This window comes from Leucobacter luti, assembly GCF_050310065.1.
Classification (GTDB): domain Bacteria; phylum Actinomycetota; class Actinomycetes; order Actinomycetales; family Microbacteriaceae; genus Leucobacter; species Leucobacter luti_B.
The window spans coordinates 1,531,275-1,642,748 of the sequence record NZ_CP190007.1 but is presented as its reverse complement, the minus strand read 5'-3'; the positions used below and the strand labels follow the sequence as shown (position 1 = coordinate 1,642,748).

The window sequence follows — 111,474 nt, the reverse complement described above, 5'->3', positions numbered from 1 at the left end:
GGGAGTGCTGGAGCGGGGAGACGTCCTGAAACTCGTCGACTGTGAAGAAGCGGTACTGCTCGCGCACCTGCAGCGCGACGCGCGGCTCGGCCTCGAGCATGCCCGTGAGCAGCACGAGCACGTCCTCGAAGTCGATCTGCCTCCGCTCCTCGAGAATCCCGGCGTAGCGCGCGTGCAGTTCGACGAGTTGCTCGGGGGTGAGACCGCTCGGGATGGGGCGATCGTCGAGCCGCTCCGCGTAGGCGTCAATCCCGAGCATCGAGGTCTTGCGCCACTCGATCTCGGAGGCGACATCTCGCAGCGCCTCGCCGCCGAGCCTGAGCCCCATTCCCTCGACGGCCTGCGACACCACGGAGACCTTGCCGGGCAGCATCTGCGGAGCTGCTCCCCCGACGACCTGCGGCCAGAAGTGCGAGAGCTGGGCGAGGGCGGCGCCGTGAAAGGTGCGGGCGCGCACGCCCTCGGCGCCCAGCGCGCGGAGACGACCCTGGAGCTCTCCGGCTGCCTTCCGCGTGAAGGTCACCGCGAGCACCCGCTCGGGCGCATAGACCCCGCTCCGCACCCCGTAGGCGATCCGGTGCGTGATCGCGCGCGTCTTACCGGTGCCCGCGCCAGCGAGCACGGAGACCGGCCCGCGCAGGCTCTCCGCGATCTCTCGCTGCTCCGGGTCGAGCCCGGCGAGCACCCCCTCGGCGTCACTCGCCACGGGCCGCACCTCCCAGCTCACCGGCGACCCAGCGATCGATGAGCCACCTGGCGATCGAGAGCGACATCGGCAGACGGAGGCCGGGATCCGGATCCCGAAGCTCCTCGCGGGTGAACCAGCGCAGCTCGGAAATCTCCTCAGGATCGGGGTGCAGGGCCTCCGGATCGACGCCGTCGGCGAGCTCGGCGCGGAAGCCCAGCATGAGTGAGCGCGGAAACGGCCACGGTTGCGAGGTGACGTACTCGATCCTGCCGAGGCGCACCCCCGACTCCTCGAACACCTCGCGCGCGACCGCCTGCTCGAGCGACTCGCCGGCCTCGACGAAGCCCGCGAGCAGGGAAAAGCGCCCGGCTTCCCAGAGTGCGTTCGAGCCGAGCAGGATCCGGTCGCCGTGCTCGATGAGCACGATGACCGCGGGGTCGGTGCGCGGGAAGAGCTCGGCGCCGTGCGCGTCCCTGCGCGCCCACCCCGCCTGCATCGGCTCGGTCGCGCCGCCGTCGCGCGGCGAGAACCCGGCGGCCTCGTGCCAGCGCGCGAGCGCCGCGGCGACCGAGACGAGCTCTCGTTCGGTGTCGTCGAGGAGTTCCCCTGCCTCGAAGGGATGAATCCAGGCGGTCGAGTGAGGAAGCTGCGAGCCCTGCGCGACGCTGGCTCCCGCCTCCGCGTCGGCGCCATCCGCGTCGTCGAGCACGGCGAACACCGGCCCCCGCGGCGTTCGCCCGAGATACAGGGTCCGCGCCCGGCCCCGGTCGTCGGCGAGCACGAGCTCCCCCGAGCTCGGCACGAGCGCGAGGGTCCCGTCTTCCGCGCTCGAGCCCGCGAGAACCGGAATCTCCGCACCGCGCACGAGAAGCACCCGCGCGGCAGGATCCTGCCACGCTGCCCGCAGCAGCCCCTCGTCGCCTCGCGTCGCGGCATCCCGGTCGAGTGCGCCTCGCGAGAGTGGTGGCCGCTCCGAATTCACGACTTCTCCTAACTGATTGGGCCTGACTCATCGGTGTGGGAGCCCGCGGATCAGGCAGATCCCCGCGGGACTTCGCCGCCGAGTGCACTCTGGTGCGCGTGGCGCGGCTCCGACGGCCCCGCGGGTGCCTACGCTGAGTGCATGGCCAGCATCCCATTCACTCTAGCCGCGCTCGCGACCTCGGCCGTGCCCGAGCTCATCGTCTTCGGAGTTCGCGCACACGAAGAGGACGACAGCTACGTGTCTGCCGTCGTCATCGGCGAAGAGGAGGAGCTGCTCGTCAGGATCCCGCGCACCCAAGCTGCCGAGGTGCAGCAGTCGGGCGAGCTGCTCGGACTCGCCGCGCTCACCGCAGGACCGAGGAGCGAACTCCCGTTCGCGGTGCCGCTCGCGCTCGGCATGACCCGAGCAGGCGACACCCGCGCCGTCGTCACGACGCATCTCCCCGGAGAGGTCTTCGACGCCGAGGATCTGGAGGAGGACGCGATCCTTATCGAGCCGATCGCGCAGGCGATCGCCGCGATCCACGCGCTCCCGCATTCCGTCGCGCAACAGGGCGGCTTGCCCGTGCGCAGTTCGCAGGATCTGCGCCTCCTCGCGACGCGACTCATCGACCGCGCCGAGTCGACGAGGCTCGTGCCCGAGACCGTGCTGCGGCGCTGGGAACGCATCGTCGAGAGCGCTGAGATCTGGGATTTTGCTCCCACAATGGTGCACGGGTCGCTCGACTCCGAGCAGCTGCGCATCGAGAACGACGAGATCACCGGCGTCGTCGGCTGGTCCGAGCTATCGATCGGCGACCCCGCTTCAGATCTCGCCTGGCTCCTCTCGGCGGGGCAGGACGTGCTCGACTCCGTGCTCGCCCGCTATGCGAAGCATCGCAGCGCCGGATCGATCTCGACGCTCCGCACGAGGGCCGCCCTGTACCACGAGCTGGAGGTGGCCAGGTGGCTGCTGCACGGAACCGAGTCGCACGATCAGACCGTCATCGATGACGCCGTCGGCATGCTTGACCGAATGGTGGGCGGTTCGGGGCCGCTCGGCGCGGCCTTCGCCTCGTCCACGAATCGCGAGCCGCTCTCGGAGAGCGAGGTGAGCGCGCTGCTCGACGAGACCCCCGAGGTCACGGATCTCCTCTCGGACACCGCCGCCTACGAGGCGCTCGACGAGGACCGCATGTTCGGCGTCGACACCGATTTCATCGAACCGCTGCCGAAGAAGGATGCGGGAGACGAGGATGCGGGAGACGAGGATGCCGCGGGCGATGCTGAATCGCCGCATGCCGCGGACACCCCCACGGAGACCGCGGCCGACGAGCAGCTCACCGAGCCGATCGATCCCGACGAGTTGCCCGAGCCGAAGCGCCGCTGACCCTGATCGCCGCGTCGCTCACGCGCTCGGCGGCCTGCTCCCAGATCCGCTCGAGCTCGGCGAGGCTCCGCGGCGTGCCGCCGCGAAGCTCCTCCCCCTCGGCGACGTAGAACAGCGACACGTCGATCCGCTCGGGATCGATCCCGGCCCACTGCGCGTACGCGTGCCGGTAGAGGTCGAGCTGGAAGAAGCGGCTCTCGCGCTCGGCTTCGGTGCGCGGCGGGCGACCGGCCTTCCAATCGATGACCTCGTAGCGGTCCTCCGCGCCGGCTGCGCCCCCGTCGGCACCGGCGCGGCTCTCGGCCGGGATCCGGTAGACGGCGTCGAGCTTGCAGACGAGGGTGCGCCCCGCAAACGGCAGGGTCACCTCCTGCTCGACCGCGATCGGCTGCAGCTCCGCCCAGCGCGAGGCCTCGAAGTTCTCGATGAGCGGTTGCAGCTCGGCCTCGGCGTCGAACGCCGCCCCGTCGGAGTCCCACTCGCCCGCGTCGAGACCGACGAGCGGGAGGGCGCGCCCGGCCGCGGTCGACGACCTGCGCTCCACCCACTCGTGGAAGCGGTTGCCGACGCGGGTCCGCCGGAACGGCCGCGTCGGCACGGGTCGCAGCCGACGCCGCTCCGCCGCGACCGGGTCCTCCACGAACTCGTGGAACGCCGAGGCCGTGATGCGCTCGGCGAGCGCAGGATTCCGCCGCGCGTCGGCCGATCCGGCGGCCGCGGGCCCCCGCGGCTCACCGAGTTGCGCCCGGCGCTCGGCAATGAGGAGTCGCACGACCTCGTCCGGCTCGGCACCCGCGAGGAGACCGGGATCCGCGATGGCCGCCCGCAGCCGGTCAGCTGCCGCGAGCACTCGCTCGGCGCGCGCGCCGAGCGGGTCGAGCGGCCAGCGCAGCGTCAACTCCTCGACCTCGCTCGGGTCCTCGGTGAACTCCGAGTCCTCGGGCACCCCCGCGACGACGCCGGCTGCGGCCAGCTCCCCGAGGAAGGGAGAGGGCGTGCGTGCCTTCACCTGTCCGCCCCAGAACGAGCCGGTGAGCAGCAGCCGTTCCGCGGACCGCGTGATCGCGACGTAGGCGAGGCGCCGTTCCTCCTCCGCGTGACGGTCTTTGAGTTCCCGCGTGTACTCGGTGATTCGGTCGCGCAGCTCCTTCTGGGTGTCGGCGAGCCGCCAGTCGAGCCGCGGCCGCGCCGACGCGTCGCCGCGCAGCTCGTCGGGCAGCGCGCCAGCGCGCAGCCAGCCCGTACCGGACTTCGAGGAGCCGGGGAACTCGCCCGTCACGAGCCGCGGGATCGCGACGAGGTCCCACTCGAGGCCCTTCGACCCGTGCGTCGTGATGAGCTGCACCGTGCCGGGCACGGGTTCGGGGACGTGCTCGGCAGCGGCATCGTCCTCGGTGGCGCGCTCGATCCATTCGAGCAGCGAGGCGAGCGTGCCCCGGGTGTCGATCGCGAGGAATCCCTCGACGAGTTCTCCGAAGCGGTCGAGATTCGCGTGCGCCGCAGCGCCGCCCGCGGGCGAGCGCGCCTCGTTGGCGTCGAGCTCGATGTCGAGCCGGAGTGCCTGCACCGTGGCCGAAATCAGGTCGCTGATGCCGCCTCCCACGTGCTGCCGGAGCTCGGCGAGCATGCGCCCGGCCTCCCGCAGGCGCTCCCTCCCGGTCTCGCTCACGCCGGCGAGGGCGCGGTGGTCGAGGTCGCGCAGCTCGGCGATCCGGTCGAGCGCGTCGATGAGGGTCACCCGGCGATCCGGATCCGGCAGCACGCTGTCAGCCTCGCGGTCCTCCTCGCTGAGGGGACGCATGGTCACGTCACGCTCCGAGAACCAGCGGGCCGCGGAGCGCAGCCCCGCAAGGTCGGCGACTCCGAGCGCGAAGCGCGGGCCGCTCAGGATCCGGATCAGCTCGCCGCCCGCATCCGCGTACCAGACGCACCTCAGCGTCGAGACGAGGTCGGTGACCTCGGGGGTCGAGAGCAGCCCGCCGAGCCCCACAATGCGGTTCGGCACGCCGGCGTCGCTGAGCGCGGCCGAGAACGCCGCCATCGCGGACCTCGTGCGGAAGATCACGGCGGCGGTCGGGAGCTCGCCGTGCTCGGCCAGGTGCTGGGCCCTCGCGTCGCGCATCCACTCGGCCACGGTGAGCCGCTCCTCGTGCACCGTCTCGGGATACGCCCACTCCACCGTGCCCGTTCCCGCGCCCGGTCGCGGGGCGAGCTCTGGCACGGGGACGGCCGAGTCCGCTACGAGCGGCGCCGCGACGGCGTTAGCGGCGCGGAGCACCTCCGAGGGGTTGCGCCAGCTCGTCGACAGCGTCAGCGTCACCTCTGGGGCCCTCTGCCGCCCTCGCCCCCGAAAGTCCTGGTGGAACGACTGCAGGCCCTCTGCGGAGGCCCCGCGCCACCCGTAGATGGACTGGTGCGGGTCGCCGACGGCCATGACCGCGGACCCCGCAAAGATCATCGAGAGGAAACGGGTCTGGCCGACCGAGGTGTCCTGCACCTCGTCGAGCAGGATCGCGCGATGCCTACGCCTGAGCGCGGCGACCGCCTCGGGCGAGGCCTCGAGCGCGCGGGTCGCGAAAGCGAGCTGGTCCGAGAACTCGATCACACCTCGCCGCTGCTTCTCCTCGGCGTAGGCGCGGGCGAGCCGGGTCACGAGCGGGGTCTCCGCGAGCGCCGCGACGGCGTCCCTGACCGCGGCGTAGACCTTGCCGCTCGGCTGCTTGACGCCGTCGCGCTCCTTCGCGTCGTACGGCAGCCGGTCGACCCGCGAGAACTCCCGCACGATCTGGTCGACGCGGTCGAATGAGGTCAGGTTGTCCGCGACCGCGTGGTCGAGGTCGATCACACGCCGGATCAGGGTCGTCAGTGGGGTGTCGTTCGCCGCGAGCTCCGGATCGCGGCTCGCGAGCAGCACCTCGCGAGCAATCCGCCAGGCCGTAGCCTCGTCGATCACGGCGGCGCCGGGCGCGACACCCGCCGCGATCCCGAACTCCTGGAGCACCCCCGAGGCGAACGCGTTGTACGTGCTCACCTCGGGGGTCTCGAGCCCGTCGCCGAGCAGGTCACGCAGCTCGGACGCGCGCGCCAGCTCCGCCTCGGAGAGCTCGCCGCGTTCGGCCGCGAGGCCGAGACGCTCGACGAACACCTCGAGGCGACCGGTGATGCGCTCTCGGAGCTCCCCGGCTGCCTTCCGGGTGAAGGTGAGCCCGAGCACCGCATCGGGTGCGACGAGCCCGTTCGCGACGAGCCACACGACGCGGTTCGCCATGGTCTCAGTCTTTCCGCTGCCCGCCCCGGCGACGACGAGCGTGCTGCCCGCGAGCTCGTGCTCGATCACGGCGCGCTGCTCCCCCGTCGGGACGAGCGCCGGCTTCGGCGGCACCGCCAGGATCTCGGCGATCCGCTCGGCGCTGAACACCGGACTCTGCTGGGCCTGCTCGCTCACGCGTGACTCACCGCCTCGATGATGTGGAGCCTGCATGACCCCGGCTGGTGCGAGTCGGAGCAGTGGTGCTCGACGCGCGCCGTGAATTCACCCGCGGCCATGACCCGTGCAATCTCGGCCACCCGCGCGATCAGCCCGTCGCGCGCCTCGTCCGAGATGGGGGCCTGCCCGAGCTCGAAAAACTCGGCCTTCTTCGTGGCCCCCGGGTGCACGTAGAGGAGGCGGGCGCCTCCGCTCACCGCGGGCTCGGCGCGCTGTGCGTCCTCGGCTCCCCCGGGTTCTTCTTGCCCATCAGGCCCCTCAGGTGGCGAAAACGCCCCCATGAGCACGCCGAGCTGGTAGGCCTGCAGCTGCGCGTGGGCCTCCACCTTCGGCATGCTCGGCGGCGTCTTCCCCGTCTTCAGATCCAGCACCGTCACCTCTTCCCTGCCGTCGGCCATGCGCCGGCTCTCCAGCCGGTCCGCGACGCCGCGCAGCACGGCCCGCTCGATCGGGATCCGGAACGCCGCCTCCCGCCCGACGAGCGTTCGATCCGACGCCTCGAACTCGCGCAGGTAGGCGGCGAGCCCCCGGGTCATGGACTCGGCGAGCCGCCTCGCGCGCTCGGACTCCCACTCCGCCTCGAACGGCAGCTTCTCCCACTCGGCCATGACGGCGGCGAGCAGCCGCTCCGGATCCGCGTCCTCTGCCGTCTCGAGCGCGTGGTGCACGAGCGTGCCGAGGCTGGCCTGCACGCTTCCCGTGCCGCCACCGAGGCTCGAGATTGCCCAGTTGAGCGGGCAGTCCTCAGCGGTTTCGAGCTGCGAGGGGCTCACCGATACCGTCGCCTCCGGATCGCCGTCGAGATCGACGAGCGGCGCGACGGTGCTCGGCGGGCGCACGCCGTACCAGTCGTCGGGGGCAGCGCCGGGCACGCCCTCCGCGGCGAGCGCGACGAGCGCGGCGAGCGCCTGCGCAGTCGCGGCGGTCTCGGCGGTCTCGGCGCCGCCGTGCTCACCTGTGCTGCCCTGCCCACCGGCACCGACGAGCTCGCGGCGGGCCGCCGCGGTCGCCCCGCGCAGCGTTAGCCGGGCGCTCGGCAGCCCCTCGCGCCGAAACTCCCTGCCGAGGCCGAAGAAGGAGCTCGGGTGCTCGTCGTCGTCCGCGACGGCGACGGCGAGCAGCTCGCTGCGCGCACGCGACGCGCTCTGCACGAGCAGGCGCAGCTCGTCGTGGAGCGTGTCCCGGCGCGACGGCGGGAGCGCCTCTCCGCCCTGCAGCCAGCGTTCCAGGGCCGCCGTGCCGAGCAGGGATCCGCGCGCGCGGAGGTTCGGCCAGCCGCCGTCCTGCAGGCCGGTGATGGCCACGATCCCGAACTCGCGGCCGATCGTGCCCTGCGGCGTCGTCACCGTCACGGCCGAGCCGCCGCCGCGCTGCGCGAGCGTGTCCTCGGGGACCGTGCTCGTGAGCAGCTCGTCGAGGAGCTCCGCGATGGGTTGCTCGCTGTCCTGTTCCTCGTGCCTCTGCAGCGCGAAGAAGAGCCCGAGCACGGCGTCGAGCGAGCGGTTCGCCTCGTCGGCCCGGGATCCCCTGCCGGCCAGTGCCTCGTCCTGCCAGCGGGAGGCGAGCCCCGTGCGGTCCCAGATCGCCCAGAGCGTCTCGCGCGCGGTGCCGCCCGCGCCGTGCACCTTCAGGCCCTCGCTCGCGACGATCCCGACCCTGCGCAGCGCCCGCCCGCCAGGGCTGTCGATGACGGCCTCCGCCCCCGGGAACGCGAAGGCCTCCGCGATCACCGCGTCGATCGGCGCGGTCTCGCGCGCCTCCGCCCGCGCCTCCCGGCGCTCCTGCAGCAGCAGCGCGCCCCGCAGCCGGCGCACGGCCACCGGGTCAAGCCCGCCGACCACGCCCCCGAGCAGCCTGAGCACTCCGTCGGCGTCGAGCGGCGCGATCCCGAGCGCGTGCCGGAGCAGCGCGATGAGCTCCGAGACGATCTGGTGCTCCCGCAGCACAATGCCGCCCGCTGCGACGCCGCTCGGCACCTGATGCCCGGCGAGGAGGCGCGCGATCCGAGCCGCCTCGCCGCGGCTGCGACAGATCACCGCCATCTCAGACCACTCCACGGGCGTCTCGCCCCCGAGTCCGAGCCTGCGCGCCCGCAGGCGGTGGGCGATCATGCCGATCTGCTCGGCAGAGGAGGAGGCGACCGCGAACTGCACCGGATCCGGCGCCGCGTCCGCGGCGGCCCGTGCGGCGGGCTCGGCGCCGACACCAACTTTCGCGGCACGCTGGGCGCCGACGCCGGCCGAGCCGATGCGCGCCGACAGGGCGGACACGAAACCTCGAATCTCCTCGCCGTGGCGGTGCACCGTCGCGAGCACGAGCGCCTGCTCGTCACCCGCGCTCCCCGCCGCGCGTGCCGACCCTGGGGCCTTGCGGTCGAGCTCGGTCGTAACCCCCGCGAGCACGCGCGTCCGCTCGCCGTGGAAGGCGGCCGTCGCCGTGTCCGGATCGCCAAACACCCAGATCGCGCTGCCCACGCGCGCGCACGCCGCGAGCAGCGCGAGCTCGCCCTCACCCAGCTCCTGCGCGTCGTCGACGAGGACCGTGCGCGGCAAGCGGAGCGCGGCTGCCTCGCCGACGGCGCCCTCGGCGAGCACCGTCTCCGACGCCCTCCGGAGCAGCGCGCTCGAGCTGAGCTCCACGGGTCGCTCTCGCGCAATGCGCGCGGCCACGACCTCGATGAGGCGCAGGCCTGCGAGCCAGCGCTCCGCAAGCTCGGGCGCGGGGCCGCCGCCGTGCCGGTCTCGCTCCGCGGATCCGGGGCCGAGCGAGGCGAGCTCCGCAGCGAGCTCCGCCGGCTCCCTCCCAAAGTCGTCGCAGACCCGCCAAAGCTCGCGTAGCTCGGCTCGGAACGCCTGGCTCATCAGGATCTCCGGGCTGAGTCCCGCGGGTGAGCCAGCTCCCGAGGCGAGGAATTCCTCGACGACGGCGGCGATCGCCTCATCCTGCACCGTTCCCGTGAGCAGCCTCGGAGCTTCTCGACCCGCGAGCGCGCTCGACCGGGCGAGCACCGAGAACGCGAGCGAGGCGGCCGTACGCACCGGCGTGCCGCCGATCGCGCGCCCGGCCGCCCGCTCAACGCGCGCCCGCAGGCTCGCGGACACGAGCCGGCTCGGCGCGAGCACGAGCACATCCTCCTCGCCCCAGCCATCACGCCCAAGAAGCTCCCCGAACAGGGCGGCGATCAGCGTCGTCTTCCCCGTTCCCGGGGCGCCCAGGATCCGCGCGTGGCGGGTCGGATCCAGCCCGAAGGCGAGCTGCTGCGAGGGGTCGAAGGTGAGCATGTGCTCAGCCTAGTGAGGACCACTGACACTGATGCGCTGACGGCGAACGAGGCGCCAAACGCCGCCGCCAGCGCGCGCCGCGGGCCTAGACTCGGAATCAGTTGTTCCCGCGGCGACCGGCCGCGACATTCGAGGAGGCACCCGTGGAAGTTCGCATCGGCATCAAGCATTCGCCCCGAGAGCTCGCGTTCGAGTCGGACGCGTCGGCGGAGGAGCTCCGCACGCTCGTCGAGGACGCGATCGTGAAGGCCACCCCCCTCCTCTCGCTGAGCGACGCGAAGGGCCGGCGCTACCTCGTGAGCACCGAGTCCATCACCTACGTCGAGCTGGGCGGCGAGGGCGAGCGCAAGGTCGGCTTCATCAGCTAGTTCGGCATCGGGGCGGCGGGCGCAGGGCGCTGCGCCCGCCGGGAGATCTGCACTCAGCTCGACCAGCGGCCCAAATTCTTGCAATTACACGCAGAAGTCTCAGGGAGCGCGACCACCCCTAGTGGCTGAGCGAACGGAGCTCGTCGCGCACGGCGTCGAGGAGCCCTGAGGCGGCCTCCTGCTTCGTGCCGGTGATCTGGGCAACCACGCTTCCGTCGGCGTCGAGCACGAGCACCGAGTTCGCGTCTGACTCGAAGCCCTCGCTCCACCCGACCGCGTTCACGGCGAGCAGGTCGACGCCCTTCCGCGCGAGCTTGCGGCGGCCGCGCTCGAGCAGTTCCTCCTGGCTCTCGACCGTCTCGGCGGCGAAGCCCACGATCACCTGGCCGGGCCGGCGCTCGTGCACGAGCCCGACGAGGATGTCGGGGTTCTCGACGAGCGTGAGCGTCGGCGCCGCGCCGTCCTCCTTGCGGATCTTCGCGTCAGACACTTCCGCCACGCGGTAGTCCGCGACGGCGGCCGCCATCACGATCGCCTCGGCGCCGGGCGCGGCCGCGGTCGCGGCCTGCTCGAGCTCCGCGGTCGAGCCGATCGGGATGATTCGGATCCCGGGCAGCCTGCGCGCGAGCGCGAGCACGGACTCGTCGATGTTCGCGGCGAGCAGCACCACCTTCGCCCCGCGCTGCGCGGCGGCGACGGCCACGGCGACCCCCTGCTTGCCACTCGAGCGGTTGCCGATGAAGCGCACGGGGTCGATCGGCTCGCGCGTTCCGCCCGCGGTCACGAGCATCCGGATCCCCGAAAGATCGCTCGCGACCGGGATCTCCTCCGAGTCGGGCGCCCCGGCGTGCCAGTGCTCGGACGCCACCGTGCCGGTCTCGGAGACGGCGGGGTCGTCGGCCCCGATGCCCGAACCCACCACGCCGGAATCCCCGATGCCGGAATCAGCGAGCGGATCCGGATCCGGAGCCGCCCCAGCAAGCTCACCCGCCGGCGCCTCGATCCCGAGCATCTCCCTGATGCGGGCGTGGATCTCGGCGGGCTCGCTCATGCGGCCCGGGCCGCTGTCGTCGCCCGTGAGCCTGCCGCGCTCCGGGCCCTGGAACGCGACGCCGCGGGCGCGCAGGATCGCGACGTTGTCCTGGGTCGCGGGGTGCTCCCACATCTCAGTGTGCATGGCCGGCGCCACGAGCACGGGCGCCTTCGTCGCGAGGAGCGTCGTTCCGAGCAGGTCGTCGGCGAGCCCGGCCGTCATGCGCGCGAGGGTATTCGCGGTCGCCGGGGCGACGACCACGAGGTCGGCGCGCTGCCCGAGCGCGACGTGGCGCACCTCGGGCACGTCCTCGTGCACGGACGTCGTCACCGGGTTCCTGCTGATCGCCTCCCACGTCGGCTTGCCGACGAAGCGCAGCGCGTCCTCGGTGGGCACGACGTGCACCTCGTGCCCCTCCTCGACGAGGGAACGCGCGAGCAGGACGGCCTTGTACGCGGCGATTCCGCCGGTCACTCCCAGAACGATGTTCACGCCCCCATCTTCGCACGGCGCGCATTCCGAACGGGCCCCGGATCACCGCACGAGCAGGACCATGACCTCCAAGTGCTTCGTGTGCGGGAACATGTCGAAGACGCGCGCCGCGAGCACCCGATAGGACGGCATCGCCGCGAGGTCGCGGGCGAGGCTCTCGGGGTTGCAGCTCGAGTAGACGACCGTGTCGATTCCGGATCCCTCGACCCACGCGGAGAGCTCGGCCCCGATCCCGCGCCTCGGCGGGTTCACGATGAGCGCCTCGGGGCGGTCTTCTGCGCGGGATCCGAGGGCGAACGCGGTCGCGTCCGCGGCGAAGAATCGGGCGTCGATCCCGGCCTCGGCCGCGCTCCGCTCGGCCGAGCGCACGGCCTCCTCCGAAACCTCGACGCCGAGCACGCTCACGCCGCCAGCAGCATCGGCACGAGATCCAGCACCGGAAGCACCATCGCCAGCACCGGAAGCGCAGTGCAGCGCGAAGCCGCCGACCCCGCAGTACAGGTCCCACAGCGTGCGGGGCCGCCGCTCGGCGACCCACTCCGCGGCCTGCGCGTAGAGCGCGCGGGCGACCGGGGTGTTCGTCTGGAAGAAGCTCTGCGGGCGCAGGTGCAGCGAGACGGGCCCGAGATCCATGTCGAGGGAGGCCCCGAGCAGGATCTCCTCCCGCTCCCCCTCGAGCACGGCCTTGTGCTCGGGCAGGATGTTGACGGTCACGACGGCGAGCCGCGGGAGCGCCGCGAGCAGCCGGGGCAGCGCCCCGCGCAGCGTCTCGAGCGCGCGCTCGCTCCGCACGACGAAGCGCACCATGAGCTCGCCGTCGGGCGACTCGGTGACGTGCGCGAACTTCAGCTCGCCCCGGCGCCGCGGAACGTCGTACGGCCACAGCCCCGTGCCGTCGAGAAATTCTGCGAGGCGCGGGATCGCGGCCCGGATCCCGGGCTGCTGGATCAGGCAATCGCGTAGGTCGACGCCCGCGCCGTCGGGTCCCAGGATCCCGAGCATCACGGCTCCCCTGCGCCCGCCGACGACGAGCTTCGCCTTGTTCCTGAAGTCGCGCACGCCGCCCTCGACGGCCGGGAGCCAGGCGCCGCCAGGCACGGTCTCGAGGAGTTCGCGGCAGCGCGCCTCCTTGGCGCTCAGCTGCTCGGCGTACGGCGTCTCGATCAGGGCGCAGGATCGGCAGCGCCCCGCCTCGAAGTAGTCGCAGCGCGGGTTGGGCATCTCGGGTTCCAGGATCCGGGTTCCAGGTTCCCTGGTCAGGCCGTGAGCCCGAGGCCGTCCATGCGGCGGATGTGGTCCGCGATCAGCTCGGTGAACACCGGCTCGACCTCGTCGGCGTCGAACTCGCGGCCCTCGCTGAGCGCGAGCACGGCCCGCGACACGAGGAGCGTGTCGCCCACGAGCCTGCGGCCCCACAGCGCGAGCCAGCTCGACAGCTGCTCGTTCGAGGCGAGCTCGCCCTCGAGCAGGGTCTTGAGCTCGGCGTTGCCCGTGTGCTTCTGCAGGATCGAGATCGCCTCGCCGCGGAAGCTGTCGCGCAGGCCGCCCGCGAGGCTCGCGAAGAAGTCGTCAAAGAGGCCGCCGACGAGGTAGAGGGAGAGGACGTGCTGGTGCCAGTCGTCGGTGTCGATCCGCTCGACGTAGTCGTCGATGACCTTCGAGTACGGGCGCATCACGACGTGCGGCTCGGCGCCTCGGCTGTGGATCTCCGCCGTCAGGCGCTGGTGCTTCGAGAGCGTCTGGCCCGCGACCTGCGCGAGCACCTCCTTGGCCTCGAGCGTCGGCGCACCGGAAACCGCGCGTGTCGCGGCCTCGTACAGCTCGAGCTGGAGGTAGGCGGTGAGCCCGAGGAACGGCAGCATTGCGGGCGCGAACTCGGAGAGCTCGACGCGCTCAGTATCCGTCGACTCGCCACGGGAGCGCAGCTTGCGCGCCGGCGCACTTTTTTTCCGAAGCCCACGGATCCACTCGAACACCCTGTCAGCTTACCGCCGAGTTGTCCGTGGCCTGGAATAGACTGGCCCGCGTACGTATTCACCGCCCTGGCCGTTGGAGCCGGGCCGCTGCGCTCTCGGGACTGCGCGCGCAGCACCGCAATCGAAGAGAGACGCACTGTGACGACATTCCACGAACTCGGCGTCGACCCAGACATGGTCGACGAGCTCGCGAAGCGCGGGATCATCGACGCCTTCCCCATCCAGGAGCAGACGATCCCCCTCGCGATCTCCGGCCAGGACATCATCGGCCAGGCCAAGACGGGAACGGGCAAGACCTTCGGCTTCGGCCTGCCGCTGCTGCAGCGCATCGGCACCGATCCGGAGCCCGGCGTGCAGGCGCTCATTGTCGTGCCGACGCGCGAGCTCGCGGTGCAGGTCTACGAGGACCTCGAGCTCGCGTCTGCCGGCCGCGCGGCGACCGTTGTGCCGATCTACGGCGGCAAGGCCTACGAGGGCCAGATCGACCAGCTGAAGGCCGGCGCCCAGGTGGTCGTCGGCACGCCGGGCCGCCTCCTCGACCTCGCGAACCAGCGCCTGCTGAACCTCGGCAACGTGCGCGAGATGGTGCTGGACGAGGCCGACAAGATGCTCGACCTCGGCTTCCTCGCCGACATCGAGAAGCTGTTCTCCCTCACCCCGGCGACCCGCCACACGATGCTCTTCTCGGCGACCATGCCCGGCACGATCGTGACGCTCGCCCGCCGCTTCATGACCCGCCCGATCCACATCCGCGCGACCGATCCCGACGAGGGCGTCGCGCAGGCGAACATCGAGCACATCATCTACCGCGCGCACTCGCTCGACAAGGACGAGGTCATCGGCCGCATCCTGCAGGCCGAGGGGCGCGGGAAGACCGTCATCTTCATGCGCACGAAGCGCGCCGCGGCAAAGCTCCAGGAGGAGCTGACGGATCGCGGCTTCAACGTCGCGGCCGTCCACGGCGACCTGAACCAGGACCAGCGCGAGCGCGCCATGTCCGGGTTCAAGGCGGGCAAGAAGGACATCCTGATCGCGACCGACGTCGCCGCGCGCGGCATCGACGTCGACGACGTGACGCACGTCATCAATCACACGGTCCCCGACGACGACAAGACCTACCTGCACCGCGCCGGCCGCACGGGCCGCGCCGGTCGCACGGGCATCGCCGTGACCTTCGTCGACTGGGACGACCTGCACAAGTGGGCGCTCATCAACAAGGCGCTCGAGTTCGGCGTGCCGGAGCCCGTCGAGACTTACTCCTCCTCGCCGCACCTCTTCAGCGACCTGAACATCCCCGAGGGCTCGAAGGGCCGCCTCAAGGCGACCCCGATCAAGGAGCGCGCACCGCGCGACGGCGGCCGCGGCCGCTCGGACCGCGGCGCTGGCCGCGGCGCCGGTTCGGGATCCGATTCCGGATCCGACTCGGGCTCGGGCTCCGGCTCAGGCGAGGGCCGCACCCGCACCCGCCGCCGCACCCGCAGCGCGAACCCGCAGGGTCGCGGCCGCCACGAAGCGCACGGGCACGAGCAGCACGGCCACGACTCCGAGGGCGGCGGCGAGCCGGGCGCACCGCTCGCCGGCTCGGCAGAGGCCGGCTCGGGCGAGGGCGCACCGCGCCGCCGTCGCCGGCGCCGTGGGGGTCGCGGCGGCGCGAACCGCGACGGCCAGGGCGGCGGCGTTCAGAGCGGCGGTACGCAGGACGGCGGCGAGCAGGGCGGCCAGTCCTCCGAGGGCGCGCCCGCCGCTGCGGCGACCGCCGCGGAGTAAGGCAGCAGAACGCCGCGGAGCAACGCTTCGAGCAGACGCTTTCGAGCGGCTCAGCTGCGGGTGAACAGCCCGGAGCGGAGCCGCTCGACCGTTTCCGGGGCCGTGCGGCGCTCGCCGAGCAGGTTCGGCTTGCCCGCGCCGTGGTAGTCGCTCGATCCGGTCGCAATCAGCCCGTGCTCGGCCGCGGCGGCGATGATCGGCGGCAGCCACTCCTCGCGGTGCTCGGGGTGGTCGAGCTCGACCCCCAGGAGCCCCGCGCGGGCGAGCTCGGAGAGCTCGCGATCCTGCACCGGGGCCTTTTGCCGCGAGGCCGCCGGGTGCGCGAGCACCGCGGCACCACCGGCCGCGCGCACGAGCCGGATCGCCTCGGGCGTGTCAATGGCGTAGGTGCCGAGGTAGTAGGGCGAACCGGGGTGCAGGATCTCCTGGAACGCGGCGCTCCGGTCCGGAAAGTAGCCGGCGGCGACGAGGGCGTCGGCGATGTGCGGGCGCCCGACCGTGCGGGCGTCGCCCTCGCGCACGACGTCGTCCCAGGTGATTGCGTAGTCGCGGGCGACGCGGCGCACCATCTCGCGGGCCCGCTCGAGGCGCGAGACGCGCACCTCACCGAGCGCCGCGAGGAGCTCCTCGGAGCGCGGGTCGATCCCGTAGCCAAGGAGGTGCCGGGAGAACCCCCGGTGCTTCGTCGTGATCTCGATGCCCGGGAGGAAGTCGATCCCGGCAGCGGCGGCGGCCTCGCGCGCCTCGTTCCAGCCGGCGACCGTGTCGTGGTCCGTGAGCGCGAAGCCCTCGAGCCCGATTGCCGCGGCCTCGGCGGCGATCTCCGCAGGCGACGTCGTGCCGTCGGAGTGGAGGGAGTGCGTGTGGAGGTCGTATCCGCCGCGCAGCTCGTTGGTCATCCCCTCATTCTAGGCTCACCGAATGTTCACCGGGCGGCCCCTGGGAGCGACGGCGCGCGCTCGGTGCGAGAATGGAAGCATGACCGAGACCGCGCAGCAGACCACCCACGAGGTGGAGATCGACAACAGTAACCGCAGCACGACGCCGAAGACGGACAACTTCCTCCAGTACATCTCCTCGCACTGGGCGGAGCGCCCCGAGGAGACGCCTGAGGCGTGGCCGGTCGCGCCCTATGCGGCCGAGCGCCGTCGCGTGTTCGCGGCCCAGTTCCCCGGATCCCGCCTCGTGATCCACGCCGGCGCGATGAAGCAGCGCTCGAACGACACCTTCTACCAGTACCGCGCCCACAGCGCGTTCGCGCACCTCACGGGTTGGGGCTCGGAGAGCGAGCCCGGCGCGATCCTCGTGCTCGACCCGGTCGCCGCGGATGACGGAGCCGGATCCGGATCCGGGGCGACCCACGAGGCGACGCTGTTCTTCCGCGAGCGGGCGGGCCGCGATAGCGACGAGTTCTACGCGAACTCCGAGATCGGCGAGTTCTGGATCGGGCCGCGGCCCTCGCTCGGCCAGGTCGCCGCGGCGCTCGGGATCAGGACCGCGCACCTCGACGACTTCGAGGCGGGCGAGGGTGACCTCACGCTCGACGACGAGCGCGTGGCGCAGTCCGCCTCCGAGCTGCGCCTCGTGAAGGACGCGTTCGAGCTCGCCGAGATGCAGGATGCCGTCGACGCGACGGCGCAGGGCTTCACCGAGGTGCTCGCGGCGCTCCCGAGCGCGAGCGCGCACCCGCGCGGCGAGCGGATCGTCGAGGGCGTCTTCAACCAGCGCGCCCGCCTCGACGGCAACACGGTCGGCTACGAGACGATCGCCGCATCCGGCCCGCACGCGTGCACGCTGCACTGGATCCGCAACGACGGCCCCGTGCTCGAGGGCGACCTCCTGCTCCTCGACGTCGGCGTCGAGATGGACAGCCTCTATACGGCCGACATCACGCGCACGATCCCGGTCTCCGGCACGTTCTCCGAGGTGCAGCGCCGGGTGTACGACGCCGTGCTCGAGGCGGCGGACGCCGCCCGCGCGATCGTGCGGCCGGGGATCCGCTTCGGCGACGTCCACGACGCGGCCATGCGCGTGATCGAGCGCCGCACCCGCGAGTGGGGCTTCCTGCCGGAGAACGACGGCACGGCCTACTACCGCCGCTACATGGTGCACGGCACGAGCCACCACCTCGGCATGGACGTGCACGACTGCGCGCAGGCGCGCCGCGACATGTACATGGACGGCGAGCTCGAGGCGGGGATGGTCTTCACGATCGAGCCAGGGCTCTACTTCCAGCCCGACGACCTGACCGTGCCCGAGGAGTACCGCGGCATCGGCGTGCGCATCGAGGACGACATCGTGGTCACGGCCGACGGCTGCCGCAACCTCTCGGCGGGGATCCCGCGCACGGCCGACGAGGTCGAGGCCTGGGTGCGCGCCGCCCGCGCCTAGCCTTCCTCGCTGTTGTTAGCGATTTCGGGGCTTCAGCGGGCCGCGAGCCCCCGAAATCGCTAACAACGACCCGCGGGAGGTTGTTAGCGATTTCGGTTCGTATCACGCCGCTTACGCACCGAAATCGCTAACAACCGCCTCTAGGCGAGGAGTTCGAGAGCGGCATGGGCCGCGTTGTGGCCGCCGATGCCGCTCACCGCGCCGCCGCGGCGGGCCCCGGACCCGCAGACCAGCAGGTTCGGGATCGCCGTCGCGACGCCCCACCTGGCGGCGGGCGTGTCGAGCGCCTCGTCGTCCTCGGCGAACGGCCACGAGAGCGCGCCGTGGAAGATGTCGCCGCCCACCATCCCGAGCGACTCCTCGAGGTCGCGCGTCGTGCGCGCCTCGATGCACGGGGTGCCGTCCGGCGTCCGGTACACGCAGTCCGCGATGGGCTCCGCGAGCACCGAGTCGAGCGACGCCTGGGCCGCCGCGAGCAGCTGCTCGCGCAGCTCGTCGTTGTTCTCCGCGGTGACCAGGCGATCCGGCACGTGCAGGCCGAACAGCGTGAGCGTCTGTGCGCCCTCGGCCCGCAGCTCGGGCCCCAGGATCGACGGGTCGGTCAGCGAGTGGCAGTAGATCTCGGCGGGCAGGGGCGACGGCAGGGCGCCGGCCGCGGCCGCGTCGCGCGCCGCGTCGAGCTGGGTGAGCGTCTCGTTGATGTGGAAGGTGCCAGCGAACGCCGCCCGCGGATCCACGTCGGCGTCCCGCAGCCTCGGCAGGCGCGTAAGCAGCATGTTCACCTTCACCTGCGCGCCCTCGGGCCGCTCGGGCGCCTCGAACACCTCGGCCGCAGGCGCGCCGCCTGCCGTCAGCAGCCGCTCGAGCACCGCGGGCCCGACGCCCGCGAGCACGAGTCGCCCGCGCAGCGATCCCGCGCCGTTCGCCGACGCGTAGCGCACCGTGCCGTCCGCCGCGATCGCCGTGACCTCGGCGCCCGTCACGAGCTCGGCGCCGGCCTCCCGGGCCGCGCGCTCGAGCTCCCCGCTCACGCGCCCCATGCCGCCGACCGGCACGTCCCAGTCGCCCGTGCCGCCGCCGATCACGTGGTACAGGAAGCACTTGTTCTGGCGCAGCGAGGGATCGTCGGCAGCGGAGAACGTGCCGATCAGGCCGTCAGTGAGTGCGATGCCCCGCGCGATGTCCGTCGACAGCGCGTCCCGGATCATGCCGCCGAGCGGCCGCTCGAAGAGGTCGGCCCAGAGCTCGTCGTCGCCGATCTCCTCGCGCACCTCCGAGCGGCGGCGCAGCGGCTCCGTCACGGTCGGGAAGAGCCGCTCCGCCACGGGCGCGATCCGCGCGTAGAACGCGTCGAAGCGTTCCGCCTCGGCGCGGTCACCCGTCACCCGCTCGAACGAGGACGCGGTCGCCTCGGCGTCGCCGTTGTCGACGAGGATGCCGCGCGCCGGATCGGCCGGGTCGGGCGTGTACGACGAGTACCGCCTGCGCGCGAGCTCGATCCTGAGCCCGAGGTCCTCGACGATCCGCTGCGGGAGCAGGCTCACGAGGTAGGAGTAGCGCGAGAGCCGCGCGGCGACGCCGGGCCACGGCTCCTCCGAGACGGCCGCGCCGCCCAGGTGGTCGAGGCGCTCGAGCACCGCGACGCGCTTGCCCGCCTTCGCGAGGTAGGCCGCGGCGACGAGGGCGTTGTGCCCGCCGCCCGCGATGACGACGTCGTGGGTGTGCGCTGCTGCGTCTTCGTTGAGCATGAGCACCACCCTAGCGCCAGCGCGGGCGCCGCGGCCCACGCCCGGCGCACGCCGAATGCGTTACTCGACGACCCCGTCGACGTAGCGCCAGCGGCGCTCCTCCCCCGAGCGGGCGAAGCGGCTGCGCTCGCGCAGCTCGACGCGCCCCTCCGGCCCGCGCGCGATCGCCGTAAAGGTCACGAAGCCCGCCTCGTCGCTCGGCCCGCCCGCCGTCGTGTCGTGCACGACCAGCCGCTGCCAGCGCAGCTCCGGATCGGGATCGAGCTCGGCGCGCTCCGGCCGCGTCGCCCCGTCCCACGTCTCGAACAGGTAGTCGCCGAGCCCCAGCGCGAAGGCCGAAAAGCGCGAGCGCATGAGGCGCTCGGCGGTCGGCGCGGGATCCCCTGCGTGGAGCGGCCCGCAGCACTCGCCGTACGCCGCGCCGCCGCCGCACGGGCAGGGCGCGGACGCCTCGAGCGCGGGTGCCTCGAGGCTCGCCGCGCCGCTCACGCCGCGCCGGATCCGGATCCCGCACCCGCGAACTCGCCCCGCAGCGCCCGCTGCAGCGTGTCGAGCCGCACCCCGCCGATCGCGAGCGCGTCGCGGTGGAAGCCGCGGATGTCGAAGGCGCGCCCCGCGGCCTCGTCGCGGGCGGCCGCCTCGTCGCGGAGCTCCTCCCAGATGCGCTGCCCCACCTTGTAGGAGGGCGCCTGGCCCGCCCAGCCGAGGTAGCGCAGCACTTCGAAGCGCACGAAGCTGTCGTTCATGTTGACGTTGTCGGCCATGAACTCGAAGGCGTAGTCGCCGTCCCACACGCCGCCGCCGTCGGGCCGCTGCTTGCCGAGGTGTACCCCGATGTCGAGCACGACGCGGGCCGCGCGCATACGCTGCCCGTCGAGCATGCCGAGCCGGTCGGCCGGGTCGTCGAGGTAGCCGAGCTGCTCCATGAGGCGCTCGGCGTAGAGCGCCCAGCCCTCCGCGTGCCCGGAGGTGCCCGCGAGCTGCCTGCGCCACTCGTTGAGCTGCCCGCGGTTCACGACCGCCTGCCCGATCTGCAGGTGGTGCCCCGGGACGCCCTCGTGGTAGACCGTCGTGAGCTCGCGCCAGGTGTCGAACTCGGTGACGCCCTCCGGCACGGACCACCACATGCGGCCCGGCCGCGAGAAGTCATCGCTCGGGCCCGTGTAGTAGATCCCGCCCTCCTGCGTCGGCGCGATCAGGCACTCCAGTGCACGGATCTCGGCGGGGATGTCGAACTGGGTCGCGCCGAGCTCGGCGACGGCGCGATCGCTCGTCTCCTGCATCCAGCGCTGCAGCTCGGCCGTGCCGTTGAGCTTCCTGGCGGGGTCGGCCTCGAGCTTCGCGATCGCCTCCGCGACGATCCCGGGCCGGCGCTCGCCGCCCACGATCTCGGCGGCGATCCGCTCCTGCTCGTCGACCATGCGCTCGAGCTCCTCGATTCCCCACTCGTAGGTCTCGTCGAGGTCGACCTTCGCCCCGAGGAAGCCCTCGGAGGCGCGCTCGTAGCGCTCCCGCCCGAACGCGTCCTCGCTCGCGGCGACGGGTGCGATGTCGGTTTCAAGGAAGTCCGCGAGGTCCTGGTAGGCGCTCGACGCCGCGGCTGCGGCGGCCGCGAGCTCGAGCGCGAGCGCGGACGGCGCGCCGGCCGTCGCGGCGAGCTTGCCGAAGAAGCCCGGCTCATCGGGCGTTCCGGCGGTGCGCCTCGACTGCGCGGCGACCTCGGTGACCTGCCGGATCGCGGGCGCCTCGCCGCGGCGGGCGCCCTCTGCGAGCGACGCGCGGTAGCCGGCGAGCGCGCCGGGGATCGCGCGCAGCCGCTCGGCGACGAGCTCCCAGTCGCCGTCGCCCGTCGTGGGCATGAGGTCGAAGACGTCCCTGATCCCCTGCGGCGGCGACTCGATCACGTTGAGGTTGCGGCGCGACTCGCCGGCCTCGTGGTCCGCGAGCACGAGGCGCAGCTCGGCCTCGAGGTCCGCGCGCGTTACGGCGTCGACCTCGTCGGCCGCCGGGGTGCCGAGGAGCTCGGCGAGCGCGTGGCGCGCGGCGTCCGCAAGCGCCGCGGCCCCCTCAGGCGAGTAGTCCGGGAGCCCGGAGGTGCGGCGCCCGATGTAGGTCCCCGTGGTGGGGTCGTGGCTGACGAGCGTTTCGACCCAGGCCTCGGCAACGGCGTCGACTCTGGTGCGTGAGCGTTCTGCGGTCATCCCTCCACAATACGGGGAGTCATCGGGATCCGGATCCAGCTACCGCAGCACGCCGGCCTCGCGCGCCGCGGCGACGGCGGCCGTGCGCGAGGACACGCCGAGCTTCTCGTAGATGTGCACGAGGTGCGACTTCACGGTCGCGTCGCTGATGAAGAGCGCCCGCGCGATCCCCGAGTTCGTCTCCCCCTCGGCGACGAGCGCGAGCACCTCGATCTCGCGCGCACTCAGGCTGAGCTGCGGGGTGCGCAGCCGCGCGAGCAGGCGGCCGGCGATCGCTGGCGCGAGGGCGCTCTCCCCCGCGGCGGCGGCCCGGATCGCCGCGATGAGCTCGGACGGCGGCGTGTCCTTCAGCAGGTAGCCGCTCGCGCCGGACTCGATCGCGCCGAGGATGTCGCCGTCGGTGTCGTAGTTCGTGAGCACGAGCACGGCGGGCGCCGGCTTCTCGGCCCGGATCCGCCGCGTCGCGTCGGCCCCCGTCGTCTCCGCCCCGAACTGCAGGTCCATGAGCACGACGTCGGGCGCGAGCGTCGCGGCGAGCGCGACCGCCTCGTCCGGGGTCGACGCCTCCCCGAGGATCTCGAGCTCCGGGTCGCCCTCGAGGAGGGCGCGGATGCCGGCGCGCACGACGGGGTGGTCGTCGGCGAGGAGTATGCGGATCACTGGTTCCCCCGATCGATCGTGACGACGAGCGAGGTCCCCTCGCCCGGCGCCGAGGTGACGGCGAGGGCGCCGTCGAGCTGTCTGACCCGCTCCTCGATGGCGCGCAGGCCGAAGGAGTCCGGGTGGCTGCCGTGTGCCGCTGCGCGCTCGGGGTCGAAGCCGATCCCGTCGTCGCCGACGGCGAGCGTGACGCGATCCCCGTCCTCCGTCAGCGAGAGCGCGACGTGCTCGGCCTCGGAGTGCCTGACCGCGTTGGAGACGGCGCCCTGGGCGATCCGGAGCAGGGAGGACTGCGCGTCCATGGAGAGGTCGAGCCGCTCGGGCACGGCCGCGGTGAACGCGATGCCGGTGCGCCGCTCCTGTTCGGCGGCGAGGCGGCGGAGCGCCGCGGGCAGGCCGTCGTCGAGCGTCGGCGGGGTGAGCTCCCTGATGAGCCCGCGCGTCTCAGCGAGGCTCTCCGCGGCGGTCTCGCGCGCGAGGCGGATGTACCTGACCTCGGGGCCGTCCGCGGCGTCGCGCTCGGCGGCGTGGAGGAGCATCTGGATACTCGAGAGCCCCTGGGCGACGGTGTCGTGGATCTCGCGGGCGAGGCGGCTGCGCTCGTCGAGGGCGCCCTGCTCGCGCTCCTTGCTCGCGAGAGCCTCGCGGGTGCGGAGGAGCTCGGCGAGGATCGCCTCGCGCTCCGCGTTCTCGCGTTCGAGGGCGCGGTAGCCGAGGCCGATCAGGATCGCAACACCCGCGCCGAGGAGGGGGCCGACGACGACGCCGATCCCGAACCCGAGGTGCATGCCGAGCGCGGTGATCGCGATCGCGGTGGCGATGACGATCGCGAGGTAGCCCGTGCGGCCCGGCATCATGTGGAGGAACAGGAAGAAGAGCGGGAAGACGAGGTAGGAGCCCTCGGGGGCGATCCAGACGAGCGCGGCCCAGAGCACGGTGATGGCGCCGACCCAGGCGAGGCCCCAGATTCCGCCGGCGGCGATCGAAGAGTCGCGGGGCTCGGTGCTGTCTGCGGGCGCCGGATCCTGATCCGGATCCTGCGCCGACTCCCGCTCCCGCTGCCTGAGCGCGGCCATGCGACGCCCCTCAACGGCCCCGCCGAAGTAGAGCACGATGAGCGTCGCGGAGAGGGCGACGGCCCAGGACGCGTGGGGGCGCTGGGCGACCACGGCGACGGCCGCCGTGAAGGCGGCGAGGCCGATGAAGAGCGCGTGGAGCGCGAATCTGAGCACGGCGAACATCGGGGCGAGACTCGCGTGTGGTGCCATGACACCCCCAGCGTACGGCGAAACCCCCCGGTGGCGCATCAATCGAAAGTTCGAGTGGCGCGCGCCGTCCGGTTGAGCGCGAAACCGCGCGAAGCGGCGATGCCCCTCACCCCCTCCCCGCGGGAGCCTGGATATCGACCGCGAAAACGCCGCGGCCGGAAAGGTGCAACGTGTTCGTCGCTTGGAGAGATCTGCGGTTCGCCCGCGGACGATTCCTGCTCATTGGGGCGGTCGTCGCCCTCATCACCCTGCTCGTCGGGTTCCTCTCGGGTCTCACCGGGGGCCTCGCCTCGCAGAACATCTCGGCCGTGCTCGCGCTTCCGGGCGATCGCCTCGTGCTCGCTGAGCCCGAGTCCGGCGAGCCCTCGTTCTCCAGCTCGACCCTCTCGGACGAGGCCGTCGACGCGTGGCAGGGCGCCGCGGGGGTCGACTCGGCGATTCCCGTCGGGATCTCGCAGTCCCGCGCGGAATCCGCCGACTCGGACGGCACGGTCGGCGTCGCGCTGTTCGGGCTGCCCGAGGCGATCGGATTCGGATCCGGATCCGGTCCCGGCACCGGCACCGGCGGCGAGCTCGCGCAGCTGGTGCCCGGCGCGAACGACGAGGTCGGGCTCTCGGCCGGCGCCGCGAAGGACCTGAACGTCGCCGTCGGCGACACCGTGACCATCACGGGAACCGAGTTCACGGTCGCGACCGTCGGGGGCGACTCCTGGTACAGCCACACGCCGGTCGTCGCGCTCACGCCCGACGCCTGGGCCGAGGCCGACACGCGCGTCGGCGGATCCGGCGAGGCCACCGTCATCGCGGCGAGCGGCGACGCCGACTGGGACGCGATCGCGGAGAGCACCGGCACGAGCGCGAAGTCGACCATCGCGAGCCTCACGGCGCTCGAGACGTTCCGCTCGGAGATCGGCTCGCTCGGCCTCATGATCGCCCTCCTGTTCGGGATCTCGGCGCTCGTCGTCGGCGCGTTCTTCACCGTCTGGACGATGCAGCGATCTGCGGACGTCGCCGTGCTGAAGGCGCTGGGCGCCACGACCGGCTCGCTCGTGCGCGACTCCCTCGGTCAGGCGCTCATCGTGCTCGTGCTCGGGATCGGTGTCGGCCTCGGCGCGGTCGTCGGCCTCGGAACGCTCGCCGGCCAGGCCCTCCCCTTCATGCTGAGCCCGCTCACGACGCTCGCCCCCGCGGCGATCATGACCGTGCTCGGCCTCGCGGGCGCCGCCGTCGCGCTCCGCACCGTCACCAAAGCAGACCCCCTCACCGCACTCGGGAGCCACCGTTGATCTCACTCGAAAACGTCACCCTCACCTTCCCCGACGGCGCCGACCGCGTCACCGCGGTCGACAACGTCACTCTCACGGCCCCGGCCGGCGAGGTCACGGGCATCACGGGACCGTCCGGCTCGGGCAAGTCGAGCCTGCTCGCGGTCGCCGCGACGCTGATCCGCCCCGACTCCGGCCGGGTCATGATCGACGGCGTCGACGCGGCGAAGCTCTCCCGCACCGCCGCCGCCACGCTCCGCAGGGAGCGGATCGGGATCGTGTTCCAGCAGTCGAACCTGCTCCCGGCGCTCACCGCGCGCGAGCAGCTGATCGTCATGGGTGAGCTCGGCGGCGCGCGCAAGAGCCGCTCCGAGAAGGAGGCGCTCCGCGCCCGCGCCGATGAGCTGCTCGACGCCGTCGGCCTCTCCGCGCACGCCCGCAAGCGCCCCGCGCAGCTCTCGGGAGGACAGCGGCAGCGGATCGCGATCGCCCGCGCGCTCGTGCACCAGCCGGGCGCCCTGCTCGTCGACGAGCCGACGAGCGCGCTCGACCAGGAGCGCGGCGGCGAGATCATGGCGCTCATCGCGAGGCTCACGCGCGAGCGGAACACGGCGACGCTCCTCGTCACGCACGATCTCGTGCACGAGGGCGCCATCGACGAGCTCGTCACCGTGGTCGACGGCGCCATCGCCGGCACGCGCTCGCGCGCGCACCGGGCGGCCGAGGCGACCGTCGGAGCCGCCTAGGCGCGATCCGGCCCAGTTCCGGGCTAGGATGGACACATCGGCGCTCAGCGCCGCAGCGAGTCAGGCGCGCCGCGCCGCAATGAACACTTCCGAGGAGTCACCGTGAAGATCCGTACCCGCATCGCAGCAGCCGTCGTCGCAGCGCTCACCTCGGTGTTCGTCGCGACTCCCGCGTTCGCCTCGGGCGGCTCTGACGACACGCACTCGATGTTCTCCTCCGCGGGCCAGCCCGTCGACGTCGTCGCGATCTCGATCGTCGGCGTCGTGCTGCTCGCCGTGGTCCTCATCGGCTCGACGCTCGTCGGCAACCTCTTCGAGAAGAAGAAGTAGCCCGAGCGGAAACGACGCGAAAGGGGGCGGTGCCGATTGGCACCGCCCCCTTTCGCGTGTCCCGCGGGCTACTCGACGACGCTGTTACTCGACGACCCTGCTACTCGACGACCACGCGGATCCCGGAGACGCGCTCGTCGACGGCGCCGCGCACGTAGCCGGTCGGCGAGGCGGCGACCGCCGTGAGGAACGCGACCGTCTCGGCCGTCACGAGCTCGCCCGGGAGCAGGTTCGGGATCCCGGGCGGGTAGGCCGCGAGCGTGTCGGCCGAGATCCGACCGATGGCCTCTGCCGCCGGCACAACCTCGCTCGCACCGAAGTAGGCGTCGCGGGGCAGCTTGCGGAGCTCGCCCGCGGCGGGGAGCTCGGGGAACGCCGAGTGCTCCGTGGCCTCCTCGGCTGCGGCCGCGTCGGCCACCGCGGTGAGCGCGGCCATGAAGCGGTCGACGTCGATCTCGCGGAGCGCGCCGATCACGGCGACGACGCTCGTCGCGGTCGACATCTCGAGGTAGATCCCGTGCTGCCACCGCATCTGGCCGCGCACCCAGTGGCCCGACTGGCCTGTCTTCGAGACGTCGATCGGCACGCGCAGGAGGTCGGTCTCGACGATGTCGGGGACGTTGCCGAAGTCGTCGCTGATCACGGAGTAGCGGGGCTCGAGGCGCACGCGCTCGCGGATCTCGCGGCCGGCGGCCACGGCCGCGCCGATCCGGTCCTCGCCGGCGACGAGGGCGCGGCGCGCGGCGTCGAGCGAGCCCATGAGCACGCCGCTCGCCGAGGTCGACGAGGTCATCGAGAACGCGCGGGCGACGAGCGGCTCGAAGCGCTCGGCGAAGGGCCCGTGCCCGAGGTGCAGCATCGCGGACTGCGTGAGCGACGCCGCGAGCTTGTGCGTGCTCGACACGACGAGGTCGGCGCCGAGGCGCACGGGCGACTCGGGCAGATCGGGGTGGAAGCCGAAGTGGGCGCCCCACGCGCCGTCGACGATGAGCGCGGCGCCGTTCGCGTGCGCGACGCGGGCCAGCCCCGCGACGTCGGCCGTCGAGCCGAAGTAGCTGGGCGAGACGACGTACACGCTCGACACCGAGCGGCCCGCCTCGGCCTCGCGCACGAGCGCCTCCTCGAGCGCCTCGGGGGTGAGGCCGTGGGCGATCCCGTGCTCGGTGTCGACGTTCGGGGAGACAAACGCGGGGATCAGGCCGGAAAGCAAGACGCCGTCGGTGAAGCTCGAGTGCATGCTGCGCTGGATGAGCACGCGCTCCCCCAGGCCGCGGGCCGCGATCGCCGCCGTGCGGTTCGCCTGCGAGGCGCCGTTCGTGAGGAACCAGGTGCGCTTCGCGCCCCATGCCTCGGCCGCGAGCTCGAGCGCCTCGGCGAGCGGCGAGTCGTCGCCCAGGTCGATGCCCTCGAGCATGAGCGGAACGTCAAGCTCGACGAGGCGCGGCCCGAAGAGCTCGGCGAGGTGCTGCGCGCCGTTCTCCGGATCGTTCCCGTGGCCCGGCACCATGAGCGAGTGCGGGTTCGAGTCGCCGAAGCCGGCAATCGCCTCTGCGTAGGGCGCCCGGGCCTGCGCCGCCGAAAGGGGGGCGCGGCGCGACTCGCGCTCCAGCGGCTCTGCGCCGGGGAGCGTCTCGCGCTCCTGAATGGGGGCGCCCGCCTGCTCGGCCAGGTGGGCAGGGAAGTTCGAGTCCTCATGCAGCATGAGCCCAGAATGCCCGCTGTGAGAGCCCCCGCGGAACCCCCGACAAGCCTCCCGGGGACCATATACTGTCTGTAACGAAAAGGCCTGTTTGGGGCGTTTCGTTCCAGAAGAACAGGGGTGCTCCATGATAGACCTGCGACAGCTCCAGGCACTCAGCGCGGTCGCCGCGGAGGGCTCGGTCGCGCGAGCGGCATCCCGCCTCGGCTGGAGCCAGCCCACCGTCGACTACCACCTCCGCAACCTCGACCGGCTCGTCGGCACCGACCTCACGACCCGCAGCACCCGCGGCTCCAAGCTCACGGCCGCCGGCACCCTCATGCTCGAGCGCGGCGAGGAGATCCTGGGCCTTGCCGACCGCGCGCTCACCGACGTCCGTGACCTCGCCCAGCTCGGCCGGATCCGGCTCCGCTTCGGCACCTTCCCGACCGCGGCCGCCCGCCTCCTCCCGGGCATCTCGAGCCGCGTCTCAGAGCTCGGGATCGAGCTCGATGCGACGCTCGAGGAACTCGCTCCCCTGGTCACGCGCGTGAACCAGCACACGCTCGACGCGGCGCTCGTGTACGCGGCGAACGGCTACCAGCTGCCGTTCCGGGCCGAGGTGCACACGACGCACCTCTACACCGACCCCATGCTGCTCGCGCTGCCCGAGTCTCACCCGGCGGCGAAGCGCCACAGGACCTTCGACCGCCAGGCGCTCCTCACGCTCTCCGGCGACAGCTGGGTCATGGGCTCGACGCCAGGCGACACGCTCGACGACCTGCTCCGGGAGGTGTTCCAGGCCGAGGGGCACAAGATCGACGTCGCGATCCGCACCGACGACTACTCGGTCGTGCTCGGCCTCATCGCCGCGGGCATGGCCGTCGCGCTCGTGCCGAGCATCGTGGGCAACAACCCGCCGGAGGGCGTCGCGCTCCGCCCCATCGAGGACCCCCGCTTCGCCCGAGAACTCCTGCTCGCGGCGCCCGCCGGGCCCGGCGGCCCCTCGGCCGCCGTGCGCCAGCTCGCCGAGGCGGTGCGCCGCTCGATCAGCGCCCTCGGGTAGGGCGCGGCGCGGCGCGGCGCGGGCGCGGCGCGGATCCCGAACCACCCTTGCACTCCCTCCGAGTTCTGCGCTCGCTCCTACGTATTCCGGGGATTCCGACTGAGCGAGCGCAGAATTGCGAGCGAGCGCAGGGGTGTGAGGCGACACGGTGCTCAGTCGCGGCTCAGGCACGGCGCGGATCCCGAACCGCACCGGCGCTCCCTCCGAAATCTGCACTCGTTCCCACGAAACCCGGGCGTCCAAACTGAGCGAGCGCAGAATTGCGAACGAGCGCAGGGCGCCAGACGCGCAGGCAGGCAGCCAGGCGGCCCGGCGCGCGCCTAGTGCCCGGCGCCGACCGGGGCGCCCTCGGGGCGCACCGGATCCCGCACGAAGAAGGCGAGCAGCACCCCGACGGTCGCGGCGGCGCCGCCGAGGAGGAACGCGGCGCGCGTGCCCGCGGCCAGCGCGTGCGCGTCGATCGCCTCGGGAGCGCCGGCGACGCCGACCGACACGAGCGTCATGACGGTCACGAAGAGCGCCGTGCCCGCGGCACCGGCGACCTGCTGCACCGTCGAGATCATCGCGCTGCCGTGCGACGCGAGCATGGGCGGCAGCGATCCGAGCGACACCGAGAACAGCGGGGTGAACACGCCCGCGAGCCCGAGGCTCAGCAGCAGGTGCGTCGCGAGCACCTGCCAGACCGGGGTGCCGTACTGGAAGAGCCCCATGGCCCACAGCGCCAGCGCGGTCACGATCGTGCCCGGGATCAGGACAAACCTGGCACCTCGCGTGTCGACGAGGCGCCCGACGAACGGCCCGAGGAGCCCCATGAGTAGGCCGCCGGGGAGGAGCAGGAGGCCCGTCTGCAGCGTGTTGTAGCCGAGCACGTTCTGCGCGTAGATGGGCAGCAGGATGAGCGAGCCGAAGAGCGCCATCGAGCTGAACGCGAAGAGGATGACCGAGAGCGCGTAGGGCCGCGACTGGAAGGTGCGCAGGTCGAGCAGCGCGCCGTCGCTGCGCTGCAGCACGAGCTGCCGCCAGACGAACAGGCCGAGCGCGATGACGCCGAGCGCGATCGGGCCCGCCGGCGGCAGGAGCGCCTCGCCATTCGCGAGATCCCCGATGAGGCTCAGCCCGTAGACGAGCCCACCGAACGCGAGGATCGACAGGATCACCGACACCGGATCGACACGCGCGGTGCGCTGTGTGCCGACGTTCGGCATGCGGAGCATCCCCAGCAGGAGCGCGATCGCGGCGATCGGCAGCACGATGATGAACAGCCAGCGCCAGTGCAGCACCTGCAGGATCAGGCCCGAGATCGTCGGCCCGAGCGCGGGCGCGACCGAGATGACGATCGCGATCCGGCCCATGAGCCTGCCGCGCTGACGCTCGGGCACGAGCGTCACGACGGTCGTCATGAGGAGCGGCATCATGATCGCGGTGCCGCCAGCCTGCACTACGCGGCCGACGAGCAGCATCTCGAAGCCGGGCGCCCCCGCGGCGATCGCGGTTCCCGCCGTGAACAGGCTCATCGCCGTGATGAACAGCGGGCGCGTCTTCACGCGCTGGATCAGCATGCCCGTGATCGGGATCACGATGCTCATCGTGAGCAGGAACGCGGTCGTGAGCCACTGCCCCACCGCCGCCGTGATCTTGAGATCGTGCATGAGCTTCGGCAGCGCGACGCCCATGACGGTCTCGTTCAGGATCACGACGAACGCCGAGATGAGGAGCAGCCAGATGGCGAGCTGCTCGCGCGGACCGAACTCGGGTTCGCCTGCCGGGTTCACCTGATCGGCCGGGTGTGCGGGGGAATTCGACATAAGGGATCAATCCTAACCTGACGGGCGGCCCCGCACGGAGCCGTTACTCGAACGGATCCCGCAGTCGGCTCAGGAACTCGCGCGTCTCCTCGCGCTCGGGGTGTTCGAAGATCTGCTCGGGCGGGCCAGACTCGATGATCACGCCGTCCTTCAGGTAGACGACGCGATCGGCGACTCGGCGCGCGAAGGACATTTCGTGCGTGGCCATGACAATGGTGGAGCCCGCGAGCTTCAGCTCGCGCACGAGGTCGAGCACCTCGCCCACGAGCTGCGGGTCGAGCGCGCTCGTGATCTCGTCGAGGAGCAGGAGTTCCGGATCGGTCGCGATCGCGCGGGCGATCGCGACGCGCTGCTGCTGCCCGCCCGAGAGCCGGTCGGGGTACTCCCCCGCTTTGTCGGCGAGGCCGATCCGCTCGAGCAGCTGCCTGCCGCGCGCCTCGGCCTCGGCGCGCGGGGTCTTGAAGACCTTGCGCGCGGCGAGCGTCACGTTGTCGAGCACGTTGAGGTGCGGGAAGAGGTTGTAGTGCTGGAACACGACGCCGATCCGCGCGCGCACGCGGTCGGCGTCTGCGCGCGGGTCGGTGATGTCATCGTCGCCGAGCAGGATCCTGCCGTCGTCGACCTGCTCGAGCAGGTTGATGGTCTTGAGCAGGGTCGACTTGCCCGAGCCGGACGCCCCGATGAGCACGACGACCTCGTGGCGGTCGACCGTGAGGTCGATCCCGCGCAGCACCGGCTGCTCGCCGAAGCGCTTGTGCAGCGCCTCGACGCGGAGCACCGTCTCGGCGATCCCGGTCGCGGTCCCGGATCCGGATCCGTGCGCCGCGGTCATACCGATCCCCCGATCTGCTCGCGCTTCTGGGCGCGGGCCGTCATCCAGTCGGTCAGCCTGATGAAGGGCCACGACAGCAGCACGAAGAGCACGCCGGCGAGCACGTACGGCGTGAAGTTGTAGCTCGACGCGACCTCGATCTGCGCGGCGCGCACGGCGTCGACGGCGCCGAGCACCGAGATGAGGCCGACGTCCTTCTGCATCGAGACGAAGTCGTTCATGAGCGCCGGCGTCACCTTGCGCACGGCCTGCGGCAGCACGACGAGCCGGAGCGTCTTGCCGTGGCTCAGGCCGAGCGAGCGCGCGGCGAGCCGCTGCGACGGGTGCACGGCCTCGATCCCGGCCCGCAGCACCTCGGCGACATAGGCCGAGTAGCAGAGGATGAGCGCGATCGTGCCCCAGAACTGGGCCGGCATGCGCTGCGTGAGCTCGAGGCCCGGGATCCCGAAGCCGACGAGGTACAGCACGAGCAGCACGGGGATCCCGCGGAAGAGGTCGGTGTAGCCGGCAGCGAACAGCCGCAACGGCGTGAACACGGCGCCCTTCAGCGTGCGCGCGATTGCGAGCAGCGTGCCCAGGATCGCGACCCCGATCACGGCGAAGAAGAGCACCTGGATGTTGAGCCAGAGGCCCTTGATGACGCGCGGGAACGCGTCGCCTGCGACGGCGAAGTCGAAGAACGTCTCCCTCACCCGCTCCCAGCCGGGGCTGTTCACGAGCACGAGCACGAGCACGGCAGCGAAGATGAGCGTGCTCGCGACGCTCACGAGCATGGAGCGCCGCTTCCTGGCGCGACGGAACGCGCGCCGCCCGAGCTCGATCTCGCTCGGCTCGAACGGCGCGGTTCCGGTGTTCACTGGTGCAGACACTCTCGCGACGGCTACTTGAGGACGGGCGCGCCCTGGTCGGCGATCCACTCGGTGGCGAGCTCATCGAGCTTGCCGCTCTCGCGGAGCGCGTCGACGGCCTTGCTCGCCTTCGCGGTGAGCGCCGAGTCCTTCGGGAGCACGAACGCGAACTCGTCGCCGCCCTGCTCTGACTCGAGCTGACCCACGATCACGCCGTTGTCGAGCTGCGCGTCACGCACATAGAACGCGCCGGGCAGGTCGGTGACGAGCGCGTCGATCTGGCCGCTCTGGAGTGCCGCCACCGCGTCGTCGAGGCTGTTGAAGACCTGCAGGTCCTTGCTCGGGGCGATGACCTCCTCGGCGACCTTCAGCGAGGTCGTGCCCGATGCGACGCCGATCGCCGCGTCCTTGAGGTCCGCGATGCTCTTCGCCTCGGCGGCCGGGGTGCCGCCCGCCGCGACGACGGCCTGCGTGGTCTCGTAGTAGGGCGAGGAGAAGTCGACGGCCTTCTTGCGGTCCTCGCTCACCGAGAACTGCTGGATGTTCAGGTCGAAGTCCTTCGGGCCCGGCGCGATGGCCGAGTCGAAGCTCGTGCGCACCCAGACCACGTCGCCCTTGGCGTAGCCCATCTCCTCGGCGACGGCGTAGGCGACGGCCGCCTCGAAGCCCTCGCCGCTCTCCGGCTTGTTGTCGATCACCCACGGCGCGTAGGCGGGCTCGCCCGTCGCGATCGTGAGCTTGCCCTCGGTCACGTTGCCGGGCTCGGAGGCGGCGTCTCCGCCGCCGGTGCAGGCGGAGAGGGCGAGAAGTGCTGCGGCTCCTGCTGCGACGGCAGCGAGAAGACGGGGCGTGCGGGACATGATGCTCCTATGGTCGAAATTGGCGCGCCGCTCTTCCCGGGCGCCGGGGTTCATTCTACGAGGTGCCACGGACATTTCGGACGGCGTCCGAAACACTTCGCCTCACCCGCGGTCGGGGTCAGGCGCGGAAGCGCTCCACCCCGCCGACGATCGTGCGCCTGGCGAGGCCGGCGCCGTTCTCCACGAGCTCGGCGAGCGCGACATCCGGATCGCTCGTGCGCACGTCGAAGAAGGCGAGATCCGCCTGCGCGCCGACGCCAAGCTGGCCGATCCGGTCCTTGCCGACGTGCAGGCCCATGGCGCTCGCGCCGCCGAGGGTCGCCGCGACGAAGAGCCGCTGGTGCAGGTCGTCGCCCCGGTAGCCCTGCTCGCGGGCGACCCGGTGCAGCACGGCGACGTCGGCGAGCAGGTCGAGCGAGGGCGACGACGAGAGCGAGTCCGTGCCGACGGCGACGAGGTTGCCCTCGCGCAGGTAGGCGGCGACGGGCGGCATGTCGAGGCCGATGACCGCGTTCGAGCGCGGGCAGAGCGCGACGCTCGTGCCGCGGGCGCGCAGCAGCGCGCGATCCTGCGCGCTCACGTAGACGCCGTGGGCGATGTGGCAGTCGGGCCCGAGCACGCCGAGGTGATCGACGAACTGGGTCGAGGAGACGCCGATGCCGTGCGAGCGGAGCGCGCGGAAGCTGTCGGCGGCGAGCTCCGGCCACTCGCCGTGGCCGCCGGGGCCCGCGTAGCCGTCGATCCCGTCGAACTCGCGCTCCATGTGTGCCTCGGCGAGGTGGATGTGGAGTCGGAGCCCCTCCTCGCGCACGATGTCGGGAATGTCGAGGAGCGGCTGCACCTCGAGCGAGTACGGCGCGTGCGGCGAGACGCCGGCCCCTGGCGGCGTCGGGATCTGCCGGATCTGCTCCCGCACCTCCTCGCGGGCCGCGTGATCCCAGTCGGCGTTGCTCTTGCCGTAGACCTCCCAGTAAGCGATCCCGTGCATGCCCGCGTTGTGGAGCGCGCTGAGCGCCTCCCTGTCCGTGACGACGTCGGCCGCGGCGGTGACGCCGGCCGCGAGGCTCATCGCCGCGCCGTCGGCCGCGGCGGCCGCCCAGTCGCGCGCGCCGCCCTCGTAGACGATGTCGAAGGCGTCGCCCCAGTCGTCGAAGCCGCGGTAGCTGCGCTCGGCGACCTCGGACATGTGCGTGTATTGCAGGTGCGTGTGCGCGTTCACGAGGCCGGGCGCGAGCACGCCGTCCCAGCGCTCCTCGCGGTAGTCGGCGCCGCGCTCGGCGAGCGCCTCGACCACCCAGCGGCGGTCGCCCACGTGCAGGATCCTGCCGTCGCGCACCGCCACGGCGCCGTCCTTGATGCGGGGGCTCGTGACCGGAAAAACGAGGGAGGCGCTGTAGACGACGATCTCGGACTCGGTGGTGCTCATCAGCAAGATTCTAGGCCCGGCGCCCGGTACCGGTGCACTCGCCAGGGCTGTGCCGCGCCGCCCGGGCGAGTCTCCTCGGGCTCCGGATCGAGCCCGCCCCCGAGCGCCCCGAGCGCTGCGGCAGCGACGCGCCGCTCCTCCGCCGCGGAGAGCACGTGCACGCCCGGCGGGAGGCCGCCGGCACGAAGCCTAATGAGCGCCGAGAGCTGCGTCGCGAAGGACAGGTCCATCACCTCGACGGGGTTGCCCTCGCCCGCGGTGTAGTTGATCCCGCCGCCGCCAGCGAGCACGAGCGGCCCGCGCGCACGGCCGGGCGCGACCCACTCATCGGCGGCTGCGCCGCGCGGTGCCGAGAGCCAGCCCGCACGCGCGAGCTCGTCGAGCGCGAGCTCGTCGTCGATGCCGCCGGCGACCGCGACGGCCGCCCCGTCGCGCATGAGCCCGAAGTGGCTAGAAGTGATCGTGTGCCAGACGCCCGTCGCGCTCACCACGACGTCCGCGCCGGGAAGCGCCTCCTCGGCCGACGCCGCCTCGAAGCCGTCGTGGAGGGCCGCGAGCGCCCGCACGGTGTCCCGCTCCACGACCGTGACCCTGGCGCCGAGCGCCGCGGCGAAGCGCGCGACGCCGACACCGACCGGGCCGTAGCCGAACACGGTCCAGCGCTCCCCCGCGACGCCCGCGTAGGCGGCACCCGCGGCCGCCTCGCGCACGTCGCAGATCGCGAACACGCAGGACTGCCCCGTGCCGATGAGGTTGTCGAAGCCCGTCTTCGTGCGGGCGTCGTTCACGGCGATGACCGGGATCTTCAGCTCGCCGGACGCCGCCATCTCGCGCAGCGGCCTGACCCCGCTCGTCGTCTCCTCCGCCGCGGCGCGAAGCGCGGGCGGGAAGCCCTCGCGGCGCGTGTGCGCGAGCCGGATCAGGTGGGCGCCGTCGTCGATGAGCAGCTCGGGATTCCAGTCGAGCACCGCGGCGGCGTGAGCCGCGTCGAGCTTCGCCCCCGCACCGTCCGACGCCAGCTCAGCCCGCGGCGCACACACCTCGATACCGCGCGCGGCGAGCGCTGCCGCCACCTCAGGGTCGGTCTCCGACACCGCCCCGAACACCGCGACCTCGCAGCCCGCGTCGCGGAGCGCGAGCGCGAACGCCGCCGTCTTGGGCTCGAGCACGAGGCTCACCGCGATCCGGGGCGCGCCGCCACCCTCCGCAGCATCGCGCAGCTGCGCCGCGAGCGCGGCGGTCGCGGGCATGCCTGCGGCGGCCCACGCGATGCGCGATTCCGGATCGGCCCCGCGCGACGAGCGCGCGCGGCCGGCCAGGTCGACGACGACCGTGGGAAGGCCGGCCCGCCGCGGTTCGGCCAACTCGGCCGGCTCGCCAGGCTCGTCCTCCGCGCCGCCAGTGAGCTCTGGCCCCTCCGCGCGGTCGACAAACACGAAGTCCGCATGTGCGCCGGGTCGCGCGCGGCGCACCCCCGCCCGCTCAAGCGCGGCCCAGAGCGCGCCCGCCGCCGCGCCGTCGCTCAGCTCCACGCGCGCCGTGCCGGCCGCGAGCAGCCGATTTCCAGCCCGCGCCGCGGCGCGAAGCGCCCGCTCAACGCCGAGCACAATCTCGCGCCCCGGCTCAGCCACCGTTACTCCCGGACTCCGACTTCCCCGACTTCTTCTCCGTCTGTTGCTTGGCCTGTTGCTCCGCCCACTGCGCGCACGCCGACTCCGCGTCGGCCGGCAGCCCGAGCGCCGCGCGCGCCTCCGCCGCCGCCCCGGCAGCCTCATCGGCGCCAGGCCACGCGTAGCCCACGAGATCCTCCGCGTCGAGCTTCGCCGCCTTCGCCGTCTGCTTCTCGTCTGCGATCAGCGACTTCCGCACGCGTTCGACCGGCGCCTCCGCCCCCTTCGGCCACGTGTTCGCCTCGGGATCCAGCTCCTTCGCAGCCTTGCCGCTCGCGGCGCCCAGCCTCTCGAACTCGTCGGCCAGGGCCGCCGTGTCGCCCTCACCGCGACCGACGGCGAGGCGCAGCCGGTCGACCTCCAGGTCGACTCGATCCCACGCCGCATTCACGGGGCACACCGCATCGAGGTAGACGCCCCCGGCCTCGCTCGCCGTGAGCTGCTCCGGCTCCGCGGGAGGCTCGGGGGCGCAGCCAGCGAGCGAGCCCATCGCGGCGAGCGCCGCGAGCGCCGCCGCGCACCGTCGATACCGGGTCCTGATCTGCACCCTCCGAGGATAGCCAACACCTCGGACATTGAAGATGAGCGCGGGCTAAGCTGGCGCCATGGCGAGATACACCGATGTGCAGCAGGCGGCGGCCGACGGCTTCCGATTCGCGTACGAGCCCGATGCGAGCAGGTATGCGGTCTACCGATCCGGAGCGGAGGGCCGCGAGGACCTCGTCGGGGAGGCGCACTTCTCACTGCGCGGCAGCGAGCTCATCGACTTCGACCACACGGTCGTGATCCCGGAGCTGCGCGGCACAGGGATCTCCGGGCTGCTCGCGCGATTCGCGCTGCTCGGCCCGGCGGCGAGCGGGCGCCGGATCGCGGCCTCCTGCTGGTTCATCGACGGCTATCTCGCGAAGCACCCCGAGATCCTCGAGGAGATCGCGGCGCAGAGCGGCCGCGAGGAGTAGCCCGGGCGGACCGGGCGATCAGGCCCGCGCCTCCCGCTACTCGCCCTTCTCGGCGTCGCGATCCTTCCGCAGGAAGCGACGCGTCTTCGCGGGCTTCCCGCCGTGCTGCTGCATGAGCGAGGTGAGATCCTTCTCGATGAGCTGCTGGATCCGCCCCTCGCGGGCGTTCTGGTACTCCTCGCTCGCGCCCCCGCTGTAGTAGGGGTGCGTGGCGCGCTCGGCGAGCGAGTCGCCGATCTCGTGCCAGGCGAGCGCCCGGGAGCGTTCGGCCGTCTCCCTGAGGTAGGTCTCGTCCGCTGCGCGCTTCCGCAGCTCCTCGGCGACGCCCTCGTACACCTCCTGGCGGTGGCGAAGCGTGCGGTTGTCGTCGTTGCCGTAGTCGGATTCGCTCCACGAGCTGCGGCCGGTATCCCGGATCTCGTTGCGTATGCGGGAGATGTGGCGCGCGTCGCGCTCGCGCTCGTCCGCGAGCTCCTCGGTCGCGCGCTGCACCATGTCGGCGATCTGGTCGCCGTCGTAGGCGACGTGCTTCTTGAGTGCGTTCATGATGATGGCGTTCTTGACGGACATGCGCACCGCGACGTCCGCGACGAGGAGGCCCTGCTCGACGATCTCCTCGACGGGCGCGAGCACACGACGGGGCAGCCGGCGTACCGGGCGCGGCTTCTTCTTCGCTCGCCGCCCCTTCTTCAACCAGTCGAACACCGCACTCCCCTCGGGCCCCGAGTCGGACCACTTCGATTATCTCTCATGATGCATGCCTCGTGCGCGACAATTCCACAGCTCAGCGCAGCCCCGGGCGGTTCGCAAGTGAAAGACTGGACTCAGACCCCGCAACCCGGGGTGCGGACGAGGGAGCAGTACCCGCACACTGACGACTGCCAGGAAGACGAAGCGTGTCCATCGCATGGCTCGTGCTCATACTCAGCGGATTCCTCGAGGCGGCCTGGGCGACCGCGCTCGACGCCTCTCACGGCTTCAGACGGCTCTGGCCGAGCGTGCTGTTCGTCGTCTCGTTCGGCGCGAGCATGGCCGGGCTCGCGTTCGCGCTCACCGAGATCCCCGTCGGCACGGCCTACGCCGTGTGGGTCGGGATCGGGGCCGTACTCACCGCGGCGTGGGCGATCTTGAGCGGCGCCGAGCGCCCCTCTGTGCTCCGGATCCTGCTCCTCATCGGCCTCATCGGATGCGTCGTCGGCCTGAAGGTGGTGAGCTGATGGCCGCGCGGGTCGCGAAGGTGCAGCCGACCGCCCTCCACTGGATCGTGCTCATCGCGAGCGCCGGGCTCGAGATGGGCTGGGCAATCGCGCTCGACGAGTCCCACGGCTTCACTCGGCTCGTGCCGTCGCTCCTCTTCGTGGCGGCCGCGGCGCTCAGCATGGTCGGGCTCAGCTGGGCGATGCGGGCGATCCCGATCAGCGTCGCCTACTCCGTCTGGACGGGCCTCGGAGCCGCGCTCACCGTGATCGTGTCGATGCTGCTCGGGCACGAGCAGCCGTCGATCCTGAAGCTGCTCTTCATCGCCGGGATCATCGGCTGCGTGGTCGGCCTGAAGTTCGCGCCTATTCCGCGGCCAGCGACACCCAGATCGCCGACGCCGCCGCCTGCCCGAGGCTGACGGGATCCGGATCCCCCGCGACCCTCACCGTGACCGTCTCGGCGTACGGCTCGGCCGGGAGCACCTCGAGCTCGGCGTCGACCACGAGCCCGCGGCTCGCGAAGTACTGCAGCATCTCGGTGTTCGAGTCGGAGATCCGCTCGATCCGCGCCCTGCACGGGCTCGGCGCGCTCGCGAGCACGACCGCGTCGGGGCGGTGCACGCGGCCGTCCGCGCTCGGGATCGGGTCGCCGTGCGGATCCCGCGTCGGGAAGCCGAGGGCCCTGTCGATCCGGTCCATGAGCTCGTCGGAGACCGCGTGCTCGAGGCGGTCGGCCTCGGCGTGCACCTCGTCCCACTCGTAGTCGAGCTGCCGCACCAGGAAGGTCTCGAGCAGCCGGTGGCGCCGGATCATCGAGACGGCGTGGACGCGGCCAGCGTCCGTGAGGGTCACGGTGCCGTAGCGGACGTGACCGATGAGCTCGAGGTCTGCGAGCTTGCGCAGCGCGTCGGACACGGTCGAGAGGCGGACGCCTGCGGCCTCCGCGATCGCCGAGTTCGAGACGGGCGCGTCTGACCACTCCTGCAGACCCCAGATGACCTTGAGGTAGTTCTGCATTCCCGGGGAGATATCGTCGACGCTCACGACGTCAACCCTAGCCGCCGATCCTTTCGCGCGGGCGGGGTTGGGTGCACACTGGTGAGATGGAACTCCGGATCGCACGCATCTATGACCCCGTCGGCGAGGACGGGGTGCGCGTCCTCGTCGACCGCCTCTGGCCGCGCGGCGTGTCGAAGGAGCGCGCGGACCTCGACCTGTGGGCGAAGGAGGCGACCCCGAGCACGGAGCTGCGCCATCTGTGGCACGCGCCGCACGCGACCGACACGGAGGAGGGACGCGAGCGCCTCGCGGAGGCGTTCGAGGCTGAGCTCTCCGAGGGGGATGCGGCTGAGGCGCTCGAGCAGCTCGTGCTGCTGCTGCGCGGCAAGCCGCTCGCGACGCTGCTGACGGGCGCCAAACACCCCGATCACAGCCACGTTCCGGTGCTGCGCGCGGTGCTGGAGCGTCGACTGAAGTAGGGGTTGGGGGCGCGCTTGGGCGCCCGCGCGCCTGCGCTCGCAGGCAAATCTGCACTCAGCTCGCCCAAATGCCCAAATTCGCAAAGTTGAACGCCGATCCCCCAGCGAACGCGACGCCGCGAGCGCCCGGTGCGCCGCGAGCACCCAACGCACCCAGCGCCGCGGCTACCCCTTGTCCAGGATCGCGCGCAGCTCGGCGAGCGCGGCGCGAAACTCGGCGTCGTCGGCGCCGCCCATCCCGATGACGAGCCCGGTGATGGCGGCCCCCGGCTCCCGCTGCTGCCAGTATCCGCCGAGCGCCTGCACGCCGAGCCCCGCGGCGGCGTCCCTGATCTGGGATTCCCGCGCCCGCCGCGCGGCCGCGTCGCCGCCCGTGAGCTCGAGCACGGCGTGCAGCCCGCCGTCCATGGGGCGCACCCGCACCCCGCGCGCGCCGGCGAGGAGCTCCGAGACCTCATCGCGCCTCGCGGCGTAGCGCCGCAGCATGCGCGCGGTGTGGCGGCGCAGCTCCCCGCTCGCGAGGTAGCGGGCGAGCGCGGCCTGGACCACGCTCGACACCGGGCCGCCGAGCTCCGCCCGCACCGGCTCGATGAGGCCGCGCAGCCCGGCAGGCGCGAGCAGGTAGCCGGCGGAAAGCGCGGGCGACACCGTGCGCGAGAACGTGCCGAGCAGCACGACGCTGCCGGTGGCAGGGTCGTCGAGCGCGGCGAGCGTCGGCAGCGGCGAGCCGGTGTAGCGGAGCTCGGAGTCGAAGTCGTCCTCGACGATGATGACGCCCGTGCGGCGCGCCCACGCGAGCAGCTCGCGCCGGCGCGGCAGCGGCAGCGTCCCGCCGAGCGGGTACTGGTGGCTCGGCGTGACGATGACGACGTCGAGCACCCCGTCGGGCAGCCGGGCCGTGTCGAGGCCCTTGGCGTCGGCGGGGAGCGTCACAATGCGGGCGCCGTATCGCGCCGCCGCCCCGCGCAGCGACGGCAGCCCGGGATCCTCGACCCCGACGACGAGCTCGCGCCCGCGCGTGCCGCCGAGCGCCGTGAGGAGCAGCCCGAGCCCGTCGCGCGTGCCGGCGGTCACGAGCACGTCCGCGGCAGACCGCGCGGTCGCGCGCATCCGGCGGAGGTGCTCGGCGATCTCGGAACGCAGCTCCGGATCCCCGAGCGCCGGGGCGACCGAGCCGAGGCGACCCGCGGCCTCGCGCCAGGCGGCGCGCCACGCGGGGCCGGCCACCGCGTCGGTGATGGGGACGCCGGGGGCGAGCACGCCGGACACGCCGGGGCCCGGCGTCGGATCCGGATCTGGATCCGGGCCCGGATCAGGATCCGGACCCGACTGACTCGCCTCCGCAGGCCCGGTCAGCGCAGGCTCAGCGGCGGCGGACGCTCCGGCGCCGAGCGCAGGGTTCACGAGCGTGCCGCGCCCGCGCGCGGCCGCGAGGTAGCCCTCGGCGATGAGCTGCTCGTAGGCGGCGACGACGACGCCGCGCGCGATCCCGAGCCGCCGCGCGAGCTCACGCGTCGCGGGCACCGCCTCGCCTGGCCGCAGCGTCGCGTCGTCGATCGCTTCGCGAAGCGCGGAGGCGAGCTGCACGGGAAGCGGCACCCCGGCACCGCGATCGAGGGTGACGGGGAAGCCGCCCGTGGCCCGCGCGCCGCTCATCGGAACGCCGCCCCGGTGCTCCGCAGCCGCGAGCGCATGACCGAGATCGCCTCGGCGTTGTCGTCGATCAGCACGAACTTGCGCCCGAGTTCGGCCGCGGCGGCGCCGGCCGTGCCGCTCCCGGCGAAGGCGTCGAGCACCCAGTCGCCCGGGCGGGATGAGGCCTGGATGATCCGGCGCAGCACGCCGAGCGGCTTCTGCGTGGGGTAGCCCGTGCGCTCCTTGCCGGTGGGCGAGACGATCGTGTGCCACCAGGTGTCGGTCGGGAGCTTGCCGAGCGCGGCCTTCTCCGGCGTCACGAGGCCGGGCGCCATGTAGGGCTCGCGGTCGACCGCCTCGGCGTCGAAGAAGTAGCGTGCCGGGTCCTTCGCATAGACGAGGATGTTGTCGTGCTTGGCGGGCCAGCGGCGCTTCGTGCGGCCGCCGAAGTCGTAGGCCCAGATGATCTCGTTGAGGAAGCACTCGGGACCGAAGAGCGCGTCGAGCAGGACTTTCGCGTAGTGCACCTCGCGGTAGTCGAGGTGCAGGTAGAGTGTGCCGTCCGGGGCGAGGAGGCGCCAGGCCTCCTCGATGCGGGGCTCGAGGAAGCCCCAGTAGTCGGCGAAGCGGTCGTCGTAGGCGTGCGTGTATTCGCGGGTCACGGCGTAGCCCTGGCCGCGGAAGCCGAGCCGGCCGCCGTCCTCGGCGCTCCTGCGCACGCCGCGCACGCGCTCGGCCTGCCTGGCGCGGCCCGTGTTGAACGGCGGGTCGAGGTAGACGAGCGAGAAAGACTCCGCGGGCATGCCGCGCAGGATCGGCAGGTTGTCGCCCTCGAACACCACGTCGGGGCCGGACGGATCCCAGCGCTCGCTCACCCCACCAGAATACCCGGGGGTTGTTAGCGATTTCGGTTCGTATGACGCCCGTTACGAACCGAAATCGCTAACAACTGCCTGTCACAGGGAGAGGGGGTGCTCTCCCGGGCGCGGGGTCGGGTCGAGGATCGCGGCGAGCTCTGCGGGGTCGAGGTCCTCGATGCGCGCCGGGCTCCAGCGCGGGTTTCGGTCCTTGTCGATGACCTGCGCCCGCACGCCCTCCGCGAAGTCGGCGCGCGGCCCGAGGCGGCCGAGCACGCGCAGGTCGTCAGTGAGCACGGCGGCGAGGTCGAGGCGGTCGCGCCGCGTGCGGTCGAGCTGGGCGAGGGCGACGGCGATCGAGGTCGGGCACATCTCGCGCACCGTCGCGGCGGTCGTCGCCGCGCGCTCCTGCATCGTCGCGGCGGTCGTCGCCGCGCGCTCCTGCACCGTCGCGGCGGTCGTCGCCGCGCGGTCGCGCGCCGCGGCCGGCACCGTCTGCGGATCCTCGAGCGCCTCGATGAGCCTCAGCGCCCCGGCGGCTGCGGCGTCTCCGAGCGGCCGGAACACGCCGCCTGCGAGCGCCCCCTCCGCGACCGGATCCCACCACTCGCGCTCGGCGAGGAGCGCGGAGGCTGGCGACGGCGAGGCGAGCCGGGCGCACGCGTCCTCGGGATCCTCGCCGGCCACGAGCGCGGCGCGGAGCTCGGGCAGCTTCTCGGACGCGATGAACCAGTCGGCGAAGCCCAGCGCGATGGCGTCTCCCCCGGTCATCTCCCCGGCGGTGACCGCGAGAAGTTCGCCGAGCCGCCCGGGCGCGCGGGCGAGCAGCAGATTTCCCCCGACGTCCGGCGCGATCCCGATCCGGGCCTCGGGCATCGCGAGGCGGCTGCGCTCCGTGACGACGCGCTGCGCCGCGTGTCCGCCGAGGCCGATCCCGCCGCCCATCGCGATGCCGTCCATGACGCACACGACGGGCACGGGCGACTCGGAGATCGCGTAGTTGAGCCGGTACTCGGAGGCGAGGATCGCGCGGGTGTCGCCCGTGGAGAGCTCCTTGATGTCGCCTCCCCCGCAGAAGCCGCGTTCGCCCGCGCCGTCGAGTAGCACGGAGGCGCTGCCGTCCTCAGCCGCGGCGGCGAGCGCCGCGGTGAGCGCGGCGAACATCACGGAGTTCAGGGCGTTGATCGCGCGGGGCCGGTTGAGGGTGACGTGCGTTGTCGCTCCCTCGCGCGCCACGAGGATGAGGTCCTGGGCGGTTCCCGGGTGCTGGGTGCCGTTTGCGCTGCTCTCGGTGCTCATGCCGCCACGCTAGCAGCGCGGTCCGGGATCAGGGCGTCGGCTTGTGCCCGTCGTAGCGCTGGAAGCCCGGCGCGAGCCGCAGCAGCGTGAGCATGATGCCGAGGATCACGATGCCGCCGAAGAGCGGCGGCGCCCACAGCGCCACGAGGGTCGCGATTCCGCCTGCGACGAGGTCGCCGATGCGCGGCCCGCCGGCCACGACGACGTAGAAGAGCCCCTGCATGCGCCCGCGGACGTCGTCTGGCGCGGCCGCCTGCAGGATTGTGGTGCGGAAGACGGCGCTCACGTTGTCGGCCGCTCCCGTGCCGGCGAGTGCGAGCCCGGCGAGCACGATCGCTGGCACGACGGGCGAGGTGGGCGACGCGCCGTGCTCGGCGAGCCCGGTGACGAGCAGCACGACGCCGAAGAGCGCCGTGAACACGCCGAAGGCCGCGATCGCGAGCGTCACGGCCCGGCCCTGCCTGCGGACGTGGCCGAGCGGCCCCGAGAAGAGCCCGCTCAGCAGCGCGCCCACGGCGAACGAGGCGGTCAGGATCCCGACCGTGACGGGTCCCCCGCCCAGGATCAGCGCGCCGGCCGCGGGGAACACGACGCGCGGCGTGCCGAAGATCATCGCCACGAGGTCCCAGATGAACGTTGCGCGAACGTTCGGCGCCGTGCGCAGGAATCTGATGCTCTCGACCACCGAGCCGAGCCCCGGCGCCTTCCGCTCGCCGTCCGGCACCATGGGTGGCAGGCTCAGGATCCCGAGGAACGCGCCCGTGAACAGCACCACGTCGAGCAGGTAGGTCCAGGGCACGCCGACGGTCGCGACGAGCACGCCCGCGACGGCCGGCCCGACCGTGATCGCGAGGCCCATCGTGATCCCGCTGAGCGCCGCCGCCGCGGGGAGGAGCTGCGGGGGCAGCAGCTTCGGCAGGATCGCGCCCCGCGTCGCCCCCATGATCGTGGCTGAGGCCGCGTTGAGCGCGGCGAGCGCGTAGTAGGGCCAGGTCTCCTCGACGCCGAGGAAGGAGATCAGCGTCATCGTGCCGATGCTCAGCCACGCGACGATCGCGGTCGCGAGCGCGACGATGCGCCGGTCGAATGAGTCGGCGAGCGCGCCGCCGACGAAACCTGCGAGGATCATGGGCCCGAGCGCCCAGAGCGCGACGAGCGACACGGCGAGCGTCGAGTGCGTGAGCTCGTAGATGTGCAGCCCGACGGCGACGATCGTGACCTGCGCGCCAATCTGGGCGACCGAGGTGCCGATCCAGAGCCGCGCGAACTCGGGGCTCGCCTTCAGCGGCGTGAGGTCGACGAGGAGCGCGCGCAGATCGCGCCTGCGTCCCTCCCCGGGTCCCAAACTCACGGGCACAGACTATCCGAGACCGCCGACATTTCGGGCACCGCGACGGGCTAGGCTCGGAGGGTGTTCGACGACCGCTACGACAACGATCCGCTCGCCAGGATGAAGCCCCGCCGCGGCCCCGCTCAGCGGCGCGAGGTGCCGCTCGCAAAGGGCCTGGTCATCGAGCATTCCGAGACCGAGTGGTGCGGCGCCGTGGTCGGCGCGCGCGAGGGGCTCGTGCAGCTCGAGGACTTCCGCGGCAAGGTGAGGGCTTTCCCACTGAGTGACGGATTCCTCATCGACGGCGAGCCGATCAGGCTCGTCGCCCCGGTCAGGCAGCCGGCCGCTCGCCGCAGGACGGCCTCGGGATCCTTCGCTGCCCCGCAGGAGCGCGCGCGGGTCGCGATGCCGAGCCGGATCTTCGTCGAGGGCAAGCACGACGCCGAGCTCGTCGAGCAGGTGTGGGGCGACGACCTCCGCGTCGAGGGCGTCGTTGTGGAGCTGCTGCAGGGCGCCGACAACCTGCAGGCCGTGCTCGACGAGTTCGAGCCAGGTCCCCAGCGGCGCGCGGGCGTGCTGCTCGATCACCTGGTCACGGGCAGCAAGGAGACGCGGATCGCCGACGCGATCGCGCGCGGCCCGCACGGGGCGAACGTGCTCATCGTCGGCCACCCCTTCGTGGACATCTGGCAGGCCGTGAAGCCCGAGCGCGTCGGCCTCACGGCGTGGCCCCAGATCCCGCGCAGCATCGAGTGGAAGGCGGGGATCTGCCGCGCGCTCGGCTGGCCGTCGGACGAGCCGGCCGACATCGCCGACGCGTGGGCGCGCATCCGCGGCCGCGTGCGGCACTTCCGCGACCTCGAGCCCGCGCTCGTCGGCAGAGTGGAGCACCTCATCGACTTCGTGACGGTCGGTTGAGGCCGGTCGGAGCGGTCTCCCGCACGCCCGGGGCGAATCCCCCGGCAATTCCGGACCTCCTGGGCGTATTCTTGAGTGCCGAAAGATCCTGATGATTCGGGGAGGTGCTCGTTGTCGAAGGCCGAGTTTCTGGTGATGCCTCAGTGGCAGGGCTCGCCCTCGTCGCGCGCGATGCGCATCGCCGAGGGTGCTGAGCTGATCAGGGAAGATCTGCCGTCCTCCGCCCGCATCGACGTTGAGGTGCCTCTCGAGGCAGGCGACGCCCTCGGCACCCCGATCGCGCGCCTGAGCGGCGTGCTGCGCGCCCGCGATGCCGCTCGCGCAGCGCTCGGGCCGCTGCGCGAGCGCGCGAGCGTGCCGATCATCGTCGGCGGCGACGGCGCGATCTCGCTCGCGGGCCTCGAGTCCGCGGTCTCCACGCACGGCGGGATCGCCGTCCTCTGGTTCGACGCGCACCCCGCACTGCAGGAGCCGACGACCTCCCCGAGCGGCGCGGCCTCGCACATGACGCTCAGGCACGCGCTCGGCGACGGCGCACCGGATCTCGCCTCACCCCACCCGGTCGCGGCCGAGTGGGTCACGCTCGTCGGCACACGCGCGAGCGACCCTGACGAGGCGCTCGAGATAACGCGGCTCGAGCTCACGGTCGTCCAGGGGGCCGTCACCTCGGAGGACGACGCGGACGGCGAGGCGCTCGCCGAGGCGATCCGTGCCCGCCTCGACGGGGTGGGGGGCGTCTACATTCACGTCTCGCTTACGGTTCTCGACCCGGCCGAGTTCTCGTCGGTGCACGCCCCAGAACCCTTCGGTCTCACCGCGAAGCAGCTCGCGGCCGCGATCCGTGCCGCCGTCACTGCGGTGCCGCTCGTCGGCGCGACCGTGTGCGAGTTCGCGCCGGCCGACGCGGCGCAGGCCGCCGACGACCTTCCGACCGTGCTCCGGATCCTCGGCGCCCTCACCTCGGGCCTCGCGGAGCGGCAGGCATGAGCGGCCACTGGCCGCTCGCCCGATTCGGCTACCTCTACGCGACGGCGGTGGGCTTCGTGTGGGGCTCGCTCCTCAGCACGGGCCGGGTCGAACGGCACGACGGGCTCTGGGTCTTCCGCGGGCTCCCGAGGTGGGCGTTCGGGCGGGGCGGGAGCTGCGTGGGCTCCTGCTACCTCACCGACGACAACGTCTCCCCCGCGATCCTCAGGCACGAGCGCGTGCACCGCGAGCAGTGGCGCCGCTACGGACTCGCGCTGCCGATCCTGTACTTCTTCGCGGGCTGCGACCCGCTGCGCAACCGCTTCGAGATCGAGGCCGGGCTCGAAGACGGCGGCTACGTGCGGCGACGGCGATAGGGCTCGCCGCGCGCGGCGCGCGCTACGCTGAGCGCATGCCCACCGACGCCGCGCACGCAGACGACGAGTTCCGCTTCCTTGCCGCTGACGCGGCGCGCGTCGGGCGTGAGGCGGCGCTCCCCCAGGTGCGCCGGATGCGGTTCGAGGCCGCAGGCGGCACCGCCGTCTCGGGGCTGGCCTTCGACCCGGCACGGAAACCCCAGCTCGTGGCCCTGCACGGAGCGGGGCTCAACGCGCACAGCTTCGATCCCGCGCTGCTCGCGCTCGGCCGGCCCGCGCTCGCGCTGGACCTACCCGGGCACGGGCGGAGCGACTGGCGGTCCGACGCCGACTACTCCCCCGCCGCGATCGCGCCGTCGCTCACGGCAGTGCTGCGCCAGGCGGCCGGCAAGCCCGTCACCCTCGTCGGCCACTCGCTCGGCGGGCTCGCAGGAGCACTCGTCGCGGCGGCGGCGCCCGAGCTCGTCTCGGCGTTCGTCGTCGTCGACATCACGCCCAGCGTCGTGCCAGGGGGCGGCGGCGAGCGCGTCATGGAGTTCATCACGGGCAAGCGCGACTTCGGCGGCGTCGACGAGATCATCGACCGCGCGATCGAGTTCGGGATCGGCTCCGACCGCTCCGCACTCGAGCGCGGCATCGCGCTCAATACGCGGCGCAGAGAGGACGGCCGCCTCGAGTGGACGCACCACCTTGCGCATCTCCCGCACCTCGCGCACGTCGCTCCGAGCGCCTCAGCCGATCCGGCGCCGACCGGGCAGCTGTGGGCGGCGCTCGCTGCGATCCCGGCGCCCGTCACCCTGATCCGGGCCTCGCACGGCATGGTCGACGACGCGCTCGAGCGGGAGTGGCGCGAGCGACTTCCTGCGTCGTTCGTCGAGCGGCTGGACGGCCCGCACAACCTGCACGAGGCGGAGCCCCTCGCGCTCGCGGCGGCGATCGATCGCGCGATCGCCCGCGCCGCAGGGCCCTCTGGCAGGATGGGGATATGATCTCCCAGCTCGTCTCCGTCGAGGGCACCTACAACCTCCGTGACCTGGGCGGCATGCGCGCCGACGGCGGCACGATCGCCGCCGGCCGGCTGTTCCGCTCCGATGCCCTCTCGGCGCTCGGCGAGGCCGGCGTGGGGCAGCTCGCCGGGCTCGGGATCACGCGCGTCATCGACCTCCGCGACGACGGTGAGCGCGAGCGCTCACCGGACGCCCTGCCGGCGTCAGCGGCCCTGATCCCGCACCCGATCTTCCCGAGCGCGGCGTCGCACGTCGTGCGCGGCCTCGACATTTTCGGGCTCACGGAGGTCATCTACCTCGAGCACGCGGACACGCTCGCGACGGCGCTCGCCCTGCTCGCGGAGCAGGGCGAAGAGGAGAGCGAGGCGGCTGGCGCGACACTCTTCCACTGCACCGCGGGCAAGGATCGCACGGGCGCCGTCGCGGCCCTCGCCCTCACGGCGGTCGGCGTGAGCCGCGACGACGTGGTCGCCGACTACGCGGCCTCGGAGGCGAATCTGAGGGGCGAGTGGCTCGACACGCACCTCGCCGCGCTCGCGCGGCTCGGCCTCGAGCTCACACCGGAGACCGAGGGGCTCGTCGGCCGCACGCCGCCCGAGGCGCTCGAGCGCACGCTCGTCGAGCTCGACCGCCGCTTCGGTTCGGTGCGCGACTACCTGCGCGCATCAGGCGTGAGCGACGCGACGCTCGAGCGGCTGCACGCCACGCTCGTCGAGTAGGGGCGGGATCCGCCGGGCTAGACGCTCGCGCGCAGGCCGCGCAGGATCGCGTCGCGCAGCTCGCTCGGCGGGCAGTTCGTCACCCGCTCTTCCTCGCACGCGCGCTTCACCACGCTCGTGAGCTGGATGCAGACGTTCTGCTCGTCCTGGCACCCCTCGCACTCGGCGATGTGATCCCGGATCGGGGCCGACTCCTCCGCGCACAGCTCGCCGCGCAGCAGCTCGTAGAGATTGGCCTTCGCCTTGTCGCAACCGCAGTCGCTCATCGCGCGTCTCCCTTCGCAGCCGAGTCTTTCCTGGCCGTTTGCTTATCGTTCTTACCGAGTCCAACGCCCTGCTCGCCGGCGTATTCCCCGAGTGACTTGCGGAGCCGCGCCCTGCCCCGGTGCAGACGGCTCATGACGGTGCCGATCGGGACCTCTGCGATGTCCGCGATCTCCTGGTAGCTGAATCCCTCGACATCGGCGAGGTACACGGCCATGCGGAAGTCCTCCGGCAGCTCGTTGAGCGCCTGCGTGACCACGGTGTCCGGGGTCCGGTCGATCGCCTCGGCCTCGGCGGACTTGGCCGACATCGCGGTCGTCGACTCTGCTCCCCCGAGCTGCCAGTCCTCGAGTTCCTCGACGACGCCGAGGTAGGGCTCGCGCTGCTTCTTGCGATACGTGTTGATGTAGCTGTTCGTCATGATCCGGTACAGCCACGCCTTGAGGTTCGTGCCCTCCTGGAACGAGGAAAACGCCGAGTAGGCCTTGAGGAAGGTCTCCTGGACGAGGTCCTGCGCATCCTGCGGATTTCGCGTCATCTTCATCGCGGCGCCGTACAGCTGATCGAGCATCGGCAACGCCTCATCCGTGAAGCGCTGCTCGAGCTTTTCCTGTTCCGCGGTATCACTCACGCCCTCGATCCTATCCGAGGCCCCTCCCCTCTCCCTGCGATGGCGGTCCGGGATCCGACTCGGTCCGGCGCTCCGGATCCCGACGCGGGCCTGGATGTCAGGGGCTGCCGGTAGACTCGGAGCCGATGCTGATCGCAAAGATGAACTCGGGCAAGGACGACGACGGAATGCGCTCCGAAGAGGGCACCGGAGGCGTCGATGAGCTCTGGCCTGCGCCGACGGCGGCGGCCGCGATCGAGGCGCGCGTCGCGCTCCCCGGCTCGAAGTCACTGACCGGGCGGGAGCTGCTGCTCTCGGCGCTCGCCGAGGGGCCCGGCACGCTGCGCGCACCGCTCCACTCGCGCGACTCGGCACTCATGATCGACGCGTTGCGCGCGCTCGGCACCGGGATCGAGGAGCTTCCCGGCGGCGGCGAGTTCGGCGGCGACCTGCGGATCACGCCAGCGGAGGAGCTCACGGGCTCCACCAGCATCGGCTGCGGCCTCGCCGGCACGGTCATGCGCTTCGTGCCGCCCGTCGCGGCGCTCGCGCTCGGCCCCGTCGCCTTCGACGGCGACCCGTACGCCCGGAAGCGCCCCATGCGCCCCCTGCTCGACGCGCTCCGCGCGCTCGGCGCGGACATCGCCGACGAGGGGCGCGGCGCGCTCCCGTTCACGGTGCACGGCCGCGGCTCGCTGCAGGGCGGGCGCGTGGAGATCGACGCGTCGCTCTCGAGCCAGTTCGTGTCCGCGCTGCTGCTCGCTGGCCCGCGCTTCGACGAGGGCGTCCACGTCGTCCACACGGGCGACCGGCTGCCGAGCGTACCCCACATCGAGATGACCCTCGCGGCGCTGCGGGCGCGCGGCGTCGACGCGACGTCGCCCGCCCCCGGCGAGTGGCGGGTCGCGCCCGGCCCCATCGCGGCGCGCGATGAGACGATCGAGCCGGATCTGTCGAACGCCGCCCCGTTCCTCGCGGCGGCTGTCGCGGCCGGCGGGCGGGTCACGATCCCGAACTGGCCGGCGGAGACGACCCAGGTGGGCGACTCGCTGCGGGCCCTGCTGCCGGAGTTCGGCGCCGAGGTCGCGCTGACGCCGGCCGGCGAGCTCACGGTGTCCGGATCCGGCAGCGTGCGCGGCGTGCGCCTGCACGTGCCCGAGGCGGGCGAGCTCGCGCCGACGCTCGTCGGCCTCGCCGCGATCGCCGCGCTCGGCGGCGAGGCGAGCGAGATCACCGGGATCGGGCACATCAGGCATCACGAGACCGACCGCATCGCGGCGCTCGTCGCCGAGATCCGGGCTCTCGGCGGAGACGCCGAGGAGCTGCCGGACGGGATCGCGATCCGGCCGGCCCAGCTCACGGGCGGCCGCTGGGGCAGCTACGCCGACCACCGCATGGCTACGACTGGCGCGCTCGTCGGGCTGCGCGTGCCCGGCGTCGAGGTCGAGGACATCGCCAGCACCTCGAAGACGCTCCCCCAGTTCCCCGCGCTCTGGCACCGCATGCTCGGGATCGCGCCGCCGCAAGATCCGTCGGCTCAGGATCCCGCCGCCCCGATCGGCGGCTCCATCCAGATTCCCGGTCTGATCGGCGGCTCGGGCCTCACCGGCGGCGCAGGCGAAGGGTTTGGGCTCGCGTGAGCTGGCTCCTCCCCGACGACGACGAAGACGTCCCCTACGGCGAGTACGCCGACCACCAGGTGCGCCAGCGGCCGAACCCGAAGGCGAATCGGCCGCGCACGAAGCGGCGTCCGGAGCACGCAGACGCCGTGATCGGCATGGTCACGGCGGTCGACCGCGGCCGGTACGCCGCGCTGATCGGGGCCGGCGCGGATCCGGACGATCCGGCCGAGCGCCAGGTCACCGCGGCGCGGGCGCGCGAGCTCCGGCGCACCGCGATCGTGATCGGGGACCGGGCGCAGCTCGTCGGCGATACGAGCGGCGACGAGGGCTCGCTCGCCCGCATCGTCGGGATCGAGGAGCGCCGCACACTGCTGAGGAGGAGCGCCGACGACAGTGACCGGGTGGAGCGGGTCATGGTGGCGAACGCCGACCAGATGCTCATCGTCGTCGCTGCGGCGAACCCCGAGCCGCGCGTCCGGCTCGTCGATCGCTACCTCGTCGCCGCGTACGACGCCGGGATCCAGCCGCTCATCTGCATCACGAAGACGGACCTCGAGGATCCAGAGCCGTTCCTCGCGCACTTCTCGGCGCTCGAGGTGCCCGTGTTCCGGTCGGCGCGCGGATCCGAGCCGCTCGCGGAGATCCGTGAGGCGCTCGCGGGCAAGACGACCGTGTTCGTGGGGCACTCGGGCGTCGGCAAGTCGACGCTCATCAACGCGCTCGTTCCCGAGGCGGGGCGCGCGACCGGGCATGTGAACGAGGTGACGGGGCGCGGCAGGCACACCTCGTCGTCGTCGGTCGCGCTGCGCGCGTCGACCCCGGGCTGCGCGGGCGGCGAGACCGGCTGGGTGATCGACACGCCGGGCGTGCGCTCGTTCGGGCTCGGGCACGTCACGGCCGAGGGGATCCTGCGCGGCTTCACCGACCTCGCCGAGATCATCGACGGCTGCCCCCGCGGCTGCACCCATCAGGAGGATTCCCCCGATTGCGAGCTGGATGCCGCGATCGCGGACGGCCGGCTCGACGCGGCGGGCGCCGCACGGGTCGAGTCCCTTCGCCGACTCCTCAAGTAGGCCTCGCTAGGCTGGGAGCATGACTGATCGGATCATTCTCGAAGCTGGCCAGCCCGCCCCCGAATTCGCCCTCCCCGACCAGGATGGCGTCGTGCGAAAGCTCTCGGACTACCGGGGCGAGAAGGTCGTCATCTTCTTCTATCCGCAGGCCATGACCCCGGCCTGCACGAAGGAGGCGTGCGAGTTCCAGGAGTCGACGGCACCGCTCGCGGCGGCCGGCTACCGCGTGCTCGGCATCTCCCGCGACGCGGTAGACAAGCTCAAGCGCTTCGCCGAGAGGGATCACCTCGAGTACCCGCTGCTCAGCGATCCGGACACCGCGGTACACGTCGCCTACGGCGCGTTCGGCGAGAAGAACAGCTACGGCCGCATCGTCGAGGGCGTCATCCGGTCGACCTTCGTCGTCGACGAGGAGGGCCGGATCGCGGAGGCCCTCTACAACATCAAGGCGACGGGGCACGTCGCCCGCGTGCGGAAGCTGCTCGGGATCGGCGCGTAGGCGCGCCTGAGCGCTACGTTCGCGCGCCGGGCCCTGCCGCGTCGTCGGCCTCGTCGTCCTCAGGGGTCTCCTGCAGGTCGGGGCGGGCGACGATCGCCGCGATGAAGCCGATGAGCGAGAGCACGAGGAGTGCGAGGCCGAGCCCGAACAGCGGGCCGAGCAGGCCCTGGAGCACGCCCGTCGCTGCCGCGAACATGAGCACGTGGATCGTGAGCGCGGATCCGCGCACCCAGCTCGCGCGGGAGCGGAAGGCGGCGACGCAGGTGATGAGCAGCCAACCGAACGCGAAGACGACGGCGAGCAGCAGGCTCACCTTCGCGCCGACGGGATCGTCGCCCGCGGCGAAGAATCCCCGCACCACGCTCACCAGGAGATACGCGCCGCCGAGGGTCTCGAGCGCCAACACGAGTCGAAGGATGCGCCACGCGAGCTGCGAGCGCGGATGATCTGCAGGTGTCGAGTCCATTTCCACTATCTTTCCAGAGGATTTCGAAAAACCTATTGATTTGCGACTACAACCGTGAAACTATATAACCCGTCGAGATTCGCGCACACCGACGTGAGCACTCTCAGCCACGTTTCAGGTGATCACGGCGCGAGTTCTAGGCCATCCGGCCTCAGGTTGCTCCGCGTGCGTGCGAAGTAACAAGGAGGACCCCATGGATTGGCGCGAGAAGGCTGCTTGCCTCACCGTTGACCCCGAGCTTTTCTTCCCGGTCGGCAACACCGGCCCGGCGGTTGAGCAGATTGAGCGCGCGAAGGCGGTGTGCGCGCGCTGCACCGTGACCGAGATGTGCCTGCAGTACGCCATGGACACGGGCCAGGATTCGGGCGTCTGGGGCGGCCTCAGCGAGGACGAGCGCCGCGCGCTCAAGCGCCGCGCAGCACGCGCACGCCGCGCGTCCTAAGTAACGCCGAAAGGGGCCCGGGAGAGTAATCTCCCGGGCCCCTTTCGCGTGCTGTACGGGGTTAGTCGGTGCCGGTGTCGAAGGCGGCCGAGAGGCCGAGCTCGTCCGCGTCCTCGTTGATGCCCGTGACCGCCTCGGCGATCTCCTCGGCCCCGCCCTTCTCGAGCTCGCCCACGAGCTCGGCGGTCGCGCCGCCGACGAGGCCGAGCTGCGCGTACTGCTCGAGGCGGGAGCGCGAATCCGCGATGTCCAGGTTGCGCATCGTGAGCTGGCCGATCCGGTCCTCGGGCCCGAAGGCCGCGCCGACCGTGCGCTCCATCGAGAGCTTCTCGGGGTGGTAGCTGAGGTTCGGGCCCTCGGTGTTCAGGATCGTGTAGTCGTCGCCGCGGCGCAGGCGCAGCGTGACCTCGCCGGTGATGGCCGAGCCGACCCAGCGCTGCAGCGCCTCGCGCAGCATGAGCGACTGCGGGTCGAGCCAGCGGCCCTCGTACATGAGGCGGCCGAGGCGGCGGCCGTCGGTGTGGTAGCTCGCGAGCGTGTCCTCGTTGTGGATCGCGTTGACGAGCCGCTCGTAGGTGATGTGGAGGAGCGCCATGCCGGGGGCCTCGTAGATGCCGCGCGACTTCGCCTCGATGATGCGGTTCTCGATCTGGTCGGAGACGCCGAGGCCGTGACGGCCGCCGATCGCGTTCGCCTCGAATACGAGCGCCACCGGATCGTCGAACTCGACGCCGTTGATCGCGACGGGGCGGCCCGCCTCGAAGCGCACAGACACCTCCTCGGTCGCGACCTCGACGTCGTCGCGCCACGCGGCGACTCCCATGATCGGCTCGACGATGTCGAGGCCGGCGTCGAGGAACTCGAGCTTCTTCGCCTCGTGAGTCGCGCCCCAGATGTTCGCGTCGGTCGAGTATGCCTTCTCCGTCGCGTCGCGGTAGGGGTAGCCGTGCTCGACGAGCCACTCGCTCATCTCGTGCCGGCCACCGAGTTCCTCGACGAACTGCTTGTCGAGCCACGGCTTGTAGATCCGCAGCGACGGGTTCGCCATGAGCCCGTAGCGGTAGAACCGCTCGATGTCGTTGCCCTTGTAGGTGGAGCCGTCGCCCCAGATGTCGACGCCGTCCTCCTTCATGGCGCGCACGAGCAGCGTGCCCGTGACGGCACGGCCGAGCGGCGTCGTGTTGAAGTAGGTCTTGCCGCCGGAGCGCACGTTGAAGGCGCCCGTCTGCAGGGCGACGAAGCCCTCCTCGACGAGCGCGCGCTTCGCGTCGACGTGGCGCGCGATCTCGGCGCCGTAGTCCTTGGCGCGGTCGGCGACCCCGTCGATGTCGGGCTCGTCGTACTGGCCGATGTCTGCCGTGTAGGTGCAGGGCACGGCGCCCTTCTCGCGCATCCACGCGACCGCGCAGGAGGTGTCGAGGCCGCCGGAGAAGGCGATGCCGACGCGCTCGCCCACGGGAAGTGATGAAAGAACCTTGGACATGCTTTCTATCCTAGGGCGCGCGCGGCACTCCCCCGTACCGCGGCGGCTCGGATCCCGACCGGATCCCGGCCGGATCCGAGCCGAAGCCCGCCCCGATCGCTACCGGATCAGCCCGAGCTCGCGCACTGCCTCGCGCTCGGCGGCGAGCTCCGCGACGGACGCGTCGATGCGGGATCGCGAGAACGCGTCGACGTCGAGCCCCCCGACGATCTGCCACTGGCCTCCCGCCGAGCGCACCGGGAACGACGAGATCAGCCCCTCGGGCACCCCGTACTCCCCGCACGACACCACGGCCGCGCTCGTCCAGTCGCCTGCGGGATCCGTGCCGAGTAGCCAGTCGCGCACGTGCTCGATCGCCGCGTTCGCGGCCGACGCCACGGACGAGCCGCCGCGCACCTCGATGATTTCGGCGCCGCGCTTCGCGACGCGCTCGGCGAAGGCGCCGCGCGCCCACTCGCGATCGACCACTTCGAACGCCGGACGACCGTCGATCGTCGCGTGGCTGAGATCCGGGACCTGCGTCGCTGAGTGGTTTCCCCAGATCGTGACGCCGGCGATCGCGGAGACCGCGGCGCCGGCCTCGGCGGCCAGGAGGCCCACGGCGCGGTTGTGGTCGAGCCGCGTGAGCGCCGTGAAGCGATTGGCCGGCACGCCCGCGGCGTGCTGCTGCGCGATGAGCGCGTTCGTGTTGGCCGGGTTGCCGACCACCGCGACCCGCACGTCCGCGGCCGCGCTCGCGGCGATCGCCTCGCCCTGCGGCCCGAAGATCGCCCCGTTCGCGGCGAGCAGGTCTCCTCGCTCCATGCCGGGCCCGCGCGGCCGCGAGCCGACGAGCAGCGCGATGTTCGCGCCGTCGAAGCCCACGACCGGGTCGTCGCTCAGTTCCACGCCCGCAAGGAGGGGGAACGCGCAGTCCGTGAGTTCCATCGCCGCACCCTCGGCCGACTTCATCCCCTGCGGGATCTCGAGCAGTCGCAGTTTGACGGGCTGATCAGGCCCGAGCATGTCGCCGGCCGCGATCCGGAACAGCGCGGAGTAGCCGATCTGCCCGCCGGCGCCCGTGAGCGTGATGGTGATCGGTGGTTTCGCCATGCTGAGCCCCCTAGCGAACGTCGAAGGTGCGCGGATCCGGCCCGAGGTTCGTGCCGACCTCGTAGGCGTCGATCGCGGCCATCTCGACGTCCGTCAGCGCGAAGTCGAAGATGTCGGCGTTCTCGGCGAGACGCTCGCGCTTCGTCGTCTTCGGGAAGATGATGCGCCCCTGCTGCACGTGCCAGCGAAGCAGCACCTGCGCGGGCGACTTGCCGTGCGCCTCGGCCGCGGCGATGACCTCGGGCCTGGTCAGCAAGTCGGACTTGCCCTGGGCGAGCGGCCCCCACGCCTCGATCGCGATGCCCTGCTCCCGGCAGAAGCCGGTGAGCTCGCGGCGCTGGTGCAGCGGGTGCAGCTCGATCTGGTTCGCGGCGGGCACGACGCCCGTCTCGTCGATGATCTGCTGCAGGTCCTCGATCTCGAAGTTCGAGACGCCGATCGAGGTCGCGCGGCCGGACTCCCGGATCTTGATGAGCTCGCGCCAGGCGCCGAGCGCCTCGCCGAACATCGCCTGCGGCCAGTGGATGAGGTAGAGGTCGACGCGCTCGAGCCCGAGCTTGTCGAGGCTCTCCGCGAATGCCTCGGGCGCGCGCGTCTGATCCGTGTTCCACAGCTTGGTCGTGACGAAGAGCTCGTCGCGCGGGATCCCGCTCGCGGCGATCGCCTTGCCGACCTCACGCTCGTTCTCGTAGATCATGGCGGTGTCGATGTGGCGGTACCCCGCCTCGAGCGCCTCGGAGACGACCCGCTCGGTGTCGCCGGGCTCCACGAGGTAGACCCCGAGCCCGAGCTGGGGGATCTTGGCCCCGTCGTTGAGTTCGATCGTGGGAATGTCGAGAGCGGTCATGCGCTTCCTTCCGTCGATGGATCGGGGCCAGTGGGCCGCCAGCTGTGCAGTCATTCTATGTCCCAGCTTTGTATGGACATGCCCAAGTCGGAGTGAACTCTCGGGGAACGGTCACGCGATGCCACGGGGACGAGCACCCCCGCGGCTGGAATAATGGTGGAGTTATGTCGACATCGCCACGCATCGAGCTCAACGAGCAGCTTCCCGTCTCCCACATGCGCGGCGAGATCGAGGCCGCGATCAGGGATCATCAGGTCGTGATCGTCGCGGGCGAGACCGGCTCGGGCAAGACGACGCAGCTCCCCAAGATCGCGCTCGGGCTCGGCCGCGAGCGCATCGCGCACACCCAGCCGCGCCGGATCGCCGCGCGCACGATCGCGGAGCGCATCGCCGAGGAGCTCGGCTCGGAGCTCGGCGGTCTCGTGGGCTACCAGGTGCGCTTCACCGACCGCGTCTCCAAGGACACGAAGATCCGGCTCATGACGGACGGCATCCTGCTGAATGCGATCCACCGGGATCGCGACCTCCGCGACTACGACACGATCATCATCGACGAGGCGCACGAGCGCAGCCTCAACATCGACTTCCTGCTCGGCTACCTGAAGACGCTGCTCCCCCGCCGGCCCGACCTCAAGGTCATCATCACCTCGGCCACGATCGATCCCGAGTCGTTCGCGCGGCACTTCGCCGACGTGAAGACCGGCGAGCCCGCGCCCGTGATCGAGGTGTCCGGCCGCACCTACCCGGTCGAGCTCCGCTACCGGCCGCTCGTCACGAAGACCGAGGTGCCGGATCCGAAGGGCGGCCCACCCAAGGTCCGCACGGAGGAGCGGGACCTCTTCGACGCGATCGGCGACGCCGTCGACGAGCTCTCGCGCGAGGAGCCCGGCGACGTGCTCGTGTTCCTCTCCGGCGAGGCAGAGATCCGGGACGCCGCAGACGCGCTCGGCGGCCGCATGCGCTCGGGATCGGCGCGATCCCGAGCCGCGCGCACCGAGATCCTGCCGCTGTACGGCAGGCTCACCGCGGCCGAGCAGCATCGCGTCTTCGAGCGCGGCGCACCCGGCGTGCGGCGCATCGTGCTCGCGACGAACGTCGCCGAGACCTCGCTGACCGTGCCGGGCATCCGCTACGTCGTCGACGCCGGCACCGCGCGGATCTCGCGCTACAGCGCCAGGAGCAAGGTGCAGCGCCTCCCGATCGAGCCCGTCTCGCAGGCGAGCGCCAACCAGCGCTCGGGCCGCTCGGGCCGCACGAGCCCCGGCATCGCGATCCGCCTCTACAGCGAGGAGGACTTCGAGGGCCGCCCCGAGTTCACGGAACCCGAGATCAGGCGCACGGGGCTCGCCTCCGTGATCCTCCAGATGCTCGCACTCGGCCTCGGCGACATCGCCCGCTTCCCGTTCCTCACTCCCCCCGATCAGCGCGGGATCGCCGACGGCCTCGGTCTGCTCTCGGAGCTCGGGGCCGTGCGCACCGAGGGCAAGGGCGCCCGCGCGAACCACCGCATCACGAAGATCGGGCGCGAGCTCTCACGGCTCCCGATCGAGCCGCGCTTCGCCCGCATGGTCGTCGAGGCGCGCAGGCACGGTGTGGTCGACGAGGTGCTCGCGATCGTCGCGGGACTCACGATCCAGGACGTCCGGGAGCGCCCGCAGGCGGAGCGCGGCCGCGCCGACGAGTTGCACGCCCGCTTCGCCGACCCGCAGGGCGACCTCATGACCCTGCTCAACCTCTGGAACTACCTGCAGGAGCAGCAGCGCGAGCGGTCGTCGAGCGCGTTCCGGCGCATGTGCAAGGCCGAGTACCTGAACTTCCTGCGCGTGCGCGAGTGGATGGACCTGTATCGCCAGCTCTCGCGCGCCAAGCGCGGCGACGGGTCACGATCTGGCCCGGCAGCAGGCTCAGGATCCGGATCCGGATCCGGATCCGGATCCGCCGCCGGCTCCGCCTCCGAGCTCATCCACCGCTCGATCCTCGCAGGCCTGCTCTCGCAGCTCGGCGTGCGCGACGACCGCCAGGACCGCCGCGTGCCGCAGGGCAGGAACGTCGCGGGGGCTGGCAAGCGCAAGCCGGCGCAAGAGTTCGTGGGATCCCGCGGCACGCGCTTCGTGCTGTACCCGGGCTCCGTGCTCGCGAAGAAGCCGCCCGAGGTCGTCATGAGCGTCGAGCTCGTCGAGACCTCGCGCCTCTTCGCGCGCTCGAACGCCGTCGTCGATCCGGCGTGGGCCGAGGAGCTCGCAGGTCCGCTCGCGAAACGCCAGATCGGCGAGCCGCACTGGGAGAAGTCGCAGGGCGCCGCCGTCGCGATCGAGCGGGTGACCCTGTTCGGCGTGCCGATCGTGACCGGGCGGCGGGTGCAGCTCTCCCGCACCGATCCCGAGCACGCGCGCGAGCTCTTCATCCGGCACGCGCTCGTCGAGGGCGACTGGGACTCCCCCCAGGCCTTCGACCGCGCCAACCGCCAGCTGCGCCGCGAGCTCGAACAGCTCGAGGAGCGCACGCGCCGCCGCGACATCGTGAGCGACGACGAGACGATCACCGAGTTCTACGACGCGCGGATCCCGGCCGACGTGTTCTCCACCCGCAGCTTCGAGGGCTGGTGGAAGGAGAAGCAGAAGCGGGATCCGAAGTTCCTGCACCTGCGCCGCGAGGACCTCGTCGAGGACGAGGCCGAGCCGGTCGACGAGACGGAGTACCCGCGGGAGTGGCGCCACGGCGACCAGACGCTGCGGCTGCGCTACCGCTTCGACCCCACCGCAGAGGACGACGGCGTCACCGTGAACGTGCCGCTCCCCCTCCTGCCACGCCTCGACAGCACCGACTTCGAAAAGCTCGTGCCCGGCCTCAGGCAGGAGCTCGTGACGGCGCTCATCAAGACGCTGCCGAAGGCGATCCGGAAGCACGTCGTGCCCGCCGCCGACTGGGCGCGCACGCTGCTCGCTGCCGTCGGGCCGAAGCTCGACGCGGCCGGCGCTGCGGGCGCCGGGGGCGCCGCCGAGCCCGCCTCGCTCGCGCAGCTCCTCGCCGACGAGATCCGGCGCCGCACGAGCGTCGTCGTCTCGGCGAGCGACTTCGATCCGGAGCGGCTGCCCGCGCACCTCACGCCGACGTTCCGCGTGGTCGACGGCCGCGGCCGCACGGTCGGCTCGGGGAAGAACCTCGGCGAGCTGCAGCGCGCGCACCGGGAGCAGGCGACCGCGGGCGTGGCCCGCGTCGCCCAGGCCGCGCTGCCGAAGAGCGAGCTGGAGCGTACCGGCGCCACGAGCTGGGACTTCGGCGAGCTGCCCCGGCACGTCGACTCGGCGTACGCGAAGGGCCGCGGCGGCGCGGGGGCCGGCGTCGTGCGCGCCTACCCCGCGATCGTTGACCGTCGCACGGGCGTCGACCTGCGGCTCGTCGCCGACGCCGCCGAGCAGACCAGGCTGTCGCGGCGCGGGATACGGCGCCTCGTCGCGCTGAGCTCCCCCTCGCCCGCGAGCTACGTCAGGGATCACCTCTCCAACCAGGAGAAGCTGCTGCTCGGTGCGGGTCCGTATCGCACCCTCGACCAGGCGATCGCCGACGTCTCGCTCGCCGTGGCCGACCGGGTGATCCGGCGCCACGCGCCCGACGGGCTCGTCTGGAGCGCGGACGTCTTCCAGGCCATCACGGACGACTACGCGCGATCCCTCATCGACGAGATCTACGGCGCGATCGCGCTCACGGCGCGCGTGCTCGACGGCGCCCGCCTCGCCCGCAAGGCAATCGACGCGGCGAAGTCGATCCAGGTGCTCAGCCAGGTCGCCGACGCGGCGAAGCAGCTCGACGGGCTCGTGTTCGAGGGCTTCGTCTCGCGGACCGGGATCGAGCGGCTCGAGCGGCTGCCCGTCTACCTCGAGGCGATCGCCGTGCGGATGCGCGGCCTCGCCGAGCAGCCGGGGCGCGACCGCGCCTGGCAGAACGAGATCGACCGCGCGCTCGCGCTCTACGCCGAGGCCGGCGGCGCGATCCCGCTGCCGGATCCCGCGCCCGAGTTCCTCACGCGGGCGCGCTGGCAGATCGAGGAGCTGCGGGTCAGCCTCTTCGCGCAGCAGCTGCGCGCCGCCGAGTCGGTGTCGCTGCAGCGGATCCAGAAGACGCTGCGCGAGCGCTCGGGCTAGGTTTCGCTCCCAGGCACAGTGTCAACCCTTTGCACTCAGCCAGAGAACTGCACCCAACTTCAAGAATTTGGGCAGACAGCCCCTGTGAGCGCAGAACTCCCAACGAGCGCAGGTAGGCAGCGCTCCCCCACAGCACCCTGCGCCAGCGCACCGTGCCGACCCTTAGCGCTCAGCAGGAAATCTGCACCCAACTTCAAGAATTTGGGCAGACAGCCCCTGTGAGCGCAGAACTCCCAGCGAGCGCAGGCGCAGCCAGGCGCTCGCACCCCAAGTAGCTCGCCTAGTTCGCGCTCTTGTTCGCCGAGTCGACGAGGATCCGGCGCGCCTCGTGCACGAGCTCGGGCTCCGTCACGAGGTCGTAGCGCCCCGCGACCATCTGCATCACCGAGGAGAAGTCGCGGCGGTTGCGGTTGAGCGCGTAGGAGAGCACGCCGAAGAGCATGCCGAAGCCGGCGCCGATCACGACGGCCGCGATGAACACTCCGAGGATCGCCGTGTTGTCCGGCTGGAAGATGAAAAGCAGCAGGCCGAGGAAGAGGCCCAGGTAGGCGCCGGAAAGCGCACCCATGAGTGCGACGCGGCCGTAGGTCAGGCGCCCCGTGACGCGCTCCACGCTGCGGAGCTCGTTGCCGACGATGCTGATCTGCTGCACCGGGTAGCCGGCCCGCGCGAGCACGTCAACGGCGTGCTTCGCGTCCTCGTAGCGGTCGTAGGTGGAGACGATCTCGCCCTTCGGCAGCTCCGGCATCATCGGGGCGCGGTTCGAGGGGACGGGGCCTGGTGTGGTCATGCTTCGATTCTCCCACGTCACGCTGCAAGTTGCGGGCGTTCGCGACACGCGAAGCGCGGGCCGCCGCGATCCGGCGCATCCGGCGCGCCGCAGGGAGCCGGCCGCACCCTGCGCCCCACTTCTCGGGCAAGGGACGGTAGTTTAGGTGCGTGAGCACTTCGAGGGTTTTTGTCGGCCGTCTCGCCGGCCGGGGGGTATTCGATCCGGTCGGCGACCGGATCGGCAAGGTCCGCGACGTACTCGTCGTTTTTCGGGCAGCGAGCGCGCCGCGCGTCGTTGGCCTGATCGTCGAGATCCCGGGCAAACGTCGCGTGTTCGTGCCGATCGGCAGGGTCACCTCGATCGGCTCCGGCCAGGTCATCACGACGGGGCTCATCAATGTCAGGCGCTTCGAGCAGCGCGGCGGCGAGACCCGCATGATTGCCGAGCTGATCGGGCGCGACGTGCAGGTGCTCCCGGAGACCCCGACGGGTCAGCCGCAGTCCGGCCGGATCGAGGACGCCGCGATCGAGCGCGCACGCTCGGGCGAGTGGCTCGTCTCCGAGGTGTTCGTGCGCTTCCCGAAGCCCGCGACCCCGTTCAGCCGGGGCGACTCGCGCATCGTGCGCTGGTCCGAGCTGCGCATGCCGACGACGAGCGAGACCGCGCAGTCGGCGGAGCTCCTGATCCAGACCCTTGTCGACCTGAAGCCAGCCGACCTCGCCGAGGCGCTCCTCGAGCTGCCGCGGCCCCGCATGATCGAGGTCGTCTCCGAGCTCGCCGACGACCGCGTCGCCGACGCGCTCGAGGAGATGAGCGAGTCCGACCAGATGGAGCTGCTCGCCCAGCTGCCCGCGGACCGCACCGCCGACGTGCTCGACCGGATGGAGCCGGACGACGCCGCCGACCTGATCTCGGCGCTCCCCGCAGCCAAGGGCGAGGAGCTCCTGGAACTCATGGAGCCCGAGGAGGCCGAGGACGTGCGGCGCCTGCTCGAGTACGAGAGCGACACCGCCGGCGGCCTCATGAGCCCGGCCCCGATCGTGCTCTCCGGCGAGTCGAGCGTCGCCGAGGGGCTCGCGATGATCCGGCGCGCGGAGATCCCGCCCGCGATGGCCTCGGCCGTCTACATCACGCACCCGCCATACGAGACGCCGACGGGCGAGTACATCGGCATGGCGCACTTCCAGCGCATGCTCCGCTTCCCTCCGCACGAGCGGCTGTCCGCGCTCGTCGACCCCGAGATCGAGCCCGTCGAGGTGACTGCGAGCGCGGCCGAGGTGTCGCGCCGGCTCGCGAGCTACGACCTCGTCGCGATGCCGGTCGTCGACGAGCAGAACCGGCTGGTCGGCGTCGTCACGGTCGACGACGTGCTCGACCACCTGCTGCCCGACGACTGGCGGCACGCGGACGACGAGGTTCCCGGGGGTGTGCGATGAGCTGGTTCAAGCGCAAGGATCCCGGCCTGGACGCGCCGCTCTCGACCGGCGGGCGCGCCCCGAGCGTACGCGCACCGCGCACGATGGGCGATGCCCCGAGCGGCAACGAGCGCTTCGGCAGGTGGACCGAGAGCATCGCCCGCGGCATGGGCACCCCGTGGTTCCTGCTGCTCCTCACCGCCGTGTGTATCGCGTGGCTCGCCTGGAACACCTTCGGGCCCGAGGAGTTCCGCTTCGACTCGGCGGCGCTCGGCTTCACGGCCCTCACCCTCATCCTCTCGCTGCAGGCCTCCTACGCCGCGCCGATGATCCTGCTCGCGCAGAACCGGCAGGACGACCGTGACCGCGTGCAGATCGAGCAGGACCGGCAGCGCGCCGAGCGGAACCTCGCCGACACCGAGTTCCTCGCGCGCGAGGTCGTGGCGCTGCGCCTCGCCCTCAAGGACTTGCCTGACCGGGAGTTCCTGCGCGCCGAGCTGAAGTCGCTGCTCGCCGAGATCGAGGAGGGGCGCGAGGAGGAGGACGAGGATCCGGATTCGGGTCCGGATCCTGAGCCGGCGCGGGCTCCGGATCCTGAGCCGCGCACCGACCGCCCGCGCACCGACAGCCCGCGGGGGCGACAGCAGTGACCGACGCGGATCCGCGCGCGGGGGCGAACGCGCCCGAGCGCGCCGTCTGGGCAGCCCTCGACGGGGTGCGCGACCCCGAGATCATGCGACCCGTGACCGAGCTCGGCATGGTGCGCGAGGTGACCGTCGACGGCGCGGGCGCCGCTCGCGTGTCGATCCTGCTCACGATCGCCGGCTGCCCCGCGGCGCGCCGGATCGAGGCCGACACGCTCGCGGCGGCCGAGTCGGCGGCCGGGGTCACGAGCGCCGAGGTCGAGGTGGGCGTCATGTCCCCCGCCGAGCGCACGGCGTTCATCGAGCGCGTGCGCGGCGAGAAGGGGACGCGGGCGCCGCAGTTCGGGCCCGACACGCTGACGCGCGTCATCACGGTGACGAGCGGCAAGGGCGGGGTCGGGAAGTCCTCGCTCACGGCCGGACTCGCGGTCGCCCTCGCGGCGAAGGGCCTCTCGGTCGGGCTCGTCGACGCCGACGTCTTCGGGTTCTCGATCCCGGGCATCCTGGGGCTCAGTCGCGGCGGCGAGACGGCGCAGCCGACGCGCGTCGGCGACATGATCCTGCCGCCCGTCGCGCACGGCGTGAAGGTGATCTCGATCGGGATGTTCCTCGGCGACGCCGACCCGCGCACGACCGCCGTGTCGTGGCGCGGGCCGATGCTGCACCGCACGATCGAGCAGTTCCTGCGCGACGTCTGGTTCGGCGACCTCGACGTGCTGCTCCTCGACCTGCCGCCGGGCACAGGGGACATCGCGATCAGCGTGGGGCAGCTGCTGCCGAACGCGGAGGTGCTCGTCGTGACGACGCCGCAGGAGGCCGCCGCGGACGTCGCCGTGCGGAGCGCCCTCGTCGCCCGCCAGACCGGCCAGCGCGTGATCGGGGTCGTCGAGAACATGGCCGGGCTCGCGCAGCCCGACGGCTCGGTGCTCGAGCTCTTCGGCACGGGCGGGGGCGCGCTCGTGGCCGCGCGCCTGAGCGACGAGGAGCACGGGGAGGTGCCGCTGCTCGCGAGCGTGCCACTCAGCCCCGCGTTCCGCGAGGGCGGGGACACGGGATCGCCCGCGGTGCTCTCGGCCCCCGCGGATCCCGCGGCCGCCGCCGTGCTCGGGCTTGCCGAGCGCATCGCAACGCAGGGCCGCGGACTCGCGGGCCGCTCCCTCGGCATCGCGCCCCGCTAGGCGGTTGTTAGCGATTTCGGGGCCTCCGGCTGCGCCGAAGCCCCGAAATCGCTAACAACCAGAGCGTCTCCGGGCTAGGTGGCCTCGTCGTCGTAGCGGACGCCCTGCGGGGGCGCGGGATCCGGCGCGGGACCCCCGTCACCGGCCGCCGGATCCGCCGCCGGATCCGCCGCTGCACCCTCCGAGGCGGCGAACGCCGCGGTGCTCGCGCGTCTCGCCTCGGCGGCGTCAGCCTGCCGCTTGCGCCGCGCTTCGAGTCGCGCCTCGCGCTCGTCCTCGACGAGGGCGTCGCGGATGATCCGGCGCGGATCGTACTGGCGCGGGTCGAGCTGCTTCCAGTCGACCTCGTCGAACTCGGGGCCCATCTCGTCTTTGAGGCGATCCTTCGCACCGTCAGCCATGCGCTTGATGTTCCGCACGAGCTCGCCCAGCTTCTTCGCGTAGACGGGTAGGCGCTCAGGACCGAGCAAAAATATGGCGATCACAAGGATCACCAGTATCTTGTCGAAGTTCAGGCCCATGATGCACAATCGTAGCGCTCGCCGGGACCCCAAAGCTCCGCCGGGCCCGCTATTCCCGCCGTGTCGCGCGTGGGAGCAGGGCCAGAGGCCCGGTCGGCCCTACGCTAGGGGGTGCGCGGCGCCCGACCGGTGGCGCACCGCGCGCCCGGATCCGGAGGAGAACGTGAGCAGGCTCGAACGCAACTGGCAGTACGCGGAGCAGTACCCGACCGAGACCGAGGGCATCAACCGCGCCCGCAGGCTCTCGCTCGAGCTCGGCATCGAGCCCGTGAGCCGCTCCGTCGGGGCGATGCTCTCCGGCCTCACCGCACTCTCCAAGGCACAGGCCATCTGCGAGGTCGGCACCGGCGTCGGCGTGAGCGGGCTCTCGCTGCTCCGCCACGTGCCCGAGGCCACGCTCACCTCGATCGAGATCGAGCCCGAGCACCTGCGCGAGGCCAAGTCGATCTTCTCGGAGGCGGGCGTCCCCGCCTCGCGCCTCCGCCTCATCGAGGGAGACGCCCAGCACGTCATGCCCCGCCTCAACACGGGCGCCTACGACCTCGTGCTCCTGCACACCGACCCGGCGAGCGTGCTCGACCACCTCGAGTACGCGCTCTCGATCGTGCGCTCGGGCGGCAGCATCGTGATCCCCGGCGCGCTCGCTGGCGGCCGGGTTCCGGATCCCGCCGCACGCGACGAAGAGACCCGCACGATGCGCGACCTCCTGCACCTCGTCGCCGAGGCGCCCGGGATCGGCCCCGTGCTCTCCCCCGCCGGCGACGGCGTGCTCACGCTCGTGCGCCTCGACGGCTGATCCGGCCCCGAACAGCAGAACACCCCCGCAGGAAAGTTCCTGCGGGGGTGTTTCGTTGATCGGGATCGACTAGCCGTCGAGCACTCCCGCGAGGACGTCACGAAGCTCGGCAGCCTCCTGATCGTTGACCGATACTACGAGGCGCCCACCGCCCTCGAGCGGAACGCGCACGACGATAAGTCGGCTTTCGCGCACCGCCTCCATGGGTCCATCCCCGGTCCTCGGTTTCATCGCAGCCATGACGCCTCCTCGCAGCTTGTATGGTTCCTTTCCATTTTATCGGAACCTGTGAGCCACATGCGAACCGGAAGCAACGCAGTGCGTCATGAATCAATCAATTGTTCACCCTGAGCCACTCGCGGAGGGCCCTCCAGCTCGCCTCGATCTGCGCCACGGGCACCCGCTCGTCATCCGCGTGCGCGAGCAGCGGGTCGCCCGGGCCGAAGTTCACCGCGGGGATCCCGAGGGCCGAGAAGCGAGACACGTCCGTCCAGCCGACCTTCGCGCTCGGCTCGCCGCCGACCGCGGCCGAGAAGGCCTGCGCGATCGGGGCATCGAGGCCGGGGCGCGCCCCGGGGGCCGCGTCGACGATGTCGACGGCGTCCGCGTCGCGGAAGAAGTCGCGCACAAAGTCGGCCGCCTGCTCGACCGACTTGTTCGGGGCGAAGCGGTAGTTCACCTCGATCACGCAGAGATCCGGGATCACGTTGCCTGCGACGCCGCCCTCGATCCGGACCGCATTGAGCCCCTCGCGGAACTCGAGCCCGTCGACGACGACCCGCGCAGGCTCGTATTCCGAGAGCCCGGCGAGCACCATCCCGGCGCGGTGGATCGCGTTCACGCCCATCCAGGACCGCGCAGAGTGGGCGCGTTTGCCGCGCAGCGTCACCCGCGCGCGCAGCGTGCCGTTGCAGCCGCCCTCGATCCGCCCGTTCGTCGGCTCGCCGAGGATCGCAAAGTCGGCCTCGAAGAGTTCGGGGCTGTTTCTGAGCGCCCGGCCGAGCCCGCTGAGATCCGAGGCGACCTCCTCGTGGTCGTACCAGATCCAGGTCACGTCGTGCACGGGCGCGTCGAGCTCGAGCGCGAGCGCGAGCTGCACGGCGACGCCGGCCTTCATGTCGACCGTGCCGCGGCCCCAGATGAGCTCCTCGCCGGTGTCGGGATCCCGCATCTCGCGCACGGGAACGTTGTCGTTGATCGGCACCGTGTCGAGGTGGCCGGCGATCGCGACGCGGCGCGCGCGGCCCAACTCGGTGCGGGCGATGATCGTGTCGCCGTCCCTGACGACGCGGAGGTGCGGTGCACGCGCCGCGAGGACGGCCTCCACCGCGTCTGCGATGGCCTGCTCATCCCCCGAAACCGAGGGAATGTTGCAGAGTTGCCTGGTGAGGTCTGCTGGTCCGGATGCTGGGTCGATGGAGTGCGCTCGGCTGCTCTTCACGCTGACCAGCCTATCTCGGCACGGTTACGATGGTTCCCATGAATTCACCGCGCCTCGCCTGGTCCTCCGGAATTGCCACCGTCGCGAACGACGGCTCCGTGCTCGACGCCTGGTTCCCCTCGCCGTCGCTCGGCGGGCGGCCCGCGGATCAGGATCCCTGGATCGCGCCGGCCGAGCTCGAGGAGCTCACCGGCAGCGACGAGGCGCGCGGCGTGGAGACGCGCTTCGTGAACATCGAGATCGACCTCGACGCGGCGCCCGCGAGCACGGAGGACGCCTATTTGCGCCTGCACCTCCTCTCGCACTGCCTCGTGGCGCCGAACTCGCTGAACCTCGACGGGATCTTCGGCCGGCTGCCGAACGTCGCGTGGACGACCGCTGGGCCCATGCGGCCCGAGGACTACTCGGCCAGGATCCCGCACCTTCGCCGCGCTGGCATCTCGCTCGTCGGCCTCGACAAGTTTCCCCGGCTCACGGACTACGTCGTGCCCGCGGGCGTGCGGATCGCCGACGCCTCGCGCGTGCGCCTCGGCGCGCACCTCGCGCCGGGCACCACGGTCATGCACGAGGGCTTCGTGAACTTCAACGCCGGCACGCTCGGCGCCTCGATGGTCGAGGGCCGGATCTCGCAGGGCGTCGTCGTGGGCGACGGTTCCGACATCGGCGGCGGCGCATCCATCATGGGGACGCTCTCCGGCGGCGGCACGCAGCGGATCGCGATCGGCGAGCGCGCGCTGCTCGGAGCGAACTCGGGGGTCGGGATCTCGATCGGCGACGACAGCGTCGTCGAGGCTGGCCTGTACGTGACCGCGGGCACGAAGGTCGTGCTGCCGAAGGGCACCGACACCTCGGGCGGCGAGCCGGTCGAGGTGAAGGCGCTCGAGCTCTCGGGCGTCGCGCAGCTGCTCTTCCGCCGCAACTCGCGCACGGGAGCCGTCGAGGCGCTCCCCCGCGAGGGCTCGGGCATCACGCTCAACGCGGCGCTCCACGCGTAGCGCGTTCGTTGTTAGCGATTTCGGGCCTTCGCGCGGCGCGGAAGCCCCGAAATCGCTAACAAGGGGGCGCGCGGCCGGCGCTCGCTCCGTATTCTGCGCTCGCTCACACGCTCGCGCCCGGATCCTGCGGAACGAGCGCAGAACGCGGAACGAGCGCACACCGCCCCCAGGCGCGAAGAAGGCGCCGGATCCCGGGCGGGATCCGGCGCCTGCGCGCGGAGGGGCCTGCGCCCTAGCGGTCGAGGTGACGCTCGGGCGAGCCGATGTAGAGCTGCTGCGGGCGACCGATCTTGGTCTGGCGATCCTCGCGCGCCTCGCGCCACTGCGCGATCCAGCCGGGCAGGCGCCCGATCGCGAAGAGCACCGTGAACATCCTGGTCGGGAAGCCCATCGCCTTGTAGATGACGCCGGTGTAGAAGTCGACGTTCGGGTAGAGCTTGCGCTCCTTGAAGTAGTCGTCCTCGAGCGCGATCTGCTCGAGCTCCTGCGCGAGGCCGAGCAGCGGGTCATTGACGCCGAGCTCCTCGAGCACGCGGCCGGCGCTCTCGCGCACGATTCGGGCGCGCGGGTCGTAGTTCTTGTAGACGCGGTGCCCGAAGCCCATGAGCTTCACCCCGTCCTCCTTGCGCTTGACCTTCTCGACGAAGGTCTCGACGCTCTGCCCCGAGTCGCGGATCTGCGCGAGCATGTCGAGCACGGCCTCGTTCGCACCGCCGTGCAGCGGGCCCGAGAGCGCGTTGATGCCGGCCGATACCGAGGAGAACATATTGGCGCCGGTCGAGCCGACGAGGCGCACGGTCGACGTCGACGCGTTCTGCTCGTGGTCGGCGTGCAGGATCAGGAGCTTGTCGAGCGCGTCGACGAGCACGGGGTTCATCACGTACTTCTCAGCCTTGTTGCCGAAGTTCAGGCGCAGGAAGTTCTCGACGAAGCCGAGGTTGTTGTCCGGGTAGAGGAACGCCTGGCCGATCGACTTCTTGTGCGCGTAGGCGGCGAGCACGGGCAGTTTCGCGAGCAGGCGGATCGTATTGACCTCCACGAACTCGGGCACCGCGGTGTCGAGCGAGTCCTCGTAGTAGGTCGACATCGTCTGCAGGCCGCCGGAGAGCACCGCCATCGGGTGCGCCGTGTGCGGCACGCCCTCGAAGTAGTAGCGCATGTCCTCGTGGAGGAGCGTGTGGCGCCGGATCTCGTCGTCGAACGCCGCGAGCTGGTCGGCGGTGGGCAGCTCGCCGTAGATCAGGAGATACGCGACCTCGAGGAACGTCGACTGGCTCGCGAGCTCGTCGATCGGGTAGCCCCGGTAGCGCAGCACGCCCTGTTCACCGTCGATGTAGGTGATCTCCGACTTGGTTGAGGCCGTGTTCACGAAGCCGTAATCGAGGGCCGTGAGCCCGGTCTGCTTCATGAGCGTGCTGACGTCGATCGCCGAGTATCCGTCGACCGAGGGCACGATCGGGAACTCCGCGCTACCCCCTGGGAACGTCAGCTTCGCAGCCGCCTGGGCCTGATCCTGAGTCGAATCGCTCACTTCGTCTCCTCGTGGGGTCTCGTGGTGGCGGGCGTCTGGTGTGACTCGCCATCTCTTACACCTTATCGGCTCCGCGAGGAGCACTTTTGCGCGCGTCGATGCATCGCACTCGCCCTAGAGTATCTCGACGTCGAACGAAATGTCGATTCGGGATCCGGATCAGCGTGCCGCGGACAACCGCTTCGCGGCGGCGGCAATGTCGGCGTCGCTCGCGGTGAGGGCGAGCCGCACGTGCCGCGGCGAGTGGTCCCCGTAGAAGTGCCCGGGACCGGCCACGATCCCGATCTCGGCAAGCGCCGCGATGCTGTCCCACGCGTCCTCGTCGCGGGTCGCCCAGAGGTAGAGCCCCGCCTCGCTGCCCTCGATGCGGAATCCGGCGGCCTCGAGCGCCGGGCGGAGGATCCGCCTGCGTGCGCGGTACAGCTCCCGCTGAGTGTTGACGTGCGACTCGTCGCCGAGCGCCGCGATCATCGCGGCCTGCACTGGCGCCGGCAGCATGAGCCCGGCGTGCTTCCGCACGGTGAGGAGCCGCTCGATGAGCTCCGGATCGCCGGCCACGAACGCGGCACGGTAGCCCGCGAGGTTCGACTGCTTGCTCAGCGAATACGCGCTCAGCACTCCGGTGTGGTCACTTCCCACGACCGCCGGGTCCAGGATCGACGGGATCGGATCCGCATCCCACGGCGCGTCCCAGCCGAACTCCGCGTAGCACTCGTCGCCCGCGATGACCGCGCCGAGCTCGCGCGCCCGCTCGACCGCGCGCCTGAGCGCCGCAGCGTCAAGCACCCGCCCGTCGGGATTCGAGGGCGAGTTGACCCACACGAGGCGGGTGTTCTCCGGCCACTCGGCCGGGTCGTCGGCGGGGACGGCATCGGCGCCCATGAGGGCCGCGCCCATGGCGTAGCTCGGGTAGGCGATCCGCGGGAACACGACCGCGTCGCCCGCGCCGAGGCCGAGGAGCATCGGCAGCAGGGCGACGAGCTCCTTCGAGCCGACGGTCGGGAGGACCGCTTCGGGCGCGACGGCCACGCCGCGGCGCCGCAGGAACCACTCGGCGATCGCCTCGCGGAGCGCGGGGCTGCCGGCGGTCGCCGGGTAGGCGTGCGCGTCGGTCGCTGCCGAGAGCGCCTCGCGCACTCCCGGTGGGCTCGGATCGACGGGCGATCCGACCGAGAGGTTCAGCGCGCCCTCGGGGTGCTGCGCCGCCTTCTCGGAGAAGGGCCGCATCGCGTCCCACGGGTAGTCGGGCAGCGGCCCGCGCACGCTCAGTCGCCCTGCGGCGGCAGGGCCGCGATGATCGGGTGGTCGAAGTCGTAGACGCCGACCTTGGCGGCGCCGCCGGGCGAGCCGATCTCGTCGAAGAATTCGACGTTCGCCTTGTAGTAGTCGGACCACTCGCTCGGCAGGTCGTCCTCGTAGTAGATCGCTTCGACGGGGCACACGGGCTCGCAGGCGCCGCAGTCCACACACTCGTCGGGGTGAATGTAGAGCGAGCGTTCACCCTCGTAGATGCAGTCCACCGGGCATTCGTCGACGCAGGCCCGATCCTTCACGTCGACACATGGAAGTGCAATCACGTAGGTCACGCTGCCCGCCTTTCACTCGGGGTGGAGCCAGGTTCGACTCCGATTCATCCATCCTACTCTCGTGCGCCCCCTCAGCCTGCAGCCGCCCCGAGCGCCGCGAGCGCCGCGTCGCTCACGAGCACGATCCACGCCCCCGCGAAGAGGGCCGGAGCGAACGGAAGGCGGTCGATCCACTCGATCCTGGCCCCGACTCCTGCCCCGGATCTGCGCCCCGACCTGGGTGATGCGCGGGATCGGCTCCCAGGGTCGCCGCGCGCGCCGCGGCGCCGGTACAGGACGAGGAGCATCCCCCAGAGCCCCGCGATGATCGCTGCGGCGAGGAAGCCCACGAGCACACCGGGCCAGCCGCCGACGAAGCCGAGCACCCCGCCCGCGAGCGGCGCGGCCTTGACGTCGCCGCCGCCGAAACCGCCCGGCACGGCGAGCCAGAGCGCGGCTCCGACGCCGAACGCCGCCGCGGCCCCGCCGAGCGTCTCGGCGAGCCACGGCACCGCGGGGATCGGCGCAGGCCAGAACGCGGCTCCCACGCTGCCGGCGCGCGGGTCCGGGTGCCCGAGCGGGCCGGGCGCCTGGAACCACTCGCCGCTCGAGAGGCCGTGCGCGACCGCCGACAGCACGAGCAGCGCGAGCGTTGCGACGAGGCCCGGGATCACGATCCGATTGGGCAGGATCCCGTATCGCAGGTCCCGGCTGACGAGCCAGATCGAGGTGCCCGCGAAGCACAGCAGGGCGAGCGCTGCGAGTCCCTCCGAGGCGCCCACCGCATCGCCCTAGGGGGTGACCTCGGTGCCGATGCCGCGCTCGGTGAAGATCTCGAGCAGCACGGAGTGCGGCTCGCGGCCGTCGATGATCGCGGCCTTCGGCACGCCGCCCTGCACCGCGTCGAGGCAGGCCCGCATCTTCGGGATCATTCCCGACTCGAGCTCGGGCAGCAGCTGCTCGAGATCGGCGGCCGTGATCGAGGAGACGAGCGAGTCGCGGTCGGGCCAGTTCGCGTAGAGGCCCGCGACGTCCGTGAGGATGACGAGCTTCTCGGCGCCGAGCGCGACGGCGAGCGCGGAGGCCGCGGCGTCCGCGTTCACGTTGAGCGAGTCGCCCGGCCGGTCGACGTCGGGGGCGATCGACGAGACGACCGGGATCAGCCCCGCCTCGAGGAGCGCCAGCACGGGCTCGACGCGCACGTCGACGACGTCGCCGACGAGCCCGAGGTCGACCTGCTCGCCGTCGACCACGATGGGGGGCCTCCGGCGCCCGATGAAGAGGCCCGCGTCCTCGCCCGTTGTGCCTGCCGCGAGGGGGCCGTGCGCGTTGATCTCGTCGACGAGCTCGGGGTTGACCTTGCCTGTGAGGACCATGCGCACGACGCTCATTGCCTCGGGCGTCGTGACGCGGTACCCGCCCTTGAACTCGGTCTCGATCCCGAGCCGATTCAGCATGTCGCTGATCTGCGGGCCGCCTCCGTGCACGATCACGGGGCGGATGCCCGTGTGGCGGAGGTAGACGACGTCCTCGGCGAAGGCCGCGAGGAGCGCGTCGTCGACCATGGCGTTGCCGCCGAACTTGATCACCATGATCGCGTCGCGGAACTTCTTCAGCCAGGGCAGCGACTCGATGAGCACCTGCGCCTTCGCCGCGGCCTGCTCGTGGTCGAGCGCGTGCGTGGTCGTGGTCATGTTCACTCCGCCCCTAGCTCGAGTAGGCGCTGTTCTCGTGCACGTAGTCGTGCGTGAGGTCGTTCGTGCGAATGAGCGCCGAGTGCGCGCCGGCGAAGAGGTCGATCTCGACGTGCGTGCGGCGCGGCGTCAGATCGCACTCCTCGACCGGGCGGTCGGGGCCGCCGGCGTGGCACAGGCGCACGCCGTTGAAGGAGACGTCGACCTGGTAGGGGTCGAAGGCCGCGTCGGTCGTGCCGATCGCGGCGAGCACGCGGCCCCAGTTCGGGTCGTTGCCGAAGATCGCCGCCTTGAACAGGTTGTTTCGCGCGACCGAGCGGCCCACCTCGACCGCGTCCTCGACGCTCGCGGCGCCGCGCACCTCGATGTCGATGTCGTGGCTCGCGCCCTCGGCGTCGGCCTGCAGCTGCGCCGCAAGGCTGTCGCAGACCCCGGCGAGGGCCACGGCGAACTCGTTCTCGACCGGGGTGACCCCGGACGCGCCCGAGGCGAGGAGCGTGACCTGGTCGTTCGTCGACATGCAGCCGTCCGAGTCCAGGCGGTCAAAGCTCACGCCCGTCGCACGGCGGAGCGCCGCGTCGAGCGCCGCGTCGCCGAGCAGCGCGTCGGTCGTGATCACGACGAGCATCGTCGCGAGCCCGGGCGCCAGCATGCCGGCGCCCTTGGCCATCGCGCCGATGGTCCAGCCGGCGCCCTCGTGCACGGCCGTCTTCTCGACCGAGTCCGTCGTGAGGATCGCGGCCGGCGCAGTCGTGTCGTCTGCGGCGAGCGCGGCGGCGAGCGCGGGCACGTTGTCCACGATCTTGTCGCGAAAGGCCTGATCGCCGGCGCCGATCAGCCCCGTCGAGCACACGAGGATGCGCTCTGCGTCGGCGGCCTCGCCGCCCTCGGCGGTGAGCGCCGCGGCGACGGCCTCCGCGGTGAGCCGGGTGGTCTCGTAGCCGAAGTCGCCGGTGAAGCAGTTCGCCCCGCCCGAGTTCAGCACGACGGCGCGAGCCGCCCCTTCCTGCGCGACCTTTCGGCTCCACAGGATCGGGTTCGCCTGGGCTCGGTTCGTGGTGAAGACGACGGCGCTCGCGCGCTCCGGCCCGTCGTTGACAACGAGTGCGAGGTCGGGCTTGCCGGTCGACTTCAGGCCGACGGCGATGCCCGCCGAGCGGAATCCGGCTGGGGTCGTGACAGTCACGGTGCGTTGATCCTTTCCAGCCGCCCGCGGGGGCGGCGATAGTGGACGGACGCCGCCCGGGGCGGGCGACGCGAGGGCTCGGCCGCCCCTAGGGGGCGACCCCGTCCACGCTGAGCCCCGTGGCCTCAGGGAGGCCGAGGGCGATGTTCGCCGACTGGATCGCCGCGCCTGCGGTGCCCTTGGCGAGGTTGTCGAGGGCCGCGACGACGACGACGCGGCCGGCGGCCTCGTCGATCGCGAGGCCCATGAGGCAGGTGTTCGCGCCCAGCGTGTCTGCCGTGCGGGGGAACTGCCCCTCGGGGAGCACGTGCACGAACGTCTCCCCGACGTATGCGTCCTCCCAGGCGGAGCGCACCTGCTCTGCGGTGACGCCCGGCGCGAGGCGCGCCGTCGTCGTCGCGAGGATGCCGCGGCTCATGGGGACGAGCACGGGCGTGAAGCTGATGGTCGGCTCGGCGGCCGCCCCCGCACGCCTGAGCGACTGCTTGATCTCGGGGATGTGGCGGTGCGTGCCACCCACGGCGTAGGGGTTCGCCGTGCCCATGAGCTCGGCCCCCAGCAGGTGCGTCTTCGCAGCCTTGCCCGCTCCGGAAGGCCCGACCGCGAGCACCGACACGATGTCCTCGGCCTCGATCACGCCGGCAGCGATGCCGGGGGCGAGCGAGAGCGCCACGGTCGAAGCGTTGCAGCCCGGGGCCGCGATCCGGGTCGCCCCGGCGATCTCCTCGCGCTGCCGGTCCCACGTGCCCGCCGCGCCGGCCCCGGCTGTCGCGACGATGAGCTCCGGCACCCCGTAGGTCCAGGCCTCGTGGTGCTCGCCGCCGTAGAAGGCCGCCCAGTCCTCCGCGCTCTGGAGCCGGTGGTCAGCCCCGCAGTCGACCGCGAGGCGGACGTCGCGCAGCTGCGCCGTCAGCGCGCCCGAGGCCCCGTGCGGCAGCGCGAAGAACACGATGTCGTGCCCGTCGAGCACCTCGGGGGTCGTCTCCCCCAGGGTGAGGTGCGCGAGCGAGCGCAGGTGCGGCTGCGACTCGATGAGCGGCCGGCCCGCCGAGGAGTGCCCCGTCACGGTGCGCACCTCGAACTCGGGGTGCGCCGCGAGGAGACGCAGCAGCTCTCCCCCCGCGTATCCACTGGCCCCGGCAACCGCCACGCTGTACGTCATCGACGCTCCTCCACTGTCGCACGCGAATGCCTCCTATTCTGGCACTTCGCCGCGATCGGGCGGGCATCGGCCGGAAATGGGCGGCAATCTGTGGATGGATCCGCGCCATCCACAGGCCGCGGCCCGTCCCGCGGCGAGCGCAGCAATCAGCGGTGCGTGAATTCGGCTGCGCGCTTCTCAGCGAAGGCGCGCATGCCCTCCTTTTGGTCCTCCGTCGCGAACGCGGCGGCGAATGCCTGGCGTTCGAAGCGGAGCCCCTCGGCGAGCGGCATCTCCTGGGCGGCCTGCATCGCGTCCTTCGCCGCGTACAGCGCAGGCAGCGACTTCGACGCGATCGTCGCCGCGGTCTTCGCGGCGTCCGCGAGCAGCTCGTCGGCGGGCACGACGCGGGCGACGAGCCCCGAGCGCTCCGCCTCCTCGGCACCCATCATGCGACCGGTCAGCACCATCTCGGCGGCCTTCGCCTTGCCAATCGCGCGCGGCAGGCGCTGTGACCCGCCGAAGCCGGGCAGGATCCCGAGGTTGATCTCGGGCTGGCCGAACTTCGCGGTGTCGGCCGCGAGGATGATGTCGCACATCATCGCGAGCTCGCAGCCCCCGCCGAGCGCGAAGCCTGCGACCGCGGCGATCACCGGGGTGCGCATCCGCTCGAAGCCGCCCCAACCGGGGAACGGGCCGCCCGTGAGCATGTCCGCGTAGCTCTGATCCACCATCTCCTTGATGTCCGCCCCGGCGGCGAACGCCTTCGCGGAGCCGGTGATGACGATGCAGCCGATCTCGGGCGACGCGTCGAAGCCGAGCGCGGCGTCGATGAGCTCGGTCACGAGCGTCGAGTTCAGCGCGTTCAGGGCCTCGGGCCGGTTCAGCGTGATCGTGGCGACGCGGCCATCGATCGCGGTCGTGATGCAGGTGTACTCGGTCATCGTCGCTCCTCGTCTCGCGCCCGCACGAATGAGTCGGCCGCGGCTCACCTCAACGCTACAGGTGGGCCGCGGCCGTTCTCCAGTCATCGGAGAGTCGCCGGAGAGTCGCCGGTGTCAGCTCTCGGTCGCCGGATCCCCGACGTGCCTCTCATCAACGCCCGAATAGGCCGAAAGGGGCCGGATCAGGGCGTTCGAAGCGGCCTGCTCCATCACGTGCGCGGTCCAGCCGGTCACGCGCGCCGCGATGAAGAGCGGCGTGAACACCTCGGTGTCGAAGCCGAGCAGGCGGTACGCCGGGCCCGACGGGTAGTCGAGGTTCGGGTAGATCCCCTTCCGCTCGACGAACTCGCGCTCCAGGGTCTCGTAGAGATCCCGCAGCTCGTCGGCCTGCTGCTCGGCGAGCAGCGTGTCGAGCGCCGCGCGCATCGTGGGGACGCGCGAGTCGCCGCGCTTGTAGACGCGATGCCCGAAGCCCATGATCTTGCGCTTCTCGGCGAGCGCCGTGTCGAGCCAGCCGGACACGTTCTCGGCGGATCCGATCTCGTCGAAGATGTGCATGACGGCCTCGTTCGCGCCGCCGTGCAGGGGGCCCTTGAGCGCGCCGATCGCGCCGACGACCGCCGAGTAGAGGTCGGAGGTCGTCGAGGCGATCACGCGCGCCGTGAACGTCGAGGCGTTGAAGGAATGCTCGGCGTAGAGCACCATCGAGACGCGGAAGACGTCGACCGCGGCCTCGGACGGCAGCTCGCCGAACGTCATCCACAGGAAGTTGCTCGCGTAGTCGAGATCCTCGCGGGGCGGGATCGGATCCTTGCCCCAGCGCCGCCGCTGGACGGCGGCGACGATCGTCGGCAGCTGGGCGAACAGCACGGCCGAGCGGGCCAGATCGAGCTCACGGTTCGTCCAGCCGCCCGGCTGGTGCAGCGTCTCGTCGAGCGCGCCGATCTGGCTCACGACCGTGCGCACGAGGTCCATCGGATGCGCGTCGACCGGCATCGTGTCGAGGACCGCCATTGTGCTCTCGCCGACCGCGCGGAGCGAGCGCTCCACCCGCTCGAACTCGGCCAGCTGCTCGGCGTCAGGCAGCTCGCCGTGCCACAGCAGGTAGGCGACCGCCTCGAAGGGCTGCGTCGCCGCGAGCTCCTGCACGGGATAGCCCCGGTAGAGCAGGCTGTTCGTCTCGGGGTTCACCTTCGAGATCGCCGTCTCGTCGACGACGACCCCCGCAAGGCCCTTCCGGATCTCGGTGTCAGTCATTTCGGCTCCTTCACCTGTTGACTCTGCAATTCTTACCTGTTGACCTCGAAGTTGAACACGCTCGTGTCGAAGTGGTTGTAGGCCTCGTAGTCGAGCAGCTCATAGAGGTCGGCGCGGTGCTGCATCTCGTCGAGCTTGCCCGTGAGGTGGCCCTCCTCGTTCAGCGTGTCGAGGGCGCGGCCGGTCGCACCCATCGCGATCCGGAGCATGGAGACGGGCCAGATCACGATGTTGACGCCCACGTCCGCGAGCTGCTGCGACGAGAAGAGGTCGCTCTTGCCGAACTCCGTCATGTTCGCGAGGATCGGCACGTCGAGCGCCGCGCGCATCGCCGCGAACTCCTCGAGCGTGCGCATCGCCTCGGGGAAGATCGCGTCGGCGCCCGCGTCGACGAGCGCCTTCGCGCGGTCGATCGCGGAGTCGAGACCCTCGACGGCGCGGATGTCGGTGCGCGCCATGATCAGGAAGTTCGGATCCCGGCGCGCGTCGGCGGCCGCGCGGATGCGCTTGATCGCCGTCGTCTCGTCGACGACGGCCTTGCCGTCGAGGTGGCCGCAGCGCTTCGGGTTGATCTGGTCCTCGATGTGGGCACCGGCGAGGCCGGCATCCTCGAGGGTCTGGATCGTGCGCGCCACGTTCATCGGCTCCCCGAAGCCGGTGTCGGCGTCGACGATCGCGGGCAGCTCCGTCATGCGGGCGATCTGCTCCGCGCGGCCGGCGACCTCGGTGAGCGTCGTCAGACCGATGTCGGGAAGCCCCAGATCAGCGGAGAGGACCGCGCCCGAGATGTAGACGCCGTCGAAGCCCTTGCGCTCGATGAGGCGCGCGGAGAGGGGGTTGAACGCGCCGGGGAAGCGGAGCAGCTCGCCGCTCGCGAGGCGCTCGCGGAAGAGCCGGCGCTTCTCGGCCGGGGTGGTCTGGGAGTACAGCATTAGAAGAGTCCCTTCGGTGCTGCGGCGAGGTCGATGACCCCGGCGCGGGCGATGAAGTTGAGCTCGCGCACCTCGTCGGCGGTGAGCTCGGGGAGGCGCTCGGCGAGCGCGATGAACCGGTCGATCTCGGCCGGCTCGAGCACGGGCTCGGCGAGGATCCGGAACTTGCGGATGTAGTCGGCGCGGGCGAAGGGCCGCGCGCCGAGCGGGTGGGCGTCTGCGACGGCGATCTCGTCGACGATCGTCTCGCCGTTCGCGAGGCGGATCTCCACGCGGCCGCCGAACGCCTTTTCGTCGGGATCCTCCGAGTGGTAGCGGCGGGTCCACTCGGGATCCTCGGCCGTCGTGACCTTCTGCCAGAGCTCAACCGTGTCGGCGCGGCCCGCGCGCTCCGGGGCGTACGAGTCGACGTGGTGCCAGCCGCCGTCCTGCAACGCGACCGTGAAGATGTACGGGATCGAGTGGTCGAGCGTCTCGCGCGAGGCCTTCGGATCGTACTTCTGCGGGTCGCCTGCGCCCGAGCCGATCACGTAGTGGGTGTGGTGGCTCGTGTGCAGCACGATGCTCTCGACGTTGGCCGGGTCGGCGAGCTCGGGGTGCTCGCCGTGGAGCTTCCTGGCGAGGTCGATCCAGGCCTGCGCCTGGTACTCGGCCGAGTGCTCCTTCGTGTAGGAGTCGAGGATCGCGCGCTTCGGCTCGCCCGGGGCCGGCAGCGGCACCTGGTAGGAGGCCTCGGGGCCGTCGAGCATCCAGGCGATCACACCGTCCTCGCCCTCGTAGATCGGGCTCGGCGAGGTCTGCCCGCGCATCGCACGGTCGACGGCCTCGACGGCCATCTTGCCCGCGAAGGCCGGCGCGTGCGCCTTCCAGGTCGAGATCTCGCCCTTGCGGCTCTGGCGCGTGGCGGTCGTCGTGTGGAGCGCCTGAGCGACGGCCTGCGCGATCGTCTCGGCGTCGAGGCCGAGCATGGTGCCGATGCCCGCCGCGGCCGACGGGCCGAGGTGGGCGACGTGGTCGATCTTGTGGCGGTGCAGGCAGATCGCGCGCACGAGATCCATCTGGATCTCGTAGCCCGTCGCGATGCCGCGCACGAGCGCCGCGCCGTCGGAACCGACGTGCTGGGCGACCGCGAGGATCGGCGGGATGTTGTCGCCGGGGTGCGAGTACTCGGCGGCGAGGAAGGTGTCGTGGTAGTCGAGCTCGCGGACCGCGACGCCGTTCGCCCACGCGGCCCACTCGGGGCTCGTGCGCTCAGCGTCGAGGCCGAAGATCGATGCGCCGGATCCCCCGGTCGAGACGGGGTGCGAGAGCGCCTGGGCGCGCGCCGCGACGATGGGGCCGCGCGTCAGCGACGCCGCGGCGACCGAGGCGTTGTCGATCACGCGGTTGATGATCATGTCGACGACCGCGGGCTCGACCGCGACGGGGTCGGCTGCGACCTCCGCGATCTTCCAGGCGAGCTGGCCCTCGCGGGGCAGCTCCTCTTCGCTCTTGTAGACGCGGACGTTGTGGGTGACGGTCATTTCGTGCCTTCCGTGTGCGACTCCGAGACGGAGCTCAGAATCGAAGCGAGTGCGTTGTGCAGGTGGACGTGTGTGGCGTGCGCCGCGAGCTCCGGATCCCGGGCCGCGATCGCGCTCGCGATGAGGGCGTGCTCCGCGACCGAGGCGAGGAGTCGCTCGGGCTTGTCGCGGGCGAGGCGCCGCGCGCGCACGAGGTGCGTGCGCGCGGCCTTGAGCGCCTGGGTGAGGTAAGTATTGTCCGCCGCCGCGTCGACCGCGGCGTCGTAGCGTGCGATGAGCGCGTAGTAGTCGTCGGCGCCGCTCGCCGTCGCGGGATCCGCGGCCTCGAAGTCCGCCGCGAGCGCCCGGAAGATCTCTCGGTCGCCCCGCGCCGCGGCGATCCGGGCCGCGGCCTCCTCGAGCGCGCGGCGCACCTCGAAGAGGCGGCGGATGTCGTCCGCATCAAATCCCGTCACCACGAGCACGCGCGCCGATTGCTGGCGAACGAGGCCGTCCGCCACGAGGCGGCCGATCGCCTCGCGCATCGGGGTGCGGCTCACGCCGAGACGGGCGGCCTGCTCGACCTCGGCGACGACCGCGCCCGGCGCGAGAACGCCGCTCTGGATCTCGTCGAGGAGCGCGGCGTACGCGCGATCGCTTGCCCGCATGGCGACTCCCTCCGACACCCCTAACGTATACATTAGGACGGAAATTCGCAAGCGTTCACCCGGTGTTCGCCGATTTGTGTATACGCGGCTACCCGATGAGGCTCGGCTGCAGGTCGCGCAGGGTGCGCGAGCGCATCATCCGGGAGACGCCGACCGCCGCGAGCAGCACGGCCGCGACGAGCACGATCCCGAGCCGGATCGCGTCGGCCCCTGCGTGCGCGAGATCGCCCCCGTACATGAGCTGCCGCAGCCCGTCGACGGCGAAGGACATGGGGAGCCAGTGATGGAGCGCCGCGAGCGGCTCAGGCAGCGTCTGCCACGGGAATGTGCCTCCCGCCGTCACGAGCTGGATCACCATCAGCACGAGGCCGAGGAACTGGCCGACGCTGCCGAGCCAGACGTTCAGAGCGAGGATGATCGCCGCGAACGTCGCGGAGGCGAGCGCCATGAGGCCGTACGCGGGCAGGGGGTGCACGATCTTGAAGCCGAGCGTCCCCGCGACGATCCCGAACAGGGCGAGCATCTGAGCGGCACCCAGCAGGGCCGGCGTCGCCCAGCCCGCGATCGTAACCCTGACGGGGGTGTGCAGCGCCGTCATGGCCCGACGCGAGACAGGCTTCAGGATCAGGAAGAGCGCGTAAATCCCGATCCAGGCGGCGAGACTCACGAAGAACGGCGCGAGGCCCGCCCCGTAGGTCCCTGCTGAGGTCACCTGATCGGTGTGCACATCGACCGGGTCGGCGATGTTCGCGGCCTGCTGCTTGCGGAGCTCCGCGCTGCTGTCCGGGATCCGCGTGACGCCGTCGGCCAGGCCGTCACGGAGTTCGTCGGCGCCGGCCACGAGCTGGTCGAGGCCGCCCGCGAGCTTCCCGGCACCGTCGTCGAGCGCCGCGAGGCCCTGGTCTAGCCTCGACGCCCCGTCGGCCGCCGTCGCGATCCCGCCCGCGAGCTGCGGCGACGCGTTGGCGAGCGCGCGAGCGCCGTCAGAGACCTGCTGCGCACCCGACGCGAGCTGATCGAGTTGCGCGCTCGTCTCCTGCACCTTCGAGTTCGCGTTCTGCAGGGTGCCATCCGCTGCGAGGAGGCGCTGCCGCACCCGCTCGACGACCGCGGGGTCGACGCCCGAGGCGGTGAGATCCGCGAGGATCTGCTCCCGGCCGGCCGCGAGGTCGGCGACCGCCTGGTTGCTCGCGCCGGCCACCTCTCGGCCGAGCTGCGCAACCTGAGCGTCGCCCGCGGCGACCTGCGCCGCGCCGTCGGCGAGCCTGGCCGTCTGATCCGGCAGGCTCGCGGTCGCGTCGCGCAGCGTCGAGAGGCCGCCCGCGAGCTCGGTCGAGCCCGCGTGCGCCTGGTGTGCCCCGTCGGCGAGCTGTTTCGCGCCGTCGCGGGCGGTCTCCGCGCCGTCGGCGAGCTGCGTCGCGCCGTCGCGCGCCTCCACGAGGGAGACGCGGATCTCCGCGATCCCGTCGAGCATCGTGCGCGCGGACTCCTCCCCCACTGACCGCACGATCTGCGCCTGCACGCGCTTCACCGCTTGCTCCCCGATCGTCGAGGCGAGGTAGCTGTTCGCGTCGTTCGTGGTGAGGATCACCTCGGCGCGGTGCGGCTCTGTTCCGCTCGAGGACTCGAGCGACTCCGTGAAGTCCCGCGGGATCGTGAGCGCGAAGTCGTAGACGCCGTCGTCGATGCCGCTCGCCGCCTCCTTCGCGCTGACCCGGTGCCAGTCGAAGCTGCCGTCCTTCACGAGTCCGTCCGCGACCTCGTCGCCGATGACCCGCCTGGGGTCGCCCGCGTCCTGCGGCGGCGCCCCAGCATCCTCGACGACGAGCGCCGCCGGCACCTGGTCGAGCTTCGCGTACGGGTCCTGGTTCGCCCACAGGTACAGGCCGCCGTAGAGGAGCGGGACGCACATGAGCGCGACGAACGCGAGGCGCGCCATCGGCGTCGCCCACAGCCTCGCAAACTCGGCCCTGATCAGCTGCAAAATCTTCACGCGCCGCCTCCCTGCCGAGGGAGGACTGCCGTGCGCAGCGGGGAAACCTCGCCCGTGCGCCAGCCGTCCGGGTGCGCCGCAATCGCCTCGCGCGCGGCCATCCCCGCGATCACGAGCACGGCCGGGCCCGGCGCGGCCTCAGGATCCGGCACCGCGTGCTCGCCGTGCCCGCCCGCCGCGAGGGCGCAGGCGATCCGCCACCACTCGGCGGGGTCGCCGCCGTGGCGATCCGGGGACACGAGCACGATCCCCTCCACTCCGGGCCGCTCGAGGGCGAGCTCGCACAGCACGCGCACCCGCTTCCCCGGGTCGAGGTCGGCCATGGGCGTCCGCGCGTCTGGCCCAAGTCCGCGAGTCTCGAGCTCGCGCCTCACCGCGATCGGGCCCCACGGGCGACCGGCGAACATGAGCTCCTCCGCGATGACGTCCGCGAGGCGCACGTCGCCGTGCGGTTCACTCACCTCCGGCGCGTCGACGAGGGCGAGCGCCCGGCGCATCCTGCGGCGATCCGGCTCGCCGTCGATCGTCACCTCGCCCGTGTCCGGGCGCATGCGTCCCGTCACGATGAGGCCCAGGACCGTGGGGCGCTGCGCGGTCTCCGCCTCGACGAACACCGCCGCGCCGGAGCGGAGCTCCACGTCGCATGCGGGAAGGGCACCGCCGTGCGGCCCCTTGCTCACTCCGCGTGCGCGCAATTCCATTCCGACGCCCCTCCCATTGTCACCGGAAACCCGGGAAGTCTATCCCGAACACCTCCTCACCCCGGTCACGGAGCGCTCAGAAACCCGCGCTTAGAAGTCTGCGATGACGAGCTTTTTCATTCCCATCATGTGCTCGTAGGCGTTCGGGCGTTGCATCAGCTCCTCCAGGTTGTCGGGCACGACCTGCCAGCTGACGCCGAAGCGGTCAGCGAGCCAGCCGCACTGCTCGGCCTCCGGCACCGTCGAGAGCGCCGCCCAGAGGCGGTCGATCTCCTGCTGCCCATGGCACTGAACCTCGAGCGACACGCCGCATGAGAAGGTGAAGTCCTGATCAACACCCGAGTCCATCGCCCCGAACCACTGCTCGCCGATCCGGAACTCGCCGAACGCGAGCGACTCGGCCGCCGCCGGCCCCGTCGGCGCGCCGTACGGGGATTGCATGCCCAGCTCGGCATCCTCGAAGACCTCGGTGTAGAAGGCGATCGCCTCCGCGGCACGATTCTGCGCCGCCGCGCCGAAGAGCAGCGTCGGAATCACGAAGGGCCGCGGCTCGCCCGCCGGCCGCGTGAGCATGAACTGCCAGGTCACGCCGAATTTGTCGGCGACCCACCCGTAGCGGGCGCTAAAGGGGTATTCCCCGAGCGGCATGAGCGTCGATCCGCCCTCGGAGAGCGCGGCCCAGGTGCGATCCAGAGCCGCGCGGGCCACCTCCTCGCCTCCGAACAACAGCGGGTCAAAGTTCAGCAGGAACGAGATCGAGGGGTTGGGCGTGAACTCGGGGCCGGCGTTGATGAGCCGAAGCAGCGTTCCATCGACCTCGACCGACACGGTGAGAGCCTTGCCCGCCATGTGCTTCTGGAAATCAAGCAGCCCCTCCTCGGGGTACCGCGCCTCGACTCGGGAGGTCGTGTTCGGCAGCGCGCCCTCGTAGAACGCTCCAGCTTCCTCGGCATTGCCGTTGCACCAAATATTGGGGATGATCTTCTGTTCGGACACGATCCGGCCTCTTCCCTGTCTCCACCCCGATCGAGATGCCGAGGCCCGCCCCCAGTATCCGCCCGGGCACTGACACTGACAATGCGCGCATGAGGTTTTCACCGGCAATTTTCCAGATCCGGGTGGAGATGCATGAGGTTTGAGGCGCACAATAGGGCGAGGTCGCGGTCGCCCAGGCCGCGCGGAAGAGGAGACGCACATGTCGATCGGCCTGAACCCCTACCTGAACTTCCACGGGAACGCGCGCGAGGCGCTCGAGTTCTATCATTCGGCGCTCGGCGGCAGCCTCAACCTCATGCAGTACGACTCGATCCCGGGCATGATGGGCGACGACTCGGAGGCGACCCGCATCATGCACGGGCAGCTCGACACCGAGGATTGGTTGACGCTCATGGCGGCTGACCTCCCCGGCTCGATGGCGGAGGCCCCGGATGCCACCGCCGGCGGCGTCTCCGTCTGCGTGTGGGGCGACGACGACCGGATCGAGGGCGTCTGGAACGCGCTCGCGGAGGGCGCAGAGGTGCAGCAGCCGCTCGGGCAGGCCCCGTGGGGCGACACCTTCGGCATGCTGAAGGACCGCTTCGGGGTCCAGTGGATGTTCAGCATCTCCCCCAAGCCCTAGCCCAACTTGCGCGGGCTTGGGGGGGGTGCTGCTCGGGGCCGGGTGCCTATGCGCGGAGCAGCCAGGCCGCCAGGGTGACCGGGTCTCGCCGTGCCGCAGGGCCGGGCAGGAGGCCGCCGCTCGCGAGCGTCCGGCCGAAGCGTCCGGGCAGTGGGAACTCGATGACGCGCCCGGACTCCCCGCGAAAATCCCTGATCTCGCGAAGGAGCTCAGCCATGCGCACCGCTCGCGGGCCGGCCAGCTCAGTGACGCCGGGGGCCGCGCCCGGCCCCGCCTCCGCGAGGCTCACGAGTTCCCCTGCCACCGATGCCGCCGCGACCGGCTGCGAGCGCATCCTCGGCAGCAGCGCAATCGACCCGATCCGCACGGCATTCTGGAGGGCGAACTCGAAGAACTGCGTCGCCCGCAGGATCGTGCCCGGCACGGGGCCCGCCGCGACGAGTTCCTCCTGCAGCGCCTTCCCCGCATAGTAGCCATGCGGGTGCGCCGCAGCCCCGACGATCGAGAGCGCAACGTGATGCCGCACCCCGGCTCGTTTCTCGGCCGCGAACAGGTGCTCAGTGACTGCGCGGAAGAACTCGCGCGAGGCCTTCGCTGACACGGTAGTCCCTCCGCTCGCGTCGATCACTGCGTCGACCCCGGTGAGATCGAGACCGGATCCGGTCACGAGGTCCACACCCGTGCGCCGCGAGAGCGCCACCGCCTCGTGCCCTCGCTCCCGCGCGATCCGCACGGTGAGCGACCCCACGACGCCGGTTCCCCCGGCCACCGCCACCTTCATGTCACCCTCACCTTGCCGGTTCTGCACGCGATGCGTGAATTATCGCTGATCAAACACACAGCGCGCGCAGAACCGGCAAGATCGGCGCGCGATAGCGGATCCGCGGGCGCCCGGCAAGGGGCTGGCGTCCCCACTATGGCCACGGAAGGCTCGGAGGACACGCGGCACCGACCGCCCACCGCATCGCGAGGAGACCATCAGTGATTCCGCAGTCCCATCTCGAGGGGGCAACGCTCAGCCCCCGCGGGCCCGTGAGCCAGGCCGTACTGGAACGCCTCACAGGCCACACCGACACCCTCGGCACAACCGTGCCGGAGCGACCCAGAGATCCCGCCGACGACATGCTGCACGACGACGACCTGCAGGCGGCCCTGTTTTTCCTCTACGCGTCGTTCACCGGCTCCGTGCCGGGCCTGGATCCGCGCCTGGAATGGGATCCTGAGCTGATCGGGTTCCGGGATACGCTCGAGCGGGCATTCGAGCAGCGGCTGCGGGAGGTCGTCACGCAGCCTGATCATCCGGCGCCCACGCAGGCCGACGTCGCGACCGCCCTCTTCGCCCTGACCGCCGACGACGACGGGCCCTCGACCGCCCGCTTCCTCGCGAAGCGCGCCACGCTCGAGCAAGCCGAAGAGTTCCTGATCCAGAAGTCCATCTACACGCTGCGGGAGGCCGATCCGCATTCCTGGGCCATCCCTCGCCTCACCGGCCGCGCGAAGGCCGCCCTCGTCGAGATTCAGTCCGACGAGTACGGCGGCGGCAGGCCCGACCGCGTGCACGCCGAGATCTACGCGCGCACGATGCAGGGGGCCGGGCTGAGCCGGGAGTACGGCGCGTACTTCGACGACGTGCCCGCCGTTACGCTCGCATCGCTCAACATGATGTCGATGTTCGGGCTCAATCGGCGGCTCCTCGGCGCGATCGTCGGTCACCTCGCAGCGTTCGAGATGACCTCGTCGATCCCGAATCGGCTCACGGCCGAGGGATTTCGCCGGCTCGGATTCGGCGCGGAGGTCACCGACTACTTCGACGAGCATGTCGAGGCGGATGCGGTGCACGAACAGATCGCGGCACGGGATCTCGCGGGATCCCTCGCCGAGGACCACCCGGAGCTGCTCCCGGACATCATGTTTGGGGCAGCAGCCTGCCTCGCGATTGACGGCGCCGTCGCCACGCACATGCTCGACGCCTGGTCCGCGGGGGAAAGCTCGCTTCGCACCGGAGCCCGATCGTGACCGAGGATCGCCCCAGCATCACCCCGTGCCCCGACGGCCCGCTGCTCGTGCGCGGCCGCATCGAGATCCTGACCCCGGAGGGCAAGCCGGTGCCGCGCCGGAGGCGAACGGTTGCGCTCTGCCGCTGCGGGCTGTCGACGATCAAGCCGTACTGCGACGGGACGCACAAGGCGGCTGGGTTTCGCACCGATGACGAGGAACCCGATGAGGATCCTCCGTCCGAGGAGGCGGCAGGGCCATGAGGATCGTCTTCGGCCTGTGGGCCGGGATCGTGGCCGCTGGCCTGATCGCCATGTTCGCGATCGTCGCGCTGGGGAGATAGCCGTGCGCCTCAGGGATCACGGACTGTCCATCGCGTTCGGCGCAGCGTTCCTTGCGACGCTCGGTGCGCAGTCGTTCGCGGGGCTCGCGGCGTTCAACGAGGAGCAGGCGCTGCACGGTGCGGCCCCGCGCGGCTGGATCGCCTTCGTCACCTCGTCGGACTTCGTCGTCGACGTGGCCGAAAACTGGCAGTCAGAGTATCTGCAGTTCTTCCTGTTCATCCTGGCGACGGTGCGGCTCGTCCAGCGGAGCTCGCCGATCACGGCGCCGTGCAGCTTTCGCTCGCCGAATACCTGATGTCGGCCGATTTCTGGAACCGAACACTGTAGAACTGGCAGTTCGAGCTGCTCGCGGTCGGAACGATGGTCGCGTTCTCGATCTTCCTGAGGCAGCGAGGATCTGCCGAGTCGAAGCCCGTGGGCGCGCCCCACCATCTCACCGCGATCGAGTCGGACTCACCGCACACCCGCCCCGCCCAGCTTGCCGGCGGGGTGACGGGAGCGAAGGGGCGGCGGCGGGCTCGAGCTAGGGGTGGCCGAGGAGCCAGCGGACTCCGAAGCGGTCGACGAGCTGGCCGTCCGAGTCGCCCCACTTGCGCTGCTGCAGCGGATCGAGGATCCGGCCCTCCTCCGCGAGCGCGGCAAACCATGCCGCGGTGGTCGAAGCGTCAGCGGCGCCGAGCAGCGCGAAGAACATGCCGCCCATCTGGACCGCGTCTTCGTCCGCCCCCGCGTCGGCGGCGAACAGCGCGACGGGCCCGGAGAGCGTCCCGTGCGCGATCGCGTCGCCCGGCCCGTCGGCGCGGCCGAACTCCCGGTACGTGTGCGCCTCGACCTCGCCGCCGAAGACGCCGCGATAGAACTCGAGCGCCTCCGCGGCGGTGCCGGGGAGCAGCAGGTACGGGATCACGGCCATGAGCGCTCAGTCCCGCAGCTTCGCCCCGAAGGCGAGCTCGGCGGCGGCGACGCCGGCGAGCTTCGACTCGCTCGCCTCCTCCGCCTTGAGCGTCCGGTCGTCGGCGCGGAAGCGCAGCGCGAAGGTCAGCGCCTTCTCGCCCTCGGCGATGCCCTGCCCGCGGTAGTCGTCGACGATGCGCGCATCCTCGAGCAGCTCACCGGCGCCGGCCGCCACGACCGCGAGCACGTCGCCTGCGGGGATCGCGGCGTCGAGCACAAGCGTGAGATCCTGCGTCGCCGCGGGGAAGGTCGACAGCTGGCGGGTCTCGGGCTCGGCGGGTGCGAGCTCGATGAGCCGGCCCAGGTCGAGCTCGAACGCGGCGACCCTGCCCGGCAGGTGGTTCGCGGCCACGAGCTCGGGCAGCAGCTCGCCGGCCACGCCGACGACCTCGAGCCCGTCGTCGACGCGCACGGAGAGCTCCGCGGTGCGGCCGGGATGGAAGGCCCGGTGGGCGCCCTGCGACACGACGAGCTCGACCGATACGGCGCCCGCGATCGTGCGCGCGGCGTCGAGCGCGTCGGCCCAATCGGCTGCGCGAGCGGCCTCGCCGGCCTGCTTGTCGACGACGTCACCGAGCAGGAGGCCGGCGGCGCGCAGCGGCTGCGCCGGGATCGAGGCGTCGAGCGCCGCGAGCGTCTCGGCGCTCGGCCGCTCCGCGAGCGGCGGCACGCTCTCGGTGCCGAGCTCGCCACGCGCCTCGAACACGTTGCCGAACTCGACGAGCGCGAGATCCGTGAGCCCGCGCGACACGTTGCGCTGGCTGGCGGTCACGAGACCGGGCAGCAGCGAGCGGCGCAGGAACGGCGAGCCGGCGTCGAGCGGGTTCGCGAGCTTCACGGGCGTCACGGGCCGCTCCGGATCCGCTCCGGCCTCGGCTGCCTCGGCCGAGGAGGCGGCCGCGGCGGCCTCGGACACGTCGTCCGACACGGGCTCGGCACCGGCGCCGAAGGCGTCAAGCTGCGTCTGCGACACAAAGGGGTAGCTCTGGATCTCGTCGAGGCCTGCGGCCGTGACGATGTTCGCTGCCCGGCGGCGCAGGCGCTGGCCGCGCGTCAGCCCGCGGCCTGCCGGCGCGACGGGAAGCACGGACGGGATCCGGTCGTAGCCGACGATGCGCGCGATCTCCTCGACGAGGTCCGCGGGCCGCGTCAGGTCGCTGCGCCAGCTGGGCGGCGTCACGACGACGACGGCCGAACCCTCTTCGGGCGCCTCCTCGACGATCTCGCAGCCGATCATGGCGAGGGCCGAGAGCGCCTCCTCATCGGTGTAATCGGCACCCATCAGGCCGTTCACCCGCGCAAGCTGGAGCCGGATCGCGACGGGCTGCCAGGGAGCGACGATCTCGGCGCCGAGCGCGTCCTCCGTTCCGCCGCCGAGCGACACGAGCAGGTCGACCATGCGCTGCGCCGCGGCGCGCGCGACGAGCGGGTCGACGCCGCGCTCGAAGCGCTTCGAGGCCTCGCTCGGCAGTCGGTGCCTGCGCGAGGTGCGGGCGATCGACACGGGGTCGAAGGTCGCGGCCTCGACGAGCACGTCGGTCGTCGCGTCGTCCGTCTTCGTGGACTCTCCGCCCATGACGCCCGCGAGCCCGATGGGGCCGGAATCGTCGACGATCAGCAGGTCCTCGGGGTCGAGCTTGCGCTCCTGCTCGTCAAGCGTCACGAGGGTTTCGCCCTGCGCGGCGCGGCGCACCGTGATCCCGCCGGAGACCTTCGCGAGGTCGTAGGCGTGGAGCGGGTTGCCGAGCTCGAGCATGACGTAGTTCGAGATGTCGACGGGCAGCGAGAGCGCGCGGATGCCCGCGAGCTGCAGGCGCGCGACCATCCAGGCGGGCGTCGGGCGCGTCGCATCGATCCCGCGAACGACCCGCGCGATGAACCCGGTCGCGCCGACGCGCCCCCGGATCGGTGCGCGGTCGTCGAGGGCCACCGGGAAGCCCGAGGCCGCGGACGGCGAGCCTGCGAGCGCCGGATCCGAGAACGGGGAGCCGGTCGAGTGGGCGTACTCGCGGGCGACGCCGCGGATCGAGAAGGCGTAGCCGCGATCCGGCGTCACATTGATCTCGACGGCCGTCTGGTCAAGGCCGAGCAGCGCCTTCGCGTCCTCGCCCACCTCGGGATCGAGCCCGAGGCGCGTGAGCACGATGATGCCGTCGTGGTCCTCGCCGAGCGAGAGCTCGCGGGCCGAGGCGATCATGCCGTCCGAGACGTGACCGTAGGTCTTGCGCGCCGCGATCTCGAAGCCGCCGGGCAGCACGGCGCCGGGGAGCGTCACGACGACCTTGTCGCCGGCCTCGAAGTTGTGCGCGCCGCAGACGATGCCGCGCACGTCCTCGCCGCCGTCGGCAGCGCGCTGCCCCTCGGGGGCGACCCGCACCTGGCACCAGTTCACGGTCTTGCCGTTCGAGTGCTCCTCGGGCTCGCGCGAGAGCACCTGGCCGACCACGACGGGGCCGGTCACGTCGAAGCGACGGATGTCCTCCTCCTCGAAGCCGACGCGCACGAGATCGGCGTGCACCGCCTCGGGGGTGACGTCCTCGGGGAGCTCGACGAACTCGCCGAGCCAGCTGAGCGGAACCCGCATTAGACCAGTCCTCCGAACTGACGGTTGAAGCGCACGTCGCCCTCAACCATGTCTCTCATGTCGTTGATGTCGTGGCGGAACTGCAGGGTCCGCTCGATGCCCATGCCGAAGGCGAAGCCCTGGAACTCCTCGGGGTCGATGCCCGCGGCCGCGAGCACGTTCGGGTCGACCATGCCGCAGCCGCCCCACTCGACCCAGCGCGCGCCGCCCTTCGCGTGCGGCTGCCACACGTCCATCTCGGCCGAGGGCTCCGTGAACGGGAAGAAGTTCGGGCGCAGGCGGATCTGCGCCTCCTCGCCGAACATCTGCCGCGCGAAGTGCTCGAGGGTGCCGCGCAGGTGCGCCATCGTGAGGCCGCGGTCGATCGCGAGCCCCTCGATCTGCTGGAACACGGGGGTGTGCGTCGCGTCGAGCTCGTCGGTGCGGTAGACGCGGCCGGGGGCCACAACGTACACGGGGAGCTCGCGCTCGAGCAGGCTCCGGATCTGCACCGGCGAGGTGTGCGTGCGCAGCAGCAGGTGGCGGTCGGCCGGCTCGACGAAGAAGGTGTCCTGCATCGCGCGCGCCGGGTGATCCGGATCGAAGCCGAGGGCGTCGAAGTTGAACCACTCGTGCTCGATCTCGGGCCCCTCCGCGATCTCCCAGCCCATGCCGATGAAGATGTCGGCTGCCTCATCCTGGAGCTGCGCGAGGGGATGGCGGCTGCCCGCCCGGCGGCGCACGGGCGCCTCGGTCACGTCGACCGTCTCGGCGACGAGGCGCTCGCGCGCCTCCTGCTCGGCGAGCTCAGTCTCGCGGCCCTTGTAGGCGCCCTCGATCCGGCCACGGGCCTGGCCCATGAGCTTGCCGGTCGCGGCCTTCTCCTCCTTGGGAACCTCGCGCATGAGCGCGTTGAGCTTCGAGATGGCCGAGGCCTCCCCGGCGTGCTCGGTTCTTGCGGCCTTCAGCTCCGCGAGGGAGCCTGCTGCGGCGTATGCGGCGAGCGCGGCGGCGACGGCCGCATCGGCGGCTTCCTGTGAGATCGGATTGGTGTTCGACACGGTGCTCTATCCTACCGGTTCGAAGTGGCGAGCTCCTCGACGATCGGCCGCAGGAGCGCGAGAAGATCGCGGTCGTTCTCTGCCGCGAGTTGGCGCTCGAGCGCCGCGGCGAGCGCGAAGGGCAGCGCGAGCGCGTGCCTGCGCCCGTCGACCTCGATCGAGAAGCGCACGGTCTCCGGCCGCTCCGGCGCCGCGGCGCGGCGGGCGCGGCGCGGGATCCGCGCCGGATCGACCTCCTCGAATCTGACGGCGTCGCCGGGTCTGAGCTGCCCGGCGAGGTCGAGGTCTGCGTCAACGACGACGCCAATGACGGGGTATCCGCCCGTGACCGGGTGGTCCGCGAGGAAGAGCACGGGCAGCCCGCTCGGAGGCACCTGGAGCGCCCCGCGCACCGTGCCCTCGGTCGCGAGCTCCCCCGCACGCTCGCGCGTGAGGGCCGCGCCGCCCGGCGGGGCGCCGAGCCGGATCCCGATGCGATTGGATTCGGCCGTGACCTCCCACTCCTGGGCGCGCAGCCGCTCGCGGGAGGGCACGTCGAACCAGTCGTCGCGGGGCCCGGCGACGAAGCGCAGCACGGTCGCCTCGCCGGGCGCGGGCAGCGGCTCCGGCTCCGGCAGCGGCTCCGGCCCCGGATCCGGATCCGGCCCCGGCTCCGGATCCGGAGCGGCGGCCGCGTCCCCGGCCGCGATGCCCTGCCCCGCGGCGAGCGGCGGGGCGCCAAGCCCCGAGAGGCTGTCGTGCGCGAGCGAGCCGAGCTCCGCGTTGCCTGCGATGCCGCCGCGCACGGCGATGTAGGCGCGGAGGCCCGCGGTCGCCGGCCCGAGGCGGAGGCGCTCCCCCGGCGCAAGCTCGATGGCCGCGCCGGGCGCGGAGGGCCGCGCGGGCGCGCCCGCCTCGGCGCCGAGCACCGCGATCGCGCACTCGGCCCCCGCGACCGCGACGGTCGTCCGCCGCTCAGCGCGCAGCTCGACGCCCCCGTTCAGGGCCTCGATCGCCGCCGCGCCCTCCGCGTTGCCGACCGCGCGGTTGGCGCGCGCGAGCGCCGCGCGGTCCATCGCGCCAGAGGCGGTCACCCCGACCGCCGCTGCGCCCGGGCGGCCGAGATCCTGGACGAGCGCGCGCATCCCCGGGTGCATCACCGTGAGCGCCGGCTGAGTTGCCTGTGCAGTGTGAGCCGCCGGTGTCGCGGTGCTCCCCGCGCCCGGCGCACCCACACGCACAAATTCGCGCACGGGGACGAAGCGCACGAGATCGCCCGGGGCGATGAGGGCGGCGGGATCCCGCGACGGGTCGAAGAGCCTGGCGTCGGTGCGGCCGAGCAGCCGCCAGCCGCCGGGAGACTCCCCGGGGTACACGGCCGAGAACTCCCCCGCGATCGCGACGGACCCGGCCGGCACCGCGGTGCGCGGTGAGGCGAGCCGCGGCACGCGGAGCACGGGGTCGCCCCCGGTCAGGTACGCAAAGCCCGGCGCGAAGCCGCCGAAGGCCGCGCGCCACTCCGAGCCCGCGTGCGCCGCGACGATTCCCTCGCGCGAGAGGCCCACGATCGCCTCGAGCTCCGCGAGGTCGGGGCCGTCGTAGACCGTCGGGATCTCGATGGGTGTGCGCCCGTCCCGGGCGCCGCCGGAGCTGCTTCGAGGCCCGTCGCCCGCTTCCGCGGTCGAGCGCGCGAGCAGCGACTCGACCGCGCTCTTGCCCGCGCGCACTCCAGCGGCGTCCCGGAACGTGAGGAGCACGGTCCGCGCGGCCGGCACGATGTCGACGACCCCGGCGGGCGGCGCCGACCGGAGCCCTGCGGCGAGCGCGAGCACCGCTTCGAGCCCGGGAAGGTCGACGATGAGCGCGAGATCCCCGACCGGACGGATCGGCTGCCCGGTCACCTAGGCGAAGCTCCGGATCTCAACGCCCGCCGTCTCGAGCCCGTCGCGAATGCTGCGCGCGAGCGCGATCGCCGCTGGGTTGTCGCCGTGCAGGCAGATACTGTCGGGGGCGATCTGGAGCACGGAGCCGTCGACCGCGGTGACCGCGCCCTCGGCCGCGAAACGGATCGCCTGCGCCACCGCGTCGGCGGGCGCGAGGATTGCGCCGGCCGTGCCCCGCTTCACGAGCGTGCCGTCGGGCGCGTAGGCGCGGTCAGCGAACGCCTCAGCGACGGTCTCGATTCCCGCGTCGCGGGCGACGCGCTCGATCACCGAGCCGGGAAGCACCATGAGCGGTAGCTCGGCCGCCACCTCACGCATGGCCTGCGCGACCGCGCCCGCCTGCTCCTCGTGCACGGCGATCGTGTTGTAGAGCCCGCCGTGCGGCTTGACGTAGCGCACCTCGCCCCCGACGCTGCGCGCCAGGGCCTGCAGCGCCCCGATCTGGTAGATCACCTCGTCGGCGAGCTCAGCCGGCGCGACGTCGATGAAGCGCCTGCCGAAGCCCGCGAGGTCGCGGTAGCCGGGGTGCGCGCCGATCGTGACGCCGGCGGCGACTGCTGCCCGGCAGGTCTCCCTGATCCCGCGCGGATCGCCGGCATGGAAGCCGCATGCGACGTTCGCGCTCGTCACGGAGGCGAGCACCGCGGCATCGTCCCCGAAGGAGTAGTTGCCGAACGACTCGCCGAGGTCGCTGTTGAGGTCGATCGCTGTCATGTGGGTCTCCCTTCGCCCCTAGTCTCTCGCGATTCCGCACCGGAAACGGAAACTCGCCTCGAAGCCTCAGCCAATCGCGTGAACCCGGTTGAGGAAGCGCTGGGTTCGGCGCTCCCGCGGTCGCTCGAACACCTCGGCTGCGGGGCCCTCTTCCACGACGACGCCCTGGTCCATGAACACGACCCAGTCGGCGACTTCGCGGGCGAAGCGCATCTCGTGGGTCACGACGACCATCGTGAGGCCGTCGGCCGCGAGCTCCGTCATGACCCGCAGCACCTCGTCGACGAGTTCCGGATCGAGCGCGCTCGTCGGCTCGTCGAAGAGCAGCACCTCGGGATCCATCGCGAGCGCGCGTGCGATCGCGACGCGCTGCTGCTGCCCGCCCGAGAGCTGGTGCGGGTACTTGTCCGCGTGCGCTTCCATGCCGACCTTCGCGAGCAGCACGTCGGCCTCGCTCGCGTTGACGCGCCGGTCAGCGGGGTGCAGGTAGTCGGGGGCGAAGGTCACGTTCTCGCGCACCGTCTTGTGCGGGAACAGGTTGAACTGCTGAAACACCATGCCGATGCGCTGCCGGGTCCGCGCGAGCACCCGATCCGGCACCGGCCTGGCACGCCCATCCTCGCCCCGGGTGTAGCCCACGGGCTCGCCGCGGAACAGCACGTCGCCCTCGTTGATCGTCTCCATCGCGTTGAGGGTGCGGATGAGCGTCGTCTTGCCCGAGCCGGACGGCCCGATGATCGCGACCACCTCGCCCCGGTGCACGTCGAGGTCGATGCCCTTCAGCACCTCGGTTTCGCCGTAGGACTTCCGCTCGTCACGCACGCTCACCACGACCTCGCCCGCGTGCGGGGTGCCCTGACGCTCAGGCGCGGCGGGGATCACGTCGACCGCGGCCGTCTCGGCCCCGAGCCTCGCCCGCTGGCCGCGCCTGCGCACGTCGAGGAACCGCTCGAGCAGTTTGAGTGCCTGATCGAACACGGTCACGATCAAGACGTAGAAGACGCCGACCGCGAGCAAGGTCTCGAGCACCTTGAAGTTCTGCGTGTAGAGCCGCTGGCCGACAAGCAGGATCTCGGTGAGGGAGATCGCGGAGACGAGCGAGGTCAGCTTGATGATCGTGACGAGCTCATTGCCGAGCGCGGGAAGCGCGACCCGGAAGGCCTGCGGGATCACGATGCGGCGCTGCACACCGCCCCACGGGATGCCGAGCGCGCGCCCGGCCTCGCCCTGACCGCCGGACACCGAGGAAAGCCCGCCGCGGTGGATCTCCGAGATGTAGGCCGTCTCCGAGAGCACGAGCGCGATGAGGCCGGCCATGAACGGGGAGCCGACGAGCACGCGGAGCTCCGGGATCACCTGGGGTGCGTTGTACACGAAGATCAGCAGCACGAGGAGCGGGAGCGAGCGGAAGAACCAGACGTAGACGCCGAGGAGCCACCGCACGGCCCCGATCCTGGACTGCCTGCCGAGGGCGACGAGCATGCCGAGCACGGTCGAGATCGTCCAGGCGAGCGCCGAGAGCACGAGCACCGTGACGGTCGCCTCCCAGAAGGCCTTGTGCCCGAAGAGGCTGAAGAAGTACCCCCAGTCAAAGGAGAAGCCGCCGCCAGCCGCCTCGGCGTTGTCCCCCATCGCGGCCTTCACGACGGCGGGGTCAGGCTCGGCGAGGTTGTACTCGGCCAGGAGCTTCTCGTACTCCCCGCTCGCTCGCATCCGCTCGAGGCCGTCACGGAGCTCGCCCGCGAGCTTCGTGTTGTCCTTGGCCACGGCGATGCCGACCGGCACGGGGAAGAGCAGATCTGAGCTCGTAATCGCGAGCCTGCCGTCCGAGCTATCGACCGCGACCTTCGCGACGGCGGCGTCGGTCACCTGAGCGTCGACCTGACCCGCGAGGAGCGCCTGCGTGCCCTCCGTGTCCGCGGTGAAGTCACGCACGTCGATCGCGGACTTTCCGTCCTTCGCGCAGGCGTCGCTGGCCTCGCCGCGGAGCTTCGTCGCGACGTCGGCGCCCTTGATCACGGCGACGCTCTTGCCGCAGAGCGCCGCGGCGTTGGCGAACTGCTCGCCCGACTCGGGCGAAACGATCGAGTTGCCCGTCGTGAAGTACGGGATGAACTGCACCTGCCCGGCGCGTTCCTCGGTGATGTAGAGCGCCGAGGCCACAACGTCGAAGTGGCCGGACTGCAGGCTCGTGATGAGCTGTTCGAAGCGGGTGTCGACGAACTCCGGCTCGCGCCCGAGCTCGCCCGATAGAGCGCGCATGAAGTCTGGATCGAAGCCGGCCGGGGTGTCCCCGTCCAGGTACGCATACGGCGGATAGGTCAGGTCGGAGCCGATCCGGAGCGGTTTTCCGTCGTCGGCGCGGCTCGGCGCCGACGCACCGAGCGGCGAGAGCAGCGCGAGCGCGCCAATGGCGACGGCCGCAATTCCGGCGAAAAGAGCGTGTGCTCGTCGTTGAGTCATGGCCCAGACCCTACGGATTGTTCAACACTTCTGTCAAGAGGCGCCGTCACACAGGCACACAAAACCCGTCACATCCGCGCATATTCCCGCACTTGAGCAGGTTTTTTGCCCTCCTCGACAACTGCGCCCCTCCCGCGACCCAGGGCTTTTGCTCAACAATCCGCGAGTTCGTTGCTATGATGAGCGACATGATCCAGACTCCAGCGCAGGAGCCCATCAGGTCGGCGGCCGAGCAGGTGCGCTCCGCCCTGAGGCAGAGCATCATCGAGGGCGCCCTCACACCGGGCACGAGGCTCATCGACGCGAGCGTCGCCCTGCAGCACAGTGTCTCCCGCAACACCGCCCGCGACGGGCTCCGGCTCCTCGAGGCTGAGGGCCTCGCCGTCTCCACGCGCAACGTCGGGTACTCGGTGCGCGAGCTCACGGTCGAGGACATCAGGGATCTCTACACGGCCCGCCGGATCATCGAGGCCGGCGCCGTGCGCTCGAGCGTCGCCGCCCCCGGGCGACTCCTCGAAGAGCTCGAGCAGGCGGCGGACCATACCGAGGCCTGCGTGCGCCGCGGATCCTGGACCGCGGTGGGCACCGCGAGCCTCGACTTCCACCGCCGAGTCGTGGCGCTCGGCGGATCGGAGAGCCTCAACACCTTCTTCGTGGCGGTCGCGGCGCAGCTCCGCCTCGCCTTCTCCGTGATCGACGACGAGGCCGCATTCCAATTGCAGTGGGTTCCCCGCGACCGGGAGATCGCCGAGCTCATCCTCGGCGGCGCGCGCGAGGACGCCGTCGCGGCGCTCGACCGCTACCTCAGCGACTCGGAGGTGAGTGTGATCGACGCCGTGCGCGCGTCGCTGCGCGCGCGCCGGGCGGATCCCGGGGCGGATCCTGCGGTCGCCGAAGATACTACTGATCCGCCCGTTCCCGCAGAGCTTCGCACCACCGAACCAGACACGAAGGAGCACACCGCATGAGCACCGAATCGACGCGGGTCGCCGCACTCACCGAGGCCGCATACAAGGGCCAGGCCCTCGAGGTCGACCGTGAGTTGTACGGCAGGATCGGCGAGCGCACCGACGGCCGCACCCTCGTCGACTCGTTCGAGATCCCGATCCGCTCGGGCCGCGCCTGGACCGTGCCCGCCGGGCACGTCTGCCGCCTGCTCACCGTGGACGGGCCGCAGGTCGGCGACCTCAACATCTGGAACCTGCACAATCCGCGCGAGCGCTTCTGGGCCGCGCGCACCCGCCAGCTTCAGGCCGCGCACGTGACCCGCTTCGACCGCCTCTGGTCGACGCTCCCCTATCTCAGGCCGCTCGTCACGATCACGGGCGACACGCTCGAGGGCTACGGCGTCGACGCCGAGGGCGGGCGCGTGCACGATACGCTCGGCACGCGCTGTGACCCATACGTCAACCGCATGCTCACGGGCGAGGACTTCGACTACCACTGCCACTCGAACCTCGTGCGGGCCGTGCGCCCTTTCGGGCTCACCGAGTTCGACGTGCACGACGTGCTCAACGTGTTCCAGTGCACGGGGCTGAACGACGAGGACAAGTACTTCATGAAGACGTGCCCCGCACAGGTCGGGGACTACTTCGAGATGTTCGCGGAGATCGACGTGCTCATGGCGCTCTCGACCTGCCCCGGCGGCGACCTCTCGGTCCCGATGTGGGGCGACGGCGCACACGACCCGGTCGAGGTGTGCCGCCCCATCGGCGTCGAGGTCTACCGGATCGACGACGAGCTGCTCGCGGGCTGGGAGGCGCCAGGACTGCCGGAATACGCGGGCGCACACGCACTCCGAGAACAGCCCTGGGCCTGATCCGGAGCTGAATCGATCGCCCGCAGCGATTCCGGATCGCGTCTCGCGCCCGCGGCGCGGCGCGAGACGCCCCCAACCCGTCGTAGACTGGTGGCCATGGAGAGCACCAGGCTGCCCGCTGCCGCTCATCCGGTGATCCGGATGAGCCGCGGAGTGCGCGCCGCCAGAGGCGCGGGCGGCGCGGCGATCGCCACCGTGCTCGCGGCCGCCTCGCACGCGCTCGCCGGCGGCGACATCTCCTGGCTCGCCGTGTTCTCGACCGCGATCCTCGCGCTCCCCGTCTGCACGCTGCTCGCTGGCCGGATCGGCTCGCTCTGGCGGCTCGCCGCCGCCGTCGCGATCGCGCAGTTCCCCTACCACTGGACGCTCGCGGGGCTCGGCGCCGGTGCTTCCGGAACCGGAGCCGCGGGCCCGGGCAGCGACGCCGCGGGGCTCCCGCTCTCGCCGCACGCCGCGCACCTCGACGCGATCCAGAGCTTCGCGCCAGCCGCGACCGCCTCGACCGCCGACACCGTGATGTGGATCGGCCACGCGATCGCGGCCGTTCTGACGATCGCGCTCCTCCACTTCGGCGAGCGCGCATTCCTTGCGCTCGTCTCGCTCGTGCGCCGGGCCCTGCCCGCGCGCGCGCTCGCACTCACCCCGCTGCAGCACCGCTGCACACTGCGGGTGACGCTCGGCGAGTGCGCCGAGACCATCGCCCTGCGGATGCTGGGCACCACCGCGGTGTCCCGTCGCGGGCCTCCGGTTCTCGCCTGATCCTGTTTTCTTCTTTTCAGCATCAGCAGCCGCGTGGCGATTCCATCCCCGCGGTCCCCGGCAACCCCGGGGAAATAAATCCCGGCGCAGCCCGGAGGAACTCGGAGACACCGCATGTCCCGCACGACCCAGACCCCCCGCATCGGACGACTCATCGCCGCCGCCGCGCTCGGCCTCGCCGCCGTGTTCGGCCTCGCCGCCGTGTTCGGCGCAGCATCGCCAGCGCTCGCGCACGACGAGCTCGTCGGCACCGAGATCGTCGCGAACGATGCGGGCGCTACCGAGGGGTTCAAGCTCTCGTTCAGCAATAGCATCATCGAGGTCGGCACGGAGATCGTGGCCACGGGACCCGACGGCGCCGATATCAAGGACGGCGAGCCCGAGGTCGACGGCCCCGACGTGACGCAGCACCTGCAGGCGGGACTCGCCGAGGGTGACTATCGCATCGCGTGGCGCGTGGTCTCGAGTGACGGTCACCCGATCGACGGGTCGTTCGGCATCGCCGTCGGCGCGAACGGCACGGGCGAGATCATCCCCGCAGCCGAGCTCACCGAGGATGCGGAGTCCCACGAGCACGAGGATTCGGGCGACCATGCTGAGGCGGATGACGCCGCGGGGATGCCCTTCGGTGTCGTTGTCGCGATCATCACGGGCGCAGCTGTGCTCGTGATCGGCGGCATCACTGCCGCGGTCGCGCTCTCGCGAAAGAAGAAGGATCAGGCCACTCAGGGCGCGTCGCGCGGCAACTAGCCTGCGCACGCGTTGACGCCCGAGCGGCGTCCCCCTCTCGCCCGAGTGCTGGCGCTCCGCCACGCTCGCGCCCCTGCGCGCGACGTGCGGTGGCCGCCGACGCTCGCGGCACCCACCTCACCACTGAGAAGGACACCTCTTTCAATGAACACCACGCACACCGCACGCCGCGCACGCCTCGCAGTCCTCGCCTCGGGCGCGCTCCTCGCCGCCCCGTTGCTCCTTACGGGTTGCGCGCAGGCCGACGGGCCCGCGGCAGGCTCGGGCAGCTCAAGCGAGACCAGCCAGAAGGCCGAGTCCGGGCTCACGCTCAGCGACAGCTGGGCGAAGGCCAACGCCGGATCCGAGATGGAGAGCATGTCGGCCGTCTTCGGCACGCTGAAGAACAACACTGACAAGGAGGTCACGCTCGAGAGCGCCGAGAGCGCCTCGGCCGGAACCGTCGAGCTCCACGAGACCGATGGCGACGGCAAGATGCGCGAGAAGAAGGGCGGCTTCACGATCCCGGCGGGCGGAGAGCTGCAGCTCGCTCCCGGCGGCGACCACATCATGCTCATGGAGATGCCGAAGCCGATCAAGGCCGGCGAGGAGGTCGAGGCGACGCTCCACTTCAGCGACGGCGCGACCCTCAAGGTGCAGGCGCTCGTGAAGGACTACTCGGGCGGCAACGAGTCCTATGACGGCGGCATGGATCACGGGTCGGAGGACGGCGGAATGGACCATGCGTCCCACTAAGCCCGTCCCGAAAGCGGTCACGGCCGGTGCCGGGGAGCGCAGCTCCCCCGGCATCGGCCGCCGGGCCCTGCTCACCGGCGGTTTCGCCGGGGCAGGGATCGGTGCGGCGCTCGGCGTCGGCGCGACCCTCGGGATCCCCCAGCTCCGCGACGCCACCTCACCGGCGCTGGCCGACGCGGCCGCGCCCTTCGGCGGCGACGTCCTCCCCTGCCACGGCAAGCATCAGGCGGGGGTGACGACGACGCCGACCGCGCACTCGCGCTACGTGTCCTACGCGCTCAAACCGGAGACGGATCGCGAGGCGATCAGCCGCATGTTCCGGATCCTGACCGACGACATCGAGGGCCTGACCTCCGGCGACGCGCCGCTCGCCGACCCGGAGCCGGAGCTCGCCGCGCGGCCCGCGCGCCTCACGGTGACGATCGGGGTCGGCCCTGGGCTCGTCGAGCGCGTGGCGAAGGAGAAGCGTCCCGAGTGGCTCGCGCCGCTCCCCGCGTTCACGCTCGACCAGCTCGATGGCGCGCACGACGGGGGCGACCTGCTCGTGCTCCTGCAGTCGGACGACCAGCTCGCCGTGGCGCACGCCGCGCGCATGTTCGAGCGCGACCTCCGCGGCTTCGCCCGCCGGATCTGGTCGCAGCAGGGGTTCCGGCAGGCGCGCGGCGCAGAGTCCGACGACACCACCATGCGCAACCTCATGGGGCAGGTCGACGGCACCGTGAACCCGAAGCCCGACGAGGAAGACTTCGAGTCGCTCGTCTGGCTCGAGGGGGCAACGGGCGCGGAGGCCTGGCTCGCTGGCGGCAGCGCACTCGTGCTGCGCAGAATCCGGATGGAGCTCGACACCTGGGACCAGATCGACCGGCCCGGTCGCGAGCAGTCGATCGGGCGCACGCTCGACACGGGGGCGCCGCTCACGGGCGGCGACGAGCACACGCCCATGGACTTCGACGCGAAGGACAAGCTGGGTCTGCCCGTGATCCCGAGCTTCTCGCACGCGCGCAGGGCGCACTCGACCGACCCGTCGGAGCGGATCTTCCGCCGCAGCACGAACTACGACGACGGCGACGAGTCGGGTCTGCTGTTCGCCTGCTACCAGCGGAACCCGCTGAAGCAGTTCGTGCCGATCCAGCAGCGCCTCGACGAGCTCGACATGCTCAACGAGTGGGTCACACACACGGGATCCGCGGTCTTCGCGATCCTCCCGGGGTTCACCCCGGACACGCCCCTCGGGGCGTCGCTCCTCGCCTAGCGAGAGCGCAGAGACGGCGTCTGAGAGCCGCGCCCCCCCTGCGGCTCTCAGACGCTTCTAGCCGCGCTGGGCGAAGGCGGTCTCGTAGATCAGCACGCTCGCGGCGGTCGCGAGGTTGAGCGACTCGGCCGCCCCGTAGATCGGGAGTTTGAGCGAGCGGTCGGTGAGTGCCCGCTCGGCGTCGCTGAGCCCGCGCGCCTCGTTGCCGAAGACCCAGGCGACGCGCCCCGCGAGCACGCCCTCGGAGCGCGCCGCGAGGAGGTCGGTGCCGCGCACGTCGGCCGCGAGCGTCGTGAGCCCGGCCGCGCGCGCCGCATCGGTCACATCGGCGAGCTCGCGGGCAACCGCGACGGGCAGGTGGAAGAGGGATCCAGTGGTCGACCGCACGACCTTGGGGTGGAACGGGTCGATGCTCTCCCCCGCGAACACGACGGCGTCGGCTCCCGCGGCGTCCGCGGCGCGCAGCACGGCGCCGGCGTTGCCGGGATCCCGCACCTCATGCATGACGGCGACGAGCCGGGCGTCCGCGAGGGCCTCCGCGAGCGGCGTCTCCCAGCTGCGGGCGATCGCGACGACCCCCTGGGGGGTGACGGTCTCGCTCATGGCGGCGAGCACCTCACCGGTGACGCGCTCGAGCTCGACCCCGCCGTCCGAGGCGAGCCGGTCGATCTCGTGCTGCCACGGCTCCGTGCCGGTCGTCGCAAACACGACCTCGGCGAGCTCGGGGCGGTGGGCGAGCAACTCGCGCACGGCCTGCGGGCCCTCGACGAGGAAGCGGCCCTGCGCGACGCGCTCCTTCTTTCGGACGAGTGCTGCGGCGCGGCGCACGCGCCCGGACTTCGGGTTCTCGATCACCCGTCAAGCCTACTCGGCGGGCGGTCGGGGGCGGGGTACGGGGCGCGATCCTGGTCCGGATCGGGATCCGGATCCTGGGCCGCACCCGGCCCCGCCGGAAACGGCGAGAACCCCCGCGTGCGGTGCACGGCGGGGGTTCTCGTCACTGGGCTCGATGCCCGAGGCGCGAAGCGTGAAGCTTAGGCGGCCTTCGGAGCCGAGGTGTCCTCGGGGAGAGCGGCCTTTGCGACCTCGACGAGGGCGGCGAAGGCGGCGGGCTCGTTGGTCGCGAGCTCGGAGAGCATGCGACGGTCAACCTCGACACCGGCGAGGCCGAGGCCCTGGATGAAGCGGTTGTAGGTCAGGCCGTTGGCGCGTGCACCCGCGTTGATGCGCTGGATCCACAGGCGGCGGAAGTCGCCCTTCTTCTTCCGGCGATCGTTGTACGAGTAGACGAGCGAGTGGATGACCTGCTCTTTTGCCTTGCGGTACAGGCGCGAACGCTGGCCGCGGTAGCCCTCGGCACGCTCGAGGATGACGCGACGCTTCTTGTGGGCGTTGACGGCCCGCTTGACTCTTGCCATTTCAGTTCTTCCTTACAAACTCTTGGTGAACAGCTGGGGTGCTCGCGGGCTTAGTGGCCGAGGAGCTTCATTGCCTGCTTGGCGTCGCCCTTGGCGAGCACCTGCTCGGCGTTCAGGCGGCGCTTGCGCTTCGAGGCCTTGACCTCGAGGTTGTGGCGCATGCCGGCCTGCTGCTTCATGAGCTTGCCGGAGCCGGTGAGCTTGAAGCGCTTCTTGGCCCCCGAGTGGGTCTTCTGCTTGGGCATCGATTTCTCCTTGTTGTGTGCGCGCCTGACAGGCTGCGTTCTGCGCGGCGCCGCTGGTGGCAGCGTGCCGCTGAAATTACTCTCCGGCCGCTGCGCTGCCGGACTTGCGGATCGCCTTCTCCTCGGCGCGGCGAGCGTTCTGCTCGGCCTTCGCCTCGGACTTGTTCTTGAGCGGGGCGATCACCATGACCATGTTGCGGCCGTCGATCCGGGGGTTCGACTCGACGGTGCCGAACTCGGCGATGTCCTCCGCGAACTGCTGAAGGAGGCGCACGCCCATCTCGGGACGCGACTGCTCGCGGCCACGGAACAGGATCATGGCCTTGACCTTATCGCCCTGCGACAAGAAGCCGATCGCGCGCTTGGTCTTGGTTTCGTAGTCGTGCTTGTCGATCTTGAGGCGGAAACGAACCTCCTTGAGGATCGTGTTCGCCTGGTTACGACGAGCTTCCTTCTGCTTCTGGGCGGCCTCGTACTTGAACTTGCCGAAATCCATGATCTTGGCCACGGGCGGCTTCGAGTTCGGGGCTACCTCGACGAGATCGAGATCTGCATCTGCCGCCAGGCGCAGCGCGGTCTCGATCGGCACGACACCGACCTGCTCGCCACTGGGTCCAACCAGGCGCACTTCGGGGACGCGGATTCTGTCATTCGTACGGGGATCGCTGATCGCCGGCTCCTCTGATCTCAGGTGTGAGGCACTCCCGCTCGGGAGCGACGGAGGAGAGGATCCGGGCAGCGCACGCGCTACCCCACACCCTTTGCAATAGCTGCCGTGACCGGCGGGGTGTGAACTACCCGGTAACCTTGAATCGGTGCCGGGTGGGAGAATCTCCTCTTCCGCATCTCGGCAAGACGCCGAGAACCAACGGCAATATTACCACAAAACCGCAGACGAGAGTCAGGACACTATGAGCGACACCACCCCCGAGGCACAGCAGCAGCACGTCGAGGGTGCGGGGAGCACCTCCGGGAGTGGCGCCGAGGGCGTTGCGCAGGCGACGCGCGACATCGCGGACGTCGCCGCCGTCGAGGTCATCACGACAGCGGCAGTTCACCTGCTCAGCGCGGCGGCGGTGAAGGTCGGCCTCGCCGACGATCCCGAGAACCAGATCGACCTCGACGAGGCGCGCAAGCTCATCAACGCACTCGCAGGCCTGATCACGGCCGCCGCGCCCGAGGTGAGCGACATGCACGCCCGCAGCCTCCGCGACGGCCTCCGCTCGGTGCAGCTCGCCTTCCGCGAGGCCTCGACGATCCCCGACGCTCCGGGCCAGGGCCCCGGCGAGAAGTACACGGGCTCGACGATCTAGCGCGGCGCGCGCGTTCGCTCTCGCTCCGCAATCTGCAGTAGCTCACACGAAAGCGCGCCAAAACATAGGAGCGAGCGCAGAACTCGGAGCCAGCGTAGGTGCGCGCTGGGTCGGATCCCGATCCGGCACCACGGCCCGCCCCTGCGCTCGCTCCGCAATCTGCACTCGTTCGCAAGAAAGCGCCCCGAATCGTAGGAACGAGCGCAGAATTCGGAGCCAGTGCAGGCGTCGGGACGTGAGCGCGCGGGCGCGAGTCGTGATCCGGGTCCGGATCCGGATCCGGATCCACTCCAGCGACCGGCGCTCCCTCCGCAATCTGCGCTCGCTCACACGAAAGCGCGCCAGATCATAGGAGCGAGCGCAGAACTCGGAGCGAGCGCAGACAGGCGGGCGGGCGTGCGCGGACGCCCGCGCCCGCGCCCCGCCGCGCCTACCCCTTCAGCGCCTTCATCGAGAAGTGCGAGGTCACGCGGCCGATCGCCGAGAGCGACATGATCTTCTGCGTGAGGAACGCCTCGTAGCTGCCGAGGTCGGCGACCGCGATGCGGAGGAAGTAGTCGGGCCGCCCGAAGAGGCGCTGGCACTCGACCACCTCGTCGAGCGCGACGACGGCCGCCTCGAATCCCGCGACCGCGGCGGCCTCCTGCGTCGAGAGGTCGACGTGCACGATCACCTCGAAGCCTCGCCCCACCGCGTCGGGGTCGACGATCGCGCGGTAGCCGCGGATCACGCCCTCGCTCTCGAGCCGCTGCACGCGGCGGAGGCACGGCCCTGGCGTCAGGCCGATGCGGGCGGCGAGTTCGACGTTGCTCAGCCGGCCGTCCTCGGCGAGCTCGGCAATAATTGCTCGATCTAAGGCATCCACGCACACATTATTCCACGGATCGCGGCGCGAGCCCCCGAAAACGCACCAACATTGCGCCGCTTTTCCGTCACAATGTTGCTATGCAATCCACTCGCGCCCAGCTGCCTCCCCCGGCGACGAAGCGCGACCAGATCCGGGCGGGCATCACCGACTCGTTCGGTGTCGGGATCGGCATCTTCCCGCTCGGGATCGCGCTCGGGATCCTCGTCGCGCAGTCGGGACTGCCGTGGTGGATCGCGCCCGCGCTCTCCGTCGGCATCTTCGCCGGCTCCGTCGAGCTGCTCCTCGTCAGCATGCTCGCGGCGGCGACGCCGCTCCTCACGGTCGCGGTCGCGGTGTTCGCCGTGAACTTCCGGCACGTGTTCTACGCCCTGTCGTTCCCGATCACGAAGGTGCGCAAGGGACTTCCCCGCGCCTACGCGACCTACGCCATGATCGACGAGGCCTACGCGACCTACGTGCTCATGCCGCCCGAGCGCCAGTCCTCGGCGCGCATCGTCACGGGCCAGCTCATGATGCAGAGTTACTGGGTCGTCGGCGGCCTGCTCGGGCTCGGGATCGCGAGCGTGCTCCCTGCACCCATCGAGGGCTTCGAGTTCGCCCTCGTCGCGCTCTTCATCGTGATGACCCTCGACGCGGTGCGCAGCCGCAGGGAGATCCCCTCGGTGCTCCTCGCCGGCGTCTCGGTCGGGATCGCGATGCTCGCAGCACCCGGTCAGACGATGCTCGTCGCCCTCATCCTCTATACGGTGCTGCTCGCGGCGCGCTACGCGCTCGGCCAGCTCCGCGCGAAGGGGGCCGGATCCGATGAGTGAGACGAGCTACCTCCTGCTCGCCGTGCTGATCGGCGGCGCGATCACGCTCGGGTTGCGGGCGCTCCCCTTCGCGATCCTGAAGCCGCTGCGCAGGTCGCGTTTCGTGAAGTCGCTCGGCGCGTGGATGCCCGCCGGCATCCTCTTGATCCTCGCGGTCGTGGTCGTCCGGGACGAGATCGTCGCGCGCCCCGGTCAGCTCTGGATCGTCGCGTCCGCCGTCGTGGTGACGGTGTGCACGCACCTCTTCGCCGGCCGCCGCGCGCTCCTCAGCATCGCAGCGGGCACGACCGTCTACGTCGCGCTGCTCAACCTGCTCTGAGCGGCAGAACCTACTAGGCTCAGGCGCCGCCCGCCGCGACGGGCCGCACGCGCATCGAGTCCACGCGCTCGGCGATGATCTCGCTCGCGGCCCAGCGCGCCTGGAGGCGCTGCAGCAGGCCGTCGAGGTCCTCGCGGGTGAGTCCGCCGGCGAGCCGGATCAGGACGTCCACCTCGGGCGCGAGCAAGCGCGCGTCGATGTCGCCGGGAGCGAGCTCCACGCCGACGATCGCGGGCTCCCCCGACGCCCCGGCGCGAAACGCGCCGATCACTTCGGCGTCCGCCCACGCGGGTACGTACGTCTCGCCGAGCGCGAGCGCCTTGAGCGCGGGCCGGCGGATGCCGTACTCGCGCTCGGCGGTCGCGGCGTCGAGGATCATGAGATCCGTCTCCTCCTGCACGGCGGCGAGCGCCGCCTGCCCGCACGGCACCGGGATCGGCCGCGCCTCCGGGTGCCAGTGGGCGAGGGTCGCCGTCGAGGTGAAGACGGGCAGCACCCGCCGCCCGTCCGGCGCCCCGACCGTCACGATGGAGAGCTCCTGCGTCTTCTCGACCGTCTTGCCCTCGGGCGTCACGCCGAGGTCCCCCGCCTCGGCGAGCATCGGCACGAGCACGCGCGACTCGCGGAGCGCGCAGATGACGACGTCGTGCGCCGCGGCGACGGCCGCGAGCGCACGCTCGCGCGCCGCGTCGGTCTCGGATCCGGATGCGGATCCGGATCCGGCACCCACACCGGCCCGCTTCGCCTCGTCGGCCGCCTCTCGCAGCGCCGCGACGGCGCGCGCGACGAGCTCGGGCGTACTGCCGTCGTCGCCCGCGAAGGCGGTGCCGTGGTGGTCGAACGTGCGCCCCTCCCACGGGAAACCCGCGGAGTCGGCAGCGCCGCCGGGGACGAGGCTCTCGGGCACGCCGGTGTTCCGCGGCGCGTCCCCGGTCGAGGGAAGCTTCTTGATCGCCATCGCCGCGGCTAGTCTCCGGCCCCCGGGCGGCTCGGTGCGCCGGCGACGTCGAACGCCGCGGCGAGCGTGAACGCGCCGTCGTAGAGCGCCTTGCCGATGATCGCGCCCTCGACCCCGAACCGCACGAGCTCGCGCAGCGCTGAGAGGTCGTCGAGGCTCGAGATCCCGCCGGAGGCGACGACGGGGCGCTCAGTCCGCTCGCACACCTTGCGGAGCAGCTCGACGTTCGGGCCGCGCATCGTGCCGTCCTTCGTGACGTCGGTCACGACGTAGCGCGAACACCCGGCCTCCTCGAGGCGCGCGAGCACGTCCCACAGGTTGCCGGCGTCCTCGGTCCAGCCGCGGGAGGCGAGGGTCTCGCCGCGCACGTCGAGGCCGACCGCGATCCGCTCGCCGTAGCGCGCGATGACGGCCTGCGTCCACTCGGGGTTCTCGAGGGCCGCGGTGCCGAGGTTCACCCGGCGCGCGCCCATCTCGAGGGCGGCCTCGAGGCTCTTGTCGTCGCGGATCCCGCCCGAGAACTCGATCTTCACGTTGCCCGCGCGGCGGATGATCTTCTTCGCAACGTCCACGTTGCTGCCACGCCCGAAGGCCGCGTCGAGGTCGACGAGGTGAATCCACTCGGCGCCCTGGTCGATCCAGTCGAGTGCGGCGTCGACGGGGCTGCCGTAGCCCTTCTCCGTTCCCGCTTCCCCCTGCGTGAGGCGCACGGCCTGCCCGTCGACCATGTCGATCGCGGGCAACAGCTGAAGGTTCGGGCCCTGTGCGAGTCCGCTCATACTTCTCAATCTCCTGTCGGGCGTGTGTCTTGCGTGGTGCGTGTGCCAGTGTGACGCGTGATCCTGAGCGGAGCTAGAGCGTCGAGATCCAGTTGCCGAGCAGGCGGATCCCCGCCTCGCCGGACTTCTCCGGGTGGAACTGGGTGGCCGAGAGCGGCCCGTTCTCGACGGCGGCAACGAAGCGCTCGCCGTGCTCGGCCCAGGTGACGAGGGGGCGCGTCGACTCGCCGCGGCCCTCGAGCGTCCAGTCGCAGGCCGCGTAGCTGTGCACGAAGTAGAAGCGCTCGTCCTCGACGCCACGGAAGAGGGTGGATCCCGAGGCCACGTCGACCGTGTTCCAGCCCATGTGCGGCAGCACCGTCGCGTGCAGCTCGCGCACGGTGCCCGGCCACTGGCCGAGGCCCTCCGTCTCGATCCCGCGCTCGACGCCGCGTTCGAACATCACCTGCTCGCCCACGCAGATCCCGAGCACCGGGCGGCCGCCCGCGAGGCGCCGGTCGATGAGCTCGTCGCCGCGCACGGCGCGCAGCTGCTGCATCACGGCGTCGAACGCGCCGACGCCGGGGACGAGCAGGCCGTCCGCTTCCGCGACCGCCTTCGGGTCGCGGGTGAGCTCGACCTCCGCGCCGGCCCTCGCGAGCGCCTTCACGGCGGAGTGCACGTTGCCCGAGCCGTAGTCGAGCACGACGACGCGCTTGGCGCCAGCGCTCACAGCGCGCCCTTCGTGGAGGGCACGCCGGTCTCGAGCGGGTCGAGCGACTTCGCCTGGCGGAACGCGCGTGCGAACGCCTTGAACTCGGCCTCGGCGATGTGGTGCGGATCCCGCCCCTCGACGAGCCTGATGTGCGCGGTGAGGCGCGCGTTCAGGATCAGCGCCTCGAAGAAGTGGCGCACCATGGAGCCTGTGAAGTGCCCGCCGATCAGGTGGTACTCGAAACCGGCCGGCTCGCCGGAGTGCACGAGGTAGGGGCGCCCCGAGATGTCGACGACGGCCTGTGCGAGCGCCTCGTCGAGCGGCACGAGCGCGTCGCCGTAGCGGGTGATCCCGCGCTTGTCGCCGAGCGCCTCGAGGATCGCCTGGCCGAGCAGGATCCCCGTGTCCTCGACCGTGTGGTGCACGTCGATGTGCACGTCGCCGACGGCCTTCACGGTGAGGTCGGTCAGCGAGTGCCGCGCGAACGCCGTGAGCATGTGATCGAAGAACGGGACGCCCGTGTCGATCGTGGATGCTCCGGTTCCATCGAGGTCGATGCTGAGCGAGATCTCGGATTCGCTCGTGGAACGCTCGAGCGCGGCAGTGCGTTGAGGTGCGGTCATGGGGCCAAGTCTAGCCGGGTTCGGTGGCGGAGATCCTGGCCCCGCGGCGGCGCCTCGCCACGATCAGCCAGACCGCCGCGAGCGCGACGCCGACCAC

General features: G+C 71.6%; 109 protein-coding genes (2 of these 109 running past the window's edge). 40 read left to right on the top strand and 69 right to left on the bottom strand.

Features of this window, described 5'->3' with window-relative positions; all coding sequences use genetic code 11:
* Together ACOPJ3_RS07570 and nudC are read right to left on the bottom strand one after the other, a co-directional pair.
* On the bottom strand, positions 1–706 hold the beginning of the coding sequence (locus ACOPJ3_RS07570; protein ID WP_427868588.1) for an ATP-dependent helicase. It extends 992 nt beyond the left edge of the window; 706 of the gene's 1,698 nt are visible here — the first part of the coding sequence; its start codon is at positions 704–706; the stop codon falls past the left edge of the window.
* Positions 696–1,670, bottom strand: coding sequence for an NAD(+) diphosphatase (gene nudC, locus ACOPJ3_RS07565; RefSeq protein ID WP_427868587.1), 975 nt, complete (start codon positions 1,668–1,670; stop codon positions 696–698). Before nudC ends, ACOPJ3_RS07570 begins: the two co-directional genes overlap by 11 nt.
* 141 nt (positions 1,671–1,811) lie before the next feature.
* Here nudC and ACOPJ3_RS07560 point away from each other — a divergent pair, with 141 nt between their 5' ends.
* A complete protein-coding gene (locus ACOPJ3_RS07560) occupies positions 1,812–3,041 on the top strand; it encodes a phosphotransferase (protein ID WP_427868586.1) in 1,230 nt (409 codons plus the stop codon).
* Here ACOPJ3_RS07560 and ACOPJ3_RS07555 read toward each other — a convergent pair.
* Complete coding sequence (locus tag ACOPJ3_RS07555; protein ID WP_427868585.1) at positions 2,992–6,486, bottom strand: ATP-dependent DNA helicase; 3,495 nt, start codon at positions 6,484–6,486, stop codon at positions 2,992–2,994. The two genes, ACOPJ3_RS07560 and ACOPJ3_RS07555, sit on opposite strands and share 50 nt — an antisense overlap.
* Entirely contained in the window at positions 6,483–9,809 is a 3,327-nt protein-coding gene (locus ACOPJ3_RS07550) for a PD-(D/E)XK nuclease family protein (protein WP_427868584.1), read from the bottom strand. The genes ACOPJ3_RS07555 and ACOPJ3_RS07550 overlap by 4 nt, the downstream gene beginning before the upstream one ends.
* Positions 9,810–9,952: 143 nt before the next feature.
* Between ACOPJ3_RS07550 and ACOPJ3_RS07545 the strand changes: the two genes are divergently transcribed.
* The gene (locus ACOPJ3_RS07545) at positions 9,953–10,177 is read left to right on the top strand and encodes a DUF3107 domain-containing protein (RefSeq protein ID WP_427868583.1); all 225 of its coding nucleotides are present in this window, start codon (positions 9,953–9,955) and stop codon (positions 10,175–10,177) included.
* Between the two features lie 118 nt (positions 10,178–10,295).
* Here the strand turns inward: ACOPJ3_RS07545 and ACOPJ3_RS07540 are convergent, their stop codons facing one another.
* The 3 genes from ACOPJ3_RS07540 to ACOPJ3_RS07530 are packed head-to-tail and all read right to left on the bottom strand — an operon-like array spanning position 10,296 to position 13,678.
* Positions 10,296–11,702 carry a bifunctional phosphopantothenoylcysteine decarboxylase/phosphopantothenate synthase gene (locus ACOPJ3_RS07540; RefSeq protein ID WP_427868582.1) on the bottom strand — a complete coding sequence of 469 codons (1,407 nt, stop codon included), beginning with the start codon at positions 11,700–11,702 and terminating at the stop codon, positions 10,296–10,298.
* Between the two features lie 42 nt (positions 11,703–11,744).
* Positions 11,745–12,923 carry a methyltransferase domain-containing protein gene (locus tag ACOPJ3_RS07535; RefSeq protein WP_427868581.1) on the bottom strand — a complete coding sequence of 393 codons (1,179 nt, stop codon included), beginning with the start codon at positions 12,921–12,923 and terminating at the stop codon, positions 11,745–11,747.
* A gap of 35 nt (positions 12,924–12,958) precedes the next feature.
* Positions 12,959–13,678, bottom strand: a complete 720-nt coding sequence (locus ACOPJ3_RS07530; protein WP_427868580.1) for a ferritin-like fold-containing protein — start codon at positions 13,676–13,678, stop codon at positions 12,959–12,961.
* Positions 13,679–13,816: 138 nt separating this feature from the next.
* Here ACOPJ3_RS07530 and ACOPJ3_RS07525 point away from each other — a divergent pair, with 138 nt between their 5' ends.
* A complete protein-coding gene (locus ACOPJ3_RS07525; protein WP_427868579.1) occupies positions 13,817–15,445 on the top strand; it encodes a DEAD/DEAH box helicase in 1,629 nt (542 codons plus the stop codon).
* 50 nt (positions 15,446–15,495) lie between these two features.
* Here ACOPJ3_RS07525 and ACOPJ3_RS07520 read toward each other — a convergent pair whose 3' ends face one another.
* Positions 15,496–16,344 (bottom strand): PHP domain-containing protein, encoded by an 849-nt coding sequence (locus ACOPJ3_RS07520; protein ID WP_427868578.1) that lies wholly within the window; start codon positions 16,342–16,344, stop codon positions 15,496–15,498.
* Positions 16,345–16,423: 79 nt separating this feature from the next.
* Between ACOPJ3_RS07520 and ACOPJ3_RS07515 the strand changes: the two genes are divergently transcribed.
* Positions 16,424–17,836 (top strand): aminopeptidase P family protein, encoded by a 1,413-nt coding sequence (locus ACOPJ3_RS07515; RefSeq protein WP_427868577.1) that lies wholly within the window; start codon positions 16,424–16,426, stop codon positions 17,834–17,836.
* Positions 17,837–17,976: 140 nt separating this feature from the next.
* On the opposite strand, the gene ACOPJ3_RS07510 is transcribed toward ACOPJ3_RS07515, so the two are convergent.
* The 5 genes from ACOPJ3_RS07510 to ACOPJ3_RS07490 are packed head-to-tail and all read right to left on the bottom strand — an operon-like array spanning position 17,977 to position 23,713.
* The gene (locus ACOPJ3_RS07510) at positions 17,977–19,584 is read right to left on the bottom strand and encodes a phytoene desaturase family protein (protein WP_427868576.1); all 1,608 of its coding nucleotides are present in this window, start codon (positions 19,582–19,584) and stop codon (positions 17,977–17,979) included.
* Positions 19,585–19,644: 60 nt separating this feature from the next.
* On the bottom strand, positions 19,645–20,073 hold the full coding sequence (locus tag ACOPJ3_RS07505) for a YchJ family protein (RefSeq protein ID WP_427868575.1): 429 nt from the start codon (positions 20,071–20,073) through the stop codon (positions 19,645–19,647).
* Positions 20,070–21,785: a DUF885 domain-containing protein gene (locus ACOPJ3_RS07500; RefSeq protein WP_427868574.1), complete on the bottom strand. Its 1,716-nt coding sequence runs from the start codon at positions 21,783–21,785 to the stop codon at positions 20,070–20,072. The genes ACOPJ3_RS07505 and ACOPJ3_RS07500 overlap by 4 nt, the downstream gene beginning before the upstream one ends.
* Before the next feature lie 39 nt (positions 21,786–21,824).
* Entirely contained in the window at positions 21,825–22,445 is a 621-nt protein-coding gene (locus tag ACOPJ3_RS07495) for a response regulator (RefSeq protein WP_427868573.1), read from the bottom strand.
* On the bottom strand, positions 22,442–23,713 hold the full coding sequence (locus tag ACOPJ3_RS07490) for a sensor histidine kinase (protein ID WP_427868572.1): 1,272 nt from the start codon (positions 23,711–23,713) through the stop codon (positions 22,442–22,444). Before ACOPJ3_RS07490 ends, ACOPJ3_RS07495 begins: the two co-directional genes overlap by 4 nt.
* A gap of 170 nt (positions 23,714–23,883) precedes the next feature.
* Between ACOPJ3_RS07490 and ACOPJ3_RS07485 the strand changes: the two genes are divergently transcribed.
* From ACOPJ3_RS07485 to ACOPJ3_RS07475, 3 genes are all read left to right on the top strand, one after another.
* Positions 23,884–24,999: an ABC transporter permease gene (locus tag ACOPJ3_RS07485; protein ID WP_427868571.1), complete on the top strand. Its 1,116-nt coding sequence runs from the start codon at positions 23,884–23,886 to the stop codon at positions 24,997–24,999.
* A complete protein-coding gene (locus tag ACOPJ3_RS07480; RefSeq protein ID WP_427868570.1) occupies positions 24,996–25,724 on the top strand; it encodes an ABC transporter ATP-binding protein in 729 nt (242 codons plus the stop codon). Before ACOPJ3_RS07485 ends, ACOPJ3_RS07480 begins: the two co-directional genes overlap by 4 nt.
* Before the next feature lie 102 nt (positions 25,725–25,826).
* Complete coding sequence (locus ACOPJ3_RS07475; protein ID WP_427868569.1) at positions 25,827–26,054, top strand: hypothetical protein; 228 nt, start codon at positions 25,827–25,829, stop codon at positions 26,052–26,054.
* A gap of 100 nt (positions 26,055–26,154) precedes the next feature.
* On the opposite strand, the gene ACOPJ3_RS07470 is transcribed toward ACOPJ3_RS07475, so the two are convergent.
* On the bottom strand, positions 26,155–27,756 hold the full coding sequence (locus ACOPJ3_RS07470; RefSeq protein ID WP_427868568.1) for an aminotransferase class I/II-fold pyridoxal phosphate-dependent enzyme: 1,602 nt from the start codon (positions 27,754–27,756) through the stop codon (positions 26,155–26,157).
* 124 nt (positions 27,757–27,880) lie between these two features.
* On the opposite strand from ACOPJ3_RS07470, the gene ACOPJ3_RS07465 reads away from it, so the two are divergent.
* Entirely contained in the window at positions 27,881–28,798 is a 918-nt protein-coding gene (locus tag ACOPJ3_RS07465; RefSeq protein ID WP_427868567.1) for a LysR family transcriptional regulator, read from the top strand.
* A gap of 320 nt (positions 28,799–29,118) precedes the next feature.
* Here ACOPJ3_RS07465 and ACOPJ3_RS07460 read toward each other — a convergent pair whose 3' ends face one another.
* The 7 genes from ACOPJ3_RS07460 to ACOPJ3_RS07430 form a co-directional block, all read right to left on the bottom strand.
* Complete coding sequence (locus tag ACOPJ3_RS07460; RefSeq protein WP_427868566.1) at positions 29,119–30,603, bottom strand: DHA2 family efflux MFS transporter permease subunit; 1,485 nt, start codon at positions 30,601–30,603, stop codon at positions 29,119–29,121.
* 43 nt (positions 30,604–30,646) lie between these two features.
* On the bottom strand, positions 30,647–31,435 hold the full coding sequence (locus ACOPJ3_RS07455; protein ID WP_427868565.1) for an amino acid ABC transporter ATP-binding protein: 789 nt from the start codon (positions 31,433–31,435) through the stop codon (positions 30,647–30,649).
* Entirely contained in the window at positions 31,432–32,292 is an 861-nt protein-coding gene (locus tag ACOPJ3_RS07450; protein WP_427868564.1) for an amino acid ABC transporter permease, read from the bottom strand. The genes ACOPJ3_RS07455 and ACOPJ3_RS07450 overlap by 4 nt, the downstream gene beginning before the upstream one ends.
* A 23-nt stretch (positions 32,293–32,315) precedes the next feature.
* A complete protein-coding gene (locus ACOPJ3_RS07445; RefSeq protein WP_427868563.1) occupies positions 32,316–33,143 on the bottom strand; it encodes an ABC transporter substrate-binding protein in 828 nt (275 codons plus the stop codon).
* A gap of 118 nt (positions 33,144–33,261) precedes the next feature.
* Entirely contained in the window at positions 33,262–34,569 is a 1,308-nt protein-coding gene (locus tag ACOPJ3_RS07440; RefSeq protein WP_427868562.1) for an amidohydrolase family protein, read from the bottom strand.
* Positions 34,569–36,200: an adenosylhomocysteinase gene (locus ACOPJ3_RS07435; RefSeq protein ID WP_427868561.1), complete on the bottom strand. Its 1,632-nt coding sequence runs from the start codon at positions 36,198–36,200 to the stop codon at positions 34,569–34,571. Before ACOPJ3_RS07435 ends, ACOPJ3_RS07440 begins: the two co-directional genes overlap by 1 nt.
* On the bottom strand, positions 36,193–36,786 hold the full coding sequence (locus ACOPJ3_RS07430) for a hypothetical protein (protein WP_427868560.1): 594 nt from the start codon (positions 36,784–36,786) through the stop codon (positions 36,193–36,195). Before ACOPJ3_RS07430 ends, ACOPJ3_RS07435 begins: the two co-directional genes overlap by 8 nt.
* A 58-nt stretch (positions 36,787–36,844) precedes the next feature.
* On the opposite strand from ACOPJ3_RS07430, the gene ACOPJ3_RS07425 reads away from it, so the two are divergent.
* Positions 36,845–37,198 carry a GNAT family N-acetyltransferase gene (locus tag ACOPJ3_RS07425; protein ID WP_427868559.1) on the top strand — a complete coding sequence of 118 codons (354 nt, stop codon included), beginning with the start codon at positions 36,845–36,847 and terminating at the stop codon, positions 37,196–37,198.
* 36 nt (positions 37,199–37,234) lie between these two features.
* Here the strand turns inward: ACOPJ3_RS07425 and ACOPJ3_RS07420 are convergent, their stop codons facing one another.
* A complete protein-coding gene (locus ACOPJ3_RS07420) occupies positions 37,235–37,903 on the bottom strand; it encodes an asparagine synthase (RefSeq protein WP_427868558.1) in 669 nt (222 codons plus the stop codon).
* 197 nt (positions 37,904–38,100) lie between these two features.
* On the opposite strand from ACOPJ3_RS07420, the gene ACOPJ3_RS07415 reads away from it, so the two are divergent.
* Together ACOPJ3_RS07415 and ACOPJ3_RS07410 are read left to right on the top strand one after the other, a co-directional pair.
* Positions 38,101–38,415 carry a DMT family transporter gene (locus ACOPJ3_RS07415; protein ID WP_427871184.1) on the top strand — a complete coding sequence of 105 codons (315 nt, stop codon included), beginning with the start codon at positions 38,101–38,103 and terminating at the stop codon, positions 38,413–38,415.
* Positions 38,415–38,816 (top strand): DMT family transporter, encoded by a 402-nt coding sequence (locus ACOPJ3_RS07410; protein ID WP_427868557.1) that lies wholly within the window; start codon positions 38,415–38,417, stop codon positions 38,814–38,816. The genes ACOPJ3_RS07415 and ACOPJ3_RS07410 overlap by 1 nt, the downstream gene beginning before the upstream one ends.
* On the opposite strand, the gene ACOPJ3_RS07405 is transcribed toward ACOPJ3_RS07410, so the two are convergent.
* Entirely contained in the window at positions 38,761–39,441 is a 681-nt protein-coding gene (locus ACOPJ3_RS07405) for a metal-dependent transcriptional regulator (RefSeq protein WP_427868556.1), read from the bottom strand. The genes ACOPJ3_RS07410 and ACOPJ3_RS07405 overlap by 56 nt on opposite strands.
* 59 nt (positions 39,442–39,500) lie before the next feature.
* Between ACOPJ3_RS07405 and ACOPJ3_RS07400 the strand changes: the two genes are divergently transcribed.
* Positions 39,501–39,875, top strand: coding sequence for a DUF488 domain-containing protein (locus tag ACOPJ3_RS07400; protein ID WP_427868555.1), 375 nt, complete (start codon positions 39,501–39,503; stop codon positions 39,873–39,875).
* A 165-nt stretch (positions 39,876–40,040) separates the two neighbouring features.
* Here the strand turns inward: ACOPJ3_RS07400 and ACOPJ3_RS07395 are convergent, their stop codons facing one another.
* From ACOPJ3_RS07395 to ACOPJ3_RS07380, 4 genes are all read right to left on the bottom strand, one after another.
* Positions 40,041–41,531, bottom strand: a complete 1,491-nt coding sequence (locus tag ACOPJ3_RS07395) for a PLP-dependent aminotransferase family protein (protein WP_427868554.1) — start codon at positions 41,529–41,531, stop codon at positions 40,041–40,043.
* Positions 41,528–42,313: a DNA-methyltransferase gene (locus ACOPJ3_RS07390; protein WP_427871183.1), complete on the bottom strand. Its 786-nt coding sequence runs from the start codon at positions 42,311–42,313 to the stop codon at positions 41,528–41,530. The genes ACOPJ3_RS07395 and ACOPJ3_RS07390 overlap by 4 nt, the downstream gene beginning before the upstream one ends.
* A gap of 153 nt (positions 42,314–42,466) precedes the next feature.
* The gene (locus ACOPJ3_RS07385) at positions 42,467–43,666 is read right to left on the bottom strand and encodes an enoyl-CoA hydratase/isomerase family protein (protein WP_427868553.1); all 1,200 of its coding nucleotides are present in this window, start codon (positions 43,664–43,666) and stop codon (positions 42,467–42,469) included.
* 28 nt (positions 43,667–43,694) lie between these two features.
* On the bottom strand, positions 43,695–45,017 hold the full coding sequence (locus ACOPJ3_RS07380) for an MFS transporter (protein WP_427868552.1): 1,323 nt from the start codon (positions 45,015–45,017) through the stop codon (positions 43,695–43,697).
* A gap of 60 nt (positions 45,018–45,077) precedes the next feature.
* Here ACOPJ3_RS07380 and ACOPJ3_RS07375 point away from each other — a divergent pair, with 60 nt between their 5' ends.
* The 5 genes from ACOPJ3_RS07375 (at position 45,078) to ACOPJ3_RS07355 (ending at position 48,983) form a co-directional block, all read left to right on the top strand.
* Positions 45,078–45,914 carry a DUF3097 family protein gene (locus ACOPJ3_RS07375; RefSeq protein WP_427868551.1) on the top strand — a complete coding sequence of 279 codons (837 nt, stop codon included), beginning with the start codon at positions 45,078–45,080 and terminating at the stop codon, positions 45,912–45,914.
* Positions 45,915–46,049: 135 nt separating this feature from the next.
* Complete coding sequence (locus tag ACOPJ3_RS07370; RefSeq protein WP_427868550.1) at positions 46,050–46,901, top strand: arginase family protein; 852 nt, start codon at positions 46,050–46,052, stop codon at positions 46,899–46,901.
* On the top strand, positions 46,898–47,257 hold the full coding sequence (locus tag ACOPJ3_RS07365) for a Fe-S oxidoreductase (RefSeq protein ID WP_427868549.1): 360 nt from the start codon (positions 46,898–46,900) through the stop codon (positions 47,255–47,257). Before ACOPJ3_RS07370 ends, ACOPJ3_RS07365 begins: the two co-directional genes overlap by 4 nt.
* A 35-nt stretch (positions 47,258–47,292) precedes the next feature.
* The gene (locus tag ACOPJ3_RS07360; RefSeq protein ID WP_427868548.1) at positions 47,293–48,246 is read left to right on the top strand and encodes an alpha/beta fold hydrolase; all 954 of its coding nucleotides are present in this window, start codon (positions 47,293–47,295) and stop codon (positions 48,244–48,246) included.
* On the top strand, positions 48,243–48,983 hold the full coding sequence (locus tag ACOPJ3_RS07355) for a tyrosine-protein phosphatase (protein ID WP_427868547.1): 741 nt from the start codon (positions 48,243–48,245) through the stop codon (positions 48,981–48,983). Before ACOPJ3_RS07360 ends, ACOPJ3_RS07355 begins: the two co-directional genes overlap by 4 nt.
* Positions 48,984–49,000: 17 nt before the next feature.
* Here ACOPJ3_RS07355 and ACOPJ3_RS07350 read toward each other — a convergent pair whose 3' ends face one another.
* Both ACOPJ3_RS07350 and ACOPJ3_RS07345 read right to left on the bottom strand, forming a co-directional pair.
* Complete coding sequence (locus ACOPJ3_RS07350) at positions 49,001–49,249, bottom strand: zf-HC2 domain-containing protein (protein WP_427868546.1); 249 nt, start codon at positions 49,247–49,249, stop codon at positions 49,001–49,003.
* Positions 49,246–49,878 (bottom strand): sigma-70 family RNA polymerase sigma factor, encoded by a 633-nt coding sequence (locus ACOPJ3_RS07345; protein WP_427868545.1) that lies wholly within the window; start codon positions 49,876–49,878, stop codon positions 49,246–49,248. Before ACOPJ3_RS07345 ends, ACOPJ3_RS07350 begins: the two co-directional genes overlap by 4 nt.
* 125 nt (positions 49,879–50,003) lie before the next feature.
* On the opposite strand from ACOPJ3_RS07345, the gene aroA reads away from it, so the two are divergent.
* From aroA to bcp, 3 genes are read left to right on the top strand one after another with little or no spacing between them, the layout of a single operon-like run.
* A complete protein-coding gene (gene aroA, locus ACOPJ3_RS07340; protein ID WP_427868544.1) occupies positions 50,004–51,497 on the top strand; it encodes a 3-phosphoshikimate 1-carboxyvinyltransferase in 1,494 nt (497 codons plus the stop codon).
* On the top strand, positions 51,494–52,552 hold the full coding sequence (rsgA, locus tag ACOPJ3_RS07335) for a ribosome small subunit-dependent GTPase A (RefSeq protein WP_427868543.1): 1,059 nt from the start codon (positions 51,494–51,496) through the stop codon (positions 52,550–52,552). Before aroA ends, rsgA begins: the two co-directional genes overlap by 4 nt.
* 19 nt (positions 52,553–52,571) lie before the next feature.
* Positions 52,572–53,051 carry a thioredoxin-dependent thiol peroxidase gene (bcp, locus tag ACOPJ3_RS07330; protein WP_427868542.1) on the top strand — a complete coding sequence of 160 codons (480 nt, stop codon included), beginning with the start codon at positions 52,572–52,574 and terminating at the stop codon, positions 53,049–53,051.
* A 13-nt stretch (positions 53,052–53,064) separates the two neighbouring features.
* On the opposite strand, the gene ACOPJ3_RS07325 is transcribed toward bcp, so the two are convergent.
* Positions 53,065–53,517 (bottom strand): hypothetical protein, encoded by a 453-nt coding sequence (locus ACOPJ3_RS07325; protein WP_427868541.1) that lies wholly within the window; start codon positions 53,515–53,517, stop codon positions 53,065–53,067.
* 193 nt (positions 53,518–53,710) lie between these two features.
* On the opposite strand from ACOPJ3_RS07325, the gene ACOPJ3_RS07320 reads away from it, so the two are divergent.
* Positions 53,711–53,959 (top strand): WhiB family transcriptional regulator, encoded by a 249-nt coding sequence (locus ACOPJ3_RS07320; protein ID WP_427868540.1) that lies wholly within the window; start codon positions 53,711–53,713, stop codon positions 53,957–53,959.
* Positions 53,960–54,020: 61 nt separating this feature from the next.
* On the opposite strand, the gene argG is transcribed toward ACOPJ3_RS07320, so the two are convergent.
* The 3 genes from argG to ACOPJ3_RS07305 form a co-directional block, all read right to left on the bottom strand.
* Positions 54,021–55,442, bottom strand: a complete 1,422-nt coding sequence (argG, locus tag ACOPJ3_RS07315; RefSeq protein WP_427868539.1) for an argininosuccinate synthase — start codon at positions 55,440–55,442, stop codon at positions 54,021–54,023.
* Between the two features lie 99 nt (positions 55,443–55,541).
* Positions 55,542–56,534 (bottom strand): malate dehydrogenase, encoded by a 993-nt coding sequence (locus tag ACOPJ3_RS07310; protein ID WP_427868538.1) that lies wholly within the window; start codon positions 56,532–56,534, stop codon positions 55,542–55,544.
* Between the two features lie 10 nt (positions 56,535–56,544).
* Positions 56,545–57,381 (bottom strand): aldo/keto reductase, encoded by an 837-nt coding sequence (locus ACOPJ3_RS07305; RefSeq protein ID WP_427871182.1) that lies wholly within the window; start codon positions 57,379–57,381, stop codon positions 56,545–56,547.
* 164 nt (positions 57,382–57,545) lie between these two features.
* On the opposite strand from ACOPJ3_RS07305, the gene hrpA reads away from it, so the two are divergent.
* Positions 57,546–61,523, top strand: coding sequence for an ATP-dependent RNA helicase HrpA (hrpA, locus tag ACOPJ3_RS07300; protein WP_427868537.1), 3,978 nt, complete (start codon positions 57,546–57,548; stop codon positions 61,521–61,523).
* A gap of 280 nt (positions 61,524–61,803) precedes the next feature.
* Here hrpA and ACOPJ3_RS07295 read toward each other — a convergent pair whose 3' ends face one another.
* Complete coding sequence (locus ACOPJ3_RS07295; protein ID WP_427868536.1) at positions 61,804–62,313, bottom strand: general stress protein; 510 nt, start codon at positions 62,311–62,313, stop codon at positions 61,804–61,806.
* Between the two features lie 149 nt (positions 62,314–62,462).
* Here ACOPJ3_RS07295 and ACOPJ3_RS07290 point away from each other — a divergent pair, with 149 nt between their 5' ends.
* From ACOPJ3_RS07290 to ACOPJ3_RS07280, 3 genes are all read left to right on the top strand, one after another.
* Positions 62,463–63,731, top strand: a complete 1,269-nt coding sequence (locus ACOPJ3_RS07290) for a magnesium transporter MgtE N-terminal domain-containing protein (RefSeq protein WP_427868535.1) — start codon at positions 62,463–62,465, stop codon at positions 63,729–63,731.
* Complete coding sequence (locus ACOPJ3_RS07285) at positions 63,728–64,360, top strand: DUF1003 domain-containing protein (protein ID WP_427868534.1); 633 nt, start codon at positions 63,728–63,730, stop codon at positions 64,358–64,360. Before ACOPJ3_RS07290 ends, ACOPJ3_RS07285 begins: the two co-directional genes overlap by 4 nt.
* A gap of 83 nt (positions 64,361–64,443) precedes the next feature.
* Positions 64,444–65,532, top strand: a complete 1,089-nt coding sequence (locus ACOPJ3_RS07280; protein ID WP_427871181.1) for a P-loop NTPase — start codon at positions 64,444–64,446, stop codon at positions 65,530–65,532.
* Between the two features lie 74 nt (positions 65,533–65,606).
* Here the strand turns inward: ACOPJ3_RS07280 and ACOPJ3_RS07275 are convergent, their stop codons facing one another.
* Positions 65,607–66,053 carry a twin-arginine translocase TatA/TatE family subunit gene (locus ACOPJ3_RS07275; protein WP_427868533.1) on the bottom strand — a complete coding sequence of 149 codons (447 nt, stop codon included), beginning with the start codon at positions 66,051–66,053 and terminating at the stop codon, positions 65,607–65,609.
* A gap of 163 nt (positions 66,054–66,216) precedes the next feature.
* On the opposite strand from ACOPJ3_RS07275, the gene ACOPJ3_RS07270 reads away from it, so the two are divergent.
* A complete protein-coding gene (locus tag ACOPJ3_RS07270) occupies positions 66,217–66,849 on the top strand; it encodes an O-methyltransferase (protein WP_427868532.1) in 633 nt (210 codons plus the stop codon).
* A gap of 69 nt (positions 66,850–66,918) precedes the next feature.
* Here ACOPJ3_RS07270 and ACOPJ3_RS07265 read toward each other — a convergent pair whose 3' ends face one another.
* Positions 66,919–67,089, bottom strand: coding sequence for a DUF3117 domain-containing protein (locus tag ACOPJ3_RS07265; protein WP_075201434.1), 171 nt, complete (start codon positions 67,087–67,089; stop codon positions 66,919–66,921).
* Between the two features lie 94 nt (positions 67,090–67,183).
* A complete protein-coding gene (gene dapE, locus ACOPJ3_RS07260) occupies positions 67,184–68,290 on the bottom strand; it encodes a succinyl-diaminopimelate desuccinylase (RefSeq protein WP_427868531.1) in 1,107 nt (368 codons plus the stop codon).
* A 38-nt stretch (positions 68,291–68,328) separates the two neighbouring features.
* Between dapE and dapD the strand changes: the two genes are divergently transcribed.
* The gene (dapD, locus tag ACOPJ3_RS07255; protein WP_427868530.1) at positions 68,329–69,285 is read left to right on the top strand and encodes a 2,3,4,5-tetrahydropyridine-2,6-dicarboxylate N-succinyltransferase; all 957 of its coding nucleotides are present in this window, start codon (positions 68,329–68,331) and stop codon (positions 69,283–69,285) included.
* A 232-nt stretch (positions 69,286–69,517) separates the two neighbouring features.
* On the opposite strand, the gene ACOPJ3_RS07250 is transcribed toward dapD, so the two are convergent.
* The 15 genes from ACOPJ3_RS07250 to ACOPJ3_RS07180 all read right to left on the bottom strand — a co-directional run bounded on the left by ACOPJ3_RS07250 (position 69,518) and on the right by ACOPJ3_RS07180 (position 85,395).
* A complete protein-coding gene (locus ACOPJ3_RS07250; protein WP_427868529.1) occupies positions 69,518–70,816 on the bottom strand; it encodes a citrate synthase in 1,299 nt (432 codons plus the stop codon).
* A gap of 159 nt (positions 70,817–70,975) precedes the next feature.
* Positions 70,976–72,079 (bottom strand): succinyldiaminopimelate transaminase, encoded by a 1,104-nt coding sequence (dapC, locus tag ACOPJ3_RS07245; protein ID WP_427868528.1) that lies wholly within the window; start codon positions 72,077–72,079, stop codon positions 70,976–70,978.
* Positions 72,080–72,081: 2 nt separating this feature from the next.
* Positions 72,082–72,402, bottom strand: a complete 321-nt coding sequence (fdxA, locus tag ACOPJ3_RS07240) for a ferredoxin (protein ID WP_427868527.1) — start codon at positions 72,400–72,402, stop codon at positions 72,082–72,084.
* A gap of 71 nt (positions 72,403–72,473) precedes the next feature.
* Positions 72,474–73,163: a hypothetical protein gene (locus ACOPJ3_RS07235; RefSeq protein ID WP_427868526.1), complete on the bottom strand. Its 690-nt coding sequence runs from the start codon at positions 73,161–73,163 to the stop codon at positions 72,474–72,476.
* Positions 73,164–73,172: 9 nt separating this feature from the next.
* A complete protein-coding gene (gene argB, locus ACOPJ3_RS07230; RefSeq protein ID WP_427868525.1) occupies positions 73,173–74,075 on the bottom strand; it encodes an acetylglutamate kinase in 903 nt (300 codons plus the stop codon).
* A gap of 13 nt (positions 74,076–74,088) precedes the next feature.
* Entirely contained in the window at positions 74,089–75,261 is a 1,173-nt protein-coding gene (gene argJ / locus ACOPJ3_RS07225; RefSeq protein WP_427871159.1) for a bifunctional glutamate N-acetyltransferase/amino-acid acetyltransferase ArgJ, read from the bottom strand.
* A gap of 88 nt (positions 75,262–75,349) precedes the next feature.
* Positions 75,350–76,423: an N-acetyl-gamma-glutamyl-phosphate reductase gene (gene argC, locus ACOPJ3_RS07220; RefSeq protein WP_427871158.1), complete on the bottom strand. Its 1,074-nt coding sequence runs from the start codon at positions 76,421–76,423 to the stop codon at positions 75,350–75,352.
* Between the two features lie 146 nt (positions 76,424–76,569).
* Positions 76,570–77,346, bottom strand: a complete 777-nt coding sequence (locus ACOPJ3_RS07215; RefSeq protein ID WP_427871157.1) for an enoyl-CoA hydratase-related protein — start codon at positions 77,344–77,346, stop codon at positions 76,570–76,572.
* 114 nt (positions 77,347–77,460) lie between these two features.
* Positions 77,461–78,603 (bottom strand): bifunctional 2-methylcitrate synthase/citrate synthase, encoded by a 1,143-nt coding sequence (locus ACOPJ3_RS07210; RefSeq protein WP_427871156.1) that lies wholly within the window; start codon positions 78,601–78,603, stop codon positions 77,461–77,463.
* Positions 78,604–78,635: 32 nt separating this feature from the next.
* On the bottom strand, positions 78,636–79,535 hold the full coding sequence (gene prpB, locus ACOPJ3_RS07205; RefSeq protein ID WP_427871155.1) for a methylisocitrate lyase: 900 nt from the start codon (positions 79,533–79,535) through the stop codon (positions 78,636–78,638).
* Positions 79,535–81,058 (bottom strand): MmgE/PrpD family protein, encoded by a 1,524-nt coding sequence (locus tag ACOPJ3_RS07200; protein WP_427871154.1) that lies wholly within the window; start codon positions 81,056–81,058, stop codon positions 79,535–79,537. Before ACOPJ3_RS07200 ends, prpB begins: the two co-directional genes overlap by 1 nt.
* On the bottom strand, positions 81,055–81,705 hold the full coding sequence (locus ACOPJ3_RS07195) for a GntR family transcriptional regulator (RefSeq protein WP_427871153.1): 651 nt from the start codon (positions 81,703–81,705) through the stop codon (positions 81,055–81,057). Before ACOPJ3_RS07195 ends, ACOPJ3_RS07200 begins: the two co-directional genes overlap by 4 nt.
* A gap of 88 nt (positions 81,706–81,793) precedes the next feature.
* Positions 81,794–83,698 carry a YhgE/Pip family protein gene (locus tag ACOPJ3_RS07190; RefSeq protein WP_427871152.1) on the bottom strand — a complete coding sequence of 635 codons (1,905 nt, stop codon included), beginning with the start codon at positions 83,696–83,698 and terminating at the stop codon, positions 81,794–81,796.
* The gene (locus ACOPJ3_RS07185) at positions 83,695–84,399 is read right to left on the bottom strand and encodes a hypothetical protein (protein WP_427871151.1); all 705 of its coding nucleotides are present in this window, start codon (positions 84,397–84,399) and stop codon (positions 83,695–83,697) included. The genes ACOPJ3_RS07190 and ACOPJ3_RS07185 overlap by 4 nt, the downstream gene beginning before the upstream one ends.
* Positions 84,400–84,489: 90 nt before the next feature.
* The gene (locus ACOPJ3_RS07180; RefSeq protein WP_427871150.1) at positions 84,490–85,395 is read right to left on the bottom strand and encodes a VOC family protein; all 906 of its coding nucleotides are present in this window, start codon (positions 85,393–85,395) and stop codon (positions 84,490–84,492) included.
* Between the two features lie 199 nt (positions 85,396–85,594).
* Between ACOPJ3_RS07180 and ACOPJ3_RS07175 the strand changes: the two genes are divergently transcribed.
* On the top strand, positions 85,595–86,017 hold the full coding sequence (locus ACOPJ3_RS07175) for a VOC family protein (protein ID WP_427871149.1): 423 nt from the start codon (positions 85,595–85,597) through the stop codon (positions 86,015–86,017).
* Between the two features lie 46 nt (positions 86,018–86,063).
* Here the strand turns inward: ACOPJ3_RS07175 and ACOPJ3_RS07170 are convergent, their stop codons facing one another.
* On the bottom strand, positions 86,064–86,798 hold the full coding sequence (locus ACOPJ3_RS07170) for an SDR family oxidoreductase (protein ID WP_427871148.1): 735 nt from the start codon (positions 86,796–86,798) through the stop codon (positions 86,064–86,066).
* A 200-nt stretch (positions 86,799–86,998) separates the two neighbouring features.
* Between ACOPJ3_RS07170 and ACOPJ3_RS07165 the strand changes: the two genes are divergently transcribed.
* The 3 genes from ACOPJ3_RS07165 to ACOPJ3_RS07155 all read left to right on the top strand — a co-directional run bounded on the left by ACOPJ3_RS07165 (position 86,999) and on the right by ACOPJ3_RS07155 (position 88,651).
* Positions 86,999–88,033 carry an iron-containing redox enzyme family protein gene (locus ACOPJ3_RS07165; RefSeq protein WP_427871147.1) on the top strand — a complete coding sequence of 345 codons (1,035 nt, stop codon included), beginning with the start codon at positions 86,999–87,001 and terminating at the stop codon, positions 88,031–88,033.
* Positions 88,030–88,275, top strand: a complete 246-nt coding sequence (locus ACOPJ3_RS07160; protein ID WP_427871146.1) for a CDGSH iron-sulfur domain-containing protein — start codon at positions 88,030–88,032, stop codon at positions 88,273–88,275. The genes ACOPJ3_RS07165 and ACOPJ3_RS07160 overlap by 4 nt, the downstream gene beginning before the upstream one ends.
* An 82-nt stretch (positions 88,276–88,357) precedes the next feature.
* Positions 88,358–88,651 (top strand): DUF6766 family protein, encoded by a 294-nt coding sequence (locus ACOPJ3_RS07155; RefSeq protein WP_427871145.1) that lies wholly within the window; start codon positions 88,358–88,360, stop codon positions 88,649–88,651.
* A gap of 228 nt (positions 88,652–88,879) precedes the next feature.
* On the opposite strand, the gene ACOPJ3_RS07150 is transcribed toward ACOPJ3_RS07155, so the two are convergent.
* The 6 genes from ACOPJ3_RS07150 to ACOPJ3_RS07125 all read right to left on the bottom strand — a co-directional run bounded on the left by ACOPJ3_RS07150 (position 88,880) and on the right by ACOPJ3_RS07125 (position 98,033).
* Positions 88,880–89,269 carry a VOC family protein gene (locus tag ACOPJ3_RS07150; RefSeq protein WP_427871144.1) on the bottom strand — a complete coding sequence of 130 codons (390 nt, stop codon included), beginning with the start codon at positions 89,267–89,269 and terminating at the stop codon, positions 88,880–88,882.
* A gap of 6 nt (positions 89,270–89,275) precedes the next feature.
* Positions 89,276–91,894 carry a phenylalanine--tRNA ligase subunit beta gene (gene pheT / locus ACOPJ3_RS07145; RefSeq protein WP_427871143.1) on the bottom strand — a complete coding sequence of 873 codons (2,619 nt, stop codon included), beginning with the start codon at positions 91,892–91,894 and terminating at the stop codon, positions 89,276–89,278.
* Positions 91,894–92,934: a phenylalanine--tRNA ligase subunit alpha gene (gene pheS, locus ACOPJ3_RS07140; RefSeq protein WP_427871142.1), complete on the bottom strand. Its 1,041-nt coding sequence runs from the start codon at positions 92,932–92,934 to the stop codon at positions 91,894–91,896. The genes pheT and pheS overlap by 1 nt, the downstream gene beginning before the upstream one ends.
* An 11-nt stretch (positions 92,935–92,945) precedes the next feature.
* The gene (locus tag ACOPJ3_RS07135; RefSeq protein ID WP_427871141.1) at positions 92,946–94,814 is read right to left on the bottom strand and encodes a carboxyltransferase domain-containing protein; all 1,869 of its coding nucleotides are present in this window, start codon (positions 94,812–94,814) and stop codon (positions 92,946–92,948) included.
* Positions 94,815–95,570 carry a LamB/YcsF family protein gene (locus tag ACOPJ3_RS07130; protein ID WP_427871140.1) on the bottom strand — a complete coding sequence of 252 codons (756 nt, stop codon included), beginning with the start codon at positions 95,568–95,570 and terminating at the stop codon, positions 94,815–94,817. It abuts the gene before it with no gap.
* Positions 95,571–95,636: 66 nt separating this feature from the next.
* Positions 95,637–98,033, bottom strand: a complete 2,397-nt coding sequence (locus ACOPJ3_RS07125) for an ABC transporter permease subunit (RefSeq protein ID WP_427871139.1) — start codon at positions 98,031–98,033, stop codon at positions 95,637–95,639.
* 188 nt (positions 98,034–98,221) lie between these two features.
* Here ACOPJ3_RS07125 and ACOPJ3_RS07120 point away from each other — a divergent pair, with 188 nt between their 5' ends.
* The 6 genes from ACOPJ3_RS07120 (at position 98,222) to ACOPJ3_RS07095 (ending at position 103,348) form a co-directional block, all read left to right on the top strand.
* Positions 98,222–99,001 carry a GntR family transcriptional regulator gene (locus ACOPJ3_RS07120; RefSeq protein WP_427871138.1) on the top strand — a complete coding sequence of 260 codons (780 nt, stop codon included), beginning with the start codon at positions 98,222–98,224 and terminating at the stop codon, positions 98,999–99,001.
* Positions 98,998–99,852: an urea carboxylase-associated family protein gene (locus tag ACOPJ3_RS07115; protein WP_427871137.1), complete on the top strand. Its 855-nt coding sequence runs from the start codon at positions 98,998–99,000 to the stop codon at positions 99,850–99,852. The genes ACOPJ3_RS07120 and ACOPJ3_RS07115 overlap by 4 nt, the downstream gene beginning before the upstream one ends.
* A 96-nt stretch (positions 99,853–99,948) precedes the next feature.
* On the top strand, positions 99,949–100,611 hold the full coding sequence (locus tag ACOPJ3_RS07110) for a hypothetical protein (protein ID WP_427871136.1): 663 nt from the start codon (positions 99,949–99,951) through the stop codon (positions 100,609–100,611).
* A 114-nt stretch (positions 100,612–100,725) separates the two neighbouring features.
* Entirely contained in the window at positions 100,726–101,361 is a 636-nt protein-coding gene (locus ACOPJ3_RS07105) for a copper resistance CopC family protein (protein ID WP_427871135.1), read from the top strand.
* Positions 101,362–101,505: 144 nt separating this feature from the next.
* Positions 101,506–102,096 (top strand): copper chaperone PCu(A)C, encoded by a 591-nt coding sequence (locus ACOPJ3_RS07100; RefSeq protein WP_427871134.1) that lies wholly within the window; start codon positions 101,506–101,508, stop codon positions 102,094–102,096.
* Entirely contained in the window at positions 102,083–103,348 is a 1,266-nt protein-coding gene (locus ACOPJ3_RS07095) for a Dyp-type peroxidase (protein WP_427871133.1), read from the top strand. The genes ACOPJ3_RS07100 and ACOPJ3_RS07095 overlap by 14 nt, the downstream gene beginning before the upstream one ends.
* A gap of 57 nt (positions 103,349–103,405) precedes the next feature.
* Here the strand turns inward: ACOPJ3_RS07095 and ACOPJ3_RS07090 are convergent, their stop codons facing one another.
* From ACOPJ3_RS07090 to infC, 4 genes are all read right to left on the bottom strand, one after another.
* On the bottom strand, positions 103,406–104,203 hold the full coding sequence (locus ACOPJ3_RS07090) for a TrmH family RNA methyltransferase (RefSeq protein WP_427871132.1): 798 nt from the start codon (positions 104,201–104,203) through the stop codon (positions 103,406–103,408).
* Between the two features lie 179 nt (positions 104,204–104,382).
* Positions 104,383–104,766, bottom strand: coding sequence for a 50S ribosomal protein L20 (gene rplT / locus ACOPJ3_RS07085; RefSeq protein ID WP_427871131.1), 384 nt, complete (start codon positions 104,764–104,766; stop codon positions 104,383–104,385).
* Positions 104,767–104,816: 50 nt separating this feature from the next.
* On the bottom strand, positions 104,817–105,011 hold the full coding sequence (gene rpmI / locus ACOPJ3_RS07080) for a 50S ribosomal protein L35 (RefSeq protein WP_010156662.1): 195 nt from the start codon (positions 105,009–105,011) through the stop codon (positions 104,817–104,819).
* Between the two features lie 76 nt (positions 105,012–105,087).
* Positions 105,088–105,639 carry a translation initiation factor IF-3 gene (gene infC / locus ACOPJ3_RS07075; protein ID WP_427871130.1) on the bottom strand — a complete coding sequence of 184 codons (552 nt, stop codon included), beginning with the start codon at positions 105,637–105,639 and terminating at the stop codon, positions 105,088–105,090.
* A 283-nt stretch (positions 105,640–105,922) separates the two neighbouring features.
* Here infC and ACOPJ3_RS07070 point away from each other — a divergent pair, with 283 nt between their 5' ends.
* On the top strand, positions 105,923–106,324 hold the full coding sequence (locus ACOPJ3_RS07070; protein ID WP_427871129.1) for a DUF1844 domain-containing protein: 402 nt from the start codon (positions 105,923–105,925) through the stop codon (positions 106,322–106,324).
* A 430-nt stretch (positions 106,325–106,754) separates the two neighbouring features.
* Here the strand turns inward: ACOPJ3_RS07070 and ACOPJ3_RS07065 are convergent, their stop codons facing one another.
* Positions 106,755–107,189, bottom strand: a complete 435-nt coding sequence (locus ACOPJ3_RS07065; RefSeq protein WP_427871128.1) for an Lrp/AsnC family transcriptional regulator — start codon at positions 107,187–107,189, stop codon at positions 106,755–106,757.
* Between the two features lie 80 nt (positions 107,190–107,269).
* Between ACOPJ3_RS07065 and ACOPJ3_RS07060 the strand changes: the two genes are divergently transcribed.
* Both ACOPJ3_RS07060 and ACOPJ3_RS07055 read left to right on the top strand, forming a co-directional pair.
* Complete coding sequence (locus tag ACOPJ3_RS07060; RefSeq protein ID WP_427871127.1) at positions 107,270–108,004, top strand: AzlC family ABC transporter permease; 735 nt, start codon at positions 107,270–107,272, stop codon at positions 108,002–108,004.
* Positions 107,997–108,323: a branched-chain amino acid transporter permease gene (locus ACOPJ3_RS07055; protein WP_427871126.1), complete on the top strand. Its 327-nt coding sequence runs from the start codon at positions 107,997–107,999 to the stop codon at positions 108,321–108,323. The genes ACOPJ3_RS07060 and ACOPJ3_RS07055 overlap by 8 nt, the downstream gene beginning before the upstream one ends.
* Positions 108,324–108,342: 19 nt before the next feature.
* Here ACOPJ3_RS07055 and ACOPJ3_RS07050 read toward each other — a convergent pair whose 3' ends face one another.
* The 5 genes from ACOPJ3_RS07050 to ACOPJ3_RS07030 form a co-directional block, all read right to left on the bottom strand.
* Complete coding sequence (locus tag ACOPJ3_RS07050; protein ID WP_427871125.1) at positions 108,343–109,281, bottom strand: SseB family protein; 939 nt, start codon at positions 109,279–109,281, stop codon at positions 108,343–108,345.
* 8 nt (positions 109,282–109,289) lie between these two features.
* Positions 109,290–110,060, bottom strand: coding sequence for a bifunctional 1-(5-phosphoribosyl)-5-((5-phosphoribosylamino)methylideneamino)imidazole-4-carboxamide isomerase/phosphoribosylanthranilate isomerase PriA (gene priA, locus ACOPJ3_RS07045; protein WP_427871124.1), 771 nt, complete (start codon positions 110,058–110,060; stop codon positions 109,290–109,292).
* Between the two features lie 73 nt (positions 110,061–110,133).
* Positions 110,134–110,772, bottom strand: a complete 639-nt coding sequence (hisH, locus tag ACOPJ3_RS07040; protein WP_427871123.1) for an imidazole glycerol phosphate synthase subunit HisH — start codon at positions 110,770–110,772, stop codon at positions 110,134–110,136.
* On the bottom strand, positions 110,769–111,377 hold the full coding sequence (gene hisB, locus ACOPJ3_RS07035) for an imidazoleglycerol-phosphate dehydratase HisB (protein WP_427871122.1): 609 nt from the start codon (positions 111,375–111,377) through the stop codon (positions 110,769–110,771). Before hisB ends, hisH begins: the two co-directional genes overlap by 4 nt.
* 10 nt (positions 111,378–111,387) lie before the next feature.
* Positions 111,388–111,474: the final stretch of a cytochrome c biogenesis CcdA family protein gene (locus ACOPJ3_RS07030; RefSeq protein WP_427871121.1), read on the bottom strand. 765 nt of this gene lie beyond the right edge of the window; 87 of the gene's 852 nt are visible here — the last part of the coding sequence; its start codon lies off the right edge, out of view; it ends in the stop codon at positions 111,388–111,390.

Bases quoted from the DNA above. Each gene is read 5' to 3' on its own strand.
- ACOPJ3_RS07560 (WP_427868586.1), top strand. From the start codon at position 1,812: ATGGCCAGCATCCCATTCACTCTAGCCGCGCTCGCGACCTCGGCCGTG.
- ACOPJ3_RS07550 (WP_427868584.1), bottom strand. From the start codon at position 9,809: ATGCTCACCTTCGACCCCTCGCAGCAGCTCGCCTTCGGGCTGGATCCG.
- ACOPJ3_RS07535 (WP_427868581.1), bottom strand. From the start codon at position 12,923: ATGCCCAACCCGCGCTGCGACTACTTCGAGGCGGGGCGCTGCCGATCC.
- ACOPJ3_RS07520 (WP_427868578.1), bottom strand. From the start codon at position 16,344: ATGACCAACGAGCTGCGCGGCGGATACGACCTCCACACGCACTCCCTC.
- ACOPJ3_RS07515 (WP_427868577.1), top strand. From the start codon at position 16,424: ATGACCGAGACCGCGCAGCAGACCACCCACGAGGTGGAGATCGACAAC.
- ACOPJ3_RS07510 (WP_427868576.1), bottom strand. From the start codon at position 19,584: ATGCTCAACGAAGACGCAGCAGCGCACACCCACGACGTCGTCATCGCG.
- ACOPJ3_RS07500 (WP_427868574.1), bottom strand. From the start codon at position 21,785: ATGACCGCAGAACGCTCACGCACCAGAGTCGACGCCGTTGCCGAGGCC.
- ACOPJ3_RS07490 (WP_427868572.1), bottom strand. From the start codon at position 23,713: ATGGCACCACACGCGAGTCTCGCCCCGATGTTCGCCGTGCTCAGATTC.
- ACOPJ3_RS07470 (WP_427868568.1), bottom strand. From the start codon at position 27,756: ATGCTGCATGAGGACTCGAACTTCCCTGCCCACCTGGCCGAGCAGGCG.
- ACOPJ3_RS07465 (WP_427868567.1), top strand. From the start codon at position 27,881: ATGATAGACCTGCGACAGCTCCAGGCACTCAGCGCGGTCGCCGCGGAG.
- ACOPJ3_RS07460 (WP_427868566.1), bottom strand. From the start codon at position 30,603: ATGTCGAATTCCCCCGCACACCCGGCCGATCAGGTGAACCCGGCAGGC.
- ACOPJ3_RS07455 (WP_427868565.1), bottom strand. From the start codon at position 31,435: ATGACCGCGGCGCACGGATCCGGATCCGGGACCGCGACCGGGATCGCC.
- ACOPJ3_RS07445 (WP_427868563.1), bottom strand. From the start codon at position 33,143: ATGTCCCGCACGCCCCGTCTTCTCGCTGCCGTCGCAGCAGGAGCCGCA.
- ACOPJ3_RS07440 (WP_427868562.1), bottom strand. From the start codon at position 34,569: ATGAGCACCACCGAGTCCGAGATCGTCGTCTACAGCGCCTCCCTCGTT.
- ACOPJ3_RS07425 (WP_427868559.1), top strand. From the start codon at position 36,845: ATGGCGAGATACACCGATGTGCAGCAGGCGGCGGCCGACGGCTTCCGA.
- ACOPJ3_RS07410 (WP_427868557.1), top strand. From the start codon at position 38,415: ATGGCCGCGCGGGTCGCGAAGGTGCAGCCGACCGCCCTCCACTGGATC.
- ACOPJ3_RS07400 (WP_427868555.1), top strand. From the start codon at position 39,501: ATGGAACTCCGGATCGCACGCATCTATGACCCCGTCGGCGAGGACGGG.
- ACOPJ3_RS07395 (WP_427868554.1), bottom strand. From the start codon at position 41,531: ATGAGCGGCGCGCGGGCCACGGGCGGCTTCCCCGTCACCCTCGATCGC.
- ACOPJ3_RS07390 (WP_427871183.1), bottom strand. From the start codon at position 42,313: ATGCCCGCGGAGTCTTTCTCGCTCGTCTACCTCGACCCGCCGTTCAAC.
- ACOPJ3_RS07385 (WP_427868553.1), bottom strand. From the start codon at position 43,666: ATGAGCACCGAGAGCAGCGCAAACGGCACCCAGCACCCGGGAACCGCC.
- ACOPJ3_RS07370 (WP_427868550.1), top strand. From the start codon at position 46,050: ATGCCTCAGTGGCAGGGCTCGCCCTCGTCGCGCGCGATGCGCATCGCC.
- ACOPJ3_RS07365 (WP_427868549.1), top strand. From the start codon at position 46,898: ATGAGCGGCCACTGGCCGCTCGCCCGATTCGGCTACCTCTACGCGACG.
- ACOPJ3_RS07360 (WP_427868548.1), top strand. From the start codon at position 47,293: ATGCCCACCGACGCCGCGCACGCAGACGACGAGTTCCGCTTCCTTGCC.
- ACOPJ3_RS07355 (WP_427868547.1), top strand. From the start codon at position 48,243: ATGATCTCCCAGCTCGTCTCCGTCGAGGGCACCTACAACCTCCGTGAC.
- ACOPJ3_RS07350 (WP_427868546.1), bottom strand. From the start codon at position 49,249: ATGAGCGACTGCGGTTGCGACAAGGCGAAGGCCAATCTCTACGAGCTG.
- aroA (WP_427868544.1), top strand. From the start codon at position 50,004: ATGCTGATCGCAAAGATGAACTCGGGCAAGGACGACGACGGAATGCGC.
- bcp (WP_427868542.1), top strand. From the start codon at position 52,572: ATGACTGATCGGATCATTCTCGAAGCTGGCCAGCCCGCCCCCGAATTC.
- ACOPJ3_RS07325 (WP_427868541.1), bottom strand. From the start codon at position 53,517: ATGGACTCGACACCTGCAGATCATCCGCGCTCGCAGCTCGCGTGGCGC.
- ACOPJ3_RS07320 (WP_427868540.1), top strand. From the start codon at position 53,711: ATGGATTGGCGCGAGAAGGCTGCTTGCCTCACCGTTGACCCCGAGCTT.
- argG (WP_427868539.1), bottom strand. From the start codon at position 55,442: ATGTCCAAGGTTCTTTCATCACTTCCCGTGGGCGAGCGCGTCGGCATC.
- ACOPJ3_RS07310 (WP_427868538.1), bottom strand. From the start codon at position 56,534: ATGGCGAAACCACCGATCACCATCACGCTCACGGGCGCCGGCGGGCAG.
- ACOPJ3_RS07305 (WP_427871182.1), bottom strand. From the start codon at position 57,381: ATGACCGCTCTCGACATTCCCACGATCGAACTCAACGACGGGGCCAAG.
- hrpA (WP_427868537.1), top strand. From the start codon at position 57,546: ATGTCGACATCGCCACGCATCGAGCTCAACGAGCAGCTTCCCGTCTCC.
- ACOPJ3_RS07295 (WP_427868536.1), bottom strand. From the start codon at position 62,313: ATGACCACACCAGGCCCCGTCCCCTCGAACCGCGCCCCGATGATGCCG.
- ACOPJ3_RS07285 (WP_427868534.1), top strand. From the start codon at position 63,728: ATGAGCTGGTTCAAGCGCAAGGATCCCGGCCTGGACGCGCCGCTCTCG.
- ACOPJ3_RS07280 (WP_427871181.1), top strand. From the start codon at position 64,444: ATGCGACCCGTGACCGAGCTCGGCATGGTGCGCGAGGTGACCGTCGAC.
- ACOPJ3_RS07275 (WP_427868533.1), bottom strand. From the start codon at position 66,053: ATGGGCCTGAACTTCGACAAGATACTGGTGATCCTTGTGATCGCCATA.
- ACOPJ3_RS07265 (WP_075201434.1), bottom strand. From the start codon at position 67,089: ATGGCTGCGATGAAACCGAGGACCGGGGATGGACCCATGGAGGCGGTG.
- dapD (WP_427868530.1), top strand. From the start codon at position 68,329: ATGAATTCACCGCGCCTCGCCTGGTCCTCCGGAATTGCCACCGTCGCG.
- argB (WP_427868525.1), bottom strand. From the start codon at position 74,075: ATGACCACGACCACGCACGCGCTCGACCACGAGCAGGCCGCGGCGAAG.
- argC (WP_427871158.1), bottom strand. From the start codon at position 76,423: ATGACGTACAGCGTGGCGGTTGCCGGGGCCAGTGGATACGCGGGGGGA.
- ACOPJ3_RS07215 (WP_427871157.1), bottom strand. From the start codon at position 77,346: ATGACCGAGTACACCTGCATCACGACCGCGATCGATGGCCGCGTCGCC.
- ACOPJ3_RS07210 (WP_427871156.1), bottom strand. From the start codon at position 78,603: ATGACTGACACCGAGATCCGGAAGGGCCTTGCGGGGGTCGTCGTCGAC.
- prpB (WP_427871155.1), bottom strand. From the start codon at position 79,535: ATGCTGTACTCCCAGACCACCCCGGCCGAGAAGCGCCGGCTCTTCCGC.
- ACOPJ3_RS07200 (WP_427871154.1), bottom strand. From the start codon at position 81,058: ATGACCGTCACCCACAACGTCCGCGTCTACAAGAGCGAAGAGGAGCTG.
- ACOPJ3_RS07195 (WP_427871153.1), bottom strand. From the start codon at position 81,705: ATGCGGGCAAGCGATCGCGCGTACGCCGCGCTCCTCGACGAGATCCAG.
- ACOPJ3_RS07185 (WP_427871151.1), bottom strand. From the start codon at position 84,399: ATGGAATTGCGCGCACGCGGAGTGAGCAAGGGGCCGCACGGCGGTGCC.
- ACOPJ3_RS07175 (WP_427871149.1), top strand. From the start codon at position 85,595: ATGTCGATCGGCCTGAACCCCTACCTGAACTTCCACGGGAACGCGCGC.
- ACOPJ3_RS07170 (WP_427871148.1), bottom strand. From the start codon at position 86,798: ATGAAGGTGGCGGTGGCCGGGGGAACCGGCGTCGTGGGGTCGCTCACC.
- ACOPJ3_RS07150 (WP_427871144.1), bottom strand. From the start codon at position 89,269: ATGGCCGTGATCCCGTACCTGCTGCTCCCCGGCACCGCCGCGGAGGCG.
- pheT (WP_427871143.1), bottom strand. From the start codon at position 91,894: ATGCGGGTTCCGCTCAGCTGGCTCGGCGAGTTCGTCGAGCTCCCCGAG.
- ACOPJ3_RS07130 (WP_427871140.1), bottom strand. From the start codon at position 95,570: ATGACAGCGATCGACCTCAACAGCGACCTCGGCGAGTCGTTCGGCAAC.
- ACOPJ3_RS07125 (WP_427871139.1), bottom strand. From the start codon at position 98,033: ATGACTCAACGACGAGCACACGCTCTTTTCGCCGGAATTGCGGCCGTC.
- ACOPJ3_RS07120 (WP_427871138.1), top strand. From the start codon at position 98,222: ATGATCCAGACTCCAGCGCAGGAGCCCATCAGGTCGGCGGCCGAGCAG.
- ACOPJ3_RS07115 (WP_427871137.1), top strand. From the start codon at position 98,998: ATGAGCACCGAATCGACGCGGGTCGCCGCACTCACCGAGGCCGCATAC.
- ACOPJ3_RS07110 (WP_427871136.1), top strand. From the start codon at position 99,949: ATGGAGAGCACCAGGCTGCCCGCTGCCGCTCATCCGGTGATCCGGATG.
- ACOPJ3_RS07105 (WP_427871135.1), top strand. From the start codon at position 100,726: ATGTCCCGCACGACCCAGACCCCCCGCATCGGACGACTCATCGCCGCC.
- ACOPJ3_RS07100 (WP_427871134.1), top strand. From the start codon at position 101,506: ATGAACACCACGCACACCGCACGCCGCGCACGCCTCGCAGTCCTCGCC.
- ACOPJ3_RS07095 (WP_427871133.1), top strand. From the start codon at position 102,083: ATGCGTCCCACTAAGCCCGTCCCGAAAGCGGTCACGGCCGGTGCCGGG.
- rplT (WP_427871131.1), bottom strand. From the start codon at position 104,766: ATGGCAAGAGTCAAGCGGGCCGTCAACGCCCACAAGAAGCGTCGCGTC.
- rpmI (WP_010156662.1), bottom strand. From the start codon at position 105,011: ATGCCCAAGCAGAAGACCCACTCGGGGGCCAAGAAGCGCTTCAAGCTC.
- ACOPJ3_RS07070 (WP_427871129.1), top strand. From the start codon at position 105,923: ATGAGCGACACCACCCCCGAGGCACAGCAGCAGCACGTCGAGGGTGCG.
- ACOPJ3_RS07060 (WP_427871127.1), top strand. From the start codon at position 107,270: ATGCAATCCACTCGCGCCCAGCTGCCTCCCCCGGCGACGAAGCGCGAC.
- ACOPJ3_RS07055 (WP_427871126.1), top strand. From the start codon at position 107,997: ATGAGTGAGACGAGCTACCTCCTGCTCGCCGTGCTGATCGGCGGCGCG.
- ACOPJ3_RS07050 (WP_427871125.1), bottom strand. From the start codon at position 109,281: ATGGCGATCAAGAAGCTTCCCTCGACCGGGGACGCGCCGCGGAACACC.
- priA (WP_427871124.1), bottom strand. From the start codon at position 110,060: ATGAGCGGACTCGCACAGGGCCCGAACCTTCAGCTGTTGCCCGCGATC.
- hisB (WP_427871122.1), bottom strand. From the start codon at position 111,377: ATGACCGCACCTCAACGCACTGCCGCGCTCGAGCGTTCCACGAGCGAA.